The sequence below is a fragment of the Nocardia seriolae NBRC 15557 genome (assembly GCF_007990715.1).
GTDB classification, from domain to species: Bacteria; Actinomycetota; Actinomycetes; order Mycobacteriales; family Mycobacteriaceae; genus Nocardia; species Nocardia seriolae.
Genome location: NZ_BJWY01000002.1, coordinates 1 through 112696, shown reverse-complemented (window position 1 = coordinate 112696; position 112696 = coordinate 1). Strand labels below are relative to the sequence as shown.

The window sequence follows — 112696 nt, the reverse complement described above, 5'->3', positions numbered from 1 at the left end:
TGCTGGACGAAGGCTCGTTCGTCGAACTCGACGCGCTCGCTCGCCACCGCAGCGTGAACTTCGGCCTCGCGGACCAGCGTCCGCTCGGCGACGGCGTGGTCACCGGCTACGGCACCATCGACGGCCGCGACGTCTGCATCTTCTCCCAGGACGTCACCGTCTTCGGCGGCTCGCTGGGCGAGGTCTACGGCGAGAAGATCGTCAAAGTGATGGACCTGGCGCTGCGCACCGGCCGCCCGCTGGTCGGCATCAACGAGGGCGCGGGCGCGCGCATCCAGGAAGGCGTTGTCTCCCTGGGCCTTTACGGCGAGATCTTCCACCGCAACATCCAGGCTTCCGGCGTGATCCCGCAGATCTCGCTGATCATGGGCCCGGCCGCGGGTGGCCACGTCTACTCGCCCGCCCTGACCGACTTCGTGGTCATGGTCGACCAGACCTCGCAGATGTTCGTCACCGGCCCCGACGTCATCAAGACCGTCACCGGCGAAGAGGTCACCATGGAGGAGCTGGGCGGCGCCCACACCCACATGGTGAAGTCCGGTGTCGCGCACTACGTCGCCTCCGGCGAGCAGGACGCCCTGGACTACGTCCGCGACCTGCTGAGCTACCTGCCGAGCAACAACCGCGCCGAGGCCCCGCGCTTCCCGGCCACCGCCGCCGCGGGCGCCATCGAGGAGAACCTCACCGAGGCCGACCTCGAGCTGGACACCATCGTCCCGGACTCGCCGAACCAGCCCTACGACATGCACGAGGTCATCAAGCGCCTGGTGGACGACGAGGAGTTCCTCGAGGTCCAGGCCGAGCGCGCGATGAACGTGATCGTCGGCTTCGCCCGGATCGACGGCCGCAGCGTCGGTTTCGTGGCCAACCAGCCCTCGCAGTTCGCGGGCTGCCTCGACATCGACGCCTCGGAGAAGGCCGCGCGCTTCGTGCGCACCTGCGACGCCTTCAATGTCCCGATCATCACCCTGGTCGACGTGCCCGGCTTCCTGCCCGGCACCGGCCAGGAATACAACGGGATCATCCGCCGCGGCGCGAAGCTGCTCTATGCCTACGGCGAGGCTACAGTGGGCAAGATCACAATCATCACCCGCAAGGCCTACGGCGGCGCCTACGACGTCATGGGTTCCAAGCACATGGGCGCGGATGTGAACCTGGCGTGGCCGACCGCTCAGATCGCGGTCATGGGCGCCTCCGGCGCGGTCGGTTTCGTCTACCGCAAGCAGCTGCAGACCGCGGCCGCCGAGGGCAACGACGTCGACGCCCTGCGACTGGAGCTGCAGAACGAGTACGAGGACACCCTCGTCAACCCGTACGTGGCGGCCGAGCGCGGCTACGTGGACGCGGTCATCCCGCCCTCGCACACCCGCGGCCAGATCGTGTCGGCGCTGCGGCTGCTGGAGCGCAAGATGGTGTCCCTGCCGCCGAAGAAGCACGGCAACATTCCGCTCTGAAAATGCGATAGGCGCGGTATGGGGCGCACACTGTCCATTGGGACGAGGCACACTCGACCCAATGGGACGAAGGACTCGTACCGCGCACGATCGCCTCATCCGAGCAAAGATGTTCAGGAATGGCCCTCGTCGTCGAGGGTTGTATCGAATACCGTTTGCGGTCCACCGAACACATTCGGGCCGCGAACGCGCCGCACACCCTGCGGCGAACGGACAGGAGGACTGGCGCTGTGACGACCATGGCCGATGAAGAAGTGCTGCGCGCCGCCGAACTGGATCTAGCCGTCGACGAGTTGGCCGACGCCGTCGATACGGCCGTCACCGAGATCGAGCTCCCGAGCACCGGACCGGTCATCCAGGTCCTCAAGGGCAACCCGACCGATCTCGAACTGGCCGCCCTGGTCGCCGTGTTCGCCGCCGCGGCGAGCGCCTCGGCCGCCCCGGCCGACAAGGGCCCGGCCGACATGTGGGGCCGCCCCACCCTGCTGCACCGCGGCTCCTCGCCGTTCTCGCCCTACGCTTTCCCGGCGCTCTCGCACCTGCGCGACTGACGGCCGGTGACCGTCTTCGTACTGGCGTCACAATCCCCGGCTCGGCTCGGCGTCCTGCGCAACGCGGGCGTCGAACCGGTGGTGCGGGTGTCCCATGTGGACGAGGACGCGGTGATCGCGGCACTGCCCGCGGAGACCGCGCCCGACCGGGTGGTCGTCGAGCTGGCGCACGCCAAGGCCCGGGAGATCGCGGGGCAGTTGGCCGCCGATCCGGACTTCGCCGATTCCGTTGTGGTGGGCTGCGATTCGATGCTGCTCGTGGACGGCGTACTCCAGGGCAAGCCCGGGACCCCCGAGGTGGCGCGCACCCGCTGGGCCGAAATGGCCGGGCGCAGCGCGGATCTGCTGACCGGGCACAGCGTGCTGCGGCTGCGCGACGGCGAGATCGTCGCCGAGGCCGCGGATTGCAGTTGCACCACCGTGCATTTCGCCAAGCCCGAGCCCGAGGAGCTGGACGCCTATATCGCGACGGGTGAGCCGCTGCAGGTGGCCGGTTCCTTCACCCTGGACGGCCTGGGCGGCTGGTTCGTGGACAAGATCGACGGTGACCCGTCGAGCGTGATCGGTATCGGGCTACCACTGGTTCGTCGACTGCTTGCCGAGGTGGGCGTCGGCATTGCGCAGCTGTGGGTCGGTGGCCGCGCGTAATTGCGGTGCGATGCGGCCGGGCGAGGTCGCTAATCGGGGTTCGCCGGTGTTGACCGGTTGCCCCTCCTCGCGTGCGGCGTCGCCGGTGCGGTCCCGCAGCAGTTCCAGACGCGCCACGCACAGTTCGGGTTCCACGAACGGGTGCAGGCGCACGTTCATGCTCTCCCGGCCGCCATTGCGGTCCAGCACTTCTCGCATGAGGCCCAGGTGCACGCCGCACACCACCTCGGAGTGGGTGCGCGCGAGTTCGCGCAGCGGGCAGGCGGTCATGCGGATCAGGGCCGACTCTTCGGTCTCGCTGGCGTGGTCGCGCTCGGGCGCGAAGCCGAGCTCCGACATCAGGGTGACGGTGAGGTCCTTGGCGTCCTCGAGCGATTCGATGGGCTGGTCCACCGCCTCGAGCTTCGCGCCCCAGGCGCGTCCGGCGGAGATGGCGGCCTCGGATCGGCGGCGCGGATCGCTGCCCAGCTGATCGGCGAGCACCTGCGCCAATTCCTGATAACCCACCGATCGCTGCACCGCCGTATAGCCGATGCGGGGACGGCCGCGGCCGCGCGGTGGCTGCTGGAATTGGCGGACCAGTGATTCCCGGGTGAGGACGTCCAAATGGAAACGAACCGTGGTCACATGCTGGCCGGTGACGCGCGCCAGTTCCTGGGCATCGAGAGGCTCGCTGGCGCCCCGTAGGATCGCAAGCAGTCGCCGTCGCGGCCAAGAATCGGACATAGCTCACCCCTCCTCTCGAGAGACTTTATCGGATGAAGCTGCGCTTAATTCGCCCAATCATCCGATTCGTGATCTGAAACGAGTTTCGCAACCACCACATGCCTACGATCGGTGTTGAGATTCGAACCGCCAATACCTAACCCACCACGCGTGAAGGACCACAACGTGCCCGTCGTTCCGGATCCGCATCAATCCTTCGGCTCCTACGCACATCCTCACCGACTAGTAACCACAGAGTGGCTGTCGGCAAACATCGGCACGCCGGGACTCAAGATCATCGAGTCCAACGAAGACATATTGCTATACGACATCGGTCATGTCCCGGGTGCCATCAAGATCGACTGGCGTTCCGAGCTGATCGATCCACGTACCCGAGATGTCGTCGACGGCGCGGCCTTCGCCAACCTTATGCGCGTCAAGGGCATCGAGCGCAATGACACCGTGGTCATTTACGGCGACAAATCCAACGGCACCGCGGCCGCCGCCCTGTGGGTGTTCTCCCTCTTCGGACACGAGGACGTGCGCCTGCTGGACGGCGGCCGCGACGCCTGGATCTCCGAGGCCCGCGACACCACATTCGAGGTGCCCGCGGCGGGACTCGGCGAATACCCGGTGGTCGACCGTGACGACAAGACCTCGCGCGCCTTCCGTCAGGACGTGCAGGCGCATCTGGGCGGGCCGCTCATCGACGCGCGCGCCTTCGACGAGTACACCGGGGAGCTCGTCGTTCTCGATCGGCCCGAGGAGCAGGCGCTGCGCGCGGGCCACATCCCGACGGCAGTGAACATCCCCTGGACCTCCTCGGTCGGCGCGGACACCCGGTTCCGCCCGCGCGCCGAGCTCGATGTCATCTACGGCGGTGTCGCCGACGGCATTGCGCCGCTGGTCTACTCCCGCATCGGCGAGCGCTCGGCCCTGACCTGGTTCGTCCTGACCCATCTGCTGGGCTTGTACGGCGTTCGCAACTACGACGGCTCCTGGACCGAATGGGCCAATGCAGTCGGTGCGCCTATCGTGATCGGTGCAGAACCCGGCGGGGTTCCCGCGAGCGTGGCAAGCTCGTAACGCTCCGACCCCCTCGGTGTGATTCACAGACGGGGTTGCCGCGGGAGTCTGGTAGAACAGGTTCTAAAATGGTGGGTTCCGGGAGTCGGATTGCTCACTCTTCGGGCCTACTGCCAAGTAGCCCTATCCCCGTTCGGGCTTTGTTGGCACGATGCCTACAATCCCGAAGACGAAAGTTTCCAGAGCACAGGAGGCTCAGTGCCCAACCATGCCAACGCGCAGATCACGAAGGTCCTCGTAGCCAACCGAGGCGAGATCGCCGTGCGCGTGATCCGGGCTGCCAAGGACGCGGGCATCGCCAGCGTCGCGGTGTACGCCGAGCCGGACGCCGACGCGCCGTTCGTGAAGCTCGCGGATGAGGCCTTCGCGCTGGGCGGCCAGACCTCGGCCGAGTCGTACCTGGTCTTCGACAAGATTCTCGACGCCGCCGCCAAGGCCGGCGCGGACGCGATCCACCCCGGCTACGGCTTCCTTTCCGAGAACGCCGATTTCGCGCAGGCCGTGATCGACGCCGGGCTGATCTGGATCGGCCCCTCGCCGCAGTCCATCCGCGACCTGGGTGACAAGGTCACCGCCCGCCACATCGCCGAGCGCGCCAGCGCGCCGATGGCCGCGGGCACCAAGGATCCGGTCAAGAACGCCGACGAGGTCGTGGCGTTCGCCAAGGAGTACGGCGTTCCGGTGGCCATCAAGGCCGCCTTCGGTGGTGGCGGTCGCGGCATGAAGGTCGCGCACACCATCGAGGAGATCCCAGAGCTGTTCGAGTCCGCCACCCGCGAGGCCATCGCCGCCTTCGGCCGCGGCGAGTGCTTCGTGGAGCAGTACCTGGACAAGGCCCGCCACGTCGAGGCTCAGGTCATCGCCGACAAGCACGGAAATGTCGTGGTCGCCGGCACCCGCGACTGCTCGCTGCAGCGCCGCTTCCAGAAGCTGGTCGAGGAGGCGCCCGCGCCGTTCCTCTCGGACGAGGTGCGCGGCAAGATCCACGAGTCCGCAAAGCGCATCTGCCGCGAGGCCGGTTACTACGGCGCGGGCACCGTGGAGTACCTGGTGCAGGGCGAGACCGTGTCCTTCCTCGAGGTGAACACCCGCCTGCAGGTCGAGCACCCGGTCACCGAGGAGACCGCGGGAATCGACCTGGTGCGCCAGCAGTTCCGCATTGCCGAGGGCCACGAGCTGACCCTGACCGAGGATCCGGCCCCGCGCGGCCACTCCTTCGAGTTCCGCATCAACGGTGAGGACGCCGGGCGCGGCTTCCTGCCCGCCCCCGGCCCGGTCGTGGTGTACCGCGAGCCCGCGGGCCCCGGCGTGCGCGTGGACTCCGGTGTCGTCGAGGGTTCGGTCATCGGCGGCCCGTTCGACTCCATGCTCGCCAAGCTGATCGTCACCGGCGAGAACCGCGAGCAGGCGCTGCAGCGCGCCGCCCGCGCGCTGGCCGAGTTCCAGATCGAGGGTCTGGCCACGGTCATCCCGTTCCACCGCCACATTGTCGAGAACCCGGCGTTCGTCGGCGACGGCGAGAAGTTCGACGTCTACACCAAGTGGATCGAGAACGAGTGGGACAACACCATCGAGCCCTACGCCGGTGCCGTCGCCATCGAGGATGACGAAGAGGCGCCGCGGCAGAAGGTGGTCGTCGAGGTCGGCGGCCGTCGCCTGGAAGTGTCGCTGCCGGGCCAGTTCTCGGTCGGCGCCGCCGCTGCCCCCGCGGGCAATGGCGTGGTGCGCAAGAAGCCGAAGCCGCGCAAGCGCGGTGGCGCGGGCGCGGGTGCCGCCTCCGGTGACGCCGTGACCGCCCCGATGCAGGGCACCGTCGTGAAGGTGGCCGTCGAAGAGGGCCAGTCCGTCGAGGCGGGCGACCTGGTCGTGGTGCTCGAGGCCATGAAGATGGAGAACCCGGTCACCGCCCACAAGGCCGGTGTCATCACCGGACTCGCGGTGGAGGCCGGCGCGGCCATCACCCAGGGCACCGTCCTGGCCGAGATCAAGTAAGTAAGGCCCAACTCTCGGGACTCTCGGGGGGCTTCGCCCCCGAACCCCGGAGCCGGGGCCGCAAGGCAATTCGCGAGTGGCCGCTCACCTGCAAGGTGGGCGGCCACTCGCGCTAATGTCGTGGCATGGCTGAACCACCCGAAATTCGTATCGGTACCGCCGAGCGCGAGGACGCGATGAAGCGGCTATCGGATCATTTCGCGGCGGGGCGGCTCAGCGTGGCGGAGTTCGACGAGCGCAGCGGGATCGTGGCCGCGGCGCTCACGCGCGGCGACCTGGAGCGGGTGTTCACGGATCTGCCCGAATCGGTGGGGGAGAAGAGCGTTGCGGCACCGGCCAAGTCGGGGCTGAGGCTGCCGCGACCCGAGCGGATCATGCCGGTGGTGACCATCCTGGCGGTGATCGTCGCGATCGTCACCCATCAGTGGTGGGTCTTCCTGTTGATTCCGCTGGCCGGTGCGGTGCTCTTCGGCGGGCAGGGCGGCGGCAGGCGGCGGTCGCGGCAGGAGCACCGCGACGAACGGCGGCAGCGGCGGCTGGATCGGCGATCGGAGGACTGATGGAACCCATTGAGATCAATGCGGGCAGTTGGTATTTGCGCGCGCTGCGGGCCGACGAGCGCATCGACGACCGCCCCGCCCTCGCCGACGGCGGCATCACCGATCCGGATTACGTCGCCCGGCGCACGGCCGAATGGGCCGACGAGAGCCACTTCTCGTGGGCGGTGTGCGTGCCCACCACCGCCGAACTGGTCGCCGAGATCGGCGTCCGCCCCAATGCCGATGGCACCGCGACCGTGACCGGTTGGGCGCGCGACGGATACGCCCCGGCGCTGGCCGACGGCCTGGAGAGCGTGCGACGCTTCACCGCGGGCGCGTTGGGTCTGGAGCCGATCGACGCCTGAATCCGGCTCCGGACCACGTATCCGTTTCCGGTCCGGATAATGCCATAGCCCTCGAAAACATGCCTCTACCAGTTGTCATGCGGTTTTCCTGACAAAAATCGGTCGTGCTCACACCCGGTCGTAGGGGACCCTGAAGTCGCATCCGAAAACCGACGACCAGGGGAGGCGGTTATGTGGAGCTGGAGTAGACACGTGGCAGACCGAGCGGCGGCGGCGTCGTTCACCGCCTGGCGTGTCCAGGACCCGGAACCGACAGTGACCGAAGCGAGTTTCAGCGAGACGCCGCGCGAAGGCGGCCCTCGCGACACCGACAACGACAAGATGAACACCGGAACAGACGCGATGATGGGCGATCTCGCCGCGCTGGACTGTGCGGACGAGTCCGCTTCCGAGTACGCCCTCGTCGGCCTGTTCGACGCTCTGGGGGCCATGCTGCGGGCGGTGCCCGCGTCCACCGGCCGCGCAACCTGATCGGGCCTGCGCGGCCGCTGGGGGTGTCGCGCAGACCGGGGCGGGTCCGGATTCGGGCCCGCCCTTTGCGTCGTCCGCCCCCGGAGTAGCGTGGCCGGGCATGGAGAGGTTGCCGCTGGATGCCGACTTGCTGGCCCGGAGTGTTCGCGAGGTGCCGGGGCTGGGGTTCTTCTCGGCCGTCGAGGTGGTCGAGTCGACCGGTTCGACCAATGCGGATCTGGTTGCGCGGGCCGCGGATTCGAGTGCGGATCGGCTGGTGCTGATCGCGGAGACGCAGGAGCGCGGGCGCGGGCGGCACGACCGGCAGTGGGTGAGCCCGCCCCGGGCGCAGCTCGCCATGTCGCTGCTGGTGCGGGTGCGCGGCATCGATCCGGCGGCGCTGGGCTGGCTGCCCTTGCTGACCGGTGTCGCGGTGGTGGACGCGGTGCGCGCGGCGACCGGGGTGAAGGCAGTTCTGAAGTGGCCCAATGATGTTCTGGTCGAGGGCCGCAAGCTGTCCGGCATCCTGGCCGAAATCGCCGCCACCGGAACCGATCCCGCCGTCGTGGTCGGCGTGGGCCTGAACGTGAGCCTCACCGAGGCGGAACTTCCCGTGCCCCATGCCACTTCGCTGCTGCTCTCCGGCGTCGACGACCCGGACCGCACCGCCCTGGTGATCGCGATCCTGCGCGAATTCTCCGGCCGTTTCGCCGCCTGGGAGGCCGCGAACTGGGATATCGCGGACATTTCGGCCGTGTACCGGGACCGCTGCTCCACCATCCGCAGCGAGGTCCGAGCCGAGCTCCCCGGCGGCGAGGTCATCACCGGCGTCGCCACCGGCATAGACGAAAACGGCCGCCTCCTCATCGGCGACCGCGCCGTCTCCGCAGGCGACGTCACCCACCTGCGCGCCGAATACTGAGGCGCGGAAGCTAATTGCCCGGGCGCGGTCGGTGGCCGCCATGGTCGCCGCCCGGGCCGGGGCCCTGATCTCTGCCGGGTCCGCGGGGGCCCGGTTGGCGGGGCTCGGCGGGCGCGGGGGCCCGGGTCGCGGCCGGGCCGGGGATCGGAGCGTCATAGGTCGGCGGGGCCGGTGCGGCCGCGGGTGATTCGGCCGGTTGCGCCGTGACCGATGGAATCGACTGCTGCACACGCGTTTCCATGACCGGAGTCTCCGGCAGCCGGGCGCGCCTGTCCTCCTGCGGCGCGGCGGCACGCTCGGTGAGCCAGACGGCTCCCAGCGCGATGACGATGGCCGCGGCGGCGAAACTCGCGGTGGTGAACGCGCGCCGCCGAGTCCAGCGGCGGGCCGGATCGCCACCCGGTTCGCTCCGCGACAGCGCGACGGTACGGGCATCCGCCGTCGTCGCGGCGGCTGCGCGCAGGTACGAGCGACCGTTCGGCGCGGGGATGGCTACGGTCGCGCGGTCGTCCCGCCCACTGAACGCCGGGGCTCGGCGGAGGTGGCCGTCGCGGTGAGGGCGGCGCGGGCGGCGGCGGCGAATTCGCCTGCGGTGGAATAGCGGTCGCCGGGGTTCTTGGCGAGGGCGCGGGCCACCACGGCGTCGAGGGCGGTCGGTACGGATGGGGCGTGGGTGGAGGGGGGTTCGGGGGTGCGGTCGAGGTGGGCGCGCATCAGTTGGGCCGGGTTGCGCATGCGGAAGGGGCGTGCGCCGGTCAGGCATTCGTAGAGGACGCAGCCCAGGGAGTAGATGTCGGAGCGGGGTGAGGCGGCGCCCTCGAAGCGTTCGGGAGCCATGTAGGCGGGGGTGCCGACCAACATGCCGGTCTGGGTGATGGCGGTCTGGCCGTCCTGGAGGGCGGTGCCGAAGTCGATGAGGTAGGCGACATCGTCGGGGGCGACGATGATGTTCTGCGGCTTGATGTCCCGGTGGATCAGGCCCGCGGCATGCGCCTCGTCCAGGGCGTCGGCGATCTGCGCGATGAGGGCGACGGCCGCGGCCGCGTCCATCGGCCCTTCCCATTCCAGCAGCGCCTCGATATCGAGCCCGTCCACGAATTCCGAGTCGATGAACAGCCGCCCCTCGAGCTCACCGAAGGTGTGCACGGCCACCACGTGTGGACCGTGCAGCAGTGATGCGGCCCGGGCCTCCCGCTCGAAGCGCTCGCGGTATTCGCGGTCGGCGGTCAGCACGGGGGCCAGCATCTTGAGGGTGACGGTCCGGTCCGCCACGGTGTCGTGCGCACGCCAGACCTCCGCCGACCCGCCGCTGCCGAGCAGTTCGTCGAGTCGGTATCGGCCCAGGTAGCCGTCCCCCAAGGGAATTCCTCTCGTCGGGCTGGGGGACACATCTTAGCGAACCGAACATGTTTCAGACGTACGCAACCCGCAATACGTTCAGACCGTCTGCAATTCGCTCCGGGCGGCCTCGCGGGCCAGCATCCGGTCGCGCTGCTCCTCGAACTTGACCACGTCCTCGCCGAGCTTGCCGACGAAGGCGGCCAGGCGGTCCCGCGCCTGCTCGCCGCGCGGTCCGAAGTCGTTGCGCTCGAAGATATTCCAGTTCTTCAATACCGGAGCGACCACTTCTTCCAGATGCTGGCGCAGATCGTAGATGCCGTGCTTGGCCATCATGACGCCGTTGCGCCGGAAGTTGGGCATGCCGTGGCCGGGCATCACGAAGTGGGTGAGCACCTTGGTGATCGCCTCCATGGCCTGGTCGGGCGCCAGGTCCAGGCCCGCGCTGCACAGGGTGCGGTAGAAGATCATGTGCAGGTTCTCGTCGGCGGCGATGCGCTGCAGCATGCGGTCGGCGACCGGGTCGTCGCACACCTTGCCGGTATTGCGGTGCGATACCCGGGTGGCCAATTCCTGGAACGTCACATACGCGACATTCTCCAGAAATCCGCCCCAATCATCCGGGGAGCGCACGCCATTGGTCATGTGGATCATCCGCGCCTCTTCGAGGGCCACCGGATCCACGCCGCGGGTCACCACCAGGTAATCGCGAATCACGATGCCGTGCCGGTTCTCCTCGGCCGTCCAGCGCCCCACCCAGGTGCCCCAGGCGCCGTCCTGGGAGAAGTTCTCCGCGATCTCGCGGTGGTAGGAGGGCAGATTGTCCTCGGTGAGCAGATTGGTGACCATCGCGATCTTGGCGACCTCGCTCAGCCGCGACTGCGACGGATCCCAATCCTGCCCGCTCAGGGCGGCGAAATTCCGGCCCTCGTCCCAGGGCACGTAATCGTGCGGATGCCATTCCTTGGCCATCGACAGGTGCCGGTTCAAATTCGCCTCGGCCACCGGTTCGAGCTCTCGAAGTATCTGGTACTGCGTCAAATCTCGGGTCACACACGCCTCCTGTGTCATGCACACCGGGTGTCTAGCTCGGGACAAGCGTGAAGATCTTGCGCGGTACAACTCGGAAACAGGGCAACTCGTGCCCGCCGATGGTACCGGCGACCGCACGATTGTGCCCCGGTCAGCCACTCGGCGTGAGGCATTCCGGCATCCGCGCGCGATAAGGTTCGGGCATGGGTTATCCCGAGGAAGCGCTGGCGCCCGAAGAGGTGCTGCTGCTGCATCGTCATCCGCATTGGAAGATGTTGTTCTGGCCCGCTGTGACTTTCATCCTGATCACCGCATTGGCCGGATTCGGCGCCGGGGTGTCGGCCCGCAATACCGAGGGCACCCTCCAGACCGGTCTGCTGCTGGGCATTCTGGCGCTGTGGCTGGTAATCGCGCTGTGGCGCAGCGCCGCTCCGCTGATTCGCTGGAAGTCGACGCATTTCATCGTGACCGATCGGCGGGTGCTGATCCGGCAGGGCGTGCTCACCCACACCGGCATCGACATTCCGATGAACCGGATCTCGAATGTGCAGTTCCGCCATGGCCTGTTCGACCGCATGCTGGGCACCGGCACCCTGATCATCGGTTCGTCGTCGGAGGATCCGCTGGAATACGACGACATTCCGCACGTGCAGCAGGTGCACGCCATGCTCTACCACCAGGTCTTCGATGTGGTGCAGAACAATCCGAACGGCGGCGGCTTCTACGGTTCCGGCCCGGCCAACCCGTAGTCTGTTTCCGTGACCGCAGTACTGCTGGCCGAAGACGACGAGGCCATTGCCGCGCCGCTGTCGCGGGCGCTGGGCCGTGAGGGCTATTCGGTGACCGTGGAGAGCTATGGCCCCGCCGTGCTGGAGCGGGCCCTGGAGGGCGGTCACGACCTGCTCATCCTGGATCTCGGCCTGCCTGGGATGGACGGGCTCGAGGTGTGCCGCCAGGTGCGGGCGCGGGGTGCGGAGCTGGCCGTGCTCATGCTCACCGCGCGCACCGACGAGGTGGATTTCGTGGTCGGCCTGGACGCCGGCGCGGACGACTACGTGGGCAAGCCCTTCCGGCTCGCCGAGTTGCTGGCCCGGGTGCGGGCGCTGTTGCGCCGCAGCGGAATCGGTGACGAGGCGGTCGAGGTGGGCGGCATCCGGCTGGAGCCCGCGGCGCGCCGGGTGCTGGTGAACGGCGTCGAGGTGAACCTGGCCAACAAGGAGTACGAGCTGCTGAAGGTGCTCATCGACCGAGCCGGGCAGGTGGTCTCCCGGGAGACCATTCTGCGCGAGGTGTGGGGTGACGCCGACCTGCGCGGCTCCAAGACGCTGGACATGCACATGTCGTGGTTGCGTCGCAAGATCGGCGACGAGGGACCGGTGGCCGAGCGCCGCATCGTGACGGTGCGCGGCGTAGGCTTCCGCTTCAATACCGACTAGCTCCTCCGCTCGAACCGATCTTGTTGTGCCCTTCCGCGCGCATAAGCCCTTCCAGGCACAGAGAACCCCCGACGGCCCGGCGAAGCGAGGCATCTCGACGATGAGACGCAGAATCCTGCTGTCCATGGTGGCCGCTCGGACCCTCACCACCCTGGTTCTCGGTGTGCCACTGGCCTTCACGGCCTGGCAGTGGGTCGAGGACATCAACCGCAACGAGCTGCAGAACCGGCTGATCAGCATTGCCGCGGAGGTGACCCGGCAGGAGCAGTCCGACGGGCTGGTGCACGGGGAGCTGGACATGCACTCGGTGCGGCTGCTGGTCCCGGAGGGCGGCAGGCTGACCGTCGTCTATCCCGCGCAGGAGGGCGTGCACCACGTCGATATCGGCGCGGACTCGGTCGCGAATCCGCTGGTGGAGTCCTACTCGATGGGCGGAGACGGGTCGCTGCGGCTCGAAGTCCCTTCCGGGCCGGTGCATTCCATGCAGTTGCAGGCATTGGGCGCGGTGGCCGGGCTGGTACTGATCTCGCTGGGCGCTGGTATCGCGGTGGCCGTGGTGACCGCGCGCCGGGTGGCCGACCCGCTGCGGGATGTGGCGGCCCGCGCGGCCCGGCTGGCCATGGGCGACTTCCGCGCCGATCCGCGCCGCCACGGCATCACCGAACTCGATCGCGTCTCGGACGTATTGGATTCGGCCACAGTGGAAATCGTGGGACGACTGCAACGTGAGCACGCGCTCGTCGCGGACGTCTCGCATCAGTTGCGCAGCCGCCTCACGGCCGTGCGCCTGCGCCTGGACGAGCTGTCCGCGCACACCGATCCGGCGGTGGTGCACGAGGCGGAAGAGGCCATGGCACAGGTGGATCGGCTCACCGACGCCATCGACGAACTGGTGCGCGCCTCCCGCGACGAGGGTGCGGCCGAACGGGATCCGGTCCCGGTGGTCGCCGAATTGCGCAGCATCGTCGCCGAATGGCGGCATCCCTTCGCCGAGGCGGGGCGCAAACTGGTGCTGCTCGGCGATCCGACACTCAAAGCGCCCGTGACGGGTTCGCGATTGCGGGAGGCGGTCGCGGTGCTGGTCGACAATGCGCTCATGCACGGCGGGGGCACCTGCACGGTGTCGGTGCGCACGGTGGCCGGGCGCATGAACGACCGCGAGCCGCTGGTGGTGGTGGAGGTCGCCGACGAGGGCGACGGGGTGCGAGATGAGTTGGCCCCGCACATCTTCGATCGGGGCTTCTCCGCCGCGGGATCGACGGGTGTCGGTCTGGCGCTGGCGCGGGCACTGATCGAAGCCGATGGCGGACGCCTCGAATTGCAACGCCGCCGACCCGCCCTGTTCGCGGTCTTCCTCGGTTCCTCCGGAGTCGCGTCCCGGCCGATCGCGGTCGGCACCGAGCCGCGCTGATCTTCTATCGATTCTCTAACCGTTCATTAGTCGGCGCTGAGAAGTCGCTTCCTACCTTTGGATTCGTCAACGCCGAACGCGACGAGCAATCGTCGACGAAGAACAGGAGACACAATGCCGAAGTTCACCGTGCGCCGCACCGTCACCGCCGGGGTGCTGGGAGTCGCCGCCCTCGGAATGCTGGCCCTGCCCGCGGTCGCCAATGCCGAGACGCCGGATTCGATTGCGGGCCAGGCGAATACCGGCAGCGCCGGGTCGAGCACACCGGCCCGGCCGGGTGTCACGGTGACCCAGGACCGGGACGGCAATGTCGTCCAGGCGGCTCCGGGTCACCCGGTCGGACCCGACTCCACCCCGGCCATGCCGTTGCAGCCGGCGCAGCCCGGCGGCGTGACCGTCGTACCGAACGATCACGGCGCGGCGGTCGCACCCGGCTCCCCGGCCGACACGATCACCATCGCCCCGCTTCGCTGAGAATCGCGCTCAGCCTGCGTCAGTATCGTCTGAATCCGTGACGAGTCCCCGGATTCTGGTTGTAGACGACGACCCCAGGGTGCTGGCAGCCGTGGCGCGGGGGCTCCGAATGTCGGGTTTCGAGGTCGAGACCGCGGCGGACGGAGCCACCGCGCTGCGCCATATCGCCACCGACGCCCCGCAGGCCATGCTGCTGGATCTGAACATGCCGAATCTGGACGGCGTGCAGGTGGTCACGGCGCTGCGCTCGCTGGGCAATGACATCCCGATCGGCGTGCTCAGCGCCCGCACCGAGGTCACCGACCGCATCGACGCGCTCGAGGCCGGGGCCGACGACTACCTCACCAAACCCTTCGACCTGGGCGAACTGGTGGCCCGGCTGCGCGCCATGCTGCGCCGCGCGCCCGCGCCCAGCCACATCGACGATGACCGCATGGTCGTGGGCCCGCTGACGATCCAGGCCGGCGCGCGCCGCGCCGCGGTCGACGGCACGCCCCTCGACCTCACCAAACGCGAATTCGACCTGCTCGCCGCGCTGGCCTCCGCGCCCGGCCAGGTCTTCTCCCGCGCCCAGCTCCTCGACCGGGTCTGGGGCTACGACTTCGAAACCCAGACCAAGGTGGTCGATGTGTTCGTCTCCTACCTCCGCCGCAAGATCGAGGACACCGGCTGCCCACGCCTGATCCACACGGTCCGGGGCGTCGGATTCGTCCTGCGGTCCGAGCCGTGAAAGCCGCGCGCAGGATGCGGACCAGGTTCCGGATGCCGCGACCCCGCGGTCCTGTTTCACTGCGTGCGCGAGTCGCGCTGGCCAGTGCGGCGACGGCGGCGGTGGTGGTGGCGGGTATGTCGGTGGTGCTGTTCGCCATCGCCCCGACCGATGCGGCGAGCCAAGCGGGCCGGGTGATCAGCGCGATCGCGCTCACCCCGGCCACTCCCGCGCGGCCCGACCCGAGCGGGTACACGACCTCGCCGTTGCCGACCACGCTGCCCGATGTCCCAGCCGTGCTGCCGGACACGGCCATTTCGCGGGCCACGCCGGGCAGCCCGGAGTACTCGCGCACGGTGGCGGTGAACGGCAATCCGGTGGCGGTCACCGTCCCGAACGACGTGGTCTCGGATTCGGCCGCACAGCAGCGGATTCGGATCGTGGGGATCGGCGCGGCGGGTGTGGCGCTGGCGGCCCTGCTGGGCTGGTATTTCGCACATCGGGCCGTGGTGCCGCTGCGGCGGCTGACCGTCGCCACGGCCGGGCTGGGGGAGGGGCTGGCGCTGGAGACGCCGCGCCACCCCGTGGCCAGTGAGACAACGGAATTGGCCGCGGCCATGAACACCATGCTCGGGCGGATCGCCACCGAGCGCCGCCACACCGGCGAAGCCCTGGTCACGGCGCGGGATTTCGCGGCGACCGCCGCGCACGAGCTGCGAACGCCGTTGACCGCCATGCGAACCGATCTTCAGGTGCTCCGGTCGATGCCGCTCTCGGATGCCGAGCGGGCGGAGATTCTCGACGAGGTCCTCACCACCCAGAGCTCCCTCGAATCCACGCTGTACGCCCTGGAACGCCTCGCGGTCGGGGATCTGACCACCGAATCGGATTGGGAGGATATCGATCTGGGCCAGGTCATCGACCAGGTCGTCGACGATGCGCGGCGGGCGAATCCGGGCGTGACCATCGTGGCCGAGGAGGTGGAGCCGATTCGCCTGCGCGGCTTGGCCGCCGGGCTGCGCTCGGTCGTCGACAATGCCGTCACCAATGCGGTCCGGCACGGCGCGGCCGCGCGTATCGAGATCACCGCCGGGTGCGAGGGCGATCATGCCGTCCTGACCATCGACGACGACGGCCGCGGCATCCCCGCCGCGGATCGGGAGCGGGTCTTCGAGCGCTTCTACCGGGCCAGCGAAACGCCGGGCAGCGGTTTGGGTTTGGCCCTGGTCGCGCAGCAGGCACGTTTGCACGGCGGTACCGCGACAATTGGGGAAAGTCCGACAGGCGGTGTGCGCCTGCGGGTCACGCTCAGCTGTGGCCGAGCTGCTCCTCGTTCTCGCTGACGAGGTCCTCGAATTCGTCCTGCAGTTCCTGCATTTCGTCGGGGAACACCCACTTCTTCATGGAGTAGAAGCGGAATGCCATTTGCAGCAGGTTGCCGATGATGAACGCGCTGATGAAGTCGGCGATGTTCTCGACGGTGAAACTCACATTGGGCTGGCGCAGCTCGAACACGTAGCTCGACACCCACAGCGGCAGCGCGGCCAGGCCCACGCCGATGCCGCTGACCAGGAAGAACAGCAGCGCCTCGTGGTGCTTCTCGCGACCGCCGCGCTTGTCGAAGGTCCATTCCCGGTTCAGGATGTAGGACACGATGACCGCGATGGTGCCGGACATGATCCGCGCCACAGTCGGCTTGGTGTCCATGATCGTCCATTTGAGGACGTAGAAAATGCCCAGGTCGATGACGAACGTAGTCGCACCGACAATCGCGAACTTGATGAGTTCGTAATGGCGGTCCGCGAGGGCCCGCAGCGGCGCGGGCAGGCGGTTTACCACTTCGTCGACAAATGACACGGTGCGAGTCTACGTGTCCGGTCCCGATCGCGGAGTGCCGGTACAAATAGGGGCAGATACCTGTCATGCGACCCGCTAACGAGCCGCGGGTGGGTGCCATGACAACATGGTGCAGCGTGAGCGCCCGTTCCTTCGATTCCTCCGCGATGCCGACCGTCACCATGATCGGCGGTGGCCAGCTCGCGCGCATGACCCATCAGGCGGCCATCGCGCTCGGGCAACGGCTGCGTGTGCTGGCCGAGCGCCCCGACGACCCGGCCGCCCAGGTGACGCCCGAGGTCGTGCTGGGCAGCCACGACGATCTGGCCGCGCTGCGCAAGGCCGCGGTGGGCTCGCACGCGCTGACCTTCGACCACGAGCACGTGCCGACCGCGCACCTCGAGGCGCTCATCGCCGAGGGCGTGAACGTGCAGCCGCCGCCGTCGGCGCTCATCTTCGCCCAGGATAAGCTGCGTATGCGCGCCAAGCTGGCCGAGCTCGGCGTGCCGATTCCGGCCTACACCGAGGTGCACTCGGTCGCCGACGCGGTGGCCTTCGCCGACGAGCACGGCTGGCCGTTCGTGCTCAAGGCGGTGCGCGGCGGCTACGACGGCCGCGGCGTCTGGATGCCCGCCGATGCCGCCGAGGCCGCGCCGATCATCGAAGACCAGCTGGCGCACGGGGTCTCGCTCATGGCCGAGGCCAAGGTGGATCTCAAGCGGGAGCTGTCGGCCATGGTGGCGCGGTCCCCGTTCGGTCAGGCCGCCGCCTGGCCGGTGGTCGAGACCGTGCAGCGCGACGGTCAATGCGCGGTGGTCATCGCCCCCGCCCAGGACCTGCCCGCGGCCAAGGCCACCGAGGCGGAGTCCCTGGCCCTGCGTCTGGCGGCCGAGCTCGGGGTCACCGGCGCGATGGCGGTCGAACTGTTCGAGACCCACTCCGGCGACCTGCTGGTCAACGAATTGGCCATGCGCCCGCACAATTCCGGCCACTGGGGCATGGACGGCGCGAGCACCGGCCAGTTCGAACAGCACCTGCGCGCGGTCCTGGACTACCCGCTCGGCAGCACCAAGCCCCTGGCCCCGGTCACCGTCATGGCCAATATCCTCGGCGCACCCGAAGCCCCCGAAATGTCCACGGACGAACGCCTGCACCACCTTTCGGCCCGCGTCCCCGAGGCCAAGGTGCACCTCTACGGCAAGGGCGAACGCCCCGCCCGCAAGATCGGCCACATCAATATCCTCGGCGACGACCCCGCCGAGACCCGTGAAAAGGCTGAGCGGGCGGCACATTGGATGTCGCACGCCATTTGGACCGACGGATGGGACCCGCATCATGACTGAATCTGCCCAGGTCGGCCTCATCATGGGCTCCGACTCGGACTGGCCCACCATGGAGGCCGCCGCGGAAGCCCTCGCCGAATTCGGCATCCGCTTCGAGGTCGGCGTCGTCTCGGCCCACCGCACCCCCCAGCGCATGCTCGACTACGCGAAGAACGCCGCCGCCCGCGGCATCAGGGTCATCATCGCGGGCGCGGGCGGCGCGGCGCACCTGCCGGGCATGGTCGCCTCCGCGACCCCGCTGCCGGTCATCGGCGTCCCGGTCCCCCTGAAGTACCTCGACGGCATGGACTCCCTGCTCTCCATCGTGCAGATGCCCGCGGGCGTACCGGTCGCCACCGTCTCCATCGGCGGCGCCCGCAACGCGGGCCTGCTCGCCGTCCGCATCCTCGCCTCCGCCGACCCCGAATTGCGTTCCCGCATGGAACGTTTCCAGGCCGGTCTGGAACAGATGGTTCTCGAGAAGGACGAGGCCCTGCGGACCAAACTGCTGGGCTGACACCACCCTGGACCCGGGCGGCCGCGGCGGTCGCTACCGTTGGCGGATGCCTTCCGACCAGCCTGCCCGGGGCCGCGCCGACGCGGATTCGACCGAACGCCGATTGACCGTGGTGGATCAGGCGTTGCGGTTGTTCGCCGAAAAGGGCTATGAGGCAACGACGGTCGATGAGATCGCGGAGGCGGCGGGGATTTCGCGGCGGACGTTCTTTCGGCAGTTCCGGTCCAAGGAGGATGTGGTCTTCGCCGATCACGATGCGCAGCTGGCGCAGGCTCGGGCGTTTCTCGAGGCGGCGCAGGGGGATCCGTGGGACGCGGTGTGCGAGGCCGTGGTCGAGGTGTTCGAGCGGTTCACGCAGTGGCGGGAGATCGCGGCGCGGCGGTATCGGGTGGTGCGGCAGGTGCCTACGCTGCGGGAGCGGGAGATCGTGACGGTCTTCCGGTACGAGCGGCTGTTCACCGATTACCTGCGGGGGCGGTTGCGAGGGACCGCGGATCTGGCGTTGGTGCAGTTCACCGCGGCGGTGACGGCCACCCACAACTATCTGCTGCGGCGCATGGTGCGCGGCGAGTCGGCGGCGAGTCCGGCGGATCTGCGGGCGGCGCTGGCGGCGATTCCGCGCGGGGGAGCGGGCCTCGGGGCGGCGGCGGGCGCCGGGTCGGATCAGATGGTGGTGGCGGTGTTTCCCCGTGATCTCCCGCCCCGGCAGGTCGCCGAGCTGCTGGAGCGTCGTCTCGCTCTGCCTGATTCGAGAGATACGCTGTGAGATGTCCGCAGTGGCGTAAATGACACTGCGTGCCACCCATTTTTGAGTTAGTACCTGCACGTGGCCGCGGTATTGCGGCGTATACTCGACTGTGATTGGCACTGAGTGCCGAAGAGTTGACGATGCTGGGCAACCAGCGGCGATCCCCACGACCAGGAGACAACCCCATGGCGGGCAACCCCGATTTCACCCTGTTCCAGCTCGAGGACTTCCACCACGAGCTGCGCGAGGCCATCCGCGGCCTGTCCGAGAAGGAGATCGCCCCCTACGCGAAGGACGTGGACGGCAACGCCCGCTTCCCGCAGGAGGCGCTGAACGCCCTCAACGCGGCCGGCTTCAATGCCGTGCACGTGCCCGAGGCATACGGCGGCCAGGGCGCGGACTCGGTCGCCACCTGCATCGTGATCGAGGAAGTGGCCCGCGTCTGCGGTTCCGCCTCGCTCATCCCGGCCGTCAACAAGCTCGGCACCATGGGCCTGATCCTGAAGGGCTCCGAGGAGCTCAAGACCAAGGTGCTGGCCGACATCGTCGCGGGCAAGATGGCCTCCTACGCGCTGTCCGAGCGTGAGGCGGGCTCCGACGCCGCCTCCATGCGCACCCGCGCCAAGGCCGACGGCGACGGCTGGATCATCAACGGCTCCAAGTGCTGGATCACCAACGGCGGCAAGTCCGATTGGTACACCGTCATGGCCGTCACCGACGCCGACAAGGGCGCCAACGGCATCTCCTCGTTCATGGTCCACAAGGACGACGAGGGCTTCGTGGTCGGCCCGCTCGAGCACAAGCTGGGCATCAAGGGTTCCCCGACCGCCGAGCTGTACTTCGAGAACTGCAAGGTCCCCGGCGACCGCATCATCGGCGAGCCCGGCACCGGCTTCAAGACCGCCCTCGAGACCCTCGACCACACCCGCCCGACCATCGGCGCGCAGGCCGTCGGCCTGGCCCAGGGCGCGCTGGACGCCGCGATCGCGTACACCAAGGACCGCAAGCAGTTCGGCAAGGCCATCGCCGACTTCCAGAACACCCAGTTCATGCTGGCCGACATGGCCATGAAGGTCGAGGCCGCCCGCCTCATGGTCTACACCTCCGCGGCTCGCGCCGAGCGCGGCGAGAAGAACCTCGGCTTCATCTCCGCGGCCGCCAAGTGCTTCGCCTCCGACGTGGCCATGGAGGTCACCACCAACGCCGTCCAGCTCTTCGGTGGCGCCGGCTACACCACCGACTTCCCGGTCGAGCGCATGATGCGCGACGCCAAGATCACCCAGATCTACGAGGGCACCAACCAGATCCAGCGCCTGGTCATGTCGCGCCAGATCCTGCGCTGACGTTTTCGTTCGGCCGAGCCTTCGAGGCGGTTCCGGGATCTGTCCCGGAGCCGCCTCTTCTGCTGTGGGGGAAGATCATTCGGGACGCGGGGCGGGGTGGCGGCGAAAACGCTTGGATTGCTGAAGAATTGCTCCGGTTGGCGGTTCGCCGTCGATGTGCGGCGGGGTGGTTCGCGGGGCGTTTCTTTCTGGCTTCCTCAGGTAAAGCACGGGTTAGAGGGCTGTTCGGGTGGGGATGCTGGGGGCACTATGGAGCCATGGCCGGAGTCGAAATCAACGACACCTTCGTCCGGCGTACGTTGGCCGACGGACGGGTGGAAGAGGTCGCGTGGACGGAACTGGCAGAGGTGCGGATCATTACGGCGGCGGACGGGCCGTTCGCGGGGGATGTGTTCTTCGTGTTGATCGGGGCTACCGGTAAGGGTTGCGTGGTGCCGTATTCGGCGGCCGATACCGCGTTCCTGGCGAAGCTGCAGTCGCTGCCGGGCTTCGACGACGCGAAGGTGTGCGAGGCGATGGTGGGCAGCGCCGACCGGCATTTCCGGGTCTGGCAGCGCCGGCACCATCCCGCGAACTAGGCCGGAGCAGGCCCGCGAACCGGGCCGCGCGAATCAGGCCACCAGGTCGGCGTATTCGGGGTGCTCGCCGATGTACTTCTCGACGTACCAGCAGGTGGGGATGATCGAGAAGCCTTCGGACCGGGCATCCTCGAGCGCGAACTCGACCACCTGCGCGGCCACGCCGCGGCCCCGGAACTCGGGAAAGGTGAGGGTGTGCTGGATGTCGCGGACCCGGGCGTCGCCGTCGACCCGTTCCGCGTAGTCGGCGTAGCCCGCGAGCGTGCCGTCGAGATAGATCTCGTAGCGGGTCGCGTCGGCATTGTGTTCCAGCTTCGTGCTCATGACCGGTGTGAACTCCCTTGTCATACGGATTGTTCCGCCGCGCCGGTCAGATCACCGCGCCGGGATTCAGTATCCCGTGCGGATCCAGCGCATCCTTGATCCGGCGCGTGAGCGCCATCACGTCGGGCCCGAGCTGATCGGGCAGCCAGGGCTTCTTCAGCCGTCCGACGCCGTGCTCGCCGGTAATGGTGCCGCCCAGCCCGATCGCCAGCTCCATGATCTCGCCGAAGGCCAGGTGGGCGCGTTCGGATTCGGCCGGATCGGCGGGGTCGTGCACGATCAGCGGGTGGGTGTTGCCGTCACCCGCGTGCGCGATGACCGAGATGAGCACCCGCCGGTGCGTGGCGATCTCGGCAATGCCGGTGACCAGTTCGCCCAGCCGCGGCAGCGGGACGCCCACGTCCTCGAGCAGCAGCGGCCCTTTGCGTTCCACCGCCGGGATGGCGAATCGCCTTGCGGCGCAGAAGGCTTCGCCCTCGTCCGGGTCGTCGGTGCGGAACGCCTCTGTCGCCCCGGCCTTTTCGCAAGCGGCCAGCATGATGTCGGCCTCGTGCCCGGCGTGTTCGCCGGGTGCGTCGGAGCGTGCCACCAGCAGCGCCGCGGCGTCTCGGTCCAGGCCCATGCGCAGTTCGTCCTCGACGGCGTTGATGGCCACCGAATCCATGAATTCCAGCATGGAGGGCCGCAATTGGCCGGTGATGGCGAGGATCGCGTCGGTGGCGGCGGTCAGTGTCGGGAAGGTGGCGACCACGGTGGACTGCGGCGGCTGCGCGGGCAGCAGCCGCAATGTCAGTTCGGTGATGATCCCCAGCGTCCCCTCGCTGCCCACGAACAGCTTGGTCAGCGACAGCCCCGCGGAGTCCTTGAGCCGCGGCCCGCCCAGCCGCACCGCGGTCCCGTCGGCCAGCACGACTTCCATGCCGAGCACGTAATCGGTGGTGACGCCGTACTTCACGCAGCACAGCCCGCCCGCGTTGGTGGCCGCGTTGCCGCCGATCGAGCAGATCTCGAACGAGGACGGATCGGGCGGGTACCACAACCCGTGTTCGGCGACGGACCGCTTCACCTCCGCGTTCAGCAGCCCCGGCTGGACCACCGCCGTCCGCGTCACAGGGTCGACGCTGATCTCGCGCATCTTCTCGGTGCTCAGCACCAGCGCCCCGGACTGGGCGGTCGCGCCACCCGACAGTCCGGTTCCGGCCCCGCGCGGCACGATCGGCACCCGATGCCCGTGCGCCCAGCGCACCGTCGTCGCGACCTGCTCGGTGGTGAGCGGGCGGACCAGCGCCAGCGCGATCCCCGCGTCCGGATCCAGCGCGCGATCCTGGCGGTATCCGCCGAGCACATCCGGGTCGGTCACCACCATGCCGACCGGGAGCAGACCGCGCAGTTCGTCGAGATCGATGTCCACGAACCAGAAACTACGGGCTCCGGGCGCATTTGTCCGGAACCCGTGGCTTCTTCGTGCGTGCTGCTCAGCGTGCGGCAGCGGCCTTCGGCAGGGCGGTCGTCGCGCTGGGCAGGGCGAGGGCGGCGGCCAGCACGACCACCAGCACCGCGACTCCGCCGAGCGCGGCCATCTCCATCGCGGTCACATACCCGCCGGTGCTGTGGTTCGCACCCAGCGCGCTGAAGAAGATCACGCCGAGAACCGTTGCCCCGATGGCGTTTCCGAACTGCTGCGAGGTGGTGAGCACCCCAGCGGCCATGCCCGCCTGCCGGGCCGGAATGCCCGAGGACAGCACCGCCCCGATGACCGAGGGAATGGTGAGCCCGTTCCCGGTGCCGACGATCATCATGCCCGGGATCAGCGCCAGTGCGGTGACCTCACCGCCCATGCCGACCAGCACCGCCAGCGTGATCCCCAGCCCGGTGAGACTGGTCAGCGTGCCGAGCACCATCACCCGGTTCCCGATCCGGGCCGCGACCCGCGGCGCGAGGAAGCACGAACTGCCCGCGAAGCACAGCCCCAGCGGCGCGAACGCCAATCCGGCGGCCAGCGGCGACAATCCGAGTCCGTTCTGCAGCATCAGGGTCAGGCACAGCATGAACCCGGCGAAGAAGGTCAGATACCCGCCCGCGATCACCAGCCCGAGGCTGAATCCGCGTTCGCGCACCATCCCGGTGTCGAGCACCGGTTCGCCGCCGCGCTCGCCGAGCCGATTCTCATAGCGCACGGTGAGCAGCAGTACCGGGATCGAGGCCGCCATGCTGACCCAGGTCCACACCGGCCAGCCCGCGGGCCGCCCCAGCGTGATGGGCACCAGCAGCAGTGCCAGCGCGGCCGAGATGCCCAGCGCGCCAACCGGATCCAGCTTCGGTCGCTGGGTCTGCTCGTGCCGCGGCAGCCACCGCGCGGCCAGCCCGGCGGCGACCAGCCCGATCGGCACATTGATGTAGAAGATGCTGCGCCAGCCCCAGCCGAACAGGTCGGCGTCGAGCAGCACCCCGCCCAGGATCTGTCCCGACACCGCGCCGAGCCCGATGGTGGCGCCGAAAGCCGCCATGGCCCGGGGCCTTTCGTGCGCCGGGAACAGGGTGTTGATGAGGGCCAACATCTGCGGCACCATGAGCGCCGCGGTGCCGCCCTGCAACACCCGGAACGCGACCAGCGCCCAGGCATGGGGGGCGAGCCCGCACAGCAGCGAGGCGGCGGTGAACGCCAGCATGCCGAGCACGAACAGTCGCCGGTGTCCGTGCAGGTCGCCGAGGCGGCCGCCGGTGATCAGGCCCGAGGCGTAGGCGAAGCCGTAGCCGCCGACGATGAGTTCCAGCGCCGACTCCCCGGCGTGCAGGTCGTGTTGCAGCGAGGAGGCGGCGACGTTCACGACGAACCAGTCGAACATCGCCATGAACATGGCACTGAGGATGACGGGCAGGGCGCGCCAGCGGGCGGCGAACTCGACCGGTCCGGTCGTTACGGGAACCGTTGTGGCGGCCCGGTTTTCGAGAGTGGTCACGTCGTTCTCCCGAACGTGAAAGGGGGTGTGTGTGGGAGGCGTCGGCGCGTCGTTGCGCCGGAGACTCGAGTCTTGTAACTAACCGGTTGGTTGAAGAATTCCACCCGTCCCCGCCGCTTGTCAACCAGTTGGTTGGTTACCATCGATGTCATGGCAGCCATCAGGGATCCCGAGGCGACGAAGGCGCGCATCTTCGAGGCCGCGACCGCCGAGTTCGCGCAGTACGGGATCGCCGGCGCCCGGGTGGACCGCATCGCCCGCAATGCCAAGGCCAACAAGCAGCTCATCTACGCCTACTTCGGCGACAAGGAGAAGCTCTTCCACGCGGTGCTGGAGAAGACCATGCTGGCCGTCGCCGGTTCGGTCACCACCGAGATCGAGGACCTCGACACCTGGATCGACCAGCACATCGACTACCACCGCGAGCACCCGGAACTGCTGCGCCTGCTGCAGTGGGAGGCCCTGGAACTGGGCCGGGAGAACGCCTCGGCGGGCGAATTGCGTTGCGGCCGTTACCTGGAGAAGCGGCAGAAGGTCGAGGGCGCGCAGGGCAAGGGGCTGATGCGCGCGGACATGCCGCCGGGTCAGGTGCTCATGCTGCTGATGTCGATGATCAACTACCCGCTGGCGGTTCCGCAGGTCGCCGCCTTCACCCTGGGCGGGGATGCCGATCCCGAGGAGCAGCGGGCCTGGATCAAGGACGCCATCCGCCGCATCGTCGCGCCGGGATCGAACACCGCGGCCGGGCCGCGATCCAATACCGAGGCGTAACCGATTGTCCGTGCGCAGTACACTGCCGCGGTGTCCGATGCCAAGCTAGAAATCCAGATGCTCCACGACCGCGTCATGGTCAAGCTCAGCCCGGAGGCGGGCGAGCGGCGCAGCAGCGGTGGCATTCTCATCCCGGCCACCGCCCAGGTGGCCAAGCGCCTCTCGTGGGGCGAGGTGTGCGGGGTGGGCTCGCACGTACGCGCGGTGAGCGTGGGCGATCAGGTGCTCTTCAGCGCCGATGACCAGTTCGAGGTGGAGATTCAGGCGCAGGCGTATTACGTGCTGCGCGAACGCGATCTGCACGCCGTCGCGAATACCCACCCCGAACACGGCACCGGGCTCTACCTGTAGCTCAGGCCGTCTTCACGATGCCGCCGTCGATGACGTAGTCCGCGCCGTTGATGATGGCGGATCGCTCCGAGGCCATGAAGGTCACCAGCGCCGCGATCTCGTGCGCCTCGGCAATGCGCCCGGCGGCGATATTGAACTGCGCCGGCATGTTTTTCAGGAACTGCTCCTGGTCCACACCGCTGACCGCGGCCAGCTTCGCGCCGAGGTGGTCGGGCCCGCGCCAGATGCCGGTGCCGACGGGCCCGGGCGAGACGGTGTTCACCCGCACACCCTGCGGCCCGAATTCCTCGCTGAGCCGCTTGCCGAAACTGGTCAGCGCGGATTTGGCCTCGCTGTACCCGGCCGGACCGACCGCCGGGACCCGGGCATTGATCGAGGACACGGTGATGACCGTGCCGCGCCGCTCGACAATGCTCGGCAGTGCGGCGCGGGTGGTGGTGACGACACCGAACAGGTTGAGGTCGAACAGCTTTCGCCACTGCTCGTCCGGGACGTCGAGGAATCCACCGAACTCCATGTCGGTGATGTCGCCGCCGCCGACATTGTTGACCAGGATATCGATGCCGCCCAGCTCGGCCAGCGCCGCCTCGACTGCGGCCAGCGCGCCCTCGGTGGTGCTCAGATCGGTGGAAACTGTTGCCGCCGCGACCTTTTCGAGCTCGGGAGTGATGGTGCGGGCCACGCCCACCACTCGTACGCCCTCCTCGGCCAGCGCTTCGGCGACGGCCAGCCCGATACCGCGGCTGGCTCCGGTGACGAGCGCGGTCTTGCCGTTCAGTCCGAGATCCATGTTTCGTACCTTTCTTGAACTGTGGGTCAAAAACTGGTGCAAAAGAAAAGGCCGCGGGATGCGGCCGATTCAGGGGTTGATCAGAGAGTGGACAGGGTGGTGTCGACGATCCGGTACAGCGTCGCCGCATCCGAGATCTTCGCGGAAAGACGAAGGCCGCCAATGGCATTCATCAGGTACTCGCTGTAGGCGCGCGCATCGACCTCGGCCTGGATATCGCCGTCGCGCTGTCCCTGCTCGATGCGCTCGGCCAGCACCTCGGTCATGTGCTCGTGAGCGGTCGTCACCGCCCTGGTCGCCTCCGCGTCGTGGCCGGCGAGTTCCATGGCGGTATTCACCACCATGCATCCCCGCCGTACCGGTTGCTCCAGGTCGCTGTCCACGATCCGGTGCATCCAGGCCCTCAGGCGCTCCCGCGTCGTCCCCGGTTGTGACAGCACCTCCCGCGCGAGCGTCATCCCCATCTGGTCATATCGAGCCATGGCCAAATCGAACAACTCCCGCTTGCTGCCGAAAGTGTTGTAGAGACTGCCTTTTCCGATGCCGGTGGCCTCCGCGAGCTGTGCGGGCGAACACCCCGCGTACCCATGGGTCCAGAACGCCTCCATCGCGCGATTCACCACGGTGTCCGCGTCGAAGTTGCGTGGCCTGCCCATGAAAAGCAACGTACCCCGTTCTTGACCCTCGGGTCAAGAACGGGGTACTTCGATGAATCCCTTACAGCGCCTTCAGTTCCTCGGTGACCGCACCGACGGACTTCTTGGCGTCGCCGAACAGCATGGAGGTGTGGTCGGCGTAGAAGAGCGGGTTGTCGATGCCCGCGAAGCCGGAGTTCATCGAGCGCTTCAGGACGATGACCGACTTGGCCTGGTCGACGTTCAGGACCGGCATGCCGTAGAGCGGGGACGAGGCGTCCTCGCGGGCGGCCGGGTTGGTGACGTCGTTGGCGCCGATGACCAGGGCGACATCGGTGCGGGCGAATTCGCCGTTGATGTCGTCCATTTCCTTCATGGCGTCGTAGGACACCTCGGCCTCGGCCAGCAGCACGTTCATGTGGCCGGGCATACGACCGGCGACCGGGTGGATGGCGTACTTGACCTCGACGCCCTTGGCCTCGAGCAGGGCCGCCATCTCCTTGACCGCGTGCTGGGCCTGGGCCACGGCCATGCCGTAGCCGGGGACCACGATGACCTGATTGGCGTAGGCCATCTGGATGGCCGCGTCGGCCGCGGAGGTGGCCTTGGCCTGCTTCTGCTCGCCGCCGCCGGAAGCGCCGGGAGCCGTTCCGCCGCCGCCGAATCCGCCCGCGACAATGGCGGGGATGGACCGGTTCATGGCCTTGGCCATCAGGTTGGTCAGGATGGTGCCGGACGCGCCGACGATCATGCCCGCCACGATCATGGCGGTGTTGTTCAGCGCCAGACCGGCCGCCGCGGCCGACAGACCGGTGAGGGCGTTGAGCAGCGAGATGACGACCGGCATGTCGGCGCCGCCGATGGGCAGCACGACCATCAGGCCGAGAATGCCCGCGAGCACCAGCAGACCGATCATCCAGTACTGCGGCACACCGTCATTGGTCGCGCCGATGCCGATGACCACGGCCGCGGCGATCGCACCGGCCAGCAGCAGCAGGTTCAGCGGCTGCTGTAGACGCCCGACGGTGATCGGGCGTCCGGACAGCAGTTCCTGGAGCTTGGCGAAGGCGATGACCGAGCCCCAGAACGAGACCGAGCCGATGATGGCCGCGAACAGCGAGGCGATCACGATGTGCACCGAGGGCTGCTCGCGCACCTCGGAAAAGCCCTTGGTGTCGAGGAATTCGGCCCACGCGATGAGCGCCACCGTGCCACCGCCGACGCCGTTGAACGCGGCGACCAGCTGCGGCATCGCGGTCATCTTGGTGAACTTGGCGGGCGGAACGCCCAGTGCCACACCGACGACCAGGCCCGCGACGATGATGATCCAGTTGTTGGTGTCGCGGATGGAGATGAAGGTCGCGATGACCGCGATGACCATGCCGGTCGCGGCGATCCAGTTGCCGCGCACCGCGGTCTTGGGGCCGGTCAGGCCCATCAGACCGTAGATGAACAGCGCGAACGCGACGATGTAGAGGATATTGACCAGATTGTCCATGGGTTACTTGGCCGCCTTCTCTTGCGCAGCAGGCTTCTTCGCCTTGAACATGCCCAGCATGCGGTCGGTGACCACGAAACCGCCGATGACGTTCAGGGTTCCGAACACCACGGCGACGAACAGGATGATCTGCATGAGCACCGACGGGTGCTCGATCTTGCCGAACACCACCAGCGCGCCCAGCACCACGATGCCGTGAATGGCGTTGGTGCCCGACATCAAAGGCGTGTGCAGGGTGTTGGGCACCTTGGAGATGACGGCGAAGCCCACGAACCCGGACAGCACCAGGATCGCGATATTCGCCAGCAGTTCGGTGTACATCAGGCTTCCACCTCACGCGTGACGCAGGAATCGGCCAGCACCTGATCCTCGAAATCGGGTGCCAGGGCACCGTCTTTCAGCATCAGCTCGAGCAGGGCGGCGATGTTCTTGGAGTACAGCTCGCTGGCGTGCTCCGGCATGGTGGCCGGGAGATTCAGCGGCGAGGCGATGGTGACACCGTGGCGCACAACGGTTTTCCCGGGTTCGGTCAACTCGCAGTTACCGCCGGTCTCACCGGCGAGGTCCACGATCACGCTGCCGGGCTTCATGCCCTCCACGGCGGCGGCGGTGACCAGTCGCGGGGCCGGGCGGCCGGGCACCAGCGCGGTGGTGATCACCACGTCGAAGCCCTTGATGGCATTCTCCAAAGCCTGCTGCTGCGCGGCCTTTTCGTCGTCGGTGAGCTCGCGGGCGTACCCGCCCTCACCGGCGGCGTCGATGCCCAGGTCCAGCCACTGCGCACCGACCGAGCGCACCTGATCGGCGACCTCGGGACGGACGTCGTAACCGGTGGTGCGGCCACCCAGGCGCTTGGCGGTGGCGAGCGCCTGCAGACCGGCGACACCCACGCCGAGCACCAGCACGGTGGCGGGCTTCACGGTGCCCGCGGCGGTGGTCAGCATGGGGAAGAATCGGGTGGATTCGGAGGCAGCCAGCAGCACGGCCTTGTAGCCGGCGACATTGGCCTGGGAGGACAGCGCGTCCATCACCTGGGCGCGGGAGATACGCGGAATCGCTTCCACCGCAAAGGCTTGCACGCCCGCGCTCTTCAGCGCGCCGATCTTGTTGTCGGCATTGCGGGGTGCGAGGAATCCGATCAGCGTCTGCCCGGAGGACAGCTTGGCGATCTCGGCATCGTTGGGCGGAGCGACCTTCACGACCACGTCGGCGGCGTACGGATCACCCAGCGTGGCACCGGCTTCGGTGTACGCCTCGTCGGGAATCAATGCGCCCAGACCGGCACCGGCCTCGACGATCACTTCCACGCCCTGCTTCAGCAGCGCGGGAATGATCTTCGGCACCAATGCGACACGTCGTTCGTCCGGGTTCGTCTCCCGAACCACTCCGACACGCGCACCGCGGGGCGCAGCGGTCTGTGCGCTCTGCGTTGTGTCCACTTGTCAAACTTCCTTCTCGTGGTGAGCCCAGGCCACCCTGTCGGTATGGGCCGTGTCACCGGTCCAACGGTGGGCCGAACTTACTTTGCGGTAAGTTCGTGAGAATTCTCGCAACTGTACCTGGTTCGCGGTGAGCGTAGCGGAGATGCCCATCCCATGGTGTGGCGAGAAAACCGGACAACTCCATGCTCTGCCGGGGTGCGTCCGTCGACAAGTACGAACAATCGCGTGTGCTACTTACCGGTAGGTGTGCCTGCGGTTGTGGCCGCATCGGGGGCGTCCAGGGGGTGTCGCACATCACCCTGTACGCCGTAATGTCTGCATGGTGAGTGGCTGCATCTTCTGCCGGATCGTCGCGGGCGACGCACCCGCGACCAAGGTCTACGAGGACGACACCCTGCTGGCGTTCCTCGACATCCGGCCCATCGCCCGGGGGCACACGCTGGTCATCCCCAAGCGGCACGCCACCGATCTCGACGAACTCGATCCCGCGATGGGCGCGCTGCTGTTCTCCTTCGGCCACCGCCTGGCGAAGTCCCTGCGCCGCGCCGGAGTCGGAGCCGACGGCGCGAACCTGCTGATCAATGACGGCAAGGCCGCCTTCCAGACCGTCCACCACGTGCACCTGCACGTGATCCCGCGCCACCACGGCGACATCCTGCGCTTCGCCAAGGGCTTCGTGCTGCGCCGCCCGCACGACACCGAGGCCACCGCCGCGGCCCTGCGATCCGGCCTGGACCGGCTCGCCGACGAAGAAAGAGAGACCACCGCATGACCGACACGGTGCCCGACCGCGCGGAGATCACGGCCCTGTTGTCCGACCAGTGGGACGCCCTTACCCGGCTGGTGGACGGCCTGGACGAAACCGGCTGGCGCACGGCCTCGGCGCTGCCGGGCTGGACGGTGTTCGACGTACTCGCCCACGTGATCGGCACCGAATCGATCCTGCTCGGCGAACCGGTCCCCGACCTCGACGTGTCCGGCGCGCACATTCGCAATGACATCGGCACGCTGAACGAGAAGTGGATCGCCTCACTGCGCCCGCTCACCGGCTCCCAACTGCTGGAACGGTTCCTCGAGGTGACCGGCCGCCGCCTGAAGGCGCTGGAGCAGACGACGCCCGAGACCTGGGCCGAACTCGTGCCGACGCCGGTGGGCATGGCCCCCTACGGCCGCTTCATGCGCATTCGCCTGTTCGACTGCTGGATGCACGAGCACGATATCGCCGATGGTCTGGGCGTTTCCGTCGACGAGGGCGGCGCTCGCGGGGCAGCGGCCGCCGCGGAACTGCTGCCCGCCCTGGGCCGGGCGGCGGTCAAAGGCGCGGGCGCACCGGATGGTTCGCGCCTCACCCTCGACATCACCGGGCCGGTGCCGCAGCAGCTTCACATCGCGGTCGACGGCGGACGGGCCAATCTGGTCGAAACCCTCGACGCCCCAGCCACCGTCGTGATCACCCTGGACTCGCGCCTGTTCGCCCGCCTGCGGGGCGGCCGCACCACGGCCGACGAGCACGCGGGCGAGATCACCGTCACCGGCGACACGGACCTCGGCGACCGCCTGGTCCGCTGTCTGGCCTTCACCATCTGATTCCGTGCGACTGTTCCTGTCCAGCTACCGGTTCGGCGCTCATCAGCGGCGTCTGCTCGAACTGGTCGGCGCGCCCGGCCCGGTGGCCGTCATCGCGAACGCCTGTGACGCCTGGCCCTCGGCCTGGCAGGGCGCGGTCACCAGCGACCTGGTTCCGCTGCGCCGCCTGGGTTTCCAGCCCGAGGTGCTCGATCTGCGCGACTACATCGGCCGACCGGCCGAGGTCGAAGCGCGGCTGCGCGAATATCCGGCGGTCTGGGTGCGCGGCGGCAACACCTTCGTACTGCGCACCCAATTCGCCCGCAGCGGAGCCGATCTCGCGCTGACCAAGCTCCTCGCCGAGAACGCGCTGGTCTACGCGGGCTACAGCGCCGGAGCCTGCGTCATGACCCCCGACCTGCACGGCATCGAGGCCATCGACGACCCGAACGAGGTCCGCATCGCCTGTAACGCCGAACCGCGCTGGGACGGCCTGGGATTGGTCGACCGCCGCATCGTCCCGCACCTGGACTCGCCGACCGATCCCGAGGGACTGTCCCGAAAACTGGTGCGCGAGTACGTCTCAGCGAATATCCCGCACTGGGCGCTCACCGACGACCACGTCGTGGTCGTCGACGGCGACCGAACCGAGGTTCTGACCTAGAGAATCGGTCATTTCCCGTTGTGGCGCAGGCCGTGTCCCAGCGCGACTGCTGCCGCGCCGAACGCGCCGATCGCAAGGGTCGCGAAGCTCGCCACGTACGCGCCCTCGGTCGGCACGGCCGCGTGCGGACCCAGATGCATCACGTGCGCGGTCAGGATCGAGGCGGTGACCGCACCGGCGATCGACCCGCCCGCGGTACGTACCAGCGAGTTGATGCCCGAGGCGATGCCGCTCTCGCTCATCGGCACGTGCTGCACGGCCAAGGTCCCCAGCGCCGCGTAGCCGATGCCGAAGCCGGTGCCCTGCAGCACATTCGCCATGATCATGTCGAACTTGTGGTCGTGCGAGACGGCCAGCCAGCCCATGGACAGACCGGCGAACACCGAGCCGATCGCCATCGTGTACGCGGGCCCGATCTTGGCCGAGATGCGACCGGTATTGAACGAGAAGAAGGTCATGAGCGCCGCGCTCGGAATGCCGTAGAGGCCCACCGAGAGCACGGTGCCGGACAGGCCGTAGCCGACCTTGTCCGCCGGGGTCTGAATGAAATTGGACACCAGCGAGAACGCACCGAACATGGAGAACCCGAGCAGCGCCGAGGCGATATTGGCCGACAGCGACTGCGGCCCGACCAGCAGCTGCAAGCGCACCAGCGGCTGTTCCACCTCGAGCTCCACCAACACCCACACGGCGGTGAGCACCGCGGCCGCGGCGAACAGCGCGATCACCGAACCGGAGCCCCAGCCCCAGCGTGGGCCCTCGCTGATGCCCAGCAGCAGGCAGACCAGCAGCGCGGCCAGCAGCGCCGCGCCCACGAAGTCGGGCTTGCCGCCGTGGCGCACGCCATTGTTCTTGGCGCTCACCTGAATCAGCACGGTGGCGACGACGCCCAGGCCCGCGGTCAGCCAGAAGACCGGGTGCGGATCGGTGGTGTGGTCGGCGATGACGCCGGTGGCCAGCAGGCCGACGGTGCCGCCGACGCCCATGGTGCCCGACACCACACCGATTGCGCTGACCAGCTTTTCGCGCGGGAAGGTATCCCGGATGATGCCGATGGCCAGCGGAATCATGGCCGCCGAGATGCCCTGCAGGGCGCGCCCGGCGATGTAGACCGGCAGCGTGGTGGCGAAGGCGCAGACGACCGAGCCGGTGATGAGCACACCCATGGCGACCATGACCATCGGCTTCTTGCCGTACATGTCGCCGAAGCGGGAAAGCAACGGCGTGGCAACGGCTCCGGAGAGCAGCGCGGCGGTGAACAGCCAGGTGACACCGGCGACGTCGGTGTGCAGCTGCGTGATGAAGCGCGGCAGCAGCGGAATCACGACGGTCTGCTGCAGCGACACGACGAGGCCGGCCGCGCACAGCGCGAGCAGGGTGAGGCCGAGGTGGGCCTTCGAGTGGTCTTCGGGTTTGGTCCCCTCGACCTGACCGACAGCGGTCGTAGTCATGCGGCGATCCTTTGGTTTACTTACCAAAATTAAGTAAATGGGTTTCGTAAGATAACCACATGCCGGGACCGGAAGCCACAAGCGCCAGCGAAGTTGACGCGGGTCACATTGTCGAACTCGAGCGCGCACTGGCCCGCGTCGCGTATCTGCTGACCCGGGTGCGCCGCCACGACCAGGCCATGGTGAAGTGCGGTTTCACGATGGACCGGGCCAGCGTTCCGCTGCTGCGATTGCTCACCGACGCGGACGAACCGATGCGCTTGGGGGAGCTCGCGACTCGCCTCGACGTGGAGGCTCCGCACATCAGCCGCCAGATCCAGCGGCTGGAGAAGGCGGGGTACATCGAGCGGGTTCCCGATCCGGACGACCGTCGTGCCCAGCTGGCCCGGCCCACCGCATCCGGCCGCCGGGCGGTCGAAGCCATCCGTGAGGTCATGCGCGGCTGGATGGCCGAGGCCCTGGCGGACTGGAACACCGAGGATCTGAAGACCCTCGCCGTCCTCAATCACCGCATGGTGGACGACTTCCTGGACCACGCCGAGGTCATCGGCGACTTCGGGGCTACCGCCCGGGAACGGCCGAATCGGAGCGCCTGACGGTCGCGACGGCCCGGGCTCCCCACGCGCACAACAGCATTGCCAGCAGCGGCGCCACCATCGCGGCGGTGAGCGGCACCAGTTTGTCGAGCCACCCGATGATCGCCGGTCCGGCCAGCAGGCCCACATAGCCGAGCCCGAACACCCGCGACATATCCGTGGCCGCCGTCGCCGACCTCAGATTCCCCGCGGCCGTGAACACCTGCGGCACCCCGCCCGACAGCCCGACCCCGCACAGCGTCCACCCCAGCAGCGTCAGCGGCAGCCACCCCGAGGCCACCACGAGCCCGAATCCGATGGCAGCCAACAGCGTTCCCCACCGCACGATCGCCACCCGCCCGAACCGCCCGCTCACCCGATCCGCCCCGAATCGCCCGAGCGTCATGGTCAGCGAGAAACCGGCGAACGCCAGCGCCGCCGTGCCCGCGTCCACCCCGAGCCGCCCCTTGACCTGCAGCGCACTCCAATCCGCCGCCACACCCTCGGCCATCAGCAGCGCGAACGCGATCAGCCCCAGCGCCAGCACTCTCCGCCCGAGCCTTCCCGACCCGTCACCGGCCGCCGGCGGATCCGCCGCGTCGACCGCCGGATCCGGACGCGGGATTCGCGAAGCGCCCGGACGGCCGCCGTCGTCCGCGGCCGAAGCTGGCCGCGCGGCATCGCGCACCGGCCCGGCGGCACCTTCCGAGGCGGGCGTCATGGCGCGATCTGCCTCGCGCGGGATGCCGTCCGCGGTCGGCGAGCTCGTGGCGGGCTCGGCATGGGGGAGCAGGCGGGGGATGGCGGTGGCGACGGTGGCCAGGCCGAAGGCGCTCGCGAGGGCGAAGGTGGCAGGGACGGGCCAATGGGCGTGCTGGGCGGCCGCGCCGTAGGCGGAGCCGAGGAAGCCGCCGCAGGAGAAGAAGGCGTGGAAGGCGGACATGATCGGGCGGGCGTAGGCGCGCTCGATGTGGACGGCCTGGGCGTTCATGGAGACGTCGAGCGCGCCGTTGCCGAAACCGAAGGCGGCCAGGGCCAATCCGAGGGTGAGCGGGGAGGCGGCGTGGGCGGGGCCGAGCAGGGACACCGACAGCAGGGTGGCGGCCGCGGCGGTGAGGGTGCGGCTGCCCAGGCGGTCCGCCAGGGGCCCGGCGGCCTGCATGCCGAGGATGGCGCAGGCCGCCATGAGCAGGATCAGCATGCCCAGGGTGGTGGGTGTGACGCCGGTGCGCGCGGTGACGGCCGGGATGTGCACGATCCAGACGGCCGAGAGCATCCCATTGAGGCCGAACACCGCGAACAGCGCCGGGCGGGCCTTTCGGATCCGGGGAGCGGGCATCGTAGCGGCCATCGGTACGACGCTACCGGGTGTGCCCGGCAGCTCCCCGGCATTCACCCCTTCGCGGCTTCGTCGACGCTCCGGGAAGTGATCCGAATCTTGTGCGGTACAACCTGTTTGATATCCATGGTATGCCCCGGCACCGACAAGTCACGCGTCCGCGGTGACCGACCACACACCGGAAATCGCCACCTCGCGCACATACTCGGCGAAGTCTCGGGGCTCGCGTCCGAGCGCCCGGCGCACCCCGTCGGCGAGGTGTGAATTGCGACCGTCCAGCACGGTCCCGAACAGATAGTCGAGCAGGCTGATCTCGTCGGCGGGCACCCCGTAGGAGGTCAGCGCGGCCACGAAATCCGTTCGGGTGAGCGGGACGAACGCGATCTCCCGCCCCGTGGCCGCGGCGATCTCGGCCACGGCGTCGGCGAAGCTGAGCGCGCGCGGACCGGTCAGTTCGTAGATCTCTCCCGCATGCCGGTCGTCGAGCAGGGCGGCCACCGCCACCTCGGCGATATCGTCCGCGTGCACGAAGGGTTCCGGCACGTCCCCGGTGGGCAGCGCCACCTCGCCGGCCAGGATGGGGTCGGCGAACGCGCCCTCGCTGAAGTTCTGCGCGAACCACGCGCACCGCACCACGGTCCAGATCGGCCCCGAATCCCGCACGATCGCTTCGCATTCCAGCGCCTCGGGCTCGCCGCGTCCGGACAGCAGCACGATCTTGCGCACCCCCGCGGCCGCCGCCGCGACGGTCAGCGCCTTGATGTCTGCGGGCGCGCCGGGCACCGCCAGATCGGGCTGGTAGGACAGGTACACCGCGTCCACGCCCGCCAGCGCGGCGGCCCAGGTAACCCGGTCGGTCCAGTCGAACGGGATTGCGGCCGAGCGTGAACCGGCCCGCACCGGCACCCCGCGGGCGGTCAGCAGCTCGGCTACCCGGCGTCCGGTTTTTCCGGTCGCGCCGAGCACGAGAACGGTGTTTTCGCTGTTGGGAACGTTTTCGATGATCATGTATCGAGTACACCGGGATTCGGCGGGCACGAACATGGTTGAGAAGCGCTCGGGCATTTGCAATCGTCTTTGTTATGGATGCGTTGGCCAGCCTGCTCGAAGGACCACGCGCGCGAGCGGCGTTCGTCATGCGCTCGTCGTTCGACCCGCCCTGGTCCCTGCGCATCCGCGACGAGGCGCCGCTGACCCTGGTGGCGGTGGTGCGCGGCGGCGGCTGGGTGATACCGGACCCCAAGGGCGGCAAGCCGGTTGCACCGCGCCAGCTGCGCACCGGTGATATCGCGGTCTTCCGCGGGCCCGACCACTACACGGTGGCCGACGACCCGGCGACCGCGCCGCAGGTGCTCATCGAGCCCGGCAATATCACCACCACCATGGACGGCGAAGTGCTGTGCGAGGCACTGAGTCTGGGCGTGCGCAGCTGGGGCACCAGCGCCGACGCGCAGACCGTGCTGGTCACCGGCACCTACGAGCACGAATCGGCGGCCAGCCGCCGGCTGCTGCGCGCGCTGCCCCCGATCGCGGTGCTCTCCCGCGGCGAAATCGATTCGCGCGTACTGGATCTGCTGGTCGACGAGTCCGCCAAGGACCTACCCGCCCAGGGGACCATGCTGGACCGACTATTGGACCTGCTGCTCATCGCCACCCTGCGCGCCTGGTTCTCCCGCGCCGACGCCCCGGCCTGGTATCACGCCTACGGCGACCCGCTGGTCGGCAAGGCGCTGCGCCTCATGCAGCACAATCCGGCCCACCCGTGGACGGTCGCCTCGCTGGCCGCCGAGGTCGGCGTCTCCCGCGCCGCCCTGGCCCGCCGCTTCACCGAACTCGTCGGCGAGCCGCCCATGGCCTTCCTCACCGATTGGCGCCTGGCCCTGGCCGCCGATCTGCTCCACGAATCCGATGCCACCCTGGAATCCATCGCCCGCCGGGTCGGCTACGGCAGCGCCTTCGCCCTGTCCACCGCCTTCAAACGCCACTACGGCATCAGCCCCCGGGACCATCGCGCCACCCCTGACGAACGCTCCGCCTGAGAGCCGCTACCGTCACGGACGGAGCAGCTAAGGTTCGTTCTCGGCAAGCCCCCACTCAAAGGTTCGCGGCCGTCTCGATTCTGGACTGACCAGAGCGGGGGAGCGAAGCGGAGGAGCGGCGGGAGGGAAGAATCGAGACTTCGGGGCCGCGAACCCGCCCGGAGCGAAGCGGAGGGCAAAATGACGGATGTGTATCCGGTGCTCTGGCCGGTGCCGACGCGCTGGGCGGACAACGATCACTACGGGCACGTGAACAACGTGACGTACTACTCGTACTTCGATACGGCCGTGAACGCGTGGCTGATTCACGCGACCGGGACGGATATCCGGGACCTATCCGCGATCGGGATCGTGGCGGAGACCTCCTGCAAGTTCATGGACTCGCTGAGCTTCCCGGACCAGCTGCGGGTGGGCATTCGCATTGCTCGCCTGGGCAACTCCAGCATCAGCTATGAGCTGGCCATCTTCCGCGACGGCGCGGACGGCCTGCACCTGGCGGCCACCGGCACCTTCGTGCACGTCTACGTGGACGAGGTGACGCGCAAGCCGGTGCCGATTCCGGCCGTCATTCGCGCGGCCGCCGAGCCGCTGGTGGTTACGGCGGCCGCCGAGCACTAGACCCGGCCGAGCAGGGTCAGCGGATCCTCCAGCAGCGCGGCCACACTGGCCAGGAACCGCGAGCCCTGCTCGCCGTCGATCATGCGGTGGTCGAAGCTCAATCCCAGGCTGGTCACCCAGCGCACCGCCAGTTCGTCGCGGTGCACCCACGGGCGCTTGCGGATGGAACCCAGGCACAGGATCGCCCCTTCACCCGGATTCACCAGCGGCACACCGGTATCCACGCCGAACACGCCCACATTGGTGATGGTGAAGGTGCCGCCGGTCAGATCGGCGGGCGTGGCGGTCCCGGCCCGCGCCTTGCCCGCCGCGCCCGCGATCTCCAGGCACAGATCGCGCAGCGTGAAGCCTTGCGCCTCCTTGAGATTGGGCACCAGCAGCCCGCGTTCGGTGGCGACCGCGAAGCCGAGATTCACGTAGTGCTTGGTAATGATCTCCTGATTCGCCTCGTCCCAGCACGAATTGATCTCCGGGAACTCGAGCAGCGCCGCCAGCGTCGCCCGCGCGACCAGCGCCAGCGGGGTCAGGGTCAGCCCGGTGAAGCTGGGTGTCGCCCGCAGATGCTCCAGCAATTCCATGGACGCGGTCAAATCCGTTGTCACGAAGGCGCTCGCCTGCGGAATGTGCTGGGCGCTGGCCACCATGGCCGCGGCCGTGCGCTTGCGGATTCCGGCGATGGGGGTGCGGGTTTCGCGTTCGGCGGGTGCGTCGCCGGGCCCGATCCGGTGCATGGGCGGCACCTCGGGCGCGGGCAGTGCCACCAGGGTGGCGGGCGGCGGGGTGTGGATCGGAATATGGCCGGAACCAAGAGATTCCGGGCGCATGCCGTGCAGATCCTCGACGGTGACCGCGCCCTGCGGGCCGGTGCCGATGACCGCGGCCAGGTCGATCCCGATCTCGCGGGCCAGTTTCCGGGCGGCCGGGGTGGCGGCGGGACGGCCCGCCGGGGCGGAGCTGCCGAGCCCCTCGGGGCCGTCCGATCCCATGGCGCGACCGGAGTTGGCCGGTGCGTCGGCCGCTCTCGACGTCGGACGCGCCCGCCGGGAGATCGGCTCGCTACTGGGCCCGTAGCCGACCAGCACGGATTGCCGTTCGACGGGAGCCGCGTCGGCCGTCTCCGTCCCGTCGGCCGCCGCGGTGGCCGTGGCCGCGGACCCGATCCGAATGAGCGGGGCTCCCACCGGCACCGTCTCGCCCGGCCGCGCCAGCAGCTCCAGCACCGTGCCCGCGTACGGGCTCGGCAGGGCCACCTGTGCCTTGGCGGTCTCGACCTCGGCGATGACCTGATTCAATGCCACCGTGTCGCCCACCGCGACCGCCCACGACACGAATTCCGCGTCCGCCAATCCCTCCCCGAGATCGGGCAAACGGAATTCCTGGACCTGCTGCTGATCTTCCACCGGGCTTTCCTCCGTGTAACGGTTCAAGCGGCGAGCGTGCGATCGACCGCGGCGAGAATGCGGTCGGGGTCGGGCAGGTGATGCCGTTCGAGTTTAGCCGGGGGATAGGGGATGTCGAAGCCACCGACGCGCAATACCGGCGATTCCAATTGGTAGAAGCAGCGTTCGGTGATCCGCGCCGCGATTTCCGCTCCCAGCCCGGCGAATACGGGGGCCTCGTGCACCACGATGAGCCGCCCGGTTTTCCGCACCGAGGTTTCGATGGTGTCGAAATCGATGGGCGAGAGGCTGCGCAGATCGATCACCTCGATCGAATGTCCTTCCGAGGCCGCGATATCGGCCGCGGTGAGCGCGGTGGCCACCGTCCCGCCGTAGGCGACGATGGTGGCGTCCTCCCCGCTCGCGCAGACTCTGGCCTGGTCCAGGGCCGGTCCACCGTCCCGGTCCAGCCGGTCGAAGTCCACCTCGGCCTTGTCCCAGTAGCGGCGTTTCGGTTCGAAGAAGATCACCGGATCGTCGAGCGCCACGGCCTGGCGGATCATCAGATACGCGTCGGCCGGATTGCTCGGCGACACCACCCGCAACCCCGCCGTGTGCGCGAAATACGCCTCGGGGGATTCCGAGTGGTGTTCCACCGAGCCGATGCCACCGCCGAAGGGAATGCGAATGGTGATGGGTGCGATCACCTTTCCCCGCGTCCGGAAATGGATTTTCGCGACCTGCGAGACAATCTGGTCGAAGGCCGGATACACGAATCCGTCGAACTGGATTTCACACACCGGCCGCAGCCCGCGCAGCGCCATTCCGAAAGCCGTTCCCACGATTCCGGATTCGGCCAGCGGGGTATCGATGACGCGGTTGTTCCCGAAATCCTTCTGCAGCGTGTCGGTGACCCGGAAGACCCCGCCGAGGCGGCCGATGTCCTCGCCCATGAGCACGACCTTCGGATCGTCCTCGAGCGACCGGCGCAGTCCGTAGTGGATGGCTCCCGCGAACGTGGTCTTCATCGCCCTGCTCCCTCCAGGTAGACGGCGTACTCGCGGGCTTCCGCCGCGATCAGCCGGTGCGGGGTGGCGTACACGTGGTCGAAGAGCTGCGTGGGTTCCGGGTCGGGCATGGTGAGGGTGGCGGCGCGCAGCCGGGCCGCGACGTCCGCCGTGCGCTCATCCACCTGGTTCTCGAAGTCGCTGTCCCACAGATGTTCTCGTTCCAGCAGCCGGCGCAGGCGGTCGATGGGATCGCGGCGTCGCCACAGCTCGAGCTCGGCGTCGGTGCGGTAGCGGGTGGGGTCGTCGGCGGTGGTGTGCGGGCCCATCCGGTAGGTGATGGCCTCGATGAAACTCGGTCCGGCCCCGGCCCGCGCGTGCGCGATCGCCTGCCGGGTCACCGCCAGCACGGCCAGCACGTCGTTGCCGTCCACCTGCACGCCGGGAATGCCGTAGCCGAGCGCGCGGCGGGCGATCGGCGTCGCGCTCTGCACCCGCACGGGTGCGCTGATGGCCCAGTGGTTGTTCTGGCAGAAGAACACCACCGGCGCGGACCAGCTCGCCGCGAAACCGAGCGCCTCGGCGATATCGCCCTGACTGGTCGCGCCGTCGCCGAAGTAGGCGATGGTGGCGATCTCGGAGCCCTCGAGGTGGGCGGCGTAGGCGTAGCCGGTGGCGTGCAGGCCCTGCGCGCCGACCACGATGGCCGGATTGGTCATCCGGACCGCGTCGGCATCCCAGCAGGAGTGGGCCACACCGCGCCAGAGCCGGGTGAGCTCCTCGGGCGCGACGCCGCGGCACAGGGCGACACCGTGCTCGCGGTAGCTACAGAAGACGTAATCGTCGGGATGCAGGGCGTGGGCCGAGCCGATCTGGGCGGCCTCCTGGCCCAGCATGGGCGGCCAGAGTCCGAGCTGGCCCTGGCGTTGCAGGGCGGTGGCCTCGGTGTCGACGCGCCGGGCCACGACCATGTCGGAGTACATGGCGCGCAGGTGTTCGCCGTCGATATCGGCGACCAGGGGAGCGTGTGCGCGATCGTGGACGCGCCGACCGTCGGGCTGTACGAGCTGCACCGGGTAGGTGTTCTTCTCGGGCATGGATATCGCCTCCTGACACCGGGTTACACCGTCATCGCTTCGGGATTGTGTCCGTCGAGCAACCGATGTGTGTCCTGTACCACACAGCATCCTCTGCCTGGCTAACTGCGCAAGCAAGGCGCGCCGAACTGTGCAGAATGCTCGGTCGTGGGCCGGGCGCGAGTGTCATACTGATCCCCATGAGCAGCAGGGAGCCCATTTCTGCCCCGCTGGATGCCACCGATGCCCGGCTGTTGCTGGAATTGGTGGCCAACCCCCGCGCCACGGGTGTCGAATTGGCGGCGCGCCTGGGCCTGTCGCGCAATACCGTGCAGGCCAGACTGGCTCGCTGGGAGGCGGGCGGGGTCCTGGCCAGCTTCGAACGCCGCGTCGATCCGCGGGCGCTGGGCTATCCCTTGGCAGCCTTCGTCGCGGTGGTCGTGGACCAGCACCGGCTCGACTCGGTGGTTGCCGAACTGGCCGAGATTCCGGAGGTCACCGAGGTCTGCGGAATGACCGGGCCCACCGATCTGACCGTGCGGGTGGTGGCGACCGACGCCGAGGACCTCTACCGGCTGAGCGGCAGCATTCTGAAGATCCCGGGCGTGGAGCGCACCAATATGGGGTTGGTCATGCGCTCGCTCGTGGGTCCGCGCGTCACGCCGCTGCTGGAGCGCCTGGCGATGGTGAACGGCGCGGTCGCCCGACCGGCTCCGGACGCCGACGGGTTCTGAAGACGAACGGTCGAATTTCAGTCCAGTTTCGCGGGATTGGCCGCTGACCCCGGGGTGACTGGACCGCGACGATGACCCGATGAGCACCAGCGTCACCGGAACTCCGGCGGTCGAGAGCCCGCCCGCGTCCGGCATCGGGCAGCCCATCGGGGCCGGAATCGTCACGGCCCTGGTCGGATTCACCAGTTCGTTCGCCGTGGTGCTGGCCGGATTGACCGCCATGGGGGCCACTTCGGCGCAGGCCGCGTCGGGCCTGCTGGCGGTCTGCGTCACCCAGGCGGTCGGCATGATCGTGCTGAGCCGCCGGTACCGGATGCCCATCACACTGGCCTGGTCCACGCCCGGGGCGGCGCTGCTGGCGAGCACGGGCGCGGTGACCGGCGGCTGGGCCGCGGCGGTCGGCGCGTTCGCGGTGGCGGGCGGTCTCATTGTGCTGACCGGTTTCTGAGGGCGGCTGGGCGCGTTGATCGCGCGCATTCCGGTCGAGATCGCGCAGGCCATGCTGGCCGGGGTGCTGTTGCCGCTGTGCCTGGCCCCGGTGAAGGCGGTCCCGGTGAGCCCGGCCGTGGTGGTGCCGGTCATCGCCACCTGGCTGGTGTTGCAGCGCTTCGCGCCGCGGTGGGCGGTGCTGGCCGCCTTCGCGGTGGCGGCCGTCGGCGCGGGTATCGACATCGCGGTGACGCATCGCCGCCTGGATGTGGCGGGGATGGTGCCGCACGTGGAATGGACGGTGCCGCACTGGAGTTGGCAGGCCCTGATCGGTGTCGCGATTCCGCTGTACATCGTCACCATGGCAGCCCAGAACATTCCGGGTACCGCGGTCATGCAGACCTTCGACTATCGGGTGCCGTGGCGGGCCGCCATGACCGTCACCGGAATCGGCACGGTGCTGGGCTCGGTGGCGGGCGGGCACGCCATCAATCTGGCGGCCATCAGCGCGGCGTTGTCCGCGGCCCCGTCGGCGCATCCGGATCCGAGACGCCGCTGGATCGCGGCGTTCACGGCGGGCTGCTCGTACCTGGTCCTGGCGCTGGCCTCGGGCGCGCTGGTCACGCTGGTGGCCGCCGCGCCGAAGGGGGTACTGGAAACCGTTGCGGGACTTGCCCTCATCGCCACCCTCGCCGGAGCCCTCACCGCCGCCCTGACACCGGCCACCCACCGCACCGCCGCCGCGCTCACCTTCCTGGTGGCCGCCTCCGGGGTCTCGCTGCTCGGCATCGGCGCGGCCTTCTGGGCGCTGGCGGCCGGATTGCTGGTCCGCTGGTTCCTGCCCCCGGCGACCCCGTGAACCCGCTCCGGCCTACCCTCAGCGGAGCGCCTCGCCCCGTGGTTAGGGTGGCGTGATTCGGCTTCATGCGGTGATTCGGCGAAGAGGAGTTGGCTTGAGTTCGGTGCTGATTTCGGTTGCGGAGCTTGCGGACCTGCTGGCGGCGGGCGGAAACCGGGTGCGACTGCTGGATGTGCGGTGGTCGCTCGGGGATCCCGATGGGCCGCAGCACTATCTGGCGGGCCACATTCCGGGCGCGGTGTTCGTCGATATGGAGACCGAACTCGCCGCGCCCGCCTCCGCGGCCCGCGGGCGGCATCCCATGCCGGAGCTGGCGCACCTGCAGAAGTGCGCGCGCAGCTGGGGCGTCTCCGATGGGGACACCGTGGTCGTCTACGACGCCACCGGCGGCATGGCGGCGGCGCGGGCCTGGTGGCTGCTGCGCTGGGGCGGGGTGGCCGACGTGCGCATTCTCGACGGCGGGCTGCCCGCGTGGGAGCGCGCCGGGAGCAAGATCGTCGCCGGTGACGAGCCGGACCCGGAGCCGGGCACCGTCGTCCTCACCCCGGGCAATATGCCGACCGTCGACGCCGATGGCGCGGCCGGCTGGCACGGCCTGCTGCTGGATGCCCGCGCCGGCGAGCGCTACCGCGGCGAGACCGAGCCCATCGACCCACGGGCGGGCCACATTCCGGGCGCGGTGAGCGCGCCGACGGCCGAAAATCTCACCGCCGCGGGTCATTTCCGAACACTGGACGAATTGCGTTCCCGCTTCACGGGATTGGGCTCCGGACCGGTGGCCGTGTACTGCGGTTCGGGCGTCACGGCGGCGCACCAGGTGGCGGCGCTCGCGGTCGCGGGCATCGATGCCGCGCTGTACCCGGGCTCCTGGTCGCAGTGGTCCAACGACCCCAAGCGACCCGCCGCCACCGGTGCCGAGCCCGCCTGATCAGCCGGGTTTGACCGCGGTGAGAATGCCGGTCGAGTAGGGGCCGGTGCGGAATTCGATTGCGGTGAAACCGATCTCGGCGAGCACGTCGCGGTAGCCGCGCACGTCCACGGCGGCCATCCGATCATGACCATCGCCGTGATCGTGGGAGTGCCCCTGGCCGCTGCGATGGGCGGCCAGGTGCGCCATGCCCTTGATCGCCAGTCCACGCAGGCCGCCGCCCGGATGGGTGTCGGCGAGCAGCAGGCGACCGCCCGGCCGCAGCATGCGGAACACATTGACCAGGGCGTCCTTCCGGGCGTCCTCGGCAATGTGATGCATGGCGAAGGTGGAGGTCGCCACGTCGAAGGACGCGTCGGGGAGCGACACCGACTGCGCCGCGGCCAGTTCGAAGGTGCAGCCGGGCGCGGCGTGTGCGGCGGCGTAGCCGATCATCTGCGGTGACGGGTCGACGCCGATGGCCCGGCCCCCGGGCTGGGCCTGCCGGGCCAGTTCGTTGGCGAGCCGGCCCGGGCCGCAGCCGATATCGATGGCGCGATCGCCCGGTCGGACCCCGGCGGTCTCGGCGAAGTAGCGGGTCATGCGGTCGGCGCGGCCCAGGCAGTACACGTCGGTGAGCAGCTTGTAGCGGCGCGGCCAGTTGATGAGAGCGCCGACGGATCGGGATTCGGTATCGGACACTTGCTTGTGCTGGGTCATGGGATCCATCATCGAAGGATGGGAAATCCCAGGCCAGAAACAGTTTCCGGGCAGGTGTCCGTTTCCGGACACTCGGGCGGGATCCGTCCGGAAACGGCTGCCGTCAGCCCCGACCGGCGGGTCCGCCGCACCCGCATGGCGTTGCACCGCGCGTTGATCGAGCTCATGCAGCAGCGGCCCTACGCGCGGATCACGGTGCAGGACATCATCGATCGCGCCGATATCGGCCGCTCCACCTTCTACGCGCACTACCAAGACAAGGACGACCTGCTGCTGGTCAGCTGCATGGAGCATGTGCGGGCCGAGATTAAGGCCCAGTTGGCCCGCTACGACGGCGATCCGCCGCCGCTGGCTCCGATCGAGATCATGTTCCGCCTGGTCGACGCGCATCCGGACGTGTACCGCCCGCTGGTCGGCCAGCGGGCGAACGCCACTGTGCTGCGGACGATTCGGCAGACCTACGCGGAACTGCTCACCGAGCACCTGGGCCCGCGCCTGGGTCCGGACGCGGCCCCGACCGTCACCTTCCTGTCCTGGGGGCTGTACGGATTGCTGGAATCGGTCATGGACCCCCGCGACGAACTGACCGCCGAGCAGGCCTACCGCCGGTTCGCGCGGCTATGGGCAACCGCGGGCGACCCGGGCGAGGGCGTCCCGGTCGGCGGCGGTGACCGGTAGCCCGTACCGGCTCGCGACCAGCAGATACTTGCCCGCGTAGAAGCAGTGATCGGCGCGCGCGGGCGGCAGCCAATCGCCCGGCGTGCGATCGCCCTTGTCCCGGTTGGCTTTTCCGTCGACGGCGAGCAGGTTGTAGTCGACGTCATTGGCGAACCGCACCCGCCGCGACCGCGCCCACCCGGACGCGCCCAGATCCCACGCGGCCGCCAGCGGATACACGTGATCGATCTGCACGGTCTTGGCATCGGAACGATCGAAGCCGATGCGCGCACCGGTGTAGGGATCGTTCAGGGTTCCCGAGACCACCACGCAGGCGTTCCCGGGCCGGAACGTGACCCCGCTGAGCTGTCTCGCCAGCACGGTATTGCGGCTGTCGCAGCCGTCATGCCCGCCCGGCCCGTCGTGATCGTCGGTCCACGCGGATCCGAACACGCATCCTTGCCCGTTCCCGCAGCCCCGCTCATAGCCGCCCGGACGGGTGCGCTCGGGCACGATCCGCACCCCGGTCAGCAGCCGTTCCAGCTGGACCCGGGTCGGACTGCCCGGCGCGGGCGTCACCTGCCCGATGGACTCGCACCCCATGGCCGCGAGCAGGATGACGATCGTGCCGAGCAGGCGGAGCAGGGATGTTCCCTTGAACCACACGGTATTACGTGTACCGCCCCACCCCGCCCGAAGGTGCCGTCATGCGAACTTCGCACCCCCGCACGGGAGTGCGAAGTTCACGGACCGGCGGCTACAGCCAAGCGTGGGCGAGCAGGTCGTCGGCGGCGGTCTCCGAGAGTTGCGGTGGGAAGCGCGTTGCGGCAATGGAATCCACGTGCGCCCCGTCGTGCCCGATGAGCCAGGAGCCGCCGCGCTCCTCGCATTCGGCGATCTTGGCGAAAACCGTCAGCAGAAAAGTGATGGAATCACGCGGGTCGGAGGTGCGGGCGAGGCGCTGTGACTCGCCCGGCCTGGAAAGATCCAGCCACACCCCGGATTGCCCGTCTAGGCGCATCCCCACGATCTTGGTCGTGTCCACGAAGGTGAATTTCCGCCGTTCCCACGGAGTTGTGGGCGTGAAGCTCTGCTCGAGCACTTGGAGCAGAATCGTCATCTTCACGGCCTCCCTACGGTCTCGAAAGGTCCACGGCTCCGGATTGAGTCGCGGTGGATTGTCGGGTGCGCCCCGCCTGGCCTCTAGGTGGTGAACTCGGCCGCGATCCGGGCACGACAACGTTGTGCGCTGGACACAGCCGCCACCGACCTGTGCGGTGAACTGCGGATTTATCCAGTATGTTCCGTATCCGGACAGAAATAAAGGGGCACCTGACTCTCGAGTACCGATCGGCGGGTACCGGGGTAGCCCCGGGTTGTCGGACCGGGCTGGTTGGATGGTCGGATGCTGCACGGACTGTGGTCGCCGGGGTCCGGGTTGGTGCTCTGGCACGACCCGGGCGATGCCGTCGCGGCCATCGATGCGCTGAGCCTGCCGGATCCGCTGGGGTCGATCGTGCAGGCGGCCAAGTGGCGGCACCGGGCCGAGGTCATGGTGGCCGGGGCGTACGGGCCCGAGAAGACGCGGGTGCCCGCGCACGCACTGGCGCCGGACACGGCCGCCCGGGTGTTGCTGCAGGAGCTGCCGACCCGAGGTGCCGCCGGGGATCTGCGGTTCCTGGGGCATGTGGCGCGCGGGGTCGAGCGGTGGGTGCTGGCGGGGCGGATCGTGCCGGAGCTGCGGCGCGACGACGGCGAGTGGTGGGCGCGGTGGCGACTGCTCGGCGGGCAGCGGCAGCGGGCCTGGCTGGCCGAGCTGGCGGTGGTCATGCCCGCCGCGCTGCAGGTGGCCGGGCGGCCCACCGAACTGCTGGCGAATCTGATCGCGGAGATCGCCGATCCCATCGTCCGGATGCGCATACCCGTGGATGACATGCCGGAGTCCGCGGAGGGTGAGCCGGTGTCGCATCCGTTGCTGACGGCCCTGCTCGGCGCCGTGCCGCTGGAGACCGGGTCGCACCGGGTGGCCTCGGTGCTCGAGGATTGGCGCACCAGCCTGACCGCGGACGAGCCGGAACTGGTGCTGCGGCTGCTGGAACCCGACGGCGACGAGGCGGGCGAGCTGTGGCGGCTCGAGGTCTGTCTGCGCACCGAAGGCGAAGCGCCGCAACCGGTTCTGCTGCCGGGGGATCCGCACCTGATGCGGATCGCGGGGGAGAAGCTGGCGGCGGCCAAGCAGGCGTATCCGCGGCTGCGGGACCTGCCCGGTGACGCGCGCAGCATGGATCTGTTCCTGCCCACCGAGGTGGTGATGGATCTGGTCGCGCACGGGGCGAGCGTGCTGCGGGAGGCCGGGGTGCGGCTGATGCTGCCGCGAGCCTGGCGGGTTGCCGCCCCGGCCATGAAGCTGCGGGTGCAGAGCCCGGCCGCGACCGAAACCGCGATGGGGCTCAAGGGTTTGGTGTCGTTCCGGTGGGAGCTGGCGCTCGGCGACACCGTGCTCACCCCCGCCGAGATGGCGCGGCTGGTGGACTCGAAATCGGATCTGGTGCGGCTGCGCGGGGAATGGGTGCAGGCCGATCACCGGATGCTGGCGGCGGCCGCCGACTACGTGTCGGGCCGGACCGACGAGACCGAGACCACGATCGGCGGGCTGTTCGCCGAACTGTCCGCGCACCCGGTGATCGGGGTGCCGCTGGAGGAGGTCAGCGCTACCGGTTGGGCCGCAGAGCTTTTCGACGGGGAGCGCCACACCGAACCCGTCCCCGATCCGGTCGGGTTGAAGGCCGAACTGCGTCCGTATCAGCGGCGCGGGCTGAGCTGGCTGGCGACCATGAGCCGGCTCGGCTGCGGCGCGATCCTCGCCGACGATATGGGCCTGGGCAAGACGGTGCAGGTGCTGGCCCTGCTGGTGCACGAGCGTGAAACCGCCGCCGCCACAGCTGATCCGGTCGGTCCGACCCTGCTGGTGTGCCCGATGTCGGTGGTCGGCAACTGGCAGCGGGAGGCCGAGCGGTTCGCGCCGGATCTGCGGGTGCTGGTGCACCACGGGGCCGGACGGCGTTCCGGACCGGGATTCGATGCGGCGGTGGCCGATTCGGATCTCGTCATCACCACCTACGCGCTGCTGGCCCGCGATGTCGAGGAGCTGAAGCGGCAGGACTGGCGGCGGGTGGCCCTCGACGAGGCGCAGCACATCAAGAACGCGGGCACCCGGCAGGCGCGGGCGGCCCGGCTGGTCCCGGCGCGACATCGCCTGGCGCTCACCGGAACCCCGGTGGAGAACCGGCTGGAGGAGCTGCGTTCGATTCTCGACTTCGCCAATCCCAAGCTGCTCGGGAAGGCCTCGGAGTTCCACTCGCGCTTCGCGGTGCCGATCGAGCGTGAGCACGACGAGAACGCCGTCACCCGCCTGCGGGCCATCACTTCGCCGTTCGTGCTGCGCCGGGTGAAGACCGATCCCGCCGTCATCTCCGACCTTCCGGAGAAGATCGAGATGACCATTCGCGCCAATCTCACCGTGGAGCAGGCGGCGCTGTATCAGGCTGTGCTGGACGATATGTCGGCCAAACTGAAGGCCGCCAAGGGCATGGAACGCAAGGGCGCGGTGCTGGCCGCGCTGACCCGCCTCAAGCAGGTGTGCAATCACCCCGCGCACTTCCTCAATGACGGCTCCACGGTGCTGCGCCGCGGCCACCACCGCTCCGGCAAGCTCGCACTGGTGGAGGACATTCTGGAGTCGGTCATCGCCGACGGCGAACGCGCCCTGCTGTTCACCCAGTTCGCCGAGTTCGGAAACCTGCTGACCCCCTTCCTGACCGAGCGCTTCGGCACCGAGGTGCCGTTCCTGCACGGCGGTGTCGGCAAGGCGCGCCGCGATGCCATGGTCACCGGCTTCCAGCAGGACGACGGCCCGCCGGTTATGCTGCTCTCGCTCAAGGCCGGTGGCACCGGCCTCAATCTCACCGCCGCCAATCACGTTGTGCACCTGGACCGCTGGTGGAATCCGGCGGTCGAGAACCAGGCCACCGACCGCGCCTTCCGGATCGGGCAGCGGCGCGACGTGCAGGTCCGCAAGCTGGTCTGCGTCGACACCATCGAGGAGCGCGTGGACGACATGCTGAAGGGCAAGAGTCAGCTCGCGGATCTGACCGTCGGCACCGGCGAGAACTGGATCACCGAGCTCGGCGACGCGGAACTGCGCGAGCTGTTCGCGCTCGGCGCGGAGGCGGTCGGCGAATGAACACCTACATCGATTTCGGCGAGTTCGGCGAGCGCCGCCCGGTGCGCGGCGGGGTGCAGCCGCGCAGCCGGCGCGGCACCGCCTTCGCCAAGACCTGGTGGGGCCGTTCGTTTCTGGAGGCCGTCGAGCACGTCGCCGATGCCGGTCGCCTGGCCCGCGGTCGTTCCTACGCCCGCACCGGCCAGGTGGTGAGCTACCGCCTCGAACCCGGCATGGTGAGCGCGGAGGTCCAGGGCAGCCAGCCGCGCCCGTTCGTCTCGGTGCTCACCATGCGGCAGCTGCGCGACGATCGCCTCGCCGAACTCGTGGACCTGGTGCGCGCCACGCCCGGGTCGCTCGGCGAGATCGCCGCGGGCACCCTGCCCCGGACCCTGGGCCCGCTGCTGCTCCCCACCACGGTCTCAGAGCTCGGCTTCTCCTGCAGCTGTCCGGATTCCGGCTGGCCCTGCAAACATGTGGCCGCCATCTGCTACGTGATAGCCGAGCGCCTCGACGACCGCCCCGTCGAACTGCTGACCCTGCGCGGCGTCGAGATCGACGACCTGATCGGCGGCGTCCAGCGCGGGGGCCCGCCGACGGATTCCGCCGACCTCTACGGCAATGACCTGACCCTTCCCAAACTCCCCAAACCCGATTTCCATCCGGCCCCGGACGACCTCGACGCGATTCTGCTCCGCCAGGCCCTGCGCATGTCCGCCGAAGACGAACAGTCGGTGGCCGCGGGCCTGCGTCGGCTCCGCGCTGTCTACCGGTCCCTCGACACCTAGCGAGTAGCACCGCGGACCACTCCGTATCCGCCGATGCATATTTGCTATATAACCTGCGTATAGCGGCCGAATCGGCCGAGAATTCGAGTACCTCGTTACTCGATACTTGTTGTTCCGGCGGTTTCACACTCGAGGAGTGTCAACGCCGGCAACCGGTAAGAACATCGTCATCTGCCTCGACGGGACGGGTAATCAGGTCCGCGCCAACGGCAATACGAATGTGGTCTGTGTCTTCGAGATGCTGGATTTGAGCGATCCGGCCCGGCAGATCGCCTACTACGATCCGGGCGTCGGCACTTTCAGCGCCCGGGGAGCGTGGACTCCCATCGCGCGGTGGTTCTCGCGGATCCTCGGTCTGGCCTTCGGCAACGGCCTGCGCACCAATCTCGCCGAGGCCTATACGTATCTGATCGAGCATTGGCGGCCGGGGGATCGGGTATTCATCTTCGGGTTCAGCCGTGGCGCCTATACCGCGCGCGCCCTGGCGGGGCTGCTGCACGAGCCGGGGCTGTTGCGTCCGGGCAGCGAGAACCTGGTCCAGTACATTGTCAGCGCCTATACCAGGAAGACGACGGACTGGGACGAGCTCCACCAGTACACCAATGCCTTCTGTTCGAAATCCGCCGACGGTCGTTTCTCGATTCCGGTGGAATTCCTCGGGGTTTGGGACACCGTGAAGGCGGCCGGATTGCTCCGGTGGGCGCTGCACTGGCCGTTCACCCGGCAGGTTCCCAACGTGGCGAAGGCTTTTCACGCCGTATCCATCGACGAGAAGCGGCGTCCGTATCGGGAGTATCTGGTACTGCCCAGGTCCGAGCGGACCGTTCTCACCGAAACCTGGTTCGCCGGTGTGCATTCCGACGTCGGTGGCACCTTCGTGGACGATCCGAAACTGGCCAGGATCGCGCTCAAATGGATGGCCGACGGCGCCCTCGACGCCGGCGTGCTGTTGCGCGCGGACGCCTACCGCAAGAACTGCGCGCTCGCCACGGCGGACGCGAGCGGCCGCGTGCACGACATGGGCTGGATCTGGGCCCTGCTGACCTATCGCCACCGCACCGTTCCGCCCGGTGCCCGCGTCCACGCGAGCGTGCGGGCGCGCTGCGAAACCGATTCGCGCTATCGCAGGCGAATCCCGGCGGATGCCCGATGGGAGGACGAGCAATGGACCAAACCGCATCTCTAGCCGCCGAAATCTGCCGACCGGCGCGGCGCAGGTTGCGCACCTTCGCATTCGACCCTATGTCGACGCGGTTGACCGGGCAGTTTCTCACCCTCGACATTCCCTTCGAAGCCGAGCTGCGCCAGGGGCCCGACGGTGAACTCGTCCAGGTGGTGGATTTCGATGTGAGCCGCAACCGGTGGTACCTGCCGGTCGATCTCGATGCGGCGTTTCTGTTGGCGCAGGATGGAATTCGGCCCACCGAGAGTGATCCCCGGGCGCACCAGCAGGTGGTCTACGCGGTCGCTATGAGTGTCATCGAACGGTTCGAGCGGTTCATGGGCCGTCGCTTCCGGTGGCGGGGCGAGCAGAAGTTGCGATTGGTGCCGCACGCGTTCGAGGGGCAGAACGCCTATTTCGATCCACAGCGCGGCGCGGTGCTGTTCGGCTATTACCAGGCAGACGCCGACAATCCGGGTGCGAATCTGCCCGGACAGGTGATTTTCACCTGCCTGTCGAACGACATCATCGCGCACGAGGTGACCCACGCCATCGTGCATCGGATCCGGCGGCAGTACCGGCTGTCCACCAATCAGGATGTCTTCGCCTGCCATGAGGCGATCGCCGATCTGGTCGCGTTGTTCCAGCATTTCGCCTATCGCGATGTGGTGCTCGATGCCATCGCGAAAACCTCCGCCGGGCTCGCGAACAGTACCGGGCTACTGGAATTGGCGCGGGAGTTCGGCGAGTCCACCGGCCGCGGCGCGGCCCTGCGGTCGGCGATCCTGGACCGGAATTCGACATCCGGCAGTTTCGCCGCGGCCACCGAGCCGCACGAACGCGGTGCGTATTTCGTCGCCGCGGTGTTCGACGCCTATCTGGAGGCGTATCAGAACGCGATCGCGGATCTGTTGCGCGGATCGCCACCGGCGGCACCGGGATACCGCCCGCGGGACGGCTGCACCCGGATCTCGTCTCGCGGATCACCGATGAGGCGGTGCGACTCGCGGACCGGCTGCTCGGGATGGTGGTGCGCGGTTTCGACTACCTGCCGGTCGTCGATGTCACCTTCGGAGATGTCGTGCGCGCCACCGTCACCGCGGATCGCCGCCTGTATCCGGAGGATCGGCAGCACCTGCGCAGCATGCTCGTCGAAGCGTTCCGGCGGCGCGGTATCTGGCCCAAGAACGTCACCTCGTTGACCGATGACGCCCTGGTCTGGGTGCAACCGGATTCGGGTCTGCAACTCACCGGCAGCGTGGACCTGTCCAGAGCGATTCTGTCCGCCTCCCGGGATCTCGATCCGATCGGCCATGCCGGCGAACTGCGCACGCCGCCCATGCCCAACCTGAACGAACCCGCGGAGTCCGGCGACAGCGCGTCCACGCATCAGGCCTTCCACGAACTGGCGAAACAAATCAAGGTCTGGGCCAAAGCCAATGCGCTGCAACTCGGTCTCGACCCGAACTTCGCCATCGATTGCGAAGGCATCCACGTCTCGTACCGGCGCGCCGGAGATCGATTGCCCCGCCCTGAGTTGGCCATTCAGTTGCTGCAGCGACGCGAGGATCTCGAGGACTCCACTCGGACCGACCCGCCGCGGATCTACGCCGGTACCGCCCTGGTCGTCCGTGCCGACGGGCGGGTGGACTACGTGATCACCAAACCCCTGCCGTTCAGCAGTTCGGCGATGGCCGCCGGCAGTCCGGCGATGGGCGCGCAGGCAAGCGACTTCCATGCAGCCGGGATCGCCCGGCTCGAAAGGATGCGGTGCTGGTTCGCGAGGGTGGAAGCCGAGGACTCGCTGAGTCCCTGGACCGCCGAGCACGCGATCCACCGCCTCGACTTCGCCCGGATCCACGCCGCGGCCGGACAGTAGGTGCGAAATGTCAACCCCCACAACGATTGCCGTCCGAATGTACAACGTCGGATTCGGCGACGCCTTCACCGTGACGGTTCGCCACGCGGACCAGACCTGGCGGATGCTGGTCGACTGCGGCGTGCACAGTCAGGGCCGGGTACGCCCGATCCGGGAATCCGTGCAGGCCATCATCGCCGACCTCACCGCGGCAGCGGCCGATCACCACCCGCATCTCGATGTCATCGTCGCCACCCATCATCACGCGGACCACATCTCGGGCTTCGCCTGCGACGAATGGGCAGGCGTGGCGGTGGACGAGGTGTGGGTGCCGTTCGTCGAAGACCCCGACGACGCGGACGCCCGGCGGATTCGCGGCGGGCAGGCCGATGCGGCCGACGGGCTGGCCGCGCTCATCGGCAAACTCGGCAACGGTCTGTCGGCGAGCGTCGAACAGGCCCTCGATTTCGCCGTGAACTCCCAGGGCAATGCGGCAGCGACCGATCGGCTGCTGGGGCGCAACAAGAAGGGCTTCGCCTCGGCCCACCGGGTCCGGTACCTGCCCGGAAAAGACAAGGCCGACAACACGATCGAGGTGGAGCGGGTTGGTCTGGTCGCGCACATCCTCGGACCTCCGCGCGATGAGCGATTCCTGGCGCGCATGAATCCGCCCGCGAAGCAGACCTGGCCGGTCGTGCGCGCGGTGGCGTCCCCCGAATCCGCCGAAACCTGTGACAAGCCGGCGAATCTGTTCAACCCGCGCTACTTCGCCCAGGATGGCCTGCCGCTCGAGCTGACCCAGGCCAAGGATCAGCTGAAACTGGAAGAACTGCTCGACCACGAGGACCGGCTGCTGCGCGCCGCCGCGATTCTGGAGAACGCGGTCAACAACACCAGCGTCTTCTTCGTCCTCGATATCTCCGGAACGCGCCTGCTGTTCCCCGGTGACGCGCAACAGGGCGCATGGGATCACGTGCTGGCCGACGCCCACAATGCCGCGCTTCTGTCCGACCTGGCCTTCTACAAGGTCGGACATCACGGCTCGCACAATGCCACGCCGCGGGAGTTCGTCGAAACGGACTGGAAGACAAAGGGATACGCCATGGTTCCGTTCGGTCTCGTCGAGCGATGGGCGCGCACGATTCCGAAGCAATCGCTGCTCAACGCGCTCCGCAACCATCACCACACCGTGATCAGGGCCGACGAGCCGCCCCGTGCCGTACCCGGCAGCGTCGCCGTGCACGGCGATCTCTGGACCGAAGTCACCTTGACTGCCTGAAAGGAAACACAATGAACACCAACCACGCCATCACCGTCTGCACACCGAAGAGCCTCCCGGAGGGCAGCCTGTTCGGGGCCGCGGCCACCGCGGTGGAGATAAACCCCGCCAACCGGCCCTATGTGCGCCCCGTGGCCGGGCTGGTCGCACCGGGAAAGGTCGACAAGGCGTTCATCGCCGCGATGGTTACGAAGTACTGGCACAGCGGCGGCGTCCATCTCGGGGTCCGGTTCCTCGACACCAAGGACACCGCGCTGAAGAACCGCATCCTCAGCCATATGAACGCCTGGTCGCCGGGCGCGAACATCCAGTTCTCCGAAAGCCACGGCCACGACGCCGAAGTCCGCATCGCGCGGGTCCCCAATGACGGCTATTGGTCCTACGTGGGCACCGACATCATGTCGATCGATGCCGACCAGCCGACCATGAACCTGGAGTCCTTCTCCATGCAGACCCCGGAGAGCGAGTACAAGCGCGTCGTCCGCCACGAAACCGGCCACACCCTGGGATTCCCGCACGAGCACATGCGTCGTGAGATCGTCGCGCGCATCGACTCGGACAAGGCCATCAGGTACTTCCAGGAGGTGATCGGATGGCCCCCGGAGGTCACCCGCGCCCAGGTGCTGACCCCGCTGGAAGACGTCGAACTCATCACGACCCCGTCCGACACCCAGTCGATCATGTGCTACCAGCTGCCGGGAATCATCATGCGCGACGGCCTCGCCGTGCCCGGCGGTCTCGATATCGACGATCAGGACGGCAAATTCGCGCAGCGCCTCTACCCGACGGAGCTGACCGCATCACCGGTTCCGACCGTCGTCGCCGCCTCGGCCGGGGCGGCGAAGGTGTAGTCGTTCAGATCGAAATGGGCTGCGCGCCATGCGGCTTCGGGGGTACTCATGGCGCGCAGCGGGACGTCGCCGTTCTTGTCGAAGTAGTACGAGTTGGCCAGCGCGCAGCTGTCCTGCCAGAAGACCTGGGTGCCGCGGCGGGACAGCATTTCGTGGAAGTAGCGGTCATTCGCTTCGGGGGTTACCTCGATGCGGGTGGCGGCGCGGCGGCGGGCATTGCGGAGCAGGCGCAGGATGTGGGTGGTCTGCATTTCGATGAGGGTGAAGTAGGACGCGCCGTTGTAGCCGTAGGGGCCGATGATGGTGAAGAAGTTGGGGAAGCCGGGCACGCTGACGCCCTCGTAGGCTTGCAGGCGGTGGGTGTCCCACCAGTCCTCGAGGCGGATGCCGCCGCTGCCGTGCAGGTCGAAGGTGGGCATATTGCCGGATTCCATGACCTTGAAGCCGGTGGCCATGATGAGCACGTCGACCTGGTGGTGGCGGCCGGTGGTGCGCAGGCCGCTGGCGGTGATCTCGGTGATGGGATCGGTTTCCAGGGTGACGTTCTCGCGGTTGAAGGTCTTCAGATAGTCGTTGGAGAACGACGTGCGCTTGCAGCCCAGCGCGTATGCGGGCGTGAGCTTTTCGCGGGTGACGGGGTCCTTCACCTGGTCGCGCAGGTGTGCCAGTCCCGTGCGCTCACCCAGCTTCGCCATCGGCACCACCTTGTAATAGTGGGCCGAGAACGGGAAGGTGAGCTCCACGAACGCCTGGCTCAGCCACCGGGTGAGGAACTGCCCGCCCGGCAGCCGCATGAGCGCGCGCACCGCGGGCGGCATGGGCGCGTCCGGCCGGGGCAGGCACCAGATCGGAGTGCGCTGGAAGACGACAAGTTTCGCCACGTCCGGGGCGATCGAGGGAATGATCTGGATGGCCGAGGCCCCGGTGCCGATGATGCCGACCCGCTTGCCGCGCAGATCGATCCCGTGATCCCAGCGCGCGGTGTGCATGGTGAGCCCCCGGAACCGTTCCGCGCCGGGAATCTCCGGCAGCTTCGGCCGGGTCAGCACGCCGGTCGCGCCGATCAGATACCGGCAGGTGAGCTCGTCGCCGTCCGCGGTGCGCACCCGCCACCGATGCAGGGCGTCGTCGAAATCGGCGCGGGTAATGGTGGTGCCGAACCGGATTCGCGGCCGCAGCCCGTACTTCTGCACGCACCGCTCGGCATACGCCTTCAACTCCCGCCCCGGTGCGTACACCCGTGACCAGGACCGCTGCTGCTCGAACGAGTACTGATAGCTGAACGACGGAATATCCACCGCGATACCGGGATAGGTGTTCCAATGCCGGGTCCCACCCACCCCGTCCGCCTCGTCGATCATGATGAAATCGTCGAATCCGGCCTTGCGCAGCGCGATCGCGGTCCCGATGCCCGAGAATCCCGCGCCCACAATGACGATTTCGTGGTTCACGACGGTATTTGTCACGATGCGTCCTCCGCGTAGATGATGCAGTCCACCCGATGCTCGACCCCGTCCACGGTGCGAACCCCGAGTGGAGCGAGCCGGGCGACGGGCCAGCTGATGAGCGTGCAATTGGGCTGCCGCAGCGACCGGTAGTACCGGCTGTGCACCCGCACCTCGGCCGAGTGATCGGGCGTGAGCTGCCTGCGCTCCCACGAATCCCCCACCTGCGCCCGCAGATTCGCCGCCGCCGACCGCCGTAGCGCCTGCCGCGCACACCACCGAACCAGCCCTGCCCCGGGAACCCCGCGCAGCACGAGTCCGATATCCGGACGCGACGGGCCGGGGTGGTCTCCGGGGAAGGGCGGCGCCGACGACCCGGGCAGCGACCCCAGTAGGTCGGAGGGCAACCGGCGCAGCAGGAGTGGCAATCCTGGGAGCGGCGGGGTGGGCAGGATCCAGATGGGGTCGTGCTGGAATACGGTCACCCGGCGGGCCTGGTCGACGACCGGCGGGACCACTCGGGCCAACGCGGTGCCGCCGCCGATGACCGCAACGTGCAGGCGGTCGAGTTCGTGCTGGTCACGCCAGTGGGTGCAGTGCACGGTGGGGCCGGTGTAGGTTTCGCGGTTCCGGCCGGACTCGCGGCGGAGTGGGGCGGTCATTTCGCCACCGGCTCGTAGGTCAGGGCCTTGGACCAGGACGGGGTGCGGCGTAGGACGCGGACCGGGAAGCGGTCGATGGCCTTGTTCAGGGTGTCGTTGATGCCCTGGATCGGCTGCAAGCGATTGATGGTGGCCCTGCCGTGCAGCCGGACCACGTGGTAGAGCGGTACGCGCTTGATGTCCGGGCTGCGTTCACCGGCTTTCTCGTAGCGGCGCACGGCATTCCAGAGCTTCTCCTCGTCCAGCCCCATCGCCATGATGTTGGTGGACATGCGCGACAGCAGTGGCGTGTACAGCAGCGCGCCCATCAGGATTGTGGGCCGCAGTGCGTAGCCCGCCGATTCGATCGCCAGCCGCCGCATGGGCCCCGCGCCGAGTTGCTCGAGTACCTGGAAGCCAACGGCCAGATGCCGCGATTCGTCGCTGTTGATGTGCCGGAACACCTCGTGGCACAGCGGGTCTCGGACTTCGTCCAGGAGGAATTTGACCAGCGCACCGTCCAGTGCGCACTCCAGCGAGGGGATGACGGTACCGAGCACCGGCAGGGTCAGATTGTCCCCGTACTTGTCCAGCCACTGGATGGCCAGCCGAATGTTCTTGTTGGGCAGGGGCATTGCGTCCCCGTCGAGCATGCCCCAGCGTCGCATCAAGGCCAGTTCCGCATTGGCGTGCTTCTGCTCCTCGGCGTGGAAGTACCGGTAGATCTCCTTGAGCGGCCCGTCCGGCGCGCGGAGCGTGAGCGCTGCGAAGCCGCGCGCGCCCACGTGTTCGATCCACACCAGATCGGCCATGAATTTCGCCAGCGCGGGGCGTTGCTCATCGGTGATGAGCTCGGCTCCCGGTGCGTCCCAGTCGATGTCGGCCAGCGCCCACTGCCGATCCTGGATGACGGTGAGCATGTCGGAATACGTGAACGCCATTGTTCAACTCCTCGGGTGTGGCTACCGCACCAGCCGCTCCAGCAGTCCGGCGGCGCGGGTGTAGGTGTCGGGCAGCAGTCGCTTGGACTGCCAGATGGCCTTGGCCTCGATCTGCGGGACCACGTAGAGCTGGCCGCGGTCCACGGCGTCGAGGGTGGTGCGGGCGATGGCGGCGGGCGGGCGTCCGGTCCAGCGCAGCAGGCGGTCGCCCCAGCGCTGGAGGTTCTCGTCGCCGATCGAAACGCCTTCCAGGATGTTGGTTCTCACGCCGGTCGGGCACAGCACGGTGACGGTGACGCCGGTGCCGGACAGCTCGGCGGCGAGGGTCTCCGACAGCGCCAGCACGCCCGCCTTGCTCACGTTGTAGGCGGCCATGCGCGGCGCGGAGCCGAACGCCGCAGCGGAGGCGACGTTCACGATCGACCCGTGCCCGGCCCCGCGCAGCCGGGGCGTGAAGACGTGGCAGCCGTGGATGACGCCCCACAGATTGATGTCGAGCACCTGATGCCATTCGGCGGGCGGGGTTTCGCCGATGAGGGTGCCGCCACGCCCGATGCCCGCATTGTTGACGACCAGGTCCGGGCTCTTGCCGAACCACTCCTCGGCGGTGTTCGCCAGCGTCGTCACCTGCTCCAGGCTGGACACGTCGCACACCGCGTCGAATGCCTTTCCCCCTGCGTCGCTGACCATTTCGACGGTCTCGCGGGCGCGCTCGGCATCGATGTCGGAGCAGACGACCCGTCCACCCCGCTTGCCTATCTCGAGCGCGAACCCCCGCCCGATCCCGCTGCCCGCGCCGGTCACCACCGCGTCCGCCTGCTGTGTGCGGCGGGATCCGCCGAAAGGATTGAGTCGCATGGAAACTCCCGGGGCCGTGCCATCCGGGCAGTCAACTGGTGGCGTATGCCACCACTGGCCGCACCTGCCACCAATTAGGCTCCCGGTGCGCTATTTTGTCAACTATGAGCGTGCGCGCACAGGAGGCGGTGAACGTTCCCACACCGGCGAAATCCACTGCGCCCGCAGGGGTGGAGTCGACCGTGCAGGCCCCGGCGGAGCCGTCCCGGCGCAGCGGCACCTGGGGCGGCCGCACCCAGGCGGAACGCCGCGCCGAACGCCGTGAACGCCTGCTCGCGGCGGCCCTGGACATCTGGCTCGAGCACGGCTGGGCCGCGGTCACCATGCGCGGCGTCTGCACCCGCGCGGGCCTCAACGACCGCTACTTCTACGAGCACTTCGCCGATCGCGACGAGTTGCTCGGCGCGGTCTGGGACCGGGTCGGTTTCCAAGTCCTGGCCGAACTTTCGGGGGTGGTCGCCGAGAATCTCGAGCACCCGGCCCTGGGAATTCTGCACCTGGCCATCGCTCGCGCGGTCGCCCTGCAAACCGACGGCCCGGCTCGCATCCTGTTCGGCGACCACGCCGGTAGCCGCATCCTGGAGCAGCGCCGCACCGAACTCCTCACCGAATCAACCGATCTCCTCATCGCCACCGCCCGCCCCTACCTGCGCCCCGGCGTCGACGAATCCGACCTCCGGATGGCCGTCCTGATGGGCGTGGGCGGCTTCATCGAACTCCTGACCGCCTGGCGCACCGGCGCCGTCACCGCCGACGCCCCCCGAATCATCGACCACGTCAGCCACACCGCCGACCTACTCGGTGCCCGGTACCTGGCATTCCCCGGCTGATTCGGGTTATTTCAGGGCCCAGACCATGGATTCGGGGCCGATCAGGTGCTCGGTTACCGGGTCGTGGAAGCCGGTGTCGGTGAGCCAGGTTCGGAGGTCGGCGGCGGTGTAGTCGAAGCCACCGGGGGTTTCTATGAGCATGTTGAGACTCATCAGGAGGCCGCCCAGGTTGGTGCGGCGGTCGTCGTCTATGAGGGATTCGTAGATGAGGATGGCGCCGCCGTCGGGGAGGGCGTCGTGCGCTTTTCGCAGGAGCATGAGCTTGGTGGGGAGGTCCCAGTCGTGGAGGATGTGGCCCAAAACCAGGACGTCGGCCTCCGGGAGGGGGTCGGTGAAGAAGTCGCCGGGGTGGAAGGTGCTGCGGTCCTCCACGGGGGCACTGTATTCGGTGAAGATCGGTTCGACGGCGGGCAGGTCGAAGCCGGTGCCGTGCAGGTGCGGGTTGGTTTCCAGGACGGTGCGCAGCAGCGCGCCCTGGGCGGTGCCGATATCGGCCACCGTCTTCCAGCGGTGCCAGGGGAAGACCTCGGCGATGGCGTGCGCGCTGGGTAGCGACAGGCCGGTCATGGCGCGCTGAAAGTCGTAGAGGCGCTGCGGGTCCCGGTAGAGGGCGGTGAAGAAGTCGCCGCCGTCCCCGGCCTCGTTCTGCGGGAGTCCGGTGCGCAGGCCCTCGGTGAGTCCGCCCCAGAACGGGTACAGCCGGGCGGCGGCCATTTCCAGGAAGCCGCCGATGTACTCGCTGCCGGTGCTGTCCAGGTAGGTGGCGGTGTCGGCGGTGTTCGCGTAGCGGTCGTCGGTGCGCCGCAGCATGTCCATGGCGACCAGGGCGTCGAAGAAGTCGCGGGCCGCGCGCGGGTGCAGGCCGATTTCGCGTCGTAGTTGCTCGGCGGTCAATTGCCGATGCCCGAGCACCGTGAACACTCCGAGTTCGACGGCGCTGAGCAAGGTCCGGGACTCCCAGAAACCCATTCCGATCCGCAGGATCCGCTCCATGGCGCATCACGATAGCCACAGCGACCCTCCGGCAAAGGCAAATCCGCGCGCCCGGATGAATGCGAATCCCGGGAGCCGGGAATCAGAGATCGTCGATCCCGTACACCCGTTCGGAATTGCTGCGGAAAGTACGCTCGACGGCCTTGTCATCGGCCCCGTGCCCTGCCAGCGCGGTGGCCACCGCCTCGACCGTGTTCGGAATGCTCGTAATCGGCTTGTCCACCGGGAAATTCGCGCCCCAGATCAGCCGATCCGCCCCGAACACGTCGAGCGAGTGCGCCCGCATCGGCGAAATCCGTTCCAGCAGTATCGGAACCGGTGTCGGCTCGCCGCGCTTCGGCACCGGATGCCCGAGGATCGGCATCATCAGCCCGCTCACCTTCGACACCACAGTGGCGTGCGCGGCCAGCGCGGCGAGATCGTCGCGCCACCGCACGAACAGCTCGCGCCGCCGCCCCGGATTCCGTCCCGTCCCGCGCCGGACCGGCCCGAAAATCCCTGCGGGCGTGCCGAGATGGTTGAGCACGATGGTGGACACCCGGTCAGGTCGAGGGAACGATGACGCGGGCGCCGAGCGCTTCAGCAGCCTTTGCCAACCGGAGATCAAGGGTCACCAGTGGCGCATCGTAGCTGAGAGCCAGGGCCGGATATGCGGCGTCATACGGACCGACCGTGTGTCGATGTCGCCAGATAGCGGCGAGTAGCCATGCTGCGGGCTGAGAATATCGAACTTCCGCCGCCCATACCTGCATCCATGTCGGTTGCTCAGACGTTCCGTCGGTACTGGCCGCCGACGGTGAAGAAGGTGTCGGTGATCTGTTGGAGGGTGCAGACTCGGGCGGCGTCCATGAGGACCTCGAAGACGTTGTCGTCGCTGGCGGCGGCTGCGGCCAGGCGGGCCAGGGCGGCGGGGGATTCGGTGCGGTGGCGGTCGGTGAATTCGCGGACGCGTTGCAGCTGGGACTGTTTTTCGGATTCGGTGCCGCGGGCCAGTTCCAGGACGCGGTGTTCTTCCTCGTGCGGGTTGCGGAAGGTGTTGACGCCGATGATCGGCAGTGAGCCCTCGTGCTTGCGGCGTTCGTAGAGCATGGACTCGTCCTGGATGCGGCCGCGTTGGTAGCCGGTTTCCATCGCGCCCAGCACGCCGCCGCGCTCGCTGATCCGCTCGAATTCGCGCAGCACCGCCTCCTCCACCAGGTCGGTGAGCTCGTCGATGATGAAGCTGCCCTGCAAGGGATTCTCGTTCATCGCCAAACCCCACTCGCGGTTGATGATGAGCTGGATGGCCAGGGCGCGGCGCACCGATTCCTCGGTGGGCGTGGTGACCGCCTCGTCGTAGGCATTGGTGTGCAGGCTGTTGCAGTTGTCGTAGACCGCGATGAGGGCTTGCAGCGTGGTGCGAATGTCGTTGAAGCTCATCTCCTGTGCGTGCAGCGAGCGCCCGGAGGTCTGAATGTGGTATTTGAGCTTCTGCGACCGATCATTGGCACCGTACTTGTCGCGCATGGCGATTGCCCAGATACGCCGGGCCACGCGGCCGATCACCGAATATTCGGCATCCATGCCATTGGAGAAGAAGAACGACAGGTTGGGCGCGAAGTCGTCGATGTGCATCCCGCGCGCCAGATACGCCTCCACGTAGGTGAAGCCGTTGGCCAGCGTGAATGCCAGCTGGCTGATCGGGTTCGCCCCGGCCTCGGCGATGTGATAGCCGGAGATGGATACCGAGTAGAAGTTGCGAACGCTGTTGCGCACGAACCATTCCTGGATGTCGGCCATCATGCGCAGGCTGAACTCGGTGGAAAAGATGCAGGTGTTCTGCCCTTGGTCCTCCTTGAGAATGTCGGCCTGCACGGTGGCGAGGGTGCGGGCGCGCAGCTCCGCCGCCTCCTCCGGGGTCGGCTCGCGACCTTGCTCGGCCGAAAACTCCACCGTCGCTTGATCAATGGCGGCATTGAGGTAGTAGGCGAGAATGGTCGGAGCGGGACCGTTGATGGTCATCGACACCGAGGTGCTCGGCGCGTCCAGATCGAACCCGTCGTAGAGCGCCTTCATATCGTCCAGCGTGGCAATGGAAACCCCGGAGGTCCCCACCTTGCCGTAGATGTCGGGCCGCTCCGCCGGGTCGTGCCCGTAGAGCGTCACCGAGTCGAAGGCCGTCGAAAGCCGTTTGGCCTCAGCATGTTCGGACAGCACCTTGAACCGGCGGTTGGTCCGGAACGCATCACCCTCACCGGCGAACATGCGTGCCGGATCCTCATTGTCCCGCTTGAACGGAAACACCCCGGCGGTGAATGGGAACCGACCAGGCAGATTCTCCGACCGCAGGAACCGCAGCAGCTCACCGTGATCGGTGAATCGGGGGAGCGCCACCCGTGGAATCGAACTGCCGGACAACGTCTCCCGCCGCAATGCGGTCCGCAGCTCCCGATCACGGACCCGCACCACCTGCTCTTGCCCCCGATACGACTCCGCGATCGCGGGCCACTCCGCCAGCAGCGCGGCATTCTCCGGTGACAGCGCCTTCCTCGCCCGCTCGAGCAGCGTCCCGACCGGCTCGTCATCGGGCAGTTCCGCGACGATCAGTTCCAGGCGCTGCACCCGTTGGGCGGCCTCGATCTGCCGCGCTGTCTGCGCGTGGTAATCCTGCACGGTCTCCGCTATTTCGGCCAGATAGCGCACCCTAGCGGGCGGAATGATCTGCGCGAAGCGGGTCGAGGCGCGAGTGCTCACCCGCGGCAGGACGCCCTCCTGCAACGGCAGCCCCTGCTCGCCGAGCAATCCGCTCAGATGCTGGTAGAGCGCCGTCACCCCGTCGTCATTGAAAGTGGCCGCGCTGGTGCCGAACACCGGCATGTCCTCCGGCATGGCATGGAAGTCCTCGCGATTGCGCACCAACTGCCGTGACACGTCCCGCAGCGCGTCTTCGGCCCCGCGCCGCTCGAACTTGTTGATGGCCACGACATCCGCGTAATCCAGCATGTCGATCTTCTCGAGCTGGGACGCGGCACCGAACTCGGGCGTCATCACATACAGCGAGACGTCCACGTGCTCGGCAATGGCCGCGTCGCCCTGCCCGATGCCGGGAGTCTCCAGGATCACCAGATCGAATCCCGCTGCCTTGCAGGCGATCACCATGTCGTCGATGCCGTGCGGCAACTCGCGCTCGCCGCGCGTGGCCAGCGACCGGAAGTACACCCGCTCGCCGTCGAGGGCGTTCATCCGGATCCGGTCGCCCAGCAGCGCGCCGCCGCCGCGCCGCCGCGTCGGATCCACCGCCAGCACCGCCACCCGCAGCTTGTCCTGCTGATCGGTGCGCAGCCGTCGAATGAGTTCGTCTGTGAGAGAAGACTTTCCGGAGCCGCCGGTGCCGGTGATACCCAGCACCGGCACGCGCCGAGTGGCCGCCGCGGTTGTCAGCACCATCAGATCCTCGACCGGCAGCGTTCCCTGCTGCAAGCAGGTGAGCGTCCGCGCCAGCGCCGCCCGATCCCCGCTCAGTACCGCCTCCACCGGCGCGGGCGACTGCGAAAGATCCACGTCGCAAGCCGAAATCAGCCGATTGATCATCCCCGGCAGCCCGAGCCGCTGCCCGTCCTCGGGCGAGAAGATGGTCACCCCCGACTCCGCCAGCCGCGCGATCTCCTCGGGAATGATCACCCCGCCGCCCCCGCCGAAGATCTTCACGTGCTCGGCGCCGGCCTCCTTCAGGGCCTGCGCCAAGTACTCGAAGTACTCGATGTGCCCGCCCTGATACGAGCTGACCGCGACCCCCTGCACGTCCTCGGTGACCGCCGCGTCCACGACCTCCCGCACGGCCCGGTTATGTCCGAGATGAATCACCTCGGCCCCCTGGGCCTGAAGGATTCTGCGCATGATGTTGATGGCCGCGTCATGGCCATCGAACAACGCAGCGGCGGTAACGAACCGCACTGGATGAACCGGGACATGCAACTCGGGCATGCGTGCCTCCACACGGAAAGCCTGTAGGTGCTGTGAATTATCCCACAGCCAATACTTGGATGTCCAACTATAGGGTCGCCACAGACCGCGCAATCTGCGCGCAAGCTTCGCAAGCATCGAGACAGGCTGTAAAAGTCGTGGAAGGGCCAGGCATGGTTCGCGAACTCACCCACTTCGTCGGCGGGAAGCAAGTCCCGGGAACATCGGGCAACTTCGGCGATGTGTTCAACCCGAGCACCGGACAGGTCCAGGCCCGGGTGCCGCTGGCGAGCAAGAGCGAGGTCGAGGCGGTCATCGCCAATGCCGCCGAGGCGCAGATCGGCTGGGCCGCGACCAACCCGCAGCGCCGCGCCCGGGTACTCATGAAGTTCCTGACCCTGGTGCAGGACGAGATGGACTCGCTGGCCGCCCTGCTGTCCAGCGAGCACGGCAAGACCATCGCCGACGCCAAGGGCGATATCCAGCGCGGCCTCGAGGTCATCGAATTCGCCTGCGGCATCCCGCATCTGCTCAAGGGCGAGTACACCGAGAGCGCCGGCACCGGCATCGATGTGTACTCCATGCGCCAGCCGCTGGGCGTGGTCGCGGGCATCACCCCGTTCAACTTCCCGGCCATGATCCCGCTGTGGAAGGCCGGACCGGCCATCGCCTGCGGAAATGCCTTCGTGCTCAAGCCCTCCGAGCGCGACCCCTCGGTGCCGCTGCGACTGGCCGAGCTGTTCCTCGAGGCCGGGCTGCCCGCGGGCATCTTCAATGTGGTCAACGGCGACAAGGAAGCCGTGGACACGCTGCTGCGCGACGACCGCATCAAGGCCGTCGGCTTCGTGGGCTCCACCCCGATCGCGCAGTACATCTACGAGACCGCCTCGGCCAACGGCAAGCGCGCCCAGTGCTTCGGCGGTGCCAAGAACCACGCCATCGTCATGCCCGACGCCGACCTCGACGATGTGGCCGACCAGCTCATCGGCGCGGGCTACGGCTCCGCGGGCGAGCGCTGCATGGCCATCTCGGTGGCCGTGCCGGTGGGTGCGGAGACCGCGGATCGTCTGCGCGCCAAGCTCATCGAGCGCATCGAGAAGCTCAATGTCGGCGTCTCCGACGACCCGGGCGCGGACTTCGGCCCGCTGGTCGGCCGCGACGGCGTGGACCGGGTGAACAACTACGTGCAGATCGGCGTCGACGAGGGCGCGGAGCTGGTCATCGACGGCCGCGGCCTGGTCGTCGAGGGCGGCGAGGACGGATTCTTCGCGGGCGCTTCGCTTTTCGACAACGTGACCGCCGACATGCGGATCTACCAGGAAGAGATCTTCGGCCCGGTGCTGTCCATCGTGCGCGCCGCCGACTTCGAAGAGGGCCTGCGCCTGGCCAATGAGCACGAATACGGCAATGGCGTCGCCATTTTCACCCGCGACGGCGACACCGCCCGCGACTTCGCCGCCCGCGTGCAGGTCGGCATGGTCGGCATCAACGTCCCGATCCCGGTGCCGATCGCGTACCACACCTTCGGCGGCTGGAAGCGTTCCGGCTTCGGCGACCTCAACCAGCACGGCCCGGACTCGATCCGCTTCTACACCAAGACCAAGACGGTGACGCAGCGCTGGCCCGCGGGACTCGAGGCGGAGCCTTCGGGCGGCTCCGCAAGCTCCGCCGCCGCCAACGCCTTCGTCATCCCCACGATGGACTGACGATGTTCGTACTGGACGAGGACGAGAAGGCGATCGTCGAGACCGCCCGCTCCTTCGCCGACGAGCTGCTCGCGCCCAACGCCCTGGAATGGGATGAGCGCAAGCACTTCCCGGTGGATGTGCTGCGCAAGGCGGGCTCGCTCGGCCTGGGCGGCATCTACGTGCGCGAGGACGTGGGCGGCTCGCAGCTGCGGCGGCTCGACGCCGTGCGCATCTTCGAGCAGCTGGCCACCGGCTGCCCGGCCGTGGCGGCCTACATCTCCATCCACAATATGGCGACGTGGATGATCGACACCTACGGCGATGAGACGCAACGCAATCGGTGGCTGCCGGGGCTGACGTCCATGGACCTGCTGGCCTCCTACGCGCTGACCGAGCCGGGTGTGGGCTCCGACGCGGCGGCCTTGAGCACCAAGGCCGTTCGCGACGGCGACGACTACCTGCTCACCGGCGTCAAGCAATTCATCTCCGGCGCGGGCAGCAGCGATGTCTACGTGATCATGGCCCGCACCGGAACCGAAGGGGCGCGCGGGATCTCGGCGTTCATCGTCCCGGCCGACACGCCGGGGCTGTCCTTCGGGGCCAATGAGCGCAAGATGGGCTGGAACGCCCAGCCCACCCGGCAGGTCATTCTCGACCAGGCCCGGGTGCCCGCCGCCAACCTGCTGGGCGCGGAGGGCAACGGCTTCCGCATCGCCATGAACGGCCTCAACGGCGGGCGGCTGAACATCGCCGCCTGCTCCATGGGCGGCGCGCAGGCCGCGCTCGACCGGACGGTCGCCTACATGGCCCAGCGCAAGGCGTTCGGCTCCCGGCTGCTGGACAACACCGCGCTCCAGTTCGAACTCGCCGACATGCGCACCTCCCTGGAGGCCGCCCGCACCCTGCTGTGGCGGGCCGCCGCCGCCCTGGACGCCGACGCCCCCGACAAGGTGGAGCTGTGCGCGATGGCCAAGCGGTTCGCCACCGACGCCGGGTTCGAGGTGGCCAACAAGGCCCTGCAACTGCACGGTGGCTACGGTTACCTGGCCGAATACGGCATCGAGAAGATCGTTCGCGACCTGCGGGTGCATCAGATTCTCGAAGGCACGAACGAGATCATGCGGGTGGTCGTCGCCCGCGCGGTGGTAGGAGCAGCATGAGCGAGACGGTGAACGACGCCGAGGTGTTGATCGAGAAGCGCGACGGCCTCGGTCTGATCACGCTCAACCGGCCCCGCGCCATCAACGCGCTCAACCACCCGATGGCGCTGACCATCCTGGACGCGCTGCGGGCCTGGGCGGATGACGACGAGGTGCGCGCCGTGGTGCTCACCGGCGCGGGCGAACGCGGGCTGTGCGCGGGCGGCGACATCGTCGCCATCCACAACGACGCCAAGCACGCTGTCGCGCAGGGCGATTCGCCCGAGGTTTCGGCGGACTCGCCCAGCGGCAAGTTCTGGCGCGACGAGTACATCCTCAACGCGTACATCAAGCGCTACCCGAAGCCCTACGTCGCGGTCATGGACGGCATCGTCATGGGCGGCGGCGTCGGCCTGTCCGGCCATGCCTCGCACCGCATCGTGACCGAGCGCTCCATGGTCGGCATGCCCGAGACCGGCATCGGCTTCATCCCCGACGTGGGCGGCACCTGGCTGCTGGCGCACGCGCCCGGCGAGATCGGCACCCACGTCGCGCTCACCACCGCGCGCATGTCCGCCGGTGACGCCATCGCGGCCGGATTCGCCGACCACTTCGTGCCGTCCGAGCACCTGCCGTCGCTGCTGGAGGCCCTGCACGACAACGAGATCGACGTGGCCATCGCGAAATTCGCACAGCCCGCGCCGGTTTCGGAGTTCGTGGCACAGCAGGACTGGATCGACTCCTGCTACAGCGCCGACACCGTCGAGGAGATCGTGCACCGCCTCGAACTCGACGGCCGCGCCGAGGCCGCCAAGGCCGCCGCCGACGTGCTGTCGAAATCGCCGGTGGCACTGAAGGTCACACTGCGCTCGCTGCGCAGCGCCCGGCAGGCAGACAGCCTGGAAACGGCGCTGAACCAGGAATACCGGGTCTCCGCCGCCTCCCTGAACACCCACGACCTGGTGGAAGGCATTCGCGCCCAGGTCATCGACAAGGACCGCGACCCGCACTGGTCGCCCGCCACCCTGGCCGACGTCACCGACGCCGACGTGGACGCCTACTTCGGCGCACTCGGCGATCGCGAATTGGGTCTGGCCGCTCCTAAGGACGAATGATGAGCAACAACACCAAGGTCGGGTTCCTCGGGCTCGGCCACATGGGCGGCCCGATGGCCGCCAACCTCGTCAAGGCCGGATACGACGTCCTCGCCTTCGACCCCGTCCCCGCCGCGCAGGAACAGGCCCGCCGAGACGGCGCGACCGTGGTCGCCGCTGCCGCGGAAGCGGTTTCGGCCTCCGACATCGTCATCACCATGCTGCCCAACGGCCGCATCGTGCTCGACCTCTACGGCGAGATCCTCTCCGCCGCCAAGCCCGGCACCCTGTTCGTCGACTGCTCCACCATCGACGTCGCCGACGCCAAGCAGGCCGCGGAACTCGCTGCCGCAGCGGGCCATCGGGCCCTGGACGCCCCCGTCTCCGGCGGCGTCGCGGGCGCGTCGGCAGGCACCCTCACCTTCATGGTCGGCGGCGCGGACGCCGACTTCGCCGCGGCCCTGCCCCTGCTGGAGGTCATGGGCGGCAAGGTCGTGCACTGCGGCGGCGCGGGCGTCGGCCAGGCCGCCAAGATCTGCAACAACATGCTGCTGGGCATCTCCATGATCGGCCTCTCGGAAGCCATTGTGCTGGGCGAGAAGCTGGGCCTGACCCACGACAAGTTCTTCGACGTGGTCTCCACCGCCTCGGGCCAGTCGTGGGCGCTGACCTCGTACTGCCCTGTCCCCGGCCCGGTTCCGGCCAGCCCGGCCAACAATGACTACAAGCCCGGCTTCGCCACCGCCCTCATGGCCAAGGACCTCGGTCTCGCGGCCAGCGCACTGCGCGGCAATGGCGTCGACGGACAGATCGGTCTGCTGGCGGCGGAGATCTACAGCCGCTTCAACCAGGACGAAGCGGGCAAGGACTTCTCCGCTATCGTCACCGATATTCGCAAGCGATCTGGAGAGGAACAAAAGTGACTGCATCGCGCAGCGATTCCGTTGGGGGCGGGGGCGGGGCGACGGGTGGGCCCGACTTCGAGACCATTCTGCTGGAGCGCAAGGGCCGCGTAGCCCTCATCACGCTCAACCGGCCGAAGGCCCTCAACGCGCTGAACTCGCAGGTCCTGACCGACATTTCGGCCGCCCTGGACGAGCTCGAGAACGACGACGAGATCGGCGCGGTCGTACTGACCGGCTCCGACCGAGCCTTCGCCGCCGGCGCGGACATCAAGGAAATGCAGTCCAAGTCCTACATGGACATGTTCCTCACCGACCACTTCGCCGGTTGGGACCGCCTCGTCGCCTTCCGTAAGCCCATCATCGCCGCGGTCGCCGGCTACGCCCTCGGCGGCGGCTGCGAACTCGCCATGATGTGCGACATCCTCCTCGCCGCCGACACCGCCAAGTTCGGCCAGCCCGAAATCAAACTGGGAGTCATCCCCGGCATGGGCGGCTCTCAGCGCCTCACCCGCGCCGTCGGCAAGGCCAAGGCCATGGATCTAATCCTCACCGGCCGCAACATGGACGCCGAGGCAGCCGAACGCGCCGGCCTGGTCTCCCGCATCGTCCCCGCCGCCGACCTGCTCCCCACCGCCATGGAGGTAGCCGAAACCATCGCCTCCATGTCCCTACCGTCCGTGATGATCGCCAAGGAAGCGGTGGACCGCGCCTTCGAAACCACCCTCACCGAGGGCCTCCGCTTCGAACGCCGAGTCTTCCACTCCCTCTTCGCCACCGACGACCAAAAAGAAGGCATGACCGCCTTCACCGAAAAGCGCCCCACCAACTTCACCAACAAATAACCCACCAATTCATCGAGTGGCACACTTCGGAGCGAAAAATCGGACGAATCCGACCGAAATGTGCCACTCGATGATTCGGTGCGGCTGGGAGGTGTGGTCATGCGCCTGAGCCGGGCTGCTCCTCTCCCGTTTCCAGGCCGCTTTGGGTCAGCCGTGTTTCGGCGGGCCGACCACTTCGACCGTCGGCGGCTTGCCGTCGGTGTGGTCGCCGTTGTCGCGGTTCATGGCCAGCGCGCCCACGATGGTGCCACCCAGTGTCGCGGTAACCGCCACTGCCGCAACGAGTTTGCGGCGGGAGACGGGTGCCGTGGAGGGGGCCTCGTGCGCACCCGAGCCGGGCGTCAGGTGGACGCTGCGGATGCTGCGGGCCGACGGGCGCTCGGCGGCGAGTAGGACCGCGCCGCGGGTGGAGACGAACTCTGGCTCTGGATCGTAGATCAGCGGCATGTCGAGTTGCTGCTTCAGCTCGTCGCGGATGCTCTTGTTCCGTGTGCAACCGCCCAGCAGGGCGATCCCCGTGGGCCGGACGCCGGTCTCGTCCACCATGTGCCGGACGAAGGAGGCCGAGTGGTGAATACCCGCCTCGACCAGTTCGGCGAAATCACTGCGGGTGACCACGGTGCGCTGCCCGGTGATCGGGTCGCAGACGGCCAGTACGCGTTCGGAGGCCAGCGCCTCCTTCTGTTGACGGGTGGTCGCCATGTCCAGGGTGACGCCGCCGCGGGTGAGCAGCCAGCGCAGCAGGGCGTCGTGGCCGTCACCGCCCAGGACGGTGCTGCGCTTGGTGGCGAGGACGGCATCGGTTCGACAGTCGATCTGGGTGAGGGTCAGGCCGGACGCGCCTAGGTCGTAGAGCAGAATCGAGCCCTCGGTCGGCAGGCGGCCGGTGAAGCGGAGATATCTGAGCTGGGCCACCGGCTCGTCGATGACGGTCAGGCGGTTTCGGCCCGCGGCGGTCCGCACCGATTCGGCGTGCGTATTGCACCGGCAGGTCACGGCGATGCCGGTAATGAATTCGTCCCGCTTGTCGGCGGATTTCCGCATCTGCCGGATGGCCTCGAACACCGCCTCCTCCATGCTGCCGCCACCGGCATGGCGTGGCACCTTGCAACGGTCGATCGGGGGCAGGTGAGGCTGGTCGGAATGGGTGAGCATGGCGCGTGCGCCAGCAGCGCCCGCCGACACCCCGAGGACCAGCACCATGGCCTCAATGGTGAACCTTTTGCGGGCCGAAGCCAAGACTATGACGCAGGAAATTGGCTGCCGGGTCGCTGAAGAGTTACTGACCGGCCCAGCGGGTGGGTGAGCTACCCGGATCGAAGTCACCGGCCGCCTGCCGGAACTCCGACAGCAATTGCAGCAGCAGCTGCAATCGTTCCGGCGGCAGGCCCGCCTCGGCGAAAACGCGCCGGTTCAGCTCGATGGTGGCCTTGGACACCAGATCCCTTCCGGCATCGGTGATTTCGATGAGCGTCGCCCGCCGGTCACTCGGATGTGGGACACGCTTCACCAAGTTCGCGGCCTCCAGCCGGTCGACCGTATTGGTGACCGAGGTGGGGTGCACCTGGAGCCGCGCGCTGGCCACCGCCATGGGCAGCGCGCCGGTTTTGCTGAAACTCAGCAGCATGAGTAGCTCGTATCGGGAAAAGGTCAAGCCGGACGGTCGCAAAGCTTCGTCGACGCGCGCCATCACGATCTGCTGGGCCCGCACGAGGGACGTCACCGCCGCCATTCCGTCGGCCACCTCACCCCAGCCGTGGTCCGTCCACTGACGATGCGCCTCCTCGATCGGATCGAGTGGCAGCGGACGGGGACGCGACATGCCACCGATCATCGCACGTTGCGGACCGGTAGGAATCACAGTGATTCGAAACCTCGGCCGCGCGCCCGATTCGCGCCATTATCAATGGGCCGATGCGGGTGTGTCCGAGTGGTTAGGAGCAGGTCTGCAAAACCTGTCACACGGGTTCGAGTCCCGTCGCTCGCTCCATCGGAAAGCGCCTCCCAGGCCGGATATGGGAGGCGCTTTCGCGTTCAGACGGGAACACGCCGGAAAGGTCGCGCAACACCGTGTGATTGCGGTCTGCGGCGGTGCCGAGCGTGTATTCCGGCAGCAGGCCGAAGTATTCGCCCCTGGAACGGGTGCTCCAGCGGCGGGCGGCCTCGGTGCGGGTCTTGTAGAAGTTGACCGTGTAGCCGCCCTCATAGAGGCGGAGCAGGGTGTAGCCGCCCGGATACTCCTTGGCGGCCGCGACTTCCAGGAACTCGACGGGAATCGGAAGGTCGGGGCGGGTGCGGCGATTCCGGTGGGTGTGGCCGGAGTGGTGCAGGAAGACGCCGGGGGCCGATCGGTAGATCGATTGCAGCTCGGCGGCATCGGCGGTCGTGATTGCCGCGCGGGGCGAACCAGCCCCGGCCTGGGACCCCGAAGTTCGCGAGTCGCGAGTGCACGCCGCGCACCTGGTCGGGAGTGGCCTCGGCGGTCAGGTCACCGGCCAGCAGCGGATGGTCCACGGCGCGGTCGGGGCGGCGTATGTCGTCGAGCAGCGCAGCCAGCATGACCTCGGGATACGCTGCGAGACCGGGCTCTTGGCGGAAATCGGGCGGCAGGCCCGCGGTGATGATGCCGCTGACCTCCCGCCGAGTCCGCGGTGATGGTGACGACCTCCAGATCGGTCGCCACCGTCGAACCCGGTTGTGCGCGAGCCGGACTCGCCCAGCTCATCGGCAGTGCCGCCGCCGCGAGCAGACCGAGAACCTGTCGCCGACTCGGGCCGCAGCAGCTCATGGCCGTCCTATTTCGCGTCGGTGGAGCAGACCTTCCATACGCCGTCTTCCTTGCGCAGGTGTTCGCTGGTGGATCGCTTGCTGGGTGCGGACCCCGGCATGGTGAAGGTGCCGAGGGTGGTGGCGGTGGCGCGGTCGCCGCTGATGGTGATGCCCCCGATGGAGTCGACCTTCATCGTGACCTTGTTCTGATCCGTCTGCTTCTTCGCCGATTCCGGCAGTGCCGCGTACTGCGCGCGGTCGCCCGCACAGGTCAGGTCGACGGCCTCGGCCGCGCCGCCGGAGCCCAGGGCGTCGTAGAAATCCCGCAGCGCGGTCTCGACCCGCTGGTTCTCGCTGGGTCCGGAGTCCTTGCCGCCCAATGTCACCGCGGTTGCGACGCCGCCTCCCACGAGCACCACGGCCGCGACGCCGAGTCCGATGGTCAGGGGAGTGCGGCGATTGCGGGTCATCGAGATCCTTCGACTCGGGCCGATCTTCGGTTGCGGAACGTCTGGAGAGTACGGCAATTGCATGTCGATTGGTGGGGCGGCATTTGAACCCGACGGGCGGGAATGTACGTTGGTTAGGCAAACCTCAGAGGTGAGTGGAAGGACGGTCATGACGGCGGCTCGATGGAAACTGGTTTCCGGCGCACTGGCGGCGATCGCCGTGCTCGGGGCGACCACGGCCTGCTCGAACTTGTCCAAGGACGACAACGAGATTCTGGTCTACAACGCCCAGCACGAATCCCTCACCAAGGAGTGGGTGGACGCCTTCACCAAGGACACCGGCATCAAGGTGACCATCCGCAACGGCGGTGACACCGACCTGGGCAATCAGCTCGTCGCCGAGGGCAGGAACTCCAAGGCCGACGTCTTCCTCACCGAGAACTCCCCGGCCATGGCGCTGGTCGAGAACGCGGGCCTGTTCGCCGATGTCGACAAGGACACGCTGGCGCAGGTGCCCGAGCAGTTCCGCCCGTCCACCGGCAAGTGGACCGGAATCGCCGCGCGCTCAACCGTTTTCGTCTACAACACCGCCAAGCTCCCGGCCGACCAGCTGCCCAAGTCGCTGCTGGATCTGCAGCAGCCGCAGTGGAAGGGCCGCTGGAGCGGCGCCGCCGCGGGCGCGGACTTCCAGGCCATCGTGGCCGCCCTGCTCGCCCAGAAGGGCGAGGACGCCACCAAGGCGTGGCTGAAGGGGATGAAGGACAACGCGATCATCTCGCAGAACAACACCACCGTCATGAAGAACGCCAACGCCGGGCAGTTCGACGGCGGCGTGATCTACCACTACTACTGGTACCGCGACCAGGCCAAGACCAAGGAGAACAGCGGCAACACCCAGCTGTTCTACTTCAAGAACCAGGACCCGGGCACCTTCGTCTCGGTTTCCGGTGGCGGCGTGCTGAAGTCGAGCGCCAAGCAGGCCAACGCCCAGAAGTTCCTGAACTTCATCACCTCCAAGAAGGGCCAGGAGGTGCTGCAGAAGGGTGACTCCATGGAGTACCCGGTGGCCTCCGACGTCGCGGCCAACCCGGCGCTGCCGCCGCTGGCCTCGCTGGACGCGCCCAAGATCGACCCGAGCAAGCTGGACGCCAAGAAGGTCGCGCAGCTCATGACCGAGGCGGGCCTGCTCTAACCGTGTCAGTTCGGACCGCGGTACCCACCGCTACGAAGGCGTCGCCGACCCGGGCCACCCGGCCCGGGTCGGTCGTCATCATTGCCGCCCTGCTCCTGGTGGCGGCCACCTTCGTGCCGCTGGGCTACATCGTGTCCACCCTGGTCTCGACCGGCTGGGACGAGACCGCGCACTTGATCTTCCGCCCGCGCGTCGGCGAATTGCTGCGCAATACCGCCGAATTGGTGGTGCTGACGGTGCCGATCTGCGTCGCGCTGGGCGTCGGGCTGGCCTGGATCGTGGAACGCACCGACGTGCCGGGCGCGGCCTGGTGGGGGCCGATATTCGCGGCCCCGCTGGCGGTTCCGGCCTTCGTCAACAGCTACGGCTGGGTCAGCGCCATCCCGGCACTGCACGGGTTGTGGGCCGGGGTGCTGGTCGCGACCGTGTCGTACTTCCCGCTGGTGTACCTACCGGCGGCGGCGACCCTGCGGCGGCTGGATCCCGCGGTGGAGGAATCGGCTCGGGCCCTGGGCTCCGGGCCGATCGCCATTTTCGTGCGCGTCGTGCTGCCGCAGCTGCGGCTGGCGATTCTCGGTGGCGGACTGCTGATCTCGCTGCATCTGCTGGCCGAATACGGCGCGTTCGCCATGATCCGGTTCCAGACCTTCACCACCGCCATCTTCGAGCAGTACCAGTCGAGCTTCGCGGGAGCCGCGGGCAGCACGCTGGCCGGCGTCCTGGTGGTGCTGTGCCTGGTGCTGCTGGCCGGGGAGGCCGCGGTGCGCGGGCGCGCCCGCTACGCCCGGGTCGGCGGCGGCGCGCAGCGCGGGGCGAACCGGATTCGGCTGGGCCCGGCCAAGATTCCCATGTTCCTGTTGCTGACCGGCGCGCTGGCGGCCACCCTGGGGGTGCCGCTGTGGACCATCGGGCGCTGGCTGAAGATCGGCGGCGCGGCGGTGTGGAATACCGCCGAGATCGGCGAATCCCTCGGCCAGACCATCGGTCTGGCCGCCACGGCCGCGGTGATCACCACCCTGTGCGCCTTCCCGGTGGCCTGGATCGCGGTCCGCTCCGGCTCGCGATTCGCGCGAATCATCGAGGGCGCCAACTACATCACCAGCTCATTGCCTGGCATCGTGATCGCGCTGGCGCTGGTGACCGTGAGCATCCGCTGGCTGCCCGCGCTCTACCAGACCGCCGCGACCATCCTGGCCGCCTACACCCTCATGTTCCTGCCGCGCGCGCTGGTCAGCGTGCGGGCCGGGTTGGCGCAGGTGCCGGTGGGGCTGGAGGAGGCCTCGCAGGTGCTCGGAAAGTCGCCCACCGCAACGTTCTTCCGGGTCACGCTGCGCCTGACCGCACCCGCGGCGGCCGCGGCGGCGGCCATGGTGTTCGTGGCCGTGGCCACCGAACTGACCGCCACCCTGCTGCTCGCCCCCAATGGCACCCGCACCCTCGCCATGGGGTTCTGGCAGCTGTCGGGGGAGCTGGACTACGCCGCGGCCGCACCGTACGCGCTGATCATGATCCTCGTCTCGGTGCCGGTCACCTATCTGCTGTTCACCCAATCCAGGAAGGCGGCGGGATTGTGAGTCGTCTTGTCGTAGACCAGGTTTCCAAGTCCTTCGGGACCGCGCCGGTGCTCGACGGCATCTGCCTCGACGTGGCCGACGGCAGCGCCACCGCCGTGGTCGGGTCCTCCGGCTGCGGCAAGACCACGCTGCTGCGGGTGATCGCGGGCTTCGAGAACCCGGACGCGGGATCGGTGTCCATCGGCGGGGAAGTCATTGCCCGGCAAGGATTCTCGGTACCGCCGCATCGACGCGCCATCGGCTACGTGGCGCAGGACGGCGCACTGTTCCCGCATCTGACGGTGGGGCAGAACATCGCCTACGGACTCGGCGGCGGACTCGGCGGGCGGCGCAGGCACCGGCAGCGGATCGCCGAACTGCTCGAAATGGTCTCGCTGGACCCGTCTTACGCCGATCGCCGCCCGCACCAGCTCTCCGGCGGGCAGCAGCAGCGGGTGGCCCTGGCCCGCGCCATGGCCCGGCAACCCAAGGTCATGCTGCTGGACGAGCCCTTCAGCGCGCTCGACACCGGACTGCGCGCCGCCACCCGGCAGGCCGTCGCCGAAACCCTGCGCGCCGCGGGCATGACGAGCATCCTGGTCACCCACGATCAGGAGGAGGCGCTGTCCTTCGCCGATCAGGTGGCGGTCATGTGCTCGGGCCGCTTCACCCAGGTCGGGACGCCGGAAGACGTGTACGCCGCCCCGGCGGACCTGTTCACGGCCGGATTCCTCGGCGACACCGTGCTGCTCGACGCCAGCATCGGGACCGAGACCGCCGAGACCGTGCTGGGCCGGATCCCGGTGCAGGTGAACGCGCCCACCGGCGCGGGCGCGGTCATGATGCGACCCGAGCAGCTGCACGCCCGGGTGGTCACCAACGGACACCCCGGCTGTGCGACCGTGCGCGCCATCGAGTTCCGGGGTGCGGACGTCATGCTGACCCTCGATCTCGACGGCTGTCCGGAGGCCGTCCAGGTGCGCCGGGTGAGCGTGGACGCGCCCGCGGTCGGCGATCGGGTGGAGCTCGAAGTCCTCGGCGCGGCAGTCGCTTTCACCTCCGAGCAGTGCGCGGCCGCGGGGCGGTCCACTGGAATGCGACTGGACGGTCAGGCAAGCGCCTATATTGGCGCGGAGGCCAATTCGCTGAGCTGATCGAGTTCCGGCCTCGGCTCGACCCGAAGGAGATCCGGTGCCCCCCGTGAGCAACCGAATGCGCCGCACGCTGCTCGTCACATCCGTTCTCGCCGCCGCCTGCGCGCTCGCACCCGTCGCGGCCGCGGAACCCGCCGGACCGGCGCTGACGATCCAGGCCGTCTACGGACCCGAACAGTTCCCCATGGCGGGCATCGCGGCCGATATCGCGCTCTGCGGCGGGGGAGCCAACCTCGCGACCGTCACCACCGGCATCGACGGCTCGGCCGTCTACAACGGCGCACCCGGCTGCTACCGGGTGCAGATCGCCACCCCGATCGGCTGCGCCCTCGACGGCGACGCGGCCGTTCAGATCACCTCGGTGCCGGGCGGCACCCCACCGGCAACCTTCCGGTTCCGCTGCGCCTGAGAAATGTGACCGACTCCACTTCTCAGAATCCCCACAGATCGTTCCTGTTAACCTCGCCAACAGATAGCTGCTCGTTATTGCTGTAACGCGGAAGGCGTCGCATCACCGACGAAAGGTGACGAGATGGGCGCGAGGTTCGCGTTGGCACAACCGTGGGGCGTGAATGCGCCCCGGGCGATCCGCCGTTTCGCGGGTCCGGTGGAGACGATGGCGGCGGTGCTCGGGGCGGCGATCGCGGGATTGTTCCTGTTGGCCCCGCTCAATCTCGGCGGGTCCGAGGGATCGGTCCTGGAACTCGACCTCATGGTGCTGAACATGCCGCGCGCGGCCGCGGCGGGTGCGGCGTTCGCGGTGGTCTCGGCGGCTCTGGTGGTCGCGCTCGGGCGGCGCAGCGCGTGGATCGCCTCGTTCGGCAGCGCGGTGGTGCTGCTCGTCAACCACCTCTGGAACAGCGCCCCGGCCGGGACCGGGGTCATGACCACCGTCAACTACATCGACGCCATCTTCAGCGGAATCCTGCTCGGCGCGCTCGCCGTCGCGGTGTTCGGCAAACCGGTGGCGACCGGGGCCTACCTGATCGGCGCGCTGTCGGGAATCCTGATCGGTGATCAGACCTCGCTGCCCGAGTCGGGTGAGGGCAATCCGCTCATCGAATGGGCCTCCGGCGCGACGCCACCCCTGTGGTTGATGCTGATCTCGGCCGTCCTGCTGGCGCTGGGTATCGCGGCGCAGCACACCGATCCGGCGGTCCAGGACGAGAACACCGATCTGGCGATCGGGCCGATTCTCTCGGCGCTGGTGCTGGTCACCGCGACCGCGCTGTCGACCGAATGGTTCGTGCGGCACGAGGGCACGCCCGCGCAGATCGCGGTGGCGGTGTCCATCACCGTCGGCGCGGCCGCGGTGGCGGCGCTGCTGCTGCCGGGACGTGAGGGCACGCTGGTGCTGCTGGCGGTGGCGGTGGCCAATGCGGGCAGCGCGATCATCGCGGTGCCGCGGCCGGATTGGACCGCGCCCTTCCCGGTGCTCGCCGTCATCCTCGGGCTGGCGGCCGGACGGCGTTGGCGCGCACCGTGGATCGGGCTCGCCGCCACCGGCGGGCTGGCTGTCTTCGCGGCCGCAACGGCTGGTAGCCCGCACCTGCACGCGGTGATCCCGGTGCTCGGGGTGACCCTCACCGGGCTGATCATCGGCTACTGCTTCGGCGCGGCGGTGCCCGCGACGGCGGGCAGCGCCGTGGTAGCAGTGGCCGTGCTGATCGTGCCGTGCCTGGTGGTGGCGCTGCGCGGCAGCAGTTTCGGGCGGATCGCGTATTCGCCGCGCTGGTACCGGGATCCGCAGGCGGCGCTCTCGTCGACGCCCGGCTGGATGGCCCTGGTGATCACGCTGGGCTGCGCGGCGGGACTGTACGTGCTGTGGCGGCTGCGGTCACCGCGCGTCGTGGCGACGCCCGAAGCCCCGGCCGTCCCGCGCGTCGTTCCGGTGCGCGATTTCGGGCGGAACGTGTTGTCCCAGGGGTAGTCCGGGCGCGCTCGGCTAGCGGTCGAAGCGGGTGTCCACCCAGACCAGCGCGTCATTGAACGACGCCTCCAGGACGCCGCGGTGATCCACGCCCGGATAGGTGTGGTACTGCACGGGCTGCCCACCGGCCCGCTGCTGCACGACCATGGCATCGGTGGCCGGCGGCGGGACCGTGGTGTCGGAGCGCCCCTGCAACACCAGCAGCGGCTGGGTGAACGACAGTGCGCTGGGGTCGTTTTCGTTCAGGACGCGGACCAGGCCGGAGATGTCGCCATTGCGGAGGAACACCTCGTCGGTGCCCAACCCGCCCCAGGAGTCGGGTCGGCGCAGCTGGCCGATGCACTCGGTGTCGGCCTGCGCCAGCATGGATTGCGCACGGGGCGTGAGGAATCGGGCCGGATCCAGGTCGGCCACCGTCTGCGCGCCGCGAATGATCAACGGCAGGAACGAGACCGCGCCGCCGGTGAGCGGGGTGAGCGCGCCCGCCGCAACGGCGGTGGTGGCCACCTGCGAGGCCTGGAGTCCGATGCCCTGATGTGAGGCGGGCGCGAGCGCGACCGAGCCCAGCAGCTGTAGCTCGGGGGCCCACTGCTGGGCCTGTGCATCGGTGAAGATCGCGGCCTGGCCGCCCTGGGAGTGCCCCATCGCCACCCAGCGGGTGCCGATCTCGGGATCGACTTCCCGAGCGGCCCTTGCCATATCGGTGACGGCGCGCTGTTCGGCGGTGCCGATCAGATAGCCGTGCGGCCCGGGGGTGCCCAGCCCCTGATAGTCGGTCTGCGCCACCGCGTACCCGGCCGCGATCCACCGCTCCTGCACCCGGCGGACCAGCGCGGCGTAATCGTGGGCGGGGAACTCGGGGGAGGTGTCGCGTGAGGGCGCGCACTCATCGGCGACGCCGGTGGTGCCGTGCGCCCAGGAGATGAGCGGCCAGCCGCCCGGCGGCGGCGTGCCCTCCGGGACGGCGAGCGTGCCGGAGACCGCGACCGGATTGCCGTGCATGTCGATCGACCGGTACAGCATCAGGTAGTTGCGTGCGCCCGCCAGGGCGGGATCGCCTGTGACCGGCCGCAATTGGATGACCGAGCCGTGCGTGCCCGCAACCCGGTCCTCGGCCGCGCTGTAGAACGCCTGATCCGCCGACTCCTCGGGCGTCACCGGGGTGGCGGCGACCGGCGCGGCCAGGCTCAATCCGGTGAGAGCAGCCGCGACGACGCCGGTGAATCCTCCGGCGAGCGGGCGCGAGACGTGTCGCTGTGGCATTTCCGCACGGGCGCTCTCGGTCTCGGACACCCTTCAGAACATACCGGCCCGTACACGTTTCACTTGGTAAGGCAGGCCGGGCGAGATCACGCTGCGGCCCGGGCGCGCCCGGTATACCGGCCTGGCCGCGTCGTCCGCGAAACCGCAATCAAATCAACGAATCTCGCCGAGTATCCCCGCGCGTCCCGGAAAAACGCGCTCGCGGTGCCCGATTACCTCCGGCACAACCGGGCACCGCGATGCGCAGCTACCACTCTGGTCGCGAACGTCGCCCGGCGGAATCCCTATCGGTGACGATGGCACGAAAAGTCAGTCATTGCGTGCCATCAACGGGCAAAGAGGTGCCATCAACGAGTAAGGCCCCGACCGTGATTCACGGTCGGGGCCTTACTGTGGTGCCCTCGGCAGGATTCGAACCTGCGGCCTTCTGCTCCGGAGGCAGACGCTCTATCCCCTGAGCTACGAGGGCGGGGATGGTCCCGTCCGGTCTCCCGGTCGGGCTGGGAAAGCGTATCGCATCGGCTGCGCTGCGCCAAAAACCGACGCGGACCGGGTGTTTTGAACACCCGGTCCGCGACCGGAGCCGACTCGCGGCAGGTCAGTTCATCGGCAGCGGGGCGACCTTGCGCTCGGCGAGCATCTGGGTCATCAGATCGGCCTCGCCCTGCTGTGTCTTGGCCATGCTCTGCGCCAGCGTCCGCACCGCGTCGGTGTCGGCGCGCTGGGCGGCGTACTCGATCATCGGCATGCCGCCCTGGTGGTGGCGCAGCATGAGTTGCAGGAACAGCGTGTCCAGGGCGGTGCCGGTGGCCTTGCCCAGCTCCGCCATCTCCTGATCCGAGGCCATGCCGGGCATGGCCTGCACGGCGCCGGAATGCATGGCGGTGCCGGAATGCTGATGCGACGACATGTCGGTCATCCAGCCCATGTAGCCGTCCGGGGCGATGAGCGGCTCGTTCCACTCCTGCAACCAGCCCTGCATGCGGCCGGCCTGATTGGCCTGCGTTGTGAGGATGTCATAGGCCAGGCGCTTGACCGCCGGATCGGTGGACCCGGACAGCGTGACACCCGCCATCTGCACCGCCTGGGTGTGGTGCACCGACATGTCCTGGGAGAAGCCGACATCCACCGCGCCCGGCGTCTCCGGCGCGGTGCGCATCGCATTGTCGACCAGGATGCCGCCCAGGAATCCGGTCAGCAGCACCCCGACGATGGCCAGTATCAACAGCACCTGCCGCTGGTTGCGGCGCGGCTGCTGGACGGGCTCGGCGGCGGGGTCCGGCTCGGAACTGCGGTCGGGGATATCAGACATGAACGGCGCCACTACTCGGTCGTAGCCGGCTGATCCGGCTGGGTCGGGGCATCGGTCGGAGCCGGGATGGCCGGGATGCCCTCGGGCACCGTCGGACTCGCGGGCGCCGCCGGGCTGCCGGTCGGCAGCGTGATGCCGCCGGGCAGACCGGGGACGGAGCCGGGCATGCCCGGAATGCCGCCGGCCTCGTCCTGGGCGCTGGTGGCGCCCTTGCCGTCCATCGGAATCGCGTCGGGGCCGGGCGCGGACGCGTCGAAGGCGGGCGGGTTGTCGACATTGAAGGTCGGGTTGGCGCAGTCCGCGCCGACCTCGGGGTAGGTGTACTGGTTCAGCCGCAGCGCGGTGATGAAGTCGCGGATCCGCTCGTCACCGGCGCTGTCCAGCTTGAGTTGGTGGCCCCAGGACTGCAGCGAGATCGGGCGGTCCAGGCCCGGGTACGGCGACATCAGCATGTAGGGACGGCCCTTGACGGACTTCTTGAGCTGGTCGACGTCGCCGCCGCTGAGCTTGTCCGGGTTGTAGGTGATCCAGATCGCACCGTGCTCCATGGAGTGCACGGCGTTCTCGGTGCGAATCGCCTTGCTGTACACCACGCCGGTGCAGGCCGCCCAGGAGCTGTCGTGCGGTCCGCCGAAGGGCGGGGTCTGGTCGTAGGCGACCCGCTGCTTGGCCGTGATGTGCAGGCCCGCCGGGTAGTCCTTCTTCACGACGCCGGAAATGCGGTCGGACGGATCCTTCTGCTGTGCGGTGGGCACGAATTCCTTGACGTCGGACTGGGCCTTGCTGGTGGCCTGCTTGGCCGCGATCTTGGGCACGATCACCCAGGCGATGCCGCCGATCAACGCGAGCACGCAGACCACGGCCGCGATCATGAGCCACGGGACCTGGCGCTTACCGCCCAGGTTCCCGCCTCCGCCACCCTTGCGCGCTGATCCGGCTGACTTGCCCGCGGCCTTGATGGCCTTGGCCGATTTGGCACTGGTCCTGCTTGGCATGCTTGTTGTGCTCTTTTCGACGTGTCGGACAATCAAACGACGCGGCCGCATCGTTTGCTGGGCACCTGCCCGGTGGTGCCCGCTCGCGGCGTTCACCTGCTCAGACCATAGGATAGTGACTCGTGACTCCAGCTGACCTTGCAGATCTCCTTCGTGCTACCGCGGCGAAGGTACTTGTCGAACGCGGATCCGACCCAGCGGTCCTGCCCGACGAGGTCAAGGTGGAGCGTCCTCGCAACCCTGAGCACGGAGACTATGCCACGAATGTAGCCATGCAGGTAGGGAAGAAGGCGGGAATGAACCCCCGCGATTTCGCCACTCTGCTCGCCGAGGCGCTCGCGCAGGCCGAGGGCATCGACGCCGCCGAGGTCGCGGGACCTGGCTTTTTGAACATTCGCCTGGCCAAGTCCGCGCAGGGCGCGATCGTGGCGAAGATTCTCGAGGCCGGTGAGAACTTCGGCACCGCGGGCACTCTCGCGGGCACCGCCATCAATCTCGAATTCGTCTCCGCCAACCCGACCGGTCCGATCCACCTGGGCGGCACCCGCTGGGCCTCGGTCGGCGACGCGCTGGGCCGGATCCTGGCTTCGCAGGGCGCGGACGTCACCCGCGAGTACTACTTCAACGACCACGGCGCGCAGATCGACCGCTTCGCCAATTCGCTGGTGGCCGCAGCGCTGGGGCAGCCGACCCCCGAGGACGGCTATGCGGGCGACTACATCAATGAGATCGCCGACACCGTCGTCAAGGCCAACCCGGGTGTGCTGGAACTCCCGGAGACCGAGCGGCACGAGCTGTTCCGCCGCGAGGGCGTCGAGCTCATGTTCGCGCACATCAAGAAGACGCTGCACGAGTTCGGCACCGACTTCGACGTGTACTTCAACGAGAGCTCGCTGTTCGCCTCGGGCGCGGTGGAGAAGGCCATCGACACGCTCAAGGCGTCGGGCAAGCTGTACGAGAAGGACGGCGCCTGGTGGATCGCCTCCACCGAATACGGCGACGACAAGGACCGCGTCGTCATCAAGAGCGACGGCAAGTCCGCCTACATCGGCGGTGACATCGCCTACTTCCAGAACAAGCGCTCGCGCGGCTTCGACCTGTGCATCTACATGCTCGGCGCGGACCACCACGGCTACATCGGCCGCCTCAAGGCCGCCGCGGCCGCCTTCGGGGACGACCCCGACACCGTCGAGGTGCTCATCGGCCAGATGGTGAATCTAGTGAAAGACGGTGCCGCCGTTCGGATGTCGAAGCGCGCGGGCACCGTGGTCACGCTCGACGACCTGGTCGAGCAGATCGGCGTGGACGCCGCCCGCTACTCGCTGGTGCGTTCCTCGGTGAACTCCAGCATCGACATCGACCTGGACCTGTGGACCCGCCAGGACAGCGAAAATCCGGTCTACTACGTGCAATACGCGCACGCGCGGACCAATCAGATCATCGGCAACTCCGCGGCCTTCGACTACGCCGCGGTGACACCGGATTTCGCGCTGCTGACCGACGACCGCGAGGGCGAGCTCATTCGCACGCTGGGCGAGTACCCGCGCGTGGTGGCCACCGCCGCCGAGATGCGCGAGCCGCACCGCGTCGTGCGCTACCTCGAGGAGCTGGCCGGGGCGTACCACCCCTTCCAGTCCGACAAGACGCTGCGCGTCATCCCGCAGGGCGACGATGTGGTCACCCCGCTCAATGCCGCTCGCCTCGAGCTGGTCAAAGCCACCCGTCAGGTCCTCGCCAACGGCCTCGGCCTGCTAGGCGTCACTGCTCCGGAGCGTATGTAGATGAATGCCCACCCCGCCGGACCCCGTCACGCGGACATCCCGCACGCCCCGACCCTGTCGGAGCGGCCCGGTGACCCGGCGCAGATGATCGAACTGCCCGCACATGTGTGGCCGCGCAACGCTTCTCGCGAAGCCGACGGCGTGGTCTCGATGGCCGGGGTCCCGGTGACCGAGCTGGCCGCCGAGTTCGGCACCCCGCTGTTCGTGGTGGACGAGGACGACTTCCGTTCGCGCTGCCGGGACATGGTGCGCGCCTACGGCGAGCACGCCCGGGTGCACTACGCCTCCAAGGCGTTCCTGTGCGGCGAGGTCGCGCGCTGGGTGCGCGACGAGGGCCTGTACCTGGACGTGGCCTCCGGCGGCGAGCTGGGCGTGGCGCTGCACGCGGGCTTCCCCGCCGAGCGAATCGCCATGCACGGCAACAACAAATCGGTCGTCGAACTGGAGCAGGCGGTCGCCGCCGGGGTCGGGCACGTGGTGCTCGACTCGCTGATCGAGATCGATCGGCTCGAGGCGGTCGCGGGCCGCGCCGGAGTGGTGCAGGACGTGCTGGTCCGGGTCACCGTCGGCGTGGAAGCCCATACCCACGAATACATTTCGACCGCGCACGAGGATCAGAAGTTCGGCTTCTCGATCGCCGACGGTTCCGCGCTCGAGGCGGTCGGTCGCGTCTTCGACGCCCGCAATCTGCGCCTGGTCGGCCTGCACAGCCACATCGGCTCGCAGATCTTCGACATCGACGGCTTCGAGGTGTCCACCCGGCGCATGCTGCGCCTGCTCAGCGAGGTCGCCGAGAAGTACGGCGTCGCCCGCACCGAGCAGATGCACCTGCTGGATCTCGGTGGCGGGCTCGGCATCTCTTACGTGCCCAGCGATGACGCGCCGCCGCTGTTCGATTTCGCCGAGAAGGTGCGCCACATCGTGGACAGCGAGGCCGCCGCACTGGGCCTGGCCGTCCCCGAGATCGCGGTGGAGCCTGGCCGGGCCATCGCGGGACCGGGCACCGTCACCGTTTACGAGGTGGGTACCGTCAAGGACGTGACGCTCGACGCGGGCGCGCAGCGCCGTTACGTCAGCGTCGACGGCGGTATGAGCGACAACATCCGGCCGGCGCTGTATCAGGCCGAGTACGACTGCCGATTGGTCTCGCGCAGCAGCGAATCCGATCCGGTGGTGGCTCGGGTGGTCGGAAAGCATTGCGAGAGTGGGGATATCGTCATCCGCGATACCTGGCTCCCGGCCGATGTCGGCCCGGGCGACCTGATCGCGGTGGCCGCGACCGGCGCGTACTGCTACTCGATGTCGAGCCGTTACAACATGCTCACCCGGCCTGCCGTGGTCGCGGTGCGAGACGGCAAGGCGCGCTTGATCCTTCGTCGTGAAACGGTGGAGGACCTACTCAGCTTGGAGGTGAAGGCATGACCGAGAACAGAAACGGCGTGTGGGGACAGGATCACCCCATTGGAGTCGCGGTCCTCGGCATGGGCACGGTCGGCACCGAGGTCGTTCGGATCATCCGCGATCACGCCGACGACCTGTGCAACCGTGTGGGCGCGCCCGTCGTGCTGCGCGGTGTCGCCGTGCGCGACCTGAGCAAGGACCGCGGCCTGCCCGCCGACCTGCTCACCACCGACGCCGAGGCCCTGGTGACCCGCGACGATGTCGACATCGTCGTCGAGGTCATGGGTGGCATCGACCCGGCCCGCGCCCTCATCACCGCCGCCCTCAACGCGGGCAAGTCGGTCGTCACCGCCAACAAGGCGCTGCTGGCCGATTACACCGGCGAACTGGCCGCCGCGGCCGAGAACCACCGCGCCGACCTGTATTTCGAGGCCGCCGTCGCGGGTGCCATCCCGGTGATCCGCCCGCTCATCCAGTCGCTGTCCGGCGACCGGGTCAACCGCGTGGTCGGCATCGTGAACGGCACCACCAACTTCATCCTCTCGGCCATGGCCGAGACCGGCGCCAACTACGCCGACGTGCTGGCCGAGGCCACCCGCCTGGGCTACGCCGAGGCCGACCCGACCGCCGACGTCGAGGGCTACGACGCCGCCGCCAAGGCCGCGATTCTGGCTTCGGTCGCCTTCCACACCCGCGTCACCTCCGGCGATGTCTACCGGGAGGGCATCTCCAAGATCACCGCCGAGGATCTGGAAACCGCGGCGGCCGTGGGCTGCACGGTGAAGCTGCTGGCCATGGCCGAGCGGGTCAGCGACGAGGACGGCAAGGACAAGGTCTCCGTCCGCGTGTACCCGGCGCTCATCCCGCGCAAGCATCCCCTCGCATCGGTCAACGGCGCGTTCAACGCGGTGGTCGTGGAGGCGGAGAACGCCGGACGCCTGATGTTCTACGGCCAGGGCGCGGGCGGCGCGCCGACCGCCTCGGCCGTCATGGGCGACCTGGTGATGGCGGCGCGCAACAAGTTCTTCGGTGGCCGCGCCCCCGGTGAATCGGTTTATGCTGAACTGCCGATCGCCTCGATCGGGGATACCCCGACCCGCTACCACGTGAACCTGCAGGTAGCCGACCGCACCGGCGTGCTGGAGGCGGTCGCGGGCGAATTCGCGAAGCACAGTGTGAGCATCTCGACGGTCCGCCAGGAGGGCCACGACGAGGGCGCGCGCTTGGTCGTAGTGACCCACCACGCGCAGGAATCCGCGCTGGCGGATACCGTTGCGGCGTTGGCCGAACTGGACTCCGTCACGTCCGTGACCAGTGTTCTGAGATTGGAAGGCACCGAGGAATGAGTGCAACCGCACGCGCCGCAGCCGTGCATACCCCTTGGCCGGGTCTGATCGACGCGTACCGGGATCGCCTCCCGATTCCCGCCGACTGGAGGGCCGTCACTCTCTTCGAGGGCGGCACCCCGCTGGTGCCCGCGCACCACCTCTCCGAGCTCACCGGCTGCGAGGTCTACCTCAAGGTCGAGGGCGCGAACCCGACCGGCTCGTTCAAGGACCGTGGCATGACCATGGCGATGACCGACGCCAAGTACAACGGCAAGAAGGCCGTGCTGTGCGCCTCCACCGGCAACACCTCGGCGTCGGCGGCGGCCTACGCCACCCGCGCCGGGCTGCACTGCGCGGTGCTGATCCCCTCGGGCAAGATCGCCATGGGCAAGCTGGCCCAGGCGGTCATGCTGGGCGCCAAGATCATTCAGGTGGACGGCAACTTCGACGACTGTCTCGAGCTGGCCCGCAAGGTCACCTCGGACTTCCCCGAGGTCGGCCTGGTGAACTCGGTGAACCCGGCCCGCATCGAGGGCCAGAAGACCGCCGCCTTCGAGATCGCCGACGCGCTGGGCAAGGCCCCCGATGTGCACGTGCTGCCGGTCGGCAACGCGGGCAACATCACCGCGTACTGGAAGGGCTACAGCGAGTACTACGCCGACGGCACCACCACCTCGCGCCCGCGCATGCTGGGCGTGCAGGCCGCCGGTGCCGCGCCGCTGGTGTACGGCGCTCCGGTGTCGAACCCGGAGACCATCGCGACCGCCATCCGGATCGGCGCGCCCGCGTCCTGGAACCAGGCCGTTGCCGCCAAGGAGGAGTCCGGCGGCGCGTTCCGCGCGGCCACCGATGACGAGATCCTGGCCGCGTACCGCCTGGTCGCGGCCAAGGAGGGCGTCTTCGTGGAGCCCGCCTCCGCCGCCTCGGTCGCCGGTCTGCTGGCCGCGCGCGCCGAGGGCTGGATGGACGCCGGTCTCACCGTGGTCTGCACGGTGACCGGCAACGGCCTCAAGGACCCGGACAACGCGCTCAAGGGCATGCCCGAGGTGAAGCCCATCGCCGTCGACCCGGTCGCCGTGGCCCACGAACTCGAGCTGGCCTGAGTTGAATTCGCGCGACGCCCAACTCATGACCCGGACGCTGCCCGCCGGAATCTCCGTCACCGTGCGGGTTCCGGCGTCCAGCGCCAACCTCGGCCCGGGTTTCGATTCCCTGGGAATCGCTTTGGGGCTCTACGACGAGATCACGGTGTCCACCACGGACTCCGGGCTCACCATCCGGGTCGAGGGGGAGGGCGCCGACGATGTGCCCTGGGGCCCTTCGCATCTGGTGGTGCGGGCCATCGAACGCGGCCTGCAGGCCGCAGGGGTGTGGGCCGACGGCCTGGACGTGGTGTGCCGCAACGTGATTCCGCACTCGCGGGGCATGGGTTCCTCGGCCTCGGCGGCGGTCGGCGGCCTGGCGGCCGGGCGCGGGCTGGCCGCGAAGTTCGATCCCGAGCTGGCCTACGGCGACGACGTGCTGGTCCAGCTGGCCGGTGAATTCGAAGGTCACCCGGACAATTCCTCGGCCAGCATCCTGGGCGGATTCGTGGTGTGCTGGACCGAAACCGACCGTTCGGCGGACGAAAACGGCAGTGCCGACGCACATCACGCCCGCATCTACCGCGCGGTCCGGCTCGAGCCGCACCCGTCGCTGCGGCCGGTGGTGCTCATTCCCGAGGAGCGTTCGGCCACCGCGCACACCCGCGGGCTGCTCCCGGACATGGTTCCGCACGTCGACGCGGCTTTCAATGCCAGCCGGTCGGCGCTGGCGGTAGTCGCCTTGACGCAGCGGCCCGAGCTGCTGCTGCCGGCCACGGCCGACCGGCTACACCAGGGCTACCGCGCCTCGGCGCTGCCGTTGACCACCAAATGGGTGGAGCGGCTGCGCGAGGCCGGGATCGCGGCCACCGTGTCGGGGGCGGGCCCGACCGTGCTCGCCTTCACGACCAGCGAATTCCCCGAAGAACTGCGCGAACTCGCGATCGCGGACGGCATGCGCGTGCTGGAGCCGGGCATCGCCGGCGGCGTCCTGGTGGATTGACAGCGCGCCTGCCTTGCCGATGCAAAAGGTGGGAGCTATCCTGAGCGAGTCCGTACATCGTGCGCGTCAGACGCCGGTGCTTCATCAGGGCAAATCGCTCCAGAGGCTCCTTGCTCAGGCTCGAGGCTTGAGGCTCGAAACTTGGGGGTAGCCAGTCAACTGGAATGATCTCTCCAACCTTTTTCGTGTGATGAGCACCAGCACTCGGTGGCGAAGCCCACGTGGTGGCGACCCCGCCGCCCAGGCGGGACAGGCGATACGGCATCCGAGTTCGGCACGAGACCGGACTGCAGGAGGAACCCTCGAACAGGCACACGGCGGTCGAGGGAAGGAAAGGATTTCCGTGACAGATACGGACCTGCTCGCGACACCCAGAACGGATAGCGATACAGCGTCCGCGGGTAGCCGCGAAAGTGACTCCGGACAGATTTCGAAGATGAGCGAACAAACTGACGTCGCACGATCGGGGCTGACTGGAATGTTGTTGCCGCAGTTGCGTGCACTTGCGGGAGAGCTCGGTATCCGGGGCACTTCCGGGATGCGTAAGGGTGATCTCATCGCCGCCATCAAGGAGAACCAGTCCGGAGGCGCCGGTAAGACGGCCGCTACCGGCAAGGCCACGCGAAATGCCAAGGCCAAGGCCGAGGACGCGCCGAACGGTGGGGAGTCCGCGTCGGTGAAGGTCGCCGCCGCCGAGCCCGCTGCGGCCAAGGCCGAGGTGAAGGCGGAAGCGCAGGCGGAGGCTCCGGCGAAGCACGTCGAGAAGGCCGAAGCGCGCCAAAACTCTTCGGAGACTCGCGAATCCAAGCGTGAGGAGGGCGACAACGCCCGCGCCGAGGGTGGCGAGGACGCCCGTGACGGTGGCCAGCGTGGCCGCGGTCGCCAGCGCCGGGGCCGCGAGCAGCGCGGTGCCGGCAATGCCGAGGCCACCGCCGCCGAGGCGCCCGCCGCCGACAAGGGTGAGCAGTCCGAGGGGGGCGAGCGCCGCCGCGACCGCCGCAACCAGGGCGAGCGCAACAACCAGGGTGAGCGCAACCAGGGTGAGCGCAACAACCAGGGCGAGCGCAACCAGAACGGCGGCCAGCAGAACCAGAACGGCACCGGGCGCAACAACCCGCGTGACGCCCGCGACGATGACGACGAGGAAGGCGGCCGCGGTCGCCGGGGCCGTCGCTTCCGCGAGCGTCGTCGCGGCCGGGACCGCGAGGGCGGCACCGGCGGCGGCGAGGCTCGCGAGATGGAGATCCGCGAGGACGACGTCCTGCAGCCGGTCGCGGGCATCCTCGATGTCCTCGACAACTACGCGTTCGTCCGCACCTCGGGCTACCTGGCCGGGCCGAACGACGTGTACGTGTCGATGAACCTGGTCCGCAAGAACGGCCTGCGCCGCGGTGACGCCATCACCGGCGCGGTCCGCGCCCCGCGCGACGGCGACCAGTCCAACCAGCGTCAGAAGTTCGATCCGCTGGTGCGGCTGGACACGGTCAACGGCACCGATGTCGAAAGTGCCCGCCGCCGTCCGGAATTCAACAAGCTGACCCCGCTGTACCCGAACCAGCGACTGCGGCTGGAGACCCAGCCGAACAAGCTGACCACGCGCATCATCGACCTGATCATGCCGATCGGTAAGGGTCAGCGCGCGCTGATCGTGTCCCCGCCCAAGGCCGGTAAGACCACGATCATGCAGGACATCGCGAACGCGATCTCGGTCAACAACCCCGAGTGCTACCTCATGGTCGTCCTGGTGGACGAGCGTCCCGAGGAAGTGACCGACATGCAGCGCTCGGTGCGCGGCGAGGTCATCGCCTCCACGTTCGACCGGCCGCCGAGCGACCACACCTCGGTCGCCGAGCTCGCCATCGAGCGGGCGAAGCGCCTGGTGGAGCAGGGCCAGGACGTCGTCGTGCTGCTCGACTCGATCACCCGATTGGGCCGCGCGTACAACAACTCCTCGCCTGCCTCGGGCCGAATCCTTTCCGGTGGTGTGGATTCCACCGCGTTGTACCCGCCCAAGCGGTTCCTCGGCGCGGCCCGCAATATCGAGAACGGCGGCTCGCTCTCCATCATCGCCACCGCGATGGTGGAGACCGGTTCCACCGGTGACACGGTCATCTTCGAGGAGTTCAAGGGCACCGGCAACGCCGAGCTCAAGCTCGATCGCAAGATCGCCGAGCGTCGCGTGTTCCCGGCGGTCGACGTCAACCCGTCCGGCACCCGCCGCGACGATCTGCTGATGTCGCCCGATGAGGCCGCGGTCCTGCACAAGCTGCGTCGCGTGCTCTCCGGCCTGGATTCACATCAGGCCATCGACCTGCTGGTCGACCGGTTGAAGAAGACCAAGAGCAATGTCGAGTTCCTCATGACGGTCTCCAAGACCGCCCCGGGTGCGCTCGACGAATAAGTCTGGCGCGCAATCGGATTCGGGCTGAAGAAGAACAGCCCGATGAAGGCGCCACCGGCGATGAGCACGCCGAGAATGAGCGCGGTCACGGCACCGGATACGTCCGGTGCCGTGACCGCTATATAGGTGAGTGTGTCGTCCCCCCCGCGGTGGGATTGGGGTCGTGTTCAGGGGCCCCACCGCGTTGCCGGACTCTCCGGGAGCCATCCACCAGCCGAGCGCGACCAGTACGAACAGTGTGATCAGGACCCCGCCCGCGACGATCTCCGCGCGCCGCCGGGTTGCCCTCCCGGTTCCGGCTTGCGCGCTCACGGGGGATGCCGACCCCCGGATCGTCGCGTCCTTCCTGGCCACCGCTGTCCTTCCGATCGTCGCGTGACTCTCACCTGGACAAAACTCTATGAACACGGGTGTTCGTATTCTTGAGTAGCGAGCTACTCGACTTCCAGCCTCACTCGAGCCCCCGGAATATGCGTGCCCTTAGTTTCTTGGGGTGACGCCGGGGAACAAACCGGACGTACCGGGGGTTGAGCACGCTGGAACCCCTCGCGGCGGCTACCCCAACAGCACCGCATATACTGTTCCGTCGGCAACCATGCCTAAGTCGGTTTTGGTTCACGTCCCGCGTTCGCGAGGCGACCCAAGGCCTTTCGAAAGGACACCCATGAAGGCAGGAATTCACCCCACGTACGTGGACACCACGGTCGTGTGCGGCTGCGGCAACACCTTCCAGACCAAGAGCACCAAGGAGTCGGGCCAGATCACGGTCGAGGTCTGCTCCCAGTGCCACCCGTTCTACACGGGCAAGCAGAAGATTCTGGACACCGGTGGCCGCGTGGCTCGCTTCGAGGCCCGCTACGGCAAGCGCGCCCCCAAGGCTGCCAAGTAGCTGTCCCGCCGACGCCCGTCCTGCTCTCAGCAGGCCGGGCGTCGGTGCGTTTCCGGACTGTGTCCAATTTGCCCTCCGCTTCGCTCCGGGCTGGTTCGCGGCCCTGCAAGCTCGGTCTTCCCTCCTCCGCTCCTCCGCTTCGCTCCCCCGCTCCAAGGCGGAGGTCTATCAAGCCGCAGTCCAGACCGAGCCGGGCCGCGAACCTTGCGGGTTGGGCGTCATGGAAACTAGAAGCCAATTAGTCCTACAGAAGGAGCATTCGCGATGGCCGACAAGACGGCCCCCAACGCGATCGACGACATCCTGGCCGAGTACCAGGGGCTGGAAAGCCAGCTCGCCGACCCTTCGCTGCACAATGACCCGGGCGCGGCGCGTCGAGTCGGCAAGCGTTTCGCCGAGCTCGGGCCGATCATGGCCACCTACAACAAGCTGAAGACCGCGCGCGAGGATCTGTCGGCGGCCAAGGAGCTCGCGGCCGACGACGCGTCCTTCGCGGCCGAGGTGCCCGGGCTCGAGGAGCAGGTGCTGGAGCTGGACAAGCAGCTCACCGACCTGCTCGCGCCGCGCGACCCGCACGACGGCGACGATGTCATCCTTGAGGTGAAATCCGGTGAGGGCGGCGAGGAGTCGGCGCTGTTCGCCTCCGATCTGGCCCGCATGTACCTGCGTTACGCGGAACGCCACGGCTGGAAGGTCGAGGTGCTCGGCGTCACCTACTCCGATCTGGACGGGTACAAGGATGCCAGCTTCTCCATCAAGAGCAAGGAGGCCAGCCGCGACGGCGTCTGGTCCAAGCTCAAGTGGGAGGGCGGCGTGCACCGCGTGCAGCGCGTGCCGGTCACCGAATCCCAAGGGCGCATTCACACTTCGGCCGCGGGCGTGCTGGTGTATCCGGAGCCCGACGAGGTCGAGGAAGTCGAGATCGACGAGAAGGACCTGCGCATCGACGTGTACCGGTCCTCCGGCAAGGGCGGCCAGGGCGTCAACACCACCGACTCCGCCGTGCGCATCACCCACCTGCCCACCGGACTGGTGGTGACCTGTCAGAACGAACGGTCCCAGCTGCAGAACAAGATTCGCGCCAAGCAGGTCCTCGCCGCGCGCCTGCAGGCGCTGGCCGAGGAGCAGGCCGAGCAGGACGCGGCCGCCGGTCGCGCCACCCAGATCCGCACCGTGGACCGCTCCGAGCGCATCCGCACCTACAACTTCCCGGAGAACCGCATCGCCGATCACCGCATCGGCTTCAAGGCGCACAACCTGGATTCGGTGCTGGACGGCAATCTCGACGACCTGTTCAACGCCCTCGGCGAGGCGGACCGCGCGGCCCGTCTGGCGGCGGAGTAAGGCGCAGGCCATGGACACGCGTATCGAACGGGTGACCGCCGACGCCATCGACGCGGCGGCGGCGCTGCGGTACGCGCTGTGGCCGACCCTGGACGAAGCGGGACACCGCGCCGAACTGGCCGAACAGGTCGCCGACCCCGAAGCCGTCATCCTGGTGGCCCGCACCGAGGACGGTGAACCCGTCGGATACGCCGAGGCCAGCATCCGCCACGACTACGTGAACGGCTGCGACACTTCGCCGGTGGCCTTCCTGGAAGGCATCTTCGTGGCTCCCGGCCACCGGCTGCACGGGCTGTCGGGCGCGCTCTGCGGCGCGGTCGAGGAGTGGGGACGCTCGGTCGGCTGCACCGAACTCGGCTCCGACGCCCTGCTCGCGAACGCCGTCGCCCACCGCTTCCACCAGGCCAACGGCTTCGAGGAGCGCGAGCGAGTGGTGTACTACCGCAAAAAGCTCTGACGCCACGCCCGGTGCCGTCGGCGCGCGCCAGGTTGGGCGGGAGACGGTTCGGGGCAAACAATTTCGTGCGAGCATGTGCGTGGGGAAGAAAGGCTGCAAATCGTGAGTCGTGCACCTTTGCGACCGGCTATTCGAGAGGCCGCCGAGATCCTGGCGAAGGCCGGGGTCCCCAGCCCCCAGGCGGACGCGGAACACCTTGCGGCACATGTGCTGGGCGTCGACCGGGGTCGGCTGGCGCTCATGCCGATGCTCACCCCCGACCAGCTGGAGGAGTACCGCAAGCTGGTCGCCCGGCGTGCGGAACGCTTTCCGCTGCAACACCTTACGGGCACCGCGGCAATGGGTGAGATCGATCTCGCGGTCGGCCCCGGCGTCTTCGTGCCGCGCCCGGAGACGGAATTGCTGTTCGCCTGGGCCCTGGCCCAGCTCGAACAGCTCGGCCACGAACATCAGCCCATCGTGGTGGACCTGTGCACCGGATCCGGGGCGCTCGCGCTGGCCATCGCCCACGCCCGCCCCGACGCCCAGGTCCACGCCGTGGAACTCGACGCCGAGGCCCTCGCCTGGGCCCGCCGCAACGCCCTGCAACTGGCCGACGAGGGCGACACCCCGATCGACCTGCACGCGGGCGATGTCACCGACCCGACCATCCTCGAGCACCTCGACGGCCGAGTCGACGTGGTCGTCTCGAACCCGCCCTACATCCCCGAGGACGCCCAGCTCGATCCCGAGGTCATGGACCACGATCCCCACCGCGCCCTCTTCGGTGGCCCCGACGGCCTGTCCGTCATCCGCCCCATGATCCCGAACATCGCCCGCCTGCTCCGCGAAAACGGTGCGGCGGCAATCGAACACGACGACACCAATGGCTCGGGTGTGGCCGCCCTCTTCGCCGCGCACGGCGGATTCGCCGATATCGTCGAGCACCCCGACCTGGCCGGGAAGCCGCGCTTCGTGGTGGCTCGCCGCACCGCCGGCTGACGGTTACCCCGGCAGGTTCTCGATCTCCACCCCGTGCCAGAAGGCCACGTGGTTCTTGATCTTGCGAGCCAGGGGACTCGGGTGGGGGTAGTACCAGGCCGCGTTCGGGTTCTCCGCACCGTCGACCGTGACGGTGTAGTAGCTCGCGATGCCCTTCCATGGGCAGACCGTGTGGTGGGAGCTCTCGCTGAAGTATTCGAGCTTCAGCGAATCGACCGGAAAGTACTGATTGCCCTCGACCTCGACGGTCGAATCGGCCTCGGCGATGACCGCCCCGTTCCAAATCGCACGAATCATGGGCCGTGCCTCCTTCGTCCAGCCCGAGGATACGACCGAATCGCGTCCGAAACCCGGCGCGACAGTGGCACGCCGAGCGTCCCGTGCCAAGATGTCAGCCGTGAGTACCGTCTACGACTGTGCCGATCCCGACTCCCGTGCCGCCGGTCTGAATGCCGCGCGCAGCACGCTGAAGTCCGGGCGGTTGGCCGTCATCCCGACTGACACGCTCTATGGGCTCGCCGCCGACGCGTTCGACAGTCAGGCGGTGAGCGCGCTGCTGGCCGCCAAGCGCAGGGGCCGGGACATGCCGGTGCCGGTGCTGGTCGGGTCCTGGAACACCATCGACGGGCTCGTCTTCTCGGTGCGGCCGCAGGCCCGCGAGCTGATCCGGGCCTTCTGGCCGGGTGGGCTGAGTCTGGTTGTGCAGCAAGCGCCTTCGCTGGCGTGGGATCTGGGCGACGCGCGGGGCACGGTGATGCTGCGGATGCCGCTGCACCCGGTGGCGCTGGAGCTGCTGCGCGAGGTCGGCCCGCTGGCGGTGTCGAGTGCGAACGTCTCCGGGCAGCCGCCCGCCACCACGGTGGCCGAGGCGCAGGCGCAGCTGGGGGAGCTGGTCGGGGTGTACCTCGACGGCGGTCCGGCCGATCACGCGGTGGCGTCCACGATCGTCGATCTGACCTCGGATACCCCGCGCGTGCTGCGCGAAGGCGCGGTGCCGGTCGAGAAACTCGCGGAGGTGCTCGGCATGTCGCCCGAGGAGCTCCGCCAGGACGACGCGCGGTGACGGCCCGTTAAATGCTGCTGAGTCAGGGCGTATTCAGCCAGGGCGCGGTCGTCCCGCTGCGGGAGCTGTTGCTGGTGCTGCTCGTCGCCACGGTCATCGCCTTCCTGACCACCGGTGGAATCCGGGTGCTGGCCATCGCTTTCGGCGCGGTGGCCATTCCGCGCGAGCGCGATGTGCACGTGAAGCCGATTCCGCGCATGGGCGGCATGGGCATCTACCTGGGCCTGGTGGCGGCCGTGCTGTTCGCGCACCAGCTGCCCGCCCTGCGCCGCGGCTTCGACTATCCCAAGGACATTCCCGCGGTGCTGGCCGCGGCGACGCTCATCGTGCTGGTCGGCATCATCGACGACCGCTGGGGCCTGGACTGGCTGACCAAGCTGGTCGGCCAGATCACCGCCGCGGGCGTGATGGCGGTGATGGGCCTGAGCTGGGTGGCCATCTACAACCCCTTCACCAACGAAACCGTGGTGCTGGATCCGCTGCAGGGCGGTCTGGTGACCGTCGGCATCACCGTCACCGTCGTGAATGCCATGAATTTCGTGGACGGCCTGGACGGTTTGGCCGCGGGCCTCGGCTTCATCGCCGCCGTCGCGGTTTTCGTGTTCACCGTGGGTTTGCTCTATGAGGTCGGCGGTTCCACCGACACCTATCCGCCCGCGTTGCTGGCCGCCGCGCTGGCGGGCGCGTGCCTGGGATTTCTGCCGCACAATTTCTCACCGGCCCGGATTTTCATGGGCGACACCGGTTCCATGCTCATCGGATTGATGCTGGCCGCGGTGTCCACCGGCGCTTCCGGGCGAATTCCGCTGCAGGGTTACGGCCCGCGCGACATCGTGGGTCTGTTGTCACCGTTGTTGCTGGTGGGTGCGGTGATGTTCATTCCGGTACTTGATCTTGTATTGGCGGTGGTCCGCCGAGTTCGCGCCGGTGTGAGTTTTTCCACTCCGGACAAAATGCATCTGCATCACCGTTTGCTGCAGATCGGGCATTCCCAGCGCCGCGTGGTGCTGGTGATCTATCTGTGGGTGAGTGTCTTCGCATTCGGCGCGGTCGGCACCTCGTTGATCTCGGATCGGACATTGGTCGTGCTGGGCTTCGCGGCTGGACTGGTTTTCGCGCTCATCGTGACCGCGGTCCCGTCCTGGCGGGAGTTGCGGAGCCCGACCCGCAAACCGCCCCACGATCGCGAGAACGCCGCCGGGTAGAGTTGCTGACCGTGAGCACGCCATCCCATCCCGGACCCGACGCCCCGCTACGTGCGGCGCTGCGCTACGGCATCGCCGGTTTGGCTGTGCTGGTTGTGGTTTCGGCCATCCTGTCATCGGTCTTCGCGGGCCTGCCCGGCCTCTGGGGAGCCCTCATCGGGGCCGCCCTGGGCGGTGCGTTCATTCTCACCACCGCCGCGTCCGTGCTGTTCAGCGCGAAGATCGAATCCGGCCTGCAGGGCATCGTGCTGCTCGGCAGCTGGGTCGGAAAGCTGCTGCTCGCAGTGGTTGTCATCGCGGTGCTCAAGCAGTTCGACTTCTACAACCGCTACTCGCTGTTCTTCACGGTGATCGCGGCCCTGCTGATCGTGCTCGGGGCGGAGACCTACGGCCTTCTGCGCCAACGGGTTCCGACCGTCGAAGTGGAGCGTGACCTGTAGTTTCGCGGCGCGCGCGACCCGGCGAAACACCGTTCACCACGGGTTTCACCGACCCCCTACGCAATGTCGTAGATAACTTGATAAACTCTTTACCTGTAGTCAACCGAATCAACAGGGGGGTCGCCTGAGACCCGCCTGAGAGCAGGTTATGCTTACAGCCGTACCGGGCCCTTCGGGTCACCGGTTCTGCACCGTCGACGATGTCGCCGACGCGCGTACAGACGCCAGGGCGTGACCGCCACAGCTGCTGACGAACTTCGAGCCGACCTGAGTCGACCCACCAGATCGTCAATGTCCGATCGAACCGCGGGAGAAAACTATCTTCTGCGTTCCGACCACGGGAGAGAACGCTGAGCGTCACCATTTTGGCGGGCGAGTTCCACGCGCCGTCACTCAACGACTTCTTCCCTCCAGCAGTGCTGTTCGAGGGGAAGCCTTTCGAGCTCGACCGTTTGATGCTTATTCGCATCCTCATGTCGGCCGTTCTCGTGATCGTCATGTTCGCGGCATTCCGACGCCCGCAGCTGGTTCCGCGCGGCCTGCAGAATGTCGCCGAAACCGGTCTGGTGTTCGTCAAGGAACAGATCTGCGACGAGGTGCTGGGTAAGGAATCCGGCAAGAAGTTCTTCCCGCTGATCGCGTCCATCTTCTTCACGGTGCTGTTCTTGAACATCTCGGGTGTTATTCCGGGCCTGAACATCTCGTCGAACGCGCGTATCGGCATGCCTCTCGTACTGGCCGTCGTCGCCTACATCACCTTCAACTATGTGGGCATCAAGAAGTACGGCTTCCTGAAATACATGCGCTCGTCCATCGTGGTGCCGAATGTGCCGCCCGCGTTGCACGTGCTGCTGATCCCGATCGAGTTCATCTCGACCTTCGTGCTGCGCCCGTTCACGCTGACCGTCCGTCTCATGGCGAACATGCTGGCAGGCCACATCATGTTGGTGCTGTTCTTCAGTGCCACCCAGTTCTTCCTGTTCGACGCCGTCTCCTGGATGAAGGTGTTCTCGCCGTTCTCGCTGCTCGCGGGCTTCGGCTTCACCCTCTTCGAACTCCTGGTCGTCTTCTTGCAGGCGTACGTGTTCGCGCTGCTGACCGCCGTTTACATCGGTCTGGCCCAGCACGCCGACTCTCACTGACCAACAACCGCACCAACACCAAAAACCTGCTTCACGCGCCGTCGGCGGGTGGGCGACAGAAAGGGAAACAACACTAATGAGCACCCTCTCGTACCTGGCTGCTGAGGTTGTCGAGTCGAAGGCCAAGGGCTACGGCGCCATCGGTTACGGCCTCGCCGCGATCGGCCCCGGCATCGGCGTGGGCATCGTCGTCGGTAAGGCCATCGAGGGCATCGCCCGTCAGCCCGAGCTGCAGGGCACCATCCGGACCAACATGTTCCTGGGTATCGCGTTCACCGAGGCCCTGGCGCTGATCGGTCTCGTCGCCGGCTTCATTTTCTGATTCCGGCTCGAAAGACTAGGAATCAACGATGAACAGCATCGCTTTGCTCGCGGCTGAGGGGTCGGACGACGTCAACCCCCTCATCCCGGAGCCGTATGACATTTTCTGGTCTGCGGTCGTCTTCATCGTTATCGCCTTCGTCTTCGGCAAGTACGTCGTTCCGCGCCTGACCAAGGTGCTGGACGAGCGTTCCCAGAAGATCGAGGGCGGTATCGCCAAGGCCGAGGCCGTGCAGGCCGAGGCGCAGGCCACCCTGCAGCAGTACCAGGAGCAGCTGGCCGAGGCTCGCCTCGAGGCTGCCCGGATCCGCGAGGAGGCCCGCACCCAGGGCCAGACCATCCTCGCCTCGATGCGCGCCGAGGCCCAGGCCGAAGCCGATCGCATCGTGGCCGCGGGTCACTCGCAGCTGGAGGCGCAGCGCCAGCAGATCGTGACCGAGCTGCGGTCCGAGCTGGGCCGCACCGCGGTCGACCTGGCCGAGAAGATCATCGGTCAGTCGGTGGCCGACGAGGCCAAGCAGGCGGCGTCGATCGACCGGTTCCTCGCGGAACTGGACGCGAACGCCGGCATCGGGGTCGGAAGGTAACGAGCCGAAAGTGGGAAGCATGTACGCAGCGAGCCGCGAGGCGAGTTCCCGTGCGCGGGAAGCTCTTCGGGCCGCTCTGACCGGTAGCGACACCGTCGCGGCTACTACGGGGTCCGAGCTGTTCGCCGTTGTCGCCGTCCTCGACGACCAGCGTTCGCTGCGTGTGGCGCTCGCGGATAAGTCGGTGTCGAGTTCGGCGCGCGCCGAGCTGGCCGAGCGAATCTTCGGCGGCAAGATCAGCGGAACCACGCTGGCCGTGCTGACCACCGCGGTGGCGCAGGACTGGTCCCGCGCCCGCGATCTGGTCGACACGCTGGTGCTGCTCGGCCGCGAGGCGCTGTTGCGCGCCGCGGACGAGCGTGGCCGGCTGACCGCCGTCGAGGACGAGCTGTTCCGGCTGGCCCGGATCATCGACGACAACCCGGACCTGGAGCAGGCGCTGCAGGACCACGGCAAGCCGGCGCAAGCCAAGCGCGCCCTGGTGCAGCGTCTGCTCGCGGGCAAGGTCGAGGACATCACCCTGCAGCTGGCCGAGCAGGCCGTGCTGCGCCACAAGGGTGATGCCGGCCAGGCCATCGACGAGCTGTCCGACCTGGCGGCTTCGCTCCGGGACCAGATCGTGGCGCACGTGCGCGCCGCGGTGGCCCTGACGCCGCAGCAGCGCGAGCACCTCGCCGCGTCGCTGCAGCGCATCTACGACAAGCCCGTCACGGTGCACGTGGAGGAGGACCCGACCCTGCTGGCCGGTGTCGTCGTTCGCGTGGGCGACGACCTGATCGACGGCAGCGCCGTCGGCCGCCTCCAGCGCTTGCGTCAGTCTCTCGCTTAGAGACGAACGCCGAGAAGCGCACTTACACACCGACATTCGAGACCACAGCGAGAGCAGGAAGAACATGGCGGAGCTGACGATCTCCCCCGATGAGATCCGTAGCGCGATCGAGAGCTACACCCAGAGCTACACCCCCGAGACCTCCATCGAAGAGGTCGGTGTCGTCACCGACACCGGCGACGGCATCGCCCACATCAGCGGCCTGCCCTCGGCGATGGCCAACGAGCTGCTGGAGTTCCCGGGCGGCGTCCTCGGCGTGGCGCTGAACCTGGAGGACACCGAGATCGGTGCCGTCGTTCTGGGTGAGTTCGACACCCTCGAAGAGGGCCAGCAGGTCCGCCGCACCGGCGACGTGCTCTCGGTCCCCGTGGGCGACAAGTTCCTCGGCCGCGTCATCGACCCGTTGGGCGCGCCGATCGACGGCCTGGGCGAGATCGAGGCCGACGAGCGTCGCGTGCTCGAGCTGCAGGCCGCCACCGTGCTGGAGCGTCAGCCGGTCGGTGAGCCGATGGCCACCGGCATCACCGCCATCGACGCCCTGACCGCCATCGGCCGCGGCCAGCGTCAGCTGGTCATCGGCGACCGCAAGACCGGCAAGACCGCGGTCTGCATCGACGCGATCATCAACCAGAAGGCCAACTGGGCCACCGGCGATCCGACCAAGCAGGTGCGCTGCATCTACGTCGCGATCGGCCAGAAGGGCTCCACCATCGCGGGCGTGAAGTCGGCCCTCGAGGCGCACGGCGCGATGGAGTACACCACCATCGTCGCGGCCCCGGCCTCCGACTCCGCCGGCTTCAAGTGGCTGGCCCCCTACACCGGTTCGGCCCTGGGCCAGCACTGGATGTACCAGGGCAAGCACGTCCTGATCGTGTTCGACGACCTGTCCAAGCAGGCCGAGGCCTACCGCGCCATCTCGCTGCTGCTGCGCCGCCCGCCGGGCCGCGAGGCGTACCCGGGTGACGTCTTCTACCTGCACTCGCGTCTGCTGGAGCGTTGCGCCAAGCTGTCCGACGCGCTGGGCGCGGGCTCCATGACCGGTCTGCCGATCATCGAGACCAAGGCCAACGACGTCTCGGCGTTCATCCCGACCAACGTCATCTCCATCACCGACGGCCAGGTGTTCCTGGAGTCGGACCTCTTCAACAAGGGTGTCCGCCCGGCCATCAACGTCGGTATCTCGGTTTCCCGAGTCGGTGGCGCCGCGCAGACCAAGGCCATGAAGAAGGTCTCCGGTTCGCTGCGTCTGGAGCTGGCCTCCTACCGTGAGCTCGAGGCGTTCTCCGCCTTCGCCTCCGACCTGGACGCCGCCTCGCTGGCCCAGCTGGAGCGCGGCGCGCGCTGGGTCGAGCTGCTCAAGCAGGACCAGTACGCCCCGGTTTCGGTTGAGGACCAGGTCGTTTCGCTGTACCTGGTCGACGGTGGCTACTACGACTCGGTGCCGGTCGGCGACATCCGCCGCTTCAACACCGAGCTGCTGGAGTCGCTGCACGCCTCCGTGCAGTCCTCCTTCGACGCCCTGCAGGGCGGCGCGAAGGTGCTCGAGGGCGAGGCCGCCGATGCCATCAAGGCCGCGACCGACAAGTTCAAGCTGGGCTTCCTGGCGTCCGACGGCTCGCGGGTCGTCGAGGCCGAGGCCGACAAGCTGGACCACGAAGAGGTCGAGTCCCTGGCCGTCACTCGCAAGCACGTCGAGAAGTAAGACGAGCCGATGCGACTGACCGTTTCGACGAATGAAGGGAGTGTGAACCGCTAATGGCAAACGTGCGCGAATTGCGCTCCCGCATTCGTTCTGTGAGCTCGATCAAGAAGATCACCAAGGCTCAGGAGCTGATCGCGACCTCGCGAATCAGCAAGGCGCAGGCCCGAGTTGCCGCCGCCAAGCCCTACGCGGAAGAGATCACCAAGGTGCTGGCCGAATTGGCCAGCGCCAGTGGGAATCTCAATCACCCGCTGCTCACCGAGCGTGAGAACCCGCGCCGCGCAGCGGTTCTGGTCATCACCTCCGACCGCGGTATGTGCGGTGGCTACAACTCCAACGTGCTCAAGCGCGCCGAGGAACTGCTGGTCACCCTGCGCTCCGAGGGCAAGGAGCCGGTGCTGTATGTGATGGGCGCGAAGGGCCTGACCTACTACACCTTCCGCAAGCGGTCGGTGAACGGGTCGTGGCTGGGCTTCTCGCAGCAGCCGAACTACACCGACGCCTCGGCCGCCTGCAACCACCTGGTGGAGGCGTTCATGGCCGGCGCCGACGGCGAAGTGCCCGCCCCCAACGGGGTCGGCACCATCGCCGGTGTGGATGAACTGCACATCGTCTACACGCGTTTCGTGTCGATGCTGTCGCAGCAGCCCGAGGTGCGTCGCCTGGCTCCGATCCAGGTGACGTTCGTGGACGAGAACTTCGACATGGGTCCCGACAGCTTCACCGACTCCTCGTCGGCGGAACTGAAGCCCCAGTACGAGTTCGAGCCGGACGCGGATCGCCTGCTGGGCGCGCTGCTTCCGAAGTACATCAACACTCGGATCTACTCGTCGCTGCTCGAGGCGGCGGCATCGGAGTCGGCTGCGCGCCGCACCGCCATGAAGGCCGCAACGGATAACGCCACGGACCTGGTCAATTCGCTGACCCGGACCGCGAACTCGTTGCGCCAGGCGCAGATTACGCAGGAAATCACGGAAATCGTCGGTGGCGCCAACGCGCTGGCGTCGAGCTCGGACCGCGACTAAGGCCGGGCGGGTTGTGCCTCAGGCGCGGAGGCGGCAGCTTGCGTAACCACGTAGCGCCCAGCACAGCCCGCTATTCAACACGGAAGAGAACCAATGACCGCAGCTACTGAAACTCGGGTCGGCACAGGCCGTGTCGCCCGCGTCATCGGACCCGTCGTGGACGTCGAGTTCCCGCGCGGTTCGATTCCCGACCTGTACAACGCCCTCAACGTGGACATCGCGCTCGCGTCGGTGGCCAAGACGCTGACCCTCGAGGTCGCACAGCACCTGGGCGACAACATCGTTCGCACCATCTCCATGCAGCCGACCGACGGTCTGGTGCGTGGCGCCGAGGTGCGCGACACCGGCAAGCCGATCTCGGTGCCCGTCGGTGACGTCGTCAAGGGCCACGTGTTCAACGCCCTCGGTGACTGCCTCGACACCCCGGGTCTGGGTCGCGACGGCGAGCAGTGGGGCATCCACCGCCAGCCGCCCGCCTTCGACCAGCTCGAGGGCAAGACCGAGATCCTCGAGACCGGCATCAAGGTCATCGACCTGCTGACCCCGTACGTCAAGGGCGGCAAGATCGGTCTGTTCGGTGGTGCCGGTGTCGGCAAGACCGTTCTGATCCAGGAGATGATCACCCGTATCGCGCGTGAGTTCTCCGGTACGTCCGTGTTCGCGGGCGTCGGTGAGCGCACCCGTGAGGGCACCGACCTCCACCTGGAAATGGAAGAGATGGGCGTCCTCCAGGACACCGCCCTCGTCTTCGGCCAGATGGACGAGCCGCCGGGCACGCGTATGCGCGTCGCCCTCTCGGCCCTGACCATGGCCGAGTACTTCCGCGACGTCCAGAACCAGGACGTGCTGCTGTTCATCGACAACATCTTCCGGTTCACCCAGGCCGGTTCCGAGGTCTCGACCCTGCTGGGTCGTATGCCCTCTGCCGTCGGTTACCAGCCGACCCTGGCGGACGAGATGGGTCAGCTGCAGGAGCGGATCACCTCGACCCGTGGCCGCTCGATCACCTCGATGCAGGCGATCTACGTCCCCGCGGACGACTACACCGACCCCGCGCCGGCCACCACCTTCGCGCACCTGGACGCCACCACCGAGCTTTCGCGTCCGATTTCGCAGAAGGGCATCTACCCGGCCGTCGACCCGCTGTCCTCGACCTCTCGTATCCTCGAGGCTTCGATCGTCGGCGAGCGGCACTTCCGGGTGGCCAACGAGGTCAAGCGAATCCTGCAGAAGTACAAGGAACTTCAGGACATCATCGCCATCCTCGGCATGGACGAGCTCTCCGAAGAGGACAAGGTCCTCGTCGGTCGCGCCCGTCGCCTGGAGAAGTTCCTGGGCCAGAACTTCATCGTGGCCGAGAAGTTCACCGGTCAGCCGGGTTCGGTCGTGCCGCTGGAGCAGACCATCGACGACTTCGATCGCGTCTGCAAGGGCGAGTTCGACCACCTGCCCGAGCAGGCGTTCAACTCCTGCGGTGGCCTGGACGACGTCGAGGCGGCCGCGAAGAAGATCGCCGGGAAGTAGTCATCCATGGCAGACATGTCCGTTGATCTGGTCGCCGTCGAGCGACTGGTGTGGTCGGGCCGGGCGTCCTTCGTCTCGGCCCAGACCACCGAGGGCGAGATCGGCATCCTGGCCGGTCACGAGCCCTTGCTCGGCCAGCTGGTCGAGGGCGGCACCGTGACCATCGTGTCCGACGACGACGAGCGCATCGTCGCCGCCGTGCACGGCGGTTTCTTCTCGGTCACCGCCACCTCGGTGCGCGTGCTGGCCGAATCCGCCGAATTCTCCTTCGATATCGACGAGGCGGCCGCCAAGGCCGTCGTCGCCGATCCCGAGGCGAGCCCGGCCGCGCTGGCCAAGGCACAGGGCCAGCTGCGGGCGCTCGAGAAGGCTGCCTCCGCGTAGTCTTCCGGCACCGAAACGACAGCGGCGGCCCCAGGGGAAATCCCTGGGGCCGCCGCTCTTTCGATGTCAGAAGGTGAGGATCGGCTTGATCGTCGTCCCGTGGTGGGCGTCGGCGACCGCGGTGTCGATGTCCTCGAACTTGTAGGTCTTGCTGATCTTCTCGATCGGGAACTTGCCTTCGGCGTGCCATTGCAGCAGCCGCGGAATGAATTGCTGTGGATCGCCGCTGCCCTCGATGCAGCCGCGCACGGCCTTGCCGTTGCCGGTGAGGTGGCCGATCTCCAGGTCCATGCTGGCCTCGCCCAGACCGACCAGCACCAGGGTGCCCATGGGGGCCAGCGCCTCCAGTCCCTTGGCGATCACGGCATTGAGCGCCGTGGTGTCCAGGGCGAAGTTCGCGCCGCCGTTCGTCGCCGCGATGATCTGCGCCACCACGTCCTCGGCCGTGCCGTCGATGGTGACGTCCGCGCCCAGTTCCTTCGCCACGGCCAGCCGCTCCGCGGAAAGGTCAATGGCCACAATGGTTCCCGCGCCGATGGCCCGGGCGGCCAGCAGGGCGGCCATGCCCACGCCGCCGACGCCGAAGATGGCGATCGAATCGTCCGGGCGCGGCTTCATGACATTGGCGACCGCGCCCGCGCCGGTCTGCACACCGCAGCCGAAGGGGGCGGTGGCGGTGAGGTCGACGCTCTCGTCCACCACCACGACGCAGCGCGCCGGAACCAGCGCGTGGGTGGCGAAACTCGACTGCCCGAAGAACGCGCCCATCACGCGTTCGCCTTTGCTGCTCAGCGGCGACGTGAAATCCGAACGGCCGCCCGAAGTGTTCAGAATGACGAAATTCTCGCAATAGGGCGGAAGTCCGTTCGTGCAGCGCGAACAGGTGCCGCAACTCGCGTAAGTCAGCAGTACATGGTCGCCCACTTCGATTCCGGTTACCTCCGAGCCAATCCGCTCGACCACGCCCGCGCCCTCGTGACCGAGCACGATCGGCAACTCGGGCGGGAACAGGCCCTTGGTGACCAGGTCGGTGTGGCAGACGCCGCTCGCGACCATGCGTACCAGCACCTCACCGGCGCGCGGGTCCTCGAGCTCGAGGGTCTCCATCGAGAACGGCTTGTCCGCCCCGCGGGCCACTGCGGCAGTAATTTCCACGGAATCTCCTCCAACACTTCCGAATTGTCCGGAGCATAAGAACCTGTTCTAGATTTCGGCCATGTCGGATCCCACTGAGTGGGGTTGGGGGTGGACGTGTGGTTGAATGCTCTCGCCGGTCTGTGGATGTGATCCAACCCATACGGCAAAGCCTCGGCTATTCCAGCATTTTCAGCTTTTCTCCACTATGAGCGAGGGGTTGATGAGCGGGCTTCGTATCGGCAAGTGGGGGGTGGCTGTCGCGGTCGTCGCGGTCGCCCTCGGATTCTTCTCACCGGGTGCGGCGAACGCGGATGTCACCGTGCCGCTCCCCGACGGGCACATCGAGGGCCCGGGGGTGAAACTCACCAGTATCGGTGAGCGCGCGATCATTTCGCCGTCGCTGGCCGCCAATGGCGCGGGCCGGACTTCCTGGGTGTCGGGCAATGTCACCGCCGATGTGGACACGCCGGACGGGGACGTCGGACCCAACAACGGCCCCAAGAACTTTCCGGGCACCAACAATTCCGGAACCCACGGGTCGTCCAACCTGAGCACCGGATACATCGTCGGGTGCCAGGTGAACCTGGGCGTGCTGAGCGCGAACTCCACCTTCGCCCTCTCCGCGACACCGAGTGTCTCGGGCGGGTTCAGCTTCCCGCTGTCGCCGGGCCAGGTGCAGTGGGTGGCCATCAACAACATCGAGCTGATCAAGAGCGGCACCTACACGATCAACTACCAGGACATTCCGATGGAGATTCAGGGCTGCGGCGGTTACGCGCAGGCCCGGCAGGTCTCCGTGGTCGAGATCATCGGCACGGACTATCACAAGACCAGCCTCTACGGCCAGCCGTTCAGCATCGGCTGATGAGACCACTGCGAAGGAGGGATCGCTTGTACGGCAGGGCAATTCGCGTTCGGGGCGGCCGGGCGTTCGGAGTGGCGCTGGCCGCGGCGGTGGTGTTCGGTTTCGGTCCGGCCGGTTCGGCACGGGCCGACACCTTCATTCCGCTGCCCGGTGGAACGATCACCCGCCAGCTCGCTGACGGCACCACCATGACGGTCCGGATCACCGGCGAGTCCGCAAAGATCAGCGGATCGATGGGTGACACCCCCGCGCATCGCAATGTCTGGACCACCGCCGTGGCCAGTGTGGATCTCGACGGCCCGAGCGCCGACAGCAATCAGATCCAGATCAAGATCAGCCCCGGCTATATCGTCGGCTGTCAGGTGGATATCAGCGGCGGACTGAACAGCGGTGCCAGCGGCGGCGTGACGAACGACCCCAGCAAGATGACCCAGCAGAATCCGTTCGCGGGCCTCTCGGCGACCCAGTCGCTGTCCGAGGGCATCACCCTCGGACCCGGGCAGGCCGTCGCGCGCCTCATACTGGATCTGGAGAAGCCCGACGACTATGGCCAGGAATCGCACAAGCGCTACAACAAGGTTTCCTGTCCGCACGCCAGCGTCAGCTGGCAGGACGAGGCCTTCGAGGTGAACGGCTGCGGCGGCTACGCCCAGGCGCGGTCGTTCGTCGCCGCCGAGGTCGATACCCCCAACTTCATCGGCAACCTGGTGCTTTACGGTGAGCCGTTCAGTATGGGCTGATATATCTTCTGCACCTCGCTGATCAGCGCATACGTCACATTCGGTGGATGGCCGGACTCCGCCATTCCGCGGTCGCTACTATCGACCGAAAGCGGGGCCCGGCCTTCGGCCGGTTCGTGATCGACAGCAACGCGGATGTGAAGGGACGGAGCGGCATTGCAGACCGGGATGTGGCTTCTGATCATTCTGGTGTTGCTGCTTGTCGGCCTGGCGCTGGCCTCGACCTATCGCCTGATCATGCTTCGCCGTGGCGGCACGGCCGCCTTGCTGCGGGTACTGCCCGCGCGCGGGCACGGCGGCGGCTGGCGGCACGGCCTCATCCGCTACGACGAGGACACCCTCCTCTTCTACAAACTCTCCAGTCTCAAGCTCGGCCCGGATTCGTCCATGCGCCGGTTGGCCATCGAGATCGGCCCGCGGCGTTCCCCGCAGGATGACGAGTACGACATCATGACCGACGAGGTCATCGTCATGTGCTCGGACGGCGACGGCAGCTACGAGCTGGCGCTCGACCGCGGCGCCATGGCGGCCTTCCTGTCCTGGGTGGAATCCCGCCCCTCCGAGCGCATTCGCCGTCGCCGCGCGGGCTAGCCCGGGGAATTAGGGTGAGGGCATGAGCGTGCACCTGACTCGGATCTATACGCGCACCGGCGATGACGGTACGACCGGTTTGAGTGACTTCTCCCGGGTGGCCAAGACCGATCCGCGGCTGATCGCCTATGCCGACTGTGACGAAACCAATGCGGCACTCGGGGTGGCCATCGCGCTCGGGCAGCCCGATGAGCGGATGCTCGGTGTGCTGCGTTCCATACAGAACGATCTCTTCGACGCCGGCGCGGACCTGTCCACCCCCGTGGTCGCAGAGCCCAAATACCCGCCGCTGCGCATCACCCAGCCCTACATCGACCGCCTCGAGAAGTGGTGCGATGAGTTCAATGAGCCTCTGGAACCGCTGAATTCGTTCATCCTGCCGGGCGGAACGCCGCTGGCCGCGCTGCTGCACACGGCTCGCACGGTCGCGCGACGCGCCGAGCGTTCGGCCTGGGCCGCGGTCGACGCGGAACCCGAATCGGTGAGCGCGCTGCCCGGCAAATACCTCAACCGGCTGTCCGACCTGCTGTTCATCCTGGGCCGCGTCGCCAATCCGGACGGCGACATCCTCTGGCGGCCGGGCGGAGAGGCCACGAGCACGGGACCGGACCACTAGGCTGACCCCCGTGAGTGAACGGTTTCTGGTGACCGGGGGCAGCAGGCTCGTCGGTGAGGTCGCGGTGGGCGGCGCGAAGAACAGCGTCCTCAAGCTGATGGCCGCCGCATTGCTGGCCGAGGGTACGACCACCATCACGAACTGCCCGGACATCCTGGATGTGCCGCTGATGGCCGAGGTCCTGCGGGGCCTCGGCTGCGACGTGACGGTCGACCACGAGACGGTGACCATCGCGACCCCGGCGGAACCGAAGTACCACGCGGACTTCCCGGCCGTCACCCAGTTCCGCGCCTCGGTGTGCGTGCTGGGTCCGCTCATGGCGCGCTGCAAGCGGGCCGTCGTCGCGCTGCCGGGCGGTGACGCCATCGGTTCGCGTCCGCTGGACATGCATCAGCAGGGGCTGCGCCTGCTCGGCGCGACCTCCGAGATCGAGCACGGCTGCCTGGTGGCGCGGGCCGAGGAATTGCAAGGCGCGCGGATTCGGCTGGACTTCCCGTCGGTGGGCGCGACCGAGAACATCCTGATGGCCGCGGTGCTGGCCGAGGGCGAGACCGTCATCGACAATGCCGCGCGCGAGCCGGAGATCGTGGATCTGTGCAACATGCTGGTGCACATGGGCGCGAAGATCTCCGGCGCGGGCACCTCGGTGCTGACCATCGAGGGCGTGGACGAGCTGTCGCCGACCACGCACCGGGTGATCGGCGACCGCATCGTCGCCGCGACCTGGGGCATCGCCGCCGCCATGACCACCGGTGACGTACGGGTGACGGGCATCAACCCCAAGCACCTGTCGCTGGTGCTGGACAAGCTGCGCTCGGCGGGCGCGCGAATCTCGTTCGAACCGGATGGTTTTCGCGTGGTGCAGGCCGATCGCCCTCGCGCCGTGAACTTCTCGACCCTGCCGTTCCCGGGGTTCCCCACCGATCTGCAGCCCATGGCCATCGGCCTGGCCGCCATCGCCGACGGCACCTCGATGATCACCGAGAACATCTTCGAGGCGCGCTTCCGCTTCGTCGAAGAGATGATCCGGCTGGGTGCGGATGCCCGGACCGACGGGCATCACGCTGTGGTGCGCGGGATTCCGCGACTGTCCTCTGCGCCGGTGTGGTCCTCCGACATCCGCGCCGGCGCGGGCCTGGTGCTCGCGGGTCTGGTCGCCGACGGTGTCACCGAAGTGCACGACGTCTTCCACATCGACCGTGGCTACCCGGATTTCGTGGAGAACCTGCGCTCGCTCGGAGCCCAGATCGAACGGGTCGGAACCGCAGACTGAACAACCGGTGTGGGGACGTGTTCGCGAAAACCCCTCCTGAACAGGCGATTTGACATGCGAACAACCAACACGTAACTTATTCCAGGTCAGAGCGACACGGACACCGACTCCGGTGAGACGAGCTTCGCCTGATGATCACACTAGCTCCCACCAACCAGCGGATTTGGTTCTGCTGTGCGGATGGGGCTAAGCTTGAAAAGTTGCCTCACGATCGAGCGGGACTAAGAGCCCGGGAGATCGTTT

At 68.1% G+C, this 112696-nt stretch carries 113 protein-coding genes, 2 tRNA genes and 1 pseudogene (1 of these 116 cut by a window edge); 77 read left to right on the top strand and 39 right to left on the bottom strand.

Features of this window, described 5'->3' with window-relative positions; genetic code table 11:
- From NS2_RS01065 to NS2_RS01055, 3 genes are all read left to right on the top strand, one after another.
- Positions 1-1454: the 3' portion of an acyl-CoA carboxylase subunit beta gene (locus tag NS2_RS01065; protein ID WP_033085112.1), read on the top strand. Its footprint begins 184 nt before the window's first position; 1454 of the gene's 1638 nt are visible here — the last part of the coding sequence; its start codon lies off the left edge, out of view; its stop codon occupies positions 1452-1454.
- A gap of 239 nt (positions 1455-1693) precedes the next feature.
- On the top strand, positions 1694-2005 hold the full coding sequence (locus NS2_RS01060; protein WP_033085153.1) for an acyl-CoA carboxylase epsilon subunit: 312 nt from the start codon (positions 1694-1696) through the stop codon (positions 2003-2005).
- 6 nt (positions 2006-2011) lie between these two features.
- On the top strand, positions 2012-2653 hold the full coding sequence (locus NS2_RS01055) for a Maf family protein (protein ID WP_036545511.1): 642 nt from the start codon (positions 2012-2014) through the stop codon (positions 2651-2653).
- Here NS2_RS01055 and NS2_RS01050 read toward each other — a convergent pair.
- Complete coding sequence (locus tag NS2_RS01050) at positions 2579-3379, bottom strand: helix-turn-helix transcriptional regulator (RefSeq protein ID WP_033085110.1); 801 nt, start codon at positions 3377-3379, stop codon at positions 2579-2581. The genes NS2_RS01055 and NS2_RS01050 overlap by 75 nt on opposite strands.
- Before the next feature lie 165 nt (positions 3380-3544).
- Here NS2_RS01050 and NS2_RS01045 point away from each other — a divergent pair, with 165 nt between their 5' ends.
- The 6 genes from NS2_RS01045 to NS2_RS01020 all read left to right on the top strand — a co-directional run bounded on the left by NS2_RS01045 (position 3545) and on the right by NS2_RS01020 (position 8712).
- On the top strand, positions 3545-4444 hold the full coding sequence (locus tag NS2_RS01045; RefSeq protein ID WP_033085152.1) for a sulfurtransferase: 900 nt from the start codon (positions 3545-3547) through the stop codon (positions 4442-4444).
- Positions 4445-4642: 198 nt separating this feature from the next.
- A complete protein-coding gene (locus NS2_RS01040) occupies positions 4643-6436 on the top strand; it encodes an acetyl/propionyl/methylcrotonyl-CoA carboxylase subunit alpha (protein WP_033085109.1) in 1794 nt (597 codons plus the stop codon).
- 125 nt (positions 6437-6561) lie between these two features.
- Positions 6562-6996 carry a DUF1707 SHOCT-like domain-containing protein gene (locus NS2_RS01035; RefSeq protein WP_033085108.1) on the top strand — a complete coding sequence of 145 codons (435 nt, stop codon included), beginning with the start codon at positions 6562-6564 and terminating at the stop codon, positions 6994-6996.
- Positions 6996-7340 carry a hypothetical protein gene (locus NS2_RS01030; protein ID WP_033085107.1) on the top strand — a complete coding sequence of 115 codons (345 nt, stop codon included), beginning with the start codon at positions 6996-6998 and terminating at the stop codon, positions 7338-7340. Before NS2_RS01035 ends, NS2_RS01030 begins: the two co-directional genes overlap by 1 nt.
- A gap of 192 nt (positions 7341-7532) precedes the next feature.
- On the top strand, positions 7533-7811 hold the full coding sequence (locus NS2_RS01025) for a hypothetical protein (RefSeq protein WP_143161194.1): 279 nt from the start codon (positions 7533-7535) through the stop codon (positions 7809-7811).
- 100 nt (positions 7812-7911) lie between these two features.
- On the top strand, positions 7912-8712 hold the full coding sequence (locus tag NS2_RS01020; protein WP_033085105.1) for a biotin--[acetyl-CoA-carboxylase] ligase: 801 nt from the start codon (positions 7912-7914) through the stop codon (positions 8710-8712).
- Between the two features lie 10 nt (positions 8713-8722).
- Here the strand turns inward: NS2_RS01020 and NS2_RS01015 are convergent, their stop codons facing one another.
- From NS2_RS01015 to NS2_RS01005, 3 genes are all read right to left on the bottom strand, one after another.
- Positions 8723-8953, bottom strand: a complete 231-nt coding sequence (locus NS2_RS01015; protein WP_143161195.1) for a hypothetical protein — start codon at positions 8951-8953, stop codon at positions 8723-8725.
- A gap of 251 nt (positions 8954-9204) precedes the next feature.
- On the bottom strand, positions 9205-10071 hold the full coding sequence (locus tag NS2_RS01010; RefSeq protein ID WP_052085924.1) for a serine/threonine-protein kinase: 867 nt from the start codon (positions 10069-10071) through the stop codon (positions 9205-9207).
- A gap of 78 nt (positions 10072-10149) precedes the next feature.
- Positions 10150-11103, bottom strand: a complete 954-nt coding sequence (locus NS2_RS01005; protein ID WP_033085150.1) for an acyl-ACP desaturase — start codon at positions 11101-11103, stop codon at positions 10150-10152.
- Positions 11104-11285: 182 nt separating this feature from the next.
- On the opposite strand from NS2_RS01005, the gene NS2_RS01000 reads away from it, so the two are divergent.
- The 6 genes from NS2_RS01000 (at position 11286) to NS2_RS00975 (ending at position 16455) form a co-directional block, all read left to right on the top strand.
- The gene (locus NS2_RS01000; protein ID WP_033085104.1) at positions 11286-11831 is read left to right on the top strand and encodes a PH domain-containing protein; all 546 of its coding nucleotides are present in this window, start codon (positions 11286-11288) and stop codon (positions 11829-11831) included.
- Positions 11832-11840: 9 nt separating this feature from the next.
- Entirely contained in the window at positions 11841-12518 is a 678-nt protein-coding gene (locus NS2_RS00995) for a response regulator transcription factor (protein WP_033085103.1), read from the top strand.
- Positions 12519-12618: 100 nt separating this feature from the next.
- The gene (locus NS2_RS00990; protein WP_033085102.1) at positions 12619-13929 is read left to right on the top strand and encodes a sensor histidine kinase; all 1311 of its coding nucleotides are present in this window, start codon (positions 12619-12621) and stop codon (positions 13927-13929) included.
- Positions 13930-14043: 114 nt separating this feature from the next.
- Positions 14044-14403, top strand: coding sequence for a hypothetical protein (locus NS2_RS00985; RefSeq protein ID WP_033085101.1), 360 nt, complete (start codon positions 14044-14046; stop codon positions 14401-14403).
- Between the two features lie 37 nt (positions 14404-14440).
- A complete protein-coding gene (locus NS2_RS00980; protein WP_033085100.1) occupies positions 14441-15133 on the top strand; it encodes a response regulator transcription factor in 693 nt (230 codons plus the stop codon).
- A 32-nt stretch (positions 15134-15165) separates the two neighbouring features.
- The gene (locus NS2_RS00975) at positions 15166-16455 is read left to right on the top strand and encodes a sensor histidine kinase (protein ID WP_186817579.1); all 1290 of its coding nucleotides are present in this window, start codon (positions 15166-15168) and stop codon (positions 16453-16455) included.
- On the opposite strand, the gene NS2_RS00970 is transcribed toward NS2_RS00975, so the two are convergent.
- The gene (locus NS2_RS00970) at positions 16421-16969 is read right to left on the bottom strand and encodes a GtrA family protein (RefSeq protein WP_033085099.1); all 549 of its coding nucleotides are present in this window, start codon (positions 16967-16969) and stop codon (positions 16421-16423) included. The two genes, NS2_RS00975 and NS2_RS00970, sit on opposite strands and share 35 nt — an antisense overlap.
- Positions 16970-17067: 98 nt before the next feature.
- Between NS2_RS00970 and NS2_RS00965 the strand changes: the two genes are divergently transcribed.
- The 5 genes from NS2_RS00965 (at position 17068) to NS2_RS00945 (ending at position 21456) form a co-directional block, all read left to right on the top strand.
- The gene (locus tag NS2_RS00965; RefSeq protein ID WP_052085921.1) at positions 17068-18291 is read left to right on the top strand and encodes a 5-(carboxyamino)imidazole ribonucleotide synthase; all 1224 of its coding nucleotides are present in this window, start codon (positions 17068-17070) and stop codon (positions 18289-18291) included.
- Positions 18284-18787, top strand: coding sequence for a 5-(carboxyamino)imidazole ribonucleotide mutase (purE, locus tag NS2_RS00960; protein WP_033085097.1), 504 nt, complete (start codon positions 18284-18286; stop codon positions 18785-18787). The genes NS2_RS00965 and purE overlap by 8 nt, the downstream gene beginning before the upstream one ends.
- A 46-nt stretch (positions 18788-18833) precedes the next feature.
- On the top strand, positions 18834-19553 hold the full coding sequence (locus NS2_RS00955) for a TetR family transcriptional regulator (protein ID WP_033085096.1): 720 nt from the start codon (positions 18834-18836) through the stop codon (positions 19551-19553).
- Positions 19554-19720: 167 nt separating this feature from the next.
- Positions 19721-20878 carry an acyl-CoA dehydrogenase family protein gene (locus tag NS2_RS00950; RefSeq protein WP_033085095.1) on the top strand — a complete coding sequence of 386 codons (1158 nt, stop codon included), beginning with the start codon at positions 19721-19723 and terminating at the stop codon, positions 20876-20878.
- Between the two features lie 257 nt (positions 20879-21135).
- Positions 21136-21456, top strand: a complete 321-nt coding sequence (locus tag NS2_RS00945) for a hypothetical protein (protein ID WP_033085094.1) — start codon at positions 21136-21138, stop codon at positions 21454-21456.
- A gap of 33 nt (positions 21457-21489) precedes the next feature.
- Here the strand turns inward: NS2_RS00945 and NS2_RS00940 are convergent, their stop codons facing one another.
- From NS2_RS00940 to NS2_RS00930, 3 genes are all read right to left on the bottom strand, one after another.
- Positions 21490-21780, bottom strand: coding sequence for a GNAT family N-acetyltransferase (locus NS2_RS00940; RefSeq protein WP_033085093.1), 291 nt, complete (start codon positions 21778-21780; stop codon positions 21490-21492).
- A 46-nt stretch (positions 21781-21826) separates the two neighbouring features.
- Entirely contained in the window at positions 21827-23191 is a 1365-nt protein-coding gene (locus tag NS2_RS00935) for an FAD-binding oxidoreductase (RefSeq protein WP_096490411.1), read from the bottom strand.
- 64 nt (positions 23192-23255) lie between these two features.
- Entirely contained in the window at positions 23256-24740 is a 1485-nt protein-coding gene (locus NS2_RS00930; RefSeq protein WP_045437100.1) for an MFS transporter, read from the bottom strand.
- Between the two features lie 150 nt (positions 24741-24890).
- Here NS2_RS00930 and NS2_RS00925 point away from each other — a divergent pair, with 150 nt between their 5' ends.
- On the top strand, positions 24891-25511 hold the full coding sequence (locus tag NS2_RS00925) for a TetR/AcrR family transcriptional regulator (protein ID WP_033085092.1): 621 nt from the start codon (positions 24891-24893) through the stop codon (positions 25509-25511).
- Between the two features lie 30 nt (positions 25512-25541).
- Positions 25542-25862, top strand: coding sequence for a GroES family chaperonin (locus tag NS2_RS00920; protein ID WP_033085091.1), 321 nt, complete (start codon positions 25542-25544; stop codon positions 25860-25862).
- Between the two features lies 1 nt (position 25863).
- Here NS2_RS00920 and NS2_RS00915 read toward each other — a convergent pair whose 3' ends face one another.
- The 5 genes from NS2_RS00915 to NS2_RS00895 all read right to left on the bottom strand — a co-directional run bounded on the left by NS2_RS00915 (position 25864) and on the right by NS2_RS00895 (position 30224).
- Entirely contained in the window at positions 25864-26652 is a 789-nt protein-coding gene (locus NS2_RS00915) for an SDR family oxidoreductase (RefSeq protein ID WP_033085090.1), read from the bottom strand.
- Between the two features lie 80 nt (positions 26653-26732).
- Positions 26733-27308 carry a TetR/AcrR family transcriptional regulator gene (locus NS2_RS00910; protein ID WP_033085146.1) on the bottom strand — a complete coding sequence of 192 codons (576 nt, stop codon included), beginning with the start codon at positions 27306-27308 and terminating at the stop codon, positions 26733-26735.
- A gap of 61 nt (positions 27309-27369) precedes the next feature.
- Positions 27370-28785, bottom strand: a complete 1416-nt coding sequence (locus NS2_RS00905) for an NAD(P)(+) transhydrogenase (Re/Si-specific) subunit beta (RefSeq protein ID WP_033085089.1) — start codon at positions 28783-28785, stop codon at positions 27370-27372.
- 3 nt (positions 28786-28788) lie between these two features.
- Positions 28789-29106 (bottom strand): NAD(P) transhydrogenase subunit alpha part 2, encoded by a 318-nt coding sequence (locus NS2_RS00900; RefSeq protein WP_033085088.1) that lies wholly within the window; start codon positions 29104-29106, stop codon positions 28789-28791.
- A complete protein-coding gene (locus NS2_RS00895) occupies positions 29106-30224 on the bottom strand; it encodes a Re/Si-specific NAD(P)(+) transhydrogenase subunit alpha (protein ID WP_033085087.1) in 1119 nt (372 codons plus the stop codon). Before NS2_RS00895 ends, NS2_RS00900 begins: the two co-directional genes overlap by 1 nt.
- A 325-nt stretch (positions 30225-30549) precedes the next feature.
- Between NS2_RS00895 and NS2_RS00890 the strand changes: the two genes are divergently transcribed.
- From NS2_RS00890 to NS2_RS00880, 3 genes are read left to right on the top strand one after another with little or no spacing between them, the layout of a single operon-like run.
- Positions 30550-30999, top strand: a complete 450-nt coding sequence (locus NS2_RS00890) for an HIT family protein (protein WP_033085145.1) — start codon at positions 30550-30552, stop codon at positions 30997-30999.
- Positions 30996-31814, top strand: a complete 819-nt coding sequence (locus NS2_RS00885) for a maleylpyruvate isomerase N-terminal domain-containing protein (protein ID WP_045437105.1) — start codon at positions 30996-30998, stop codon at positions 31812-31814. Before NS2_RS00890 ends, NS2_RS00885 begins: the two co-directional genes overlap by 4 nt.
- 4 nt (positions 31815-31818) lie before the next feature.
- A complete protein-coding gene (locus tag NS2_RS00880) occupies positions 31819-32457 on the top strand; it encodes a Type 1 glutamine amidotransferase-like domain-containing protein (RefSeq protein ID WP_036545492.1) in 639 nt (212 codons plus the stop codon).
- A gap of 8 nt (positions 32458-32465) precedes the next feature.
- Here the strand turns inward: NS2_RS00880 and NS2_RS00875 are convergent, their stop codons facing one another.
- Entirely contained in the window at positions 32466-33908 is a 1443-nt protein-coding gene (locus NS2_RS00875) for an MFS transporter (protein ID WP_033085085.1), read from the bottom strand.
- Between the two features lie 59 nt (positions 33909-33967).
- Here NS2_RS00875 and NS2_RS00870 point away from each other — a divergent pair, with 59 nt between their 5' ends.
- Positions 33968-34504, top strand: a complete 537-nt coding sequence (locus tag NS2_RS00870; protein ID WP_155239949.1) for a MarR family winged helix-turn-helix transcriptional regulator — start codon at positions 33968-33970, stop codon at positions 34502-34504.
- Here the strand turns inward: NS2_RS00870 and NS2_RS00865 are convergent.
- Both NS2_RS00865 and NS2_RS00860 read right to left on the bottom strand, forming a co-directional pair.
- Complete coding sequence (locus tag NS2_RS00865) at positions 34470-35834, bottom strand: MFS transporter (protein WP_033085084.1); 1365 nt, start codon at positions 35832-35834, stop codon at positions 34470-34472. The two genes, NS2_RS00870 and NS2_RS00865, sit on opposite strands and share 35 nt — an antisense overlap.
- A 138-nt stretch (positions 35835-35972) precedes the next feature.
- Entirely contained in the window at positions 35973-36830 is an 858-nt protein-coding gene (locus NS2_RS00860) for an NAD(P)H-binding protein (RefSeq protein WP_033085083.1), read from the bottom strand.
- A gap of 74 nt (positions 36831-36904) precedes the next feature.
- On the opposite strand from NS2_RS00860, the gene NS2_RS00855 reads away from it, so the two are divergent.
- Positions 36905-37861, top strand: a complete 957-nt coding sequence (locus NS2_RS00855; protein ID WP_033085082.1) for an AraC family transcriptional regulator — start codon at positions 36905-36907, stop codon at positions 37859-37861.
- Between the two features lie 180 nt (positions 37862-38041).
- Positions 38042-38479 carry an acyl-CoA thioesterase gene (locus tag NS2_RS00850; RefSeq protein WP_033085081.1) on the top strand — a complete coding sequence of 146 codons (438 nt, stop codon included), beginning with the start codon at positions 38042-38044 and terminating at the stop codon, positions 38477-38479.
- Here NS2_RS00850 and NS2_RS00845 read toward each other — a convergent pair.
- From NS2_RS00845 to pdhA, 3 genes are read right to left on the bottom strand one after another with little or no spacing between them, the layout of a single operon-like run.
- Positions 38476-39906: a dihydrolipoamide acetyltransferase family protein gene (locus NS2_RS00845; protein WP_228102512.1), complete on the bottom strand. Its 1431-nt coding sequence runs from the start codon at positions 39904-39906 to the stop codon at positions 38476-38478. The two genes, NS2_RS00850 and NS2_RS00845, sit on opposite strands and share 4 nt — an antisense overlap.
- On the bottom strand, positions 39903-40886 hold the full coding sequence (locus tag NS2_RS00840; protein WP_033085080.1) for an alpha-ketoacid dehydrogenase subunit beta: 984 nt from the start codon (positions 40884-40886) through the stop codon (positions 39903-39905). The genes NS2_RS00845 and NS2_RS00840 overlap by 4 nt, the downstream gene beginning before the upstream one ends.
- Positions 40883-41962 (bottom strand): pyruvate dehydrogenase (acetyl-transferring) E1 component subunit alpha, encoded by a 1080-nt coding sequence (gene pdhA / locus NS2_RS00835; protein ID WP_033085079.1) that lies wholly within the window; start codon positions 41960-41962, stop codon positions 40883-40885. Before pdhA ends, NS2_RS00840 begins: the two co-directional genes overlap by 4 nt.
- Before the next feature lie 179 nt (positions 41963-42141).
- Between pdhA and NS2_RS00830 the strand changes: the two genes are divergently transcribed.
- The 3 genes and pseudogenes from NS2_RS00830 to NS2_RS00820 all read left to right on the top strand — a co-directional run bounded on the left by NS2_RS00830 (position 42142) and on the right by NS2_RS00820 (position 44891).
- On the top strand, positions 42142-42675 hold the full coding sequence (locus NS2_RS00830) for an Lrp/AsnC family transcriptional regulator (RefSeq protein WP_033085078.1): 534 nt from the start codon (positions 42142-42144) through the stop codon (positions 42673-42675).
- A gap of 79 nt (positions 42676-42754) precedes the next feature.
- A pseudogene (locus tag NS2_RS00825) lies at positions 42755-43963 on the top strand (benzoate/H(+) symporter BenE family transporter).
- A gap of 94 nt (positions 43964-44057) precedes the next feature.
- Positions 44058-44891: a sulfurtransferase gene (locus tag NS2_RS00820; RefSeq protein ID WP_071811634.1), complete on the top strand. Its 834-nt coding sequence runs from the start codon at positions 44058-44060 to the stop codon at positions 44889-44891.
- Here the strand turns inward: NS2_RS00820 and NS2_RS00815 are convergent, their stop codons facing one another.
- Positions 44892-45590 carry a class I SAM-dependent methyltransferase gene (locus NS2_RS00815; protein ID WP_045437120.1) on the bottom strand — a complete coding sequence of 233 codons (699 nt, stop codon included), beginning with the start codon at positions 45588-45590 and terminating at the stop codon, positions 44892-44894. It lies immediately after the preceding gene.
- A gap of 54 nt (positions 45591-45644) precedes the next feature.
- On the opposite strand from NS2_RS00815, the gene NS2_RS00810 reads away from it, so the two are divergent.
- Positions 45645-46268 (top strand): TetR/AcrR family transcriptional regulator, encoded by a 624-nt coding sequence (locus NS2_RS00810; RefSeq protein WP_228102511.1) that lies wholly within the window; start codon positions 45645-45647, stop codon positions 46266-46268.
- Here NS2_RS00810 and NS2_RS00805 read toward each other — a convergent pair.
- Positions 46209-46850 carry an HNH endonuclease family protein gene (locus NS2_RS00805; protein ID WP_045437122.1) on the bottom strand — a complete coding sequence of 214 codons (642 nt, stop codon included), beginning with the start codon at positions 46848-46850 and terminating at the stop codon, positions 46209-46211. The genes NS2_RS00810 and NS2_RS00805 overlap by 60 nt on opposite strands.
- 154 nt (positions 46851-47004) lie before the next feature.
- Positions 47005-47367 (bottom strand): hypothetical protein, encoded by a 363-nt coding sequence (locus NS2_RS00800; RefSeq protein WP_033085137.1) that lies wholly within the window; start codon positions 47365-47367, stop codon positions 47005-47007.
- Positions 47368-47652: 285 nt separating this feature from the next.
- On the opposite strand from NS2_RS00800, the gene NS2_RS00795 reads away from it, so the two are divergent.
- The 3 genes from NS2_RS00795 to NS2_RS00785 all read left to right on the top strand — a co-directional run bounded on the left by NS2_RS00795 (position 47653) and on the right by NS2_RS00785 (position 52443).
- Positions 47653-50490 (top strand): DEAD/DEAH box helicase, encoded by a 2838-nt coding sequence (locus NS2_RS00795; RefSeq protein WP_033085077.1) that lies wholly within the window; start codon positions 47653-47655, stop codon positions 50488-50490.
- Positions 50487-51257 carry an SWIM zinc finger family protein gene (locus NS2_RS00790; protein WP_033085076.1) on the top strand — a complete coding sequence of 257 codons (771 nt, stop codon included), beginning with the start codon at positions 50487-50489 and terminating at the stop codon, positions 51255-51257. Before NS2_RS00795 ends, NS2_RS00790 begins: the two co-directional genes overlap by 4 nt.
- Positions 51258-51393: 136 nt before the next feature.
- Positions 51394-52443 carry a T6SS phospholipase effector Tle1-like catalytic domain-containing protein gene (locus tag NS2_RS00785; protein WP_033085075.1) on the top strand — a complete coding sequence of 350 codons (1050 nt, stop codon included), beginning with the start codon at positions 51394-51396 and terminating at the stop codon, positions 52441-52443.
- Here the strand turns inward: NS2_RS00785 and NS2_RS00780 are convergent.
- On the bottom strand, positions 52440-53069 hold the full coding sequence (locus tag NS2_RS00780; RefSeq protein WP_145961789.1) for a hypothetical protein: 630 nt from the start codon (positions 53067-53069) through the stop codon (positions 52440-52442). The two genes, NS2_RS00785 and NS2_RS00780, sit on opposite strands and share 4 nt — an antisense overlap.
- Before the next feature lie 347 nt (positions 53070-53416).
- On the opposite strand from NS2_RS00780, the gene NS2_RS00775 reads away from it, so the two are divergent.
- From NS2_RS00775 to NS2_RS00770, 3 genes are read left to right on the top strand one after another with little or no spacing between them, the layout of a single operon-like run.
- Complete coding sequence (locus NS2_RS00775) at positions 53417-54298, top strand: gluzincin family metallopeptidase (protein WP_145961790.1); 882 nt, start codon at positions 53417-53419, stop codon at positions 54296-54298.
- Positions 54299-54305: 7 nt separating this feature from the next.
- Positions 54306-55556 (top strand): ComEC/Rec2 family competence protein, encoded by a 1251-nt coding sequence (locus NS2_RS35755; RefSeq protein ID WP_158660850.1) that lies wholly within the window; start codon positions 54306-54308, stop codon positions 55554-55556.
- 11 nt (positions 55557-55567) lie between these two features.
- The gene (locus NS2_RS00770; protein ID WP_052085917.1) at positions 55568-56407 is read left to right on the top strand and encodes a M12 family metallopeptidase; all 840 of its coding nucleotides are present in this window, start codon (positions 55568-55570) and stop codon (positions 56405-56407) included.
- Here the strand turns inward: NS2_RS00770 and NS2_RS00765 are convergent.
- The 4 genes from NS2_RS00765 to NS2_RS00750 are packed head-to-tail and all read right to left on the bottom strand — an operon-like array spanning position 56335 to position 60292.
- The gene (locus NS2_RS00765) at positions 56335-57876 is read right to left on the bottom strand and encodes a flavin-containing monooxygenase (RefSeq protein WP_052085927.1); all 1542 of its coding nucleotides are present in this window, start codon (positions 57874-57876) and stop codon (positions 56335-56337) included. The genes NS2_RS00770 and NS2_RS00765 overlap by 73 nt on opposite strands.
- Entirely contained in the window at positions 57870-58514 is a 645-nt protein-coding gene (locus NS2_RS00760; RefSeq protein ID WP_052085916.1) for an NAD(P)/FAD-dependent oxidoreductase, read from the bottom strand. The genes NS2_RS00765 and NS2_RS00760 overlap by 7 nt, the downstream gene beginning before the upstream one ends.
- Positions 58511-59434, bottom strand: a complete 924-nt coding sequence (locus tag NS2_RS00755; protein WP_033085073.1) for a reductase — start codon at positions 59432-59434, stop codon at positions 58511-58513. Before NS2_RS00755 ends, NS2_RS00760 begins: the two co-directional genes overlap by 4 nt.
- 21 nt (positions 59435-59455) lie before the next feature.
- Positions 59456-60292, bottom strand: coding sequence for an SDR family NAD(P)-dependent oxidoreductase (locus NS2_RS00750; protein ID WP_033085072.1), 837 nt, complete (start codon positions 60290-60292; stop codon positions 59456-59458).
- 104 nt (positions 60293-60396) lie between these two features.
- Between NS2_RS00750 and NS2_RS00745 the strand changes: the two genes are divergently transcribed.
- On the top strand, positions 60397-61122 hold the full coding sequence (locus NS2_RS00745) for a TetR/AcrR family transcriptional regulator (protein ID WP_081985529.1): 726 nt from the start codon (positions 60397-60399) through the stop codon (positions 61120-61122).
- Between the two features lie 6 nt (positions 61123-61128).
- Here the strand turns inward: NS2_RS00745 and NS2_RS00740 are convergent, their stop codons facing one another.
- The 3 genes from NS2_RS00740 to icmF form a co-directional block, all read right to left on the bottom strand.
- Positions 61129-62115 (bottom strand): methyltransferase, encoded by a 987-nt coding sequence (locus tag NS2_RS00740; protein ID WP_045437273.1) that lies wholly within the window; start codon positions 62113-62115, stop codon positions 61129-61131.
- 82 nt (positions 62116-62197) lie between these two features.
- Positions 62198-62722: an amidohydrolase family protein gene (locus tag NS2_RS00735; RefSeq protein WP_081985528.1), complete on the bottom strand. Its 525-nt coding sequence runs from the start codon at positions 62720-62722 to the stop codon at positions 62198-62200.
- Positions 62723-62880: 158 nt separating this feature from the next.
- A complete protein-coding gene (icmF, locus tag NS2_RS00730) occupies positions 62881-66078 on the bottom strand; it encodes a fused isobutyryl-CoA mutase/GTPase IcmF (RefSeq protein ID WP_147207047.1) in 3198 nt (1065 codons plus the stop codon).
- Positions 66079-66230: 152 nt separating this feature from the next.
- Here icmF and NS2_RS00725 point away from each other — a divergent pair, with 152 nt between their 5' ends.
- From NS2_RS00725 to NS2_RS00705, 5 genes are read left to right on the top strand one after another with little or no spacing between them, the layout of a single operon-like run.
- Positions 66231-67763 (top strand): CoA-acylating methylmalonate-semialdehyde dehydrogenase, encoded by a 1533-nt coding sequence (locus NS2_RS00725; protein WP_033085070.1) that lies wholly within the window; start codon positions 66231-66233, stop codon positions 67761-67763.
- A gap of 2 nt (positions 67764-67765) precedes the next feature.
- Positions 67766-68905 (top strand): acyl-CoA dehydrogenase family protein, encoded by a 1140-nt coding sequence (locus tag NS2_RS00720; RefSeq protein ID WP_033085069.1) that lies wholly within the window; start codon positions 67766-67768, stop codon positions 68903-68905.
- Positions 68902-69999 carry an enoyl-CoA hydratase/isomerase family protein gene (locus NS2_RS00715; protein ID WP_033085068.1) on the top strand — a complete coding sequence of 366 codons (1098 nt, stop codon included), beginning with the start codon at positions 68902-68904 and terminating at the stop codon, positions 69997-69999. Before NS2_RS00720 ends, NS2_RS00715 begins: the two co-directional genes overlap by 4 nt.
- Complete coding sequence (gene mmsB / locus NS2_RS00710) at positions 69999-70901, top strand: 3-hydroxyisobutyrate dehydrogenase (RefSeq protein ID WP_081985527.1); 903 nt, start codon at positions 69999-70001, stop codon at positions 70899-70901. The genes NS2_RS00715 and mmsB overlap by 1 nt, the downstream gene beginning before the upstream one ends.
- Positions 70898-71725, top strand: coding sequence for an enoyl-CoA hydratase (locus tag NS2_RS00705; RefSeq protein ID WP_045437276.1), 828 nt, complete (start codon positions 70898-70900; stop codon positions 71723-71725). The genes mmsB and NS2_RS00705 overlap by 4 nt, the downstream gene beginning before the upstream one ends.
- A 147-nt stretch (positions 71726-71872) precedes the next feature.
- Here the strand turns inward: NS2_RS00705 and NS2_RS00700 are convergent, their stop codons facing one another.
- Both NS2_RS00700 and NS2_RS00695 read right to left on the bottom strand, forming a co-directional pair.
- Positions 71873-72928 carry an Hsp70 family protein gene (locus tag NS2_RS00700; protein WP_033085066.1) on the bottom strand — a complete coding sequence of 352 codons (1056 nt, stop codon included), beginning with the start codon at positions 72926-72928 and terminating at the stop codon, positions 71873-71875.
- Positions 72929-73004: 76 nt separating this feature from the next.
- A complete protein-coding gene (locus NS2_RS00695) occupies positions 73005-73547 on the bottom strand; it encodes a MarR family winged helix-turn-helix transcriptional regulator (RefSeq protein ID WP_033085130.1) in 543 nt (180 codons plus the stop codon).
- 94 nt (positions 73548-73641) lie between these two features.
- On the opposite strand from NS2_RS00695, the gene NS2_RS00690 reads away from it, so the two are divergent.
- Positions 73642-73715, top strand: a tRNA-Cys gene (locus NS2_RS00690).
- Between the two features lie 395 nt (positions 73716-74110).
- The gene (locus tag NS2_RS35750; RefSeq protein WP_033085065.1) at positions 74111-74380 is read left to right on the top strand and encodes a hypothetical protein; all 270 of its coding nucleotides are present in this window, start codon (positions 74111-74113) and stop codon (positions 74378-74380) included.
- 140 nt (positions 74381-74520) lie between these two features.
- On the opposite strand, the gene NS2_RS00680 is transcribed toward NS2_RS35750, so the two are convergent.
- Positions 74521-74964, bottom strand: a complete 444-nt coding sequence (locus NS2_RS00680) for an Rv0361 family membrane protein (RefSeq protein ID WP_052085914.1) — start codon at positions 74962-74964, stop codon at positions 74521-74523.
- 148 nt (positions 74965-75112) lie between these two features.
- Between NS2_RS00680 and NS2_RS00675 the strand changes: the two genes are divergently transcribed.
- From NS2_RS00675 to NS2_RS00655, 5 genes are all read left to right on the top strand, one after another.
- Positions 75113-76135: an iron ABC transporter substrate-binding protein gene (locus NS2_RS00675; RefSeq protein WP_147207046.1), complete on the top strand. Its 1023-nt coding sequence runs from the start codon at positions 75113-75115 to the stop codon at positions 76133-76135.
- A gap of 2 nt (positions 76136-76137) precedes the next feature.
- A complete protein-coding gene (locus tag NS2_RS00670; protein WP_036546147.1) occupies positions 76138-77709 on the top strand; it encodes an ABC transporter permease in 1572 nt (523 codons plus the stop codon).
- Positions 77706-78842 (top strand): ABC transporter ATP-binding protein, encoded by a 1137-nt coding sequence (locus NS2_RS00665; RefSeq protein ID WP_081985526.1) that lies wholly within the window; start codon positions 77706-77708, stop codon positions 78840-78842. Before NS2_RS00670 ends, NS2_RS00665 begins: the two co-directional genes overlap by 4 nt.
- A 46-nt stretch (positions 78843-78888) precedes the next feature.
- Positions 78889-79251 carry a hypothetical protein gene (locus NS2_RS00660; protein ID WP_143161196.1) on the top strand — a complete coding sequence of 121 codons (363 nt, stop codon included), beginning with the start codon at positions 78889-78891 and terminating at the stop codon, positions 79249-79251.
- A 123-nt stretch (positions 79252-79374) separates the two neighbouring features.
- The gene (locus NS2_RS00655) at positions 79375-80772 is read left to right on the top strand and encodes a hypothetical protein (RefSeq protein WP_143161197.1); all 1398 of its coding nucleotides are present in this window, start codon (positions 79375-79377) and stop codon (positions 80770-80772) included.
- A gap of 15 nt (positions 80773-80787) precedes the next feature.
- Here the strand turns inward: NS2_RS00655 and NS2_RS00650 are convergent, their stop codons facing one another.
- The 4 genes from NS2_RS00650 to NS2_RS00635 form a co-directional block, all read right to left on the bottom strand.
- Complete coding sequence (locus NS2_RS00650) at positions 80788-82065, bottom strand: alpha/beta hydrolase family protein (RefSeq protein WP_084978510.1); 1278 nt, start codon at positions 82063-82065, stop codon at positions 80788-80790.
- A 363-nt stretch (positions 82066-82428) separates the two neighbouring features.
- A tRNA-Arg gene (locus NS2_RS00645) sits at positions 82429-82504 on the bottom strand.
- Between the two features lie 129 nt (positions 82505-82633).
- The gene (locus NS2_RS00640; protein ID WP_033085126.1) at positions 82634-83347 is read right to left on the bottom strand and encodes a DUF305 domain-containing protein; all 714 of its coding nucleotides are present in this window, start codon (positions 83345-83347) and stop codon (positions 82634-82636) included.
- An 11-nt stretch (positions 83348-83358) separates the two neighbouring features.
- Positions 83359-84342, bottom strand: coding sequence for a thioredoxin-like domain-containing protein (locus NS2_RS00635; RefSeq protein ID WP_045437286.1), 984 nt, complete (start codon positions 84340-84342; stop codon positions 83359-83361).
- A 122-nt stretch (positions 84343-84464) separates the two neighbouring features.
- Here NS2_RS00635 and argS point away from each other — a divergent pair, with 122 nt between their 5' ends.
- From argS to prmC, 10 genes are all read left to right on the top strand, one after another.
- Positions 84465-86123 carry an arginine--tRNA ligase gene (argS, locus tag NS2_RS00630; RefSeq protein WP_033085060.1) on the top strand — a complete coding sequence of 553 codons (1659 nt, stop codon included), beginning with the start codon at positions 84465-84467 and terminating at the stop codon, positions 86121-86123.
- Positions 86124-87545: a diaminopimelate decarboxylase gene (lysA, locus tag NS2_RS00625; protein ID WP_033085059.1), complete on the top strand. Its 1422-nt coding sequence runs from the start codon at positions 86124-86126 to the stop codon at positions 87543-87545.
- On the top strand, positions 87542-88870 hold the full coding sequence (locus NS2_RS00620; protein ID WP_045437289.1) for a homoserine dehydrogenase: 1329 nt from the start codon (positions 87542-87544) through the stop codon (positions 88868-88870). Before lysA ends, NS2_RS00620 begins: the two co-directional genes overlap by 4 nt.
- Positions 88867-89955: a threonine synthase gene (gene thrC, locus NS2_RS00615; RefSeq protein ID WP_033085058.1), complete on the top strand. Its 1089-nt coding sequence runs from the start codon at positions 88867-88869 to the stop codon at positions 89953-89955. The genes NS2_RS00620 and thrC overlap by 4 nt, the downstream gene beginning before the upstream one ends.
- Positions 89956-89980: 25 nt before the next feature.
- Positions 89981-90937, top strand: coding sequence for a homoserine kinase (gene thrB / locus NS2_RS00610; protein WP_033085123.1), 957 nt, complete (start codon positions 89981-89983; stop codon positions 90935-90937).
- A gap of 343 nt (positions 90938-91280) precedes the next feature.
- The gene (rho, locus tag NS2_RS00605; protein ID WP_081985525.1) at positions 91281-93338 is read left to right on the top strand and encodes a transcription termination factor Rho; all 2058 of its coding nucleotides are present in this window, start codon (positions 91281-91283) and stop codon (positions 93336-93338) included.
- A gap of 664 nt (positions 93339-94002) precedes the next feature.
- Positions 94003-94227, top strand: a complete 225-nt coding sequence (gene rpmE / locus NS2_RS00600; RefSeq protein WP_033085055.1) for a 50S ribosomal protein L31 — start codon at positions 94003-94005, stop codon at positions 94225-94227.
- A 264-nt stretch (positions 94228-94491) separates the two neighbouring features.
- Positions 94492-95571: a peptide chain release factor 1 gene (prfA, locus tag NS2_RS00595; protein ID WP_033085054.1), complete on the top strand. Its 1080-nt coding sequence runs from the start codon at positions 94492-94494 to the stop codon at positions 95569-95571.
- Between the two features lie 10 nt (positions 95572-95581).
- The gene (gene aac(6') / locus NS2_RS00590; protein WP_033085053.1) at positions 95582-96028 is read left to right on the top strand and encodes an aminoglycoside 6'-N-acetyltransferase; all 447 of its coding nucleotides are present in this window, start codon (positions 95582-95584) and stop codon (positions 96026-96028) included.
- Positions 96029-96130: 102 nt separating this feature from the next.
- Positions 96131-97009, top strand: coding sequence for a peptide chain release factor N(5)-glutamine methyltransferase (gene prmC, locus NS2_RS00585; RefSeq protein ID WP_033085052.1), 879 nt, complete (start codon positions 96131-96133; stop codon positions 97007-97009).
- Positions 97010-97012: 3 nt separating this feature from the next.
- Here the strand turns inward: prmC and NS2_RS00580 are convergent, their stop codons facing one another.
- Complete coding sequence (locus tag NS2_RS00580) at positions 97013-97306, bottom strand: DUF427 domain-containing protein (protein ID WP_033085051.1); 294 nt, start codon at positions 97304-97306, stop codon at positions 97013-97015.
- 100 nt (positions 97307-97406) lie between these two features.
- Here NS2_RS00580 and NS2_RS00575 point away from each other — a divergent pair, with 100 nt between their 5' ends.
- From NS2_RS00575 to NS2_RS00520, 11 genes are all read left to right on the top strand, one after another.
- A complete protein-coding gene (locus NS2_RS00575) occupies positions 97407-98072 on the top strand; it encodes an L-threonylcarbamoyladenylate synthase (protein WP_033085122.1) in 666 nt (221 codons plus the stop codon).
- A gap of 11 nt (positions 98073-98083) precedes the next feature.
- Positions 98084-99277, top strand: a complete 1194-nt coding sequence (locus NS2_RS00570; protein ID WP_033085050.1) for an MraY family glycosyltransferase — start codon at positions 98084-98086, stop codon at positions 99275-99277.
- A gap of 2 nt (positions 99278-99279) precedes the next feature.
- The gene (locus NS2_RS00565) at positions 99280-99717 is read left to right on the top strand and encodes a Cg1360 family ATP-synthase-associated protein (protein WP_172416787.1); all 438 of its coding nucleotides are present in this window, start codon (positions 99280-99282) and stop codon (positions 99715-99717) included.
- 362 nt (positions 99718-100079) lie between these two features.
- Positions 100080-100859, top strand: coding sequence for a F0F1 ATP synthase subunit A (gene atpB / locus NS2_RS00555; RefSeq protein ID WP_486348217.1), 780 nt, complete (start codon positions 100080-100082; stop codon positions 100857-100859).
- A gap of 76 nt (positions 100860-100935) precedes the next feature.
- Positions 100936-101181, top strand: coding sequence for an ATP synthase F0 subunit C (locus NS2_RS00550; RefSeq protein ID WP_033085048.1), 246 nt, complete (start codon positions 100936-100938; stop codon positions 101179-101181).
- A 28-nt stretch (positions 101182-101209) separates the two neighbouring features.
- Positions 101210-101767, top strand: coding sequence for a F0F1 ATP synthase subunit B (locus tag NS2_RS00545; RefSeq protein ID WP_033085047.1), 558 nt, complete (start codon positions 101210-101212; stop codon positions 101765-101767).
- A 19-nt stretch (positions 101768-101786) separates the two neighbouring features.
- Positions 101787-102596 (top strand): F0F1 ATP synthase subunit delta, encoded by an 810-nt coding sequence (locus NS2_RS00540; protein WP_033085046.1) that lies wholly within the window; start codon positions 101787-101789, stop codon positions 102594-102596.
- 64 nt (positions 102597-102660) lie between these two features.
- Complete coding sequence (gene atpA, locus NS2_RS00535; protein ID WP_033085045.1) at positions 102661-104298, top strand: F0F1 ATP synthase subunit alpha; 1638 nt, start codon at positions 102661-102663, stop codon at positions 104296-104298.
- A 53-nt stretch (positions 104299-104351) separates the two neighbouring features.
- On the top strand, positions 104352-105323 hold the full coding sequence (locus NS2_RS00530; protein ID WP_033085044.1) for a F0F1 ATP synthase subunit gamma: 972 nt from the start codon (positions 104352-104354) through the stop codon (positions 105321-105323).
- A 93-nt stretch (positions 105324-105416) separates the two neighbouring features.
- Positions 105417-106847, top strand: coding sequence for a F0F1 ATP synthase subunit beta (atpD, locus tag NS2_RS00525; protein WP_033085043.1), 1431 nt, complete (start codon positions 105417-105419; stop codon positions 106845-106847).
- 6 nt (positions 106848-106853) lie between these two features.
- The gene (locus NS2_RS00520) at positions 106854-107231 is read left to right on the top strand and encodes a F0F1 ATP synthase subunit epsilon (RefSeq protein ID WP_036546139.1); all 378 of its coding nucleotides are present in this window, start codon (positions 106854-106856) and stop codon (positions 107229-107231) included.
- 66 nt (positions 107232-107297) lie between these two features.
- Here NS2_RS00520 and NS2_RS00515 read toward each other — a convergent pair whose 3' ends face one another.
- Positions 107298-108386: an NAD(P)-dependent alcohol dehydrogenase gene (locus NS2_RS00515; RefSeq protein ID WP_033085041.1), complete on the bottom strand. Its 1089-nt coding sequence runs from the start codon at positions 108384-108386 to the stop codon at positions 107298-107300.
- A 202-nt stretch (positions 108387-108588) separates the two neighbouring features.
- Between NS2_RS00515 and NS2_RS00510 the strand changes: the two genes are divergently transcribed.
- From NS2_RS00510 to murA, 5 genes are all read left to right on the top strand, one after another.
- Entirely contained in the window at positions 108589-109233 is a 645-nt protein-coding gene (locus NS2_RS00510) for an MspA family porin (RefSeq protein WP_228102508.1), read from the top strand.
- A gap of 26 nt (positions 109234-109259) precedes the next feature.
- Complete coding sequence (locus NS2_RS00505) at positions 109260-109973, top strand: MspA family porin (protein WP_261772251.1); 714 nt, start codon at positions 109260-109262, stop codon at positions 109971-109973.
- 168 nt (positions 109974-110141) lie between these two features.
- Positions 110142-110564 carry a DUF2550 domain-containing protein gene (locus NS2_RS00500; RefSeq protein ID WP_033085119.1) on the top strand — a complete coding sequence of 141 codons (423 nt, stop codon included), beginning with the start codon at positions 110142-110144 and terminating at the stop codon, positions 110562-110564.
- Positions 110565-110586: 22 nt separating this feature from the next.
- On the top strand, positions 110587-111180 hold the full coding sequence (locus NS2_RS00495; protein WP_033085039.1) for a cob(I)yrinic acid a,c-diamide adenosyltransferase: 594 nt from the start codon (positions 110587-110589) through the stop codon (positions 111178-111180).
- A 10-nt stretch (positions 111181-111190) separates the two neighbouring features.
- Positions 111191-112453, top strand: coding sequence for a UDP-N-acetylglucosamine 1-carboxyvinyltransferase (murA, locus tag NS2_RS00490; protein WP_033085038.1), 1263 nt, complete (start codon positions 111191-111193; stop codon positions 112451-112453).
- The last annotated feature ends 243 nt before the right edge of the window (positions 112454-112696 follow it).

What these genes read in the sequence shown, in the direction of transcription:
- lysA (WP_033085059.1), top strand. Translation starts at nt 86,124, where the DNA reads ATGAATGCCCACCCCGCCGGACCCCGTCACGCGGACATCCCGCACGCC.
- NS2_RS00570 (WP_033085050.1), top strand. Translation starts at nt 98,084, where the DNA reads ATGCTGCTGAGTCAGGGCGTATTCAGCCAGGGCGCGGTCGTCCCGCTG.
- NS2_RS01020 (WP_033085105.1), top strand. Translation starts at nt 7,912, where the DNA reads ATGGAGAGGTTGCCGCTGGATGCCGACTTGCTGGCCCGGAGTGTTCGC.
- NS2_RS00855 (WP_033085082.1), top strand. Translation starts at nt 36,905, where the DNA reads ATGGATGCGTTGGCCAGCCTGCTCGAAGGACCACGCGCGCGAGCGGCG.
- NS2_RS00800 (WP_033085137.1), bottom strand. Translation starts at nt 47,367, where the DNA reads ATGACGATTCTGCTCCAAGTGCTCGAGCAGAGCTTCACGCCCACAACT.
- NS2_RS00680 (WP_052085914.1), bottom strand. Translation starts at nt 74,964, where the DNA reads ATGACCCGCAATCGCCGCACTCCCCTGACCATCGGACTCGGCGTCGCG.
- NS2_RS00530 (WP_033085044.1), top strand. Translation starts at nt 104,352, where the DNA reads ATGGCAAACGTGCGCGAATTGCGCTCCCGCATTCGTTCTGTGAGCTCG.
- NS2_RS00860 (WP_033085083.1), bottom strand. Translation starts at nt 36,830, where the DNA reads ATGATCATCGAAAACGTTCCCAACAGCGAAAACACCGTTCTCGTGCTC.
- NS2_RS00940 (WP_033085093.1), bottom strand. Translation starts at nt 21,780, where the DNA reads ATGAGCACGAAGCTGGAACACAATGCCGACGCGACCCGCTACGAGATC.
- NS2_RS00885 (WP_045437105.1), top strand. Translation starts at nt 30,996, where the DNA reads ATGACCGACACGGTGCCCGACCGCGCGGAGATCACGGCCCTGTTGTCC.
- NS2_RS00640 (WP_033085126.1), bottom strand. Translation starts at nt 83,347, where the DNA reads ATGTCTGATATCCCCGACCGCAGTTCCGAGCCGGACCCCGCCGCCGAG.
- NS2_RS00720 (WP_033085069.1), top strand. Translation starts at nt 67,766, where the DNA reads ATGTTCGTACTGGACGAGGACGAGAAGGCGATCGTCGAGACCGCCCGC.
- NS2_RS00945 (WP_033085094.1), top strand. Translation starts at nt 21,136, where the DNA reads ATGGCCGGAGTCGAAATCAACGACACCTTCGTCCGGCGTACGTTGGCC.
- NS2_RS00520 (WP_036546139.1), top strand. Translation starts at nt 106,854, where the DNA reads ATGGCAGACATGTCCGTTGATCTGGTCGCCGTCGAGCGACTGGTGTGG.
- NS2_RS00780 (WP_145961789.1), bottom strand. Translation starts at nt 53,069, where the DNA reads ATGCTGGAACAACGCGACCAGATCGGCGATCGCCTCATGGCAGGCGAA.
- NS2_RS00965 (WP_052085921.1), top strand. Translation starts at nt 17,068, where the DNA reads ATGACAACATGGTGCAGCGTGAGCGCCCGTTCCTTCGATTCCTCCGCG.
- NS2_RS00950 (WP_033085095.1), top strand. Translation starts at nt 19,721, where the DNA reads ATGGCGGGCAACCCCGATTTCACCCTGTTCCAGCTCGAGGACTTCCAC.
- NS2_RS00715 (WP_033085068.1), top strand. Translation starts at nt 68,902, where the DNA reads ATGAGCGAGACGGTGAACGACGCCGAGGTGTTGATCGAGAAGCGCGAC.
- NS2_RS00770 (WP_052085917.1), top strand. Translation starts at nt 55,568, where the DNA reads ATGAACACCAACCACGCCATCACCGTCTGCACACCGAAGAGCCTCCCG.
- NS2_RS00510 (WP_228102508.1), top strand. Translation starts at nt 108,589, where the DNA reads ATGAGCGGGCTTCGTATCGGCAAGTGGGGGGTGGCTGTCGCGGTCGTC.
- NS2_RS00865 (WP_033085084.1), bottom strand. Translation starts at nt 35,834, where the DNA reads ATGGCCGCTACGATGCCCGCTCCCCGGATCCGAAAGGCCCGCCCGGCG.
- NS2_RS00700 (WP_033085066.1), bottom strand. Translation starts at nt 72,928, where the DNA reads ATGGTGCTGGTCCTCGGGGTGTCGGCGGGCGCTGCTGGCGCACGCGCC.
- thrB (WP_033085123.1), top strand. Translation starts at nt 89,981, where the DNA reads ATGACCCGGACGCTGCCCGCCGGAATCTCCGTCACCGTGCGGGTTCCG.
- NS2_RS00850 (WP_033085081.1), top strand. Translation starts at nt 38,042, where the DNA reads ATGACGGATGTGTATCCGGTGCTCTGGCCGGTGCCGACGCGCTGGGCG.
- NS2_RS00910 (WP_033085146.1), bottom strand. Translation starts at nt 27,308, where the DNA reads ATGGGCAGGCCACGCAACTTCGACGCGGACACCGTGGTGAATCGCGCG.
- NS2_RS00985 (WP_033085101.1), top strand. Translation starts at nt 14,044, where the DNA reads ATGCCGAAGTTCACCGTGCGCCGCACCGTCACCGCCGGGGTGCTGGGA.
- NS2_RS00540 (WP_033085046.1), top strand. Translation starts at nt 101,787, where the DNA reads ATGTACGCAGCGAGCCGCGAGGCGAGTTCCCGTGCGCGGGAAGCTCTT.
- NS2_RS01030 (WP_033085107.1), top strand. Translation starts at nt 6,996, where the DNA reads ATGGAACCCATTGAGATCAATGCGGGCAGTTGGTATTTGCGCGCGCTG.
- NS2_RS00840 (WP_033085080.1), bottom strand. Translation starts at nt 40,886, where the DNA reads ATGAAGACCACGTTCGCGGGAGCCATCCACTACGGACTGCGCCGGTCG.
- thrC (WP_033085058.1), top strand. Translation starts at nt 88,867, where the DNA reads ATGAGTGCAACCGCACGCGCCGCAGCCGTGCATACCCCTTGGCCGGGT.
- atpA (WP_033085045.1), top strand. Translation starts at nt 102,661, where the DNA reads ATGGCGGAGCTGACGATCTCCCCCGATGAGATCCGTAGCGCGATCGAG.
- NS2_RS00545 (WP_033085047.1), top strand. Translation starts at nt 101,210, where the DNA reads ATGAACAGCATCGCTTTGCTCGCGGCTGAGGGGTCGGACGACGTCAAC.
- atpD (WP_033085043.1), top strand. Translation starts at nt 105,417, where the DNA reads ATGACCGCAGCTACTGAAACTCGGGTCGGCACAGGCCGTGTCGCCCGC.
- icmF (WP_147207047.1), bottom strand. Translation starts at nt 66,078, where the DNA reads ATGCCCGAGTTGCATGTCCCGGTTCATCCAGTGCGGTTCGTTACCGCC.
- NS2_RS00580 (WP_033085051.1), bottom strand. Translation starts at nt 97,306, where the DNA reads ATGATTCGTGCGATTTGGAACGGGGCGGTCATCGCCGAGGCCGATTCG.
- NS2_RS00500 (WP_033085119.1), top strand. Translation starts at nt 110,142, where the DNA reads ATGTGGCTTCTGATCATTCTGGTGTTGCTGCTTGTCGGCCTGGCGCTG.
- NS2_RS35755 (WP_158660850.1), top strand. Translation starts at nt 54,306, where the DNA reads ATGTCAACCCCCACAACGATTGCCGTCCGAATGTACAACGTCGGATTC.
- NS2_RS00875 (WP_033085085.1), bottom strand. Translation starts at nt 33,908, where the DNA reads ATGACTACGACCGCTGTCGGTCAGGTCGAGGGGACCAAACCCGAAGAC.
- NS2_RS00620 (WP_045437289.1), top strand. Translation starts at nt 87,542, where the DNA reads ATGACCGAGAACAGAAACGGCGTGTGGGGACAGGATCACCCCATTGGA.
- NS2_RS00815 (WP_045437120.1), bottom strand. Translation starts at nt 45,590, where the DNA reads ATGACCCAGCACAAGCAAGTGTCCGATACCGAATCCCGATCCGTCGGC.
- NS2_RS01050 (WP_033085110.1), bottom strand. Translation starts at nt 3,379, where the DNA reads ATGTCCGATTCTTGGCCGCGACGGCGACTGCTTGCGATCCTACGGGGC.
- NS2_RS00915 (WP_033085090.1), bottom strand. Translation starts at nt 26,652, where the DNA reads ATGGATCTCGGACTGAACGGCAAGACCGCGCTCGTCACCGGAGCCAGC.
- NS2_RS00975 (WP_186817579.1), top strand. Translation starts at nt 15,166, where the DNA reads ATGCCGCGACCCCGCGGTCCTGTTTCACTGCGTGCGCGAGTCGCGCTG.
- purE (WP_033085097.1), top strand. Translation starts at nt 18,284, where the DNA reads ATGACTGAATCTGCCCAGGTCGGCCTCATCATGGGCTCCGACTCGGAC.
- NS2_RS00550 (WP_033085048.1), top strand. Translation starts at nt 100,936, where the DNA reads ATGAGCACCCTCTCGTACCTGGCTGCTGAGGTTGTCGAGTCGAAGGCC.
- rpmE (WP_033085055.1), top strand. Translation starts at nt 94,003, where the DNA reads ATGAAGGCAGGAATTCACCCCACGTACGTGGACACCACGGTCGTGTGC.
- NS2_RS00740 (WP_045437273.1), bottom strand. Translation starts at nt 62,115, where the DNA reads ATGGAGCGGATCCTGCGGATCGGAATGGGTTTCTGGGAGTCCCGGACC.
- NS2_RS00990 (WP_033085102.1), top strand. Translation starts at nt 12,619, where the DNA reads ATGAGACGCAGAATCCTGCTGTCCATGGTGGCCGCTCGGACCCTCACC.
- NS2_RS00760 (WP_052085916.1), bottom strand. Translation starts at nt 58,514, where the DNA reads ATGACCGCCCCACTCCGCCGCGAGTCCGGCCGGAACCGCGAAACCTAC.
- NS2_RS00925 (WP_033085092.1), top strand. Translation starts at nt 24,891, where the DNA reads ATGGCAGCCATCAGGGATCCCGAGGCGACGAAGGCGCGCATCTTCGAG.
- NS2_RS01035 (WP_033085108.1), top strand. Translation starts at nt 6,562, where the DNA reads ATGGCTGAACCACCCGAAATTCGTATCGGTACCGCCGAGCGCGAGGAC.
- NS2_RS00750 (WP_033085072.1), bottom strand. Translation starts at nt 60,292, where the DNA reads ATGCGACTCAATCCTTTCGGCGGATCCCGCCGCACACAGCAGGCGGAC.
- prfA (WP_033085054.1), top strand. Translation starts at nt 94,492, where the DNA reads ATGGCCGACAAGACGGCCCCCAACGCGATCGACGACATCCTGGCCGAG.
- mmsB (WP_081985527.1), top strand. Translation starts at nt 69,999, where the DNA reads ATGAGCAACAACACCAAGGTCGGGTTCCTCGGGCTCGGCCACATGGGC.
- NS2_RS00755 (WP_033085073.1), bottom strand. Translation starts at nt 59,434, where the DNA reads ATGGCGTTCACGTATTCCGACATGCTCACCGTCATCCAGGATCGGCAG.
- NS2_RS01060 (WP_033085153.1), top strand. Translation starts at nt 1,694, where the DNA reads ATGGCCGATGAAGAAGTGCTGCGCGCCGCCGAACTGGATCTAGCCGTC.
- NS2_RS00870 (WP_155239949.1), top strand. Translation starts at nt 33,968, where the DNA reads ATGCCGGGACCGGAAGCCACAAGCGCCAGCGAAGTTGACGCGGGTCAC.
- NS2_RS00830 (WP_033085078.1), top strand. Translation starts at nt 42,142, where the DNA reads ATGAGCAGCAGGGAGCCCATTTCTGCCCCGCTGGATGCCACCGATGCC.
- NS2_RS00495 (WP_033085039.1), top strand. Translation starts at nt 110,587, where the DNA reads ATGAGCGTGCACCTGACTCGGATCTATACGCGCACCGGCGATGACGGT.
- NS2_RS00790 (WP_033085076.1), top strand. Translation starts at nt 50,487, where the DNA reads ATGAACACCTACATCGATTTCGGCGAGTTCGGCGAGCGCCGCCCGGTG.
- NS2_RS00695 (WP_033085130.1), bottom strand. Translation starts at nt 73,547, where the DNA reads ATGTCGCGTCCCCGTCCGCTGCCACTCGATCCGATCGAGGAGGCGCAT.
- NS2_RS00795 (WP_033085077.1), top strand. Translation starts at nt 47,653, where the DNA reads ATGCTGCACGGACTGTGGTCGCCGGGGTCCGGGTTGGTGCTCTGGCAC.
- NS2_RS00725 (WP_033085070.1), top strand. Translation starts at nt 66,231, where the DNA reads ATGGTTCGCGAACTCACCCACTTCGTCGGCGGGAAGCAAGTCCCGGGA.
- NS2_RS00635 (WP_045437286.1), bottom strand. Translation starts at nt 84,342, where the DNA reads ATGCCAAGCAGGACCAGTGCCAAATCGGCCAAGGCCATCAAGGCCGCG.
- NS2_RS00675 (WP_147207046.1), top strand. Translation starts at nt 75,113, where the DNA reads ATGACGGCGGCTCGATGGAAACTGGTTTCCGGCGCACTGGCGGCGATC.
- pdhA (WP_033085079.1), bottom strand. Translation starts at nt 41,962, where the DNA reads ATGCCCGAGAAGAACACCTACCCGGTGCAGCTCGTACAGCCCGACGGT.
- NS2_RS00905 (WP_033085089.1), bottom strand. Translation starts at nt 28,785, where the DNA reads ATGGACAATCTGGTCAATATCCTCTACATCGTCGCGTTCGCGCTGTTC.
- NS2_RS00900 (WP_033085088.1), bottom strand. Translation starts at nt 29,106, where the DNA reads ATGTACACCGAACTGCTGGCGAATATCGCGATCCTGGTGCTGTCCGGG.
- NS2_RS01015 (WP_143161195.1), bottom strand. Translation starts at nt 8,953, where the DNA reads ATGGAAACGCGTGTGCAGCAGTCGATTCCATCGGTCACGGCGCAACCG.
- NS2_RS00805 (WP_045437122.1), bottom strand. Translation starts at nt 46,850, where the DNA reads ATGGGGTGCGAGTCCATCGGGCAGGTGACGCCCGCGCCGGGCAGTCCG.
- NS2_RS01000 (WP_033085104.1), top strand. Translation starts at nt 11,286, where the DNA reads ATGGGTTATCCCGAGGAAGCGCTGGCGCCCGAAGAGGTGCTGCTGCTG.
- NS2_RS00745 (WP_081985529.1), top strand. Translation starts at nt 60,397, where the DNA reads ATGAGCGTGCGCGCACAGGAGGCGGTGAACGTTCCCACACCGGCGAAA.
- NS2_RS00655 (WP_143161197.1), top strand. Translation starts at nt 79,375, where the DNA reads ATGGGCGCGAGGTTCGCGTTGGCACAACCGTGGGGCGTGAATGCGCCC.
- NS2_RS00955 (WP_033085096.1), top strand. Translation starts at nt 18,834, where the DNA reads ATGCCTTCCGACCAGCCTGCCCGGGGCCGCGCCGACGCGGATTCGACC.